The sequence below is a fragment of the Hydrogenophilus hirschii genome, from assembly GCF_054656675.1.
The window spans coordinates 1,158,664-1,271,493 of the sequence record NZ_BAAHXQ010000001.1 but is presented as its reverse complement, the minus strand read 5'-3'; the positions used below and the strand labels follow the sequence as shown (position 1 = coordinate 1,271,493).

At 61.6% G+C, this 112,830-nt stretch carries 102 protein-coding genes, 3 tRNA genes and 4 pseudogenes (2 of these 109 cut by a window edge); 52 read left to right on the top strand and 57 right to left on the bottom strand.

Translation table 11 applies throughout. The features are described from left to right. Positions 1–1,517: the 3' portion of a DNA polymerase III subunit alpha gene (gene dnaE / locus ACYQ4Z_RS06225; RefSeq protein WP_459860367.1), read on the top strand. 2,014 nt of this gene lie to the left of the window's left edge; 1,517 of the gene's 3,531 nt are visible here — the last part of the coding sequence; the start codon falls outside the window, past its left edge; its stop codon occupies positions 1,515–1,517. On the opposite strand, the gene ACYQ4Z_RS06220 is transcribed toward dnaE, so the two are convergent. From ACYQ4Z_RS06220 to metG, 5 genes are all read right to left on the bottom strand, one after another. Next, positions 1,511–2,653 carry a SulP family inorganic anion transporter gene (locus ACYQ4Z_RS06220; protein WP_459860365.1) on the bottom strand — a complete coding sequence of 381 codons (1,143 nt, stop codon included), beginning with the start codon at positions 2,651–2,653 and terminating at the stop codon, positions 1,511–1,513. The genes dnaE and ACYQ4Z_RS06220 overlap by 7 nt on opposite strands. 150 nt (positions 2,654–2,803) lie before the next feature. Further along, positions 2,804–3,787 (bottom strand): IS5 family transposase, encoded by a 984-nt coding sequence (locus ACYQ4Z_RS06215; protein WP_108079952.1) that lies wholly within the window; start codon positions 3,785–3,787, stop codon positions 2,804–2,806. 79 nt (positions 3,788–3,866) lie between these two features. Then, the gene (locus ACYQ4Z_RS06210) at positions 3,867–4,430 is read right to left on the bottom strand and encodes a SulP family inorganic anion transporter (protein ID WP_459860363.1); all 564 of its coding nucleotides are present in this window, start codon (positions 4,428–4,430) and stop codon (positions 3,867–3,869) included. A gap of 12 nt (positions 4,431–4,442) precedes the next feature. Beyond that, positions 4,443–6,137 carry a SulP family inorganic anion transporter gene (locus ACYQ4Z_RS06205; protein ID WP_459860361.1) on the bottom strand — a complete coding sequence of 565 codons (1,695 nt, stop codon included), beginning with the start codon at positions 6,135–6,137 and terminating at the stop codon, positions 4,443–4,445. 150 nt (positions 6,138–6,287) lie between these two features. Then, positions 6,288–8,483 carry a methionine--tRNA ligase gene (gene metG, locus ACYQ4Z_RS06200; RefSeq protein ID WP_459860359.1) on the bottom strand — a complete coding sequence of 732 codons (2,196 nt, stop codon included), beginning with the start codon at positions 8,481–8,483 and terminating at the stop codon, positions 6,288–6,290. 109 nt (positions 8,484–8,592) lie between these two features. Here metG and ACYQ4Z_RS06195 point away from each other — a divergent pair, with 109 nt between their 5' ends. Together ACYQ4Z_RS06195 and ACYQ4Z_RS06190 are read left to right on the top strand one after the other, a co-directional pair. Next, positions 8,593–9,165 (top strand): sigma-70 family RNA polymerase sigma factor, encoded by a 573-nt coding sequence (locus tag ACYQ4Z_RS06195; protein WP_459860358.1) that lies wholly within the window; start codon positions 8,593–8,595, stop codon positions 9,163–9,165. Next, complete coding sequence (locus tag ACYQ4Z_RS06190) at positions 9,162–9,398, top strand: zf-HC2 domain-containing protein (RefSeq protein ID WP_459860356.1); 237 nt, start codon at positions 9,162–9,164, stop codon at positions 9,396–9,398. The genes ACYQ4Z_RS06195 and ACYQ4Z_RS06190 overlap by 4 nt, the downstream gene beginning before the upstream one ends. 21 nt (positions 9,399–9,419) lie before the next feature. Here ACYQ4Z_RS06190 and ACYQ4Z_RS06185 read toward each other — a convergent pair whose 3' ends face one another. From ACYQ4Z_RS06185 to ACYQ4Z_RS06145, 9 genes and pseudogenes are all read right to left on the bottom strand, one after another. Beyond that, positions 9,420–10,196: a YiiX/YebB-like N1pC/P60 family cysteine hydrolase gene (locus tag ACYQ4Z_RS06185; RefSeq protein WP_459860354.1), complete on the bottom strand. Its 777-nt coding sequence runs from the start codon at positions 10,194–10,196 to the stop codon at positions 9,420–9,422. Positions 10,197–10,212: 16 nt separating this feature from the next. Further along, positions 10,213–10,665 (bottom strand): annotated as a pseudogene (locus tag ACYQ4Z_RS06180) (DoxX family protein). 74 nt (positions 10,666–10,739) lie between these two features. Then, positions 10,740–11,555, bottom strand: coding sequence for an HvfC/BufC family peptide modification chaperone (locus ACYQ4Z_RS06175; protein WP_219971841.1), 816 nt, complete (start codon positions 11,553–11,555; stop codon positions 10,740–10,742). Beyond that, complete coding sequence (gene bufB, locus ACYQ4Z_RS06170) at positions 11,555–12,439, bottom strand: MNIO family bufferin maturase (RefSeq protein WP_219971840.1); 885 nt, start codon at positions 12,437–12,439, stop codon at positions 11,555–11,557. Before bufB ends, ACYQ4Z_RS06175 begins: the two co-directional genes overlap by 1 nt. Positions 12,440–12,492: 53 nt before the next feature. Then, positions 12,493–12,792: a BufA1 family periplasmic bufferin-type metallophore gene (locus tag ACYQ4Z_RS06165; protein WP_219971839.1), complete on the bottom strand. Its 300-nt coding sequence runs from the start codon at positions 12,790–12,792 to the stop codon at positions 12,493–12,495. Between the two features lie 105 nt (positions 12,793–12,897). Beyond that, positions 12,898–13,254, bottom strand: coding sequence for a cupredoxin domain-containing protein (locus ACYQ4Z_RS06160; RefSeq protein ID WP_119335411.1), 357 nt, complete (start codon positions 13,252–13,254; stop codon positions 12,898–12,900). Between the two features lies 1 nt (position 13,255). After that, positions 13,256–15,862 carry a heavy metal translocating P-type ATPase gene (locus ACYQ4Z_RS06155; RefSeq protein ID WP_459860350.1) on the bottom strand — a complete coding sequence of 869 codons (2,607 nt, stop codon included), beginning with the start codon at positions 15,860–15,862 and terminating at the stop codon, positions 13,256–13,258. Beyond that, positions 15,859–16,290: a MerR family transcriptional regulator gene (locus ACYQ4Z_RS06150; protein WP_219971838.1), complete on the bottom strand. Its 432-nt coding sequence runs from the start codon at positions 16,288–16,290 to the stop codon at positions 15,859–15,861. The genes ACYQ4Z_RS06155 and ACYQ4Z_RS06150 overlap by 4 nt, the downstream gene beginning before the upstream one ends. A 133-nt stretch (positions 16,291–16,423) precedes the next feature. Next, entirely contained in the window at positions 16,424–16,810 is a 387-nt protein-coding gene (locus ACYQ4Z_RS06145; protein WP_459860348.1) for a DUF302 domain-containing protein, read from the bottom strand. Between the two features lie 166 nt (positions 16,811–16,976). Between ACYQ4Z_RS06145 and ACYQ4Z_RS06140 the strand changes: the two genes are divergently transcribed. After that, positions 16,977–17,061, top strand: a tRNA-Leu gene (locus ACYQ4Z_RS06140). Positions 17,062–17,095: 34 nt separating this feature from the next. On the opposite strand, the gene ACYQ4Z_RS06135 is transcribed toward ACYQ4Z_RS06140, so the two are convergent. The 11 genes from ACYQ4Z_RS06135 to ACYQ4Z_RS06085 are packed head-to-tail and all read right to left on the bottom strand — an operon-like array spanning position 17,096 to position 30,311. Next, on the bottom strand, positions 17,096–17,638 hold the full coding sequence (locus ACYQ4Z_RS06135) for a hypothetical protein (RefSeq protein ID WP_119335407.1): 543 nt from the start codon (positions 17,636–17,638) through the stop codon (positions 17,096–17,098). 11 nt (positions 17,639–17,649) lie between these two features. Then, on the bottom strand, positions 17,650–18,450 hold the full coding sequence (locus ACYQ4Z_RS06130) for an enoyl-CoA hydratase-related protein (protein WP_119335406.1): 801 nt from the start codon (positions 18,448–18,450) through the stop codon (positions 17,650–17,652). Between the two features lie 17 nt (positions 18,451–18,467). Beyond that, positions 18,468–20,648: an acetate--CoA ligase family protein gene (locus tag ACYQ4Z_RS06125; protein WP_459860347.1), complete on the bottom strand. Its 2,181-nt coding sequence runs from the start codon at positions 20,646–20,648 to the stop codon at positions 18,468–18,470. A gap of 1 nt (position 20,649) precedes the next feature. After that, positions 20,650–21,435: an enoyl-CoA hydratase/isomerase family protein gene (locus ACYQ4Z_RS06120; protein ID WP_459860345.1), complete on the bottom strand. Its 786-nt coding sequence runs from the start codon at positions 21,433–21,435 to the stop codon at positions 20,650–20,652. After that, entirely contained in the window at positions 21,422–24,028 is a 2,607-nt protein-coding gene (locus tag ACYQ4Z_RS06115) for a TRAP transporter permease (protein WP_459860343.1), read from the bottom strand. Before ACYQ4Z_RS06115 ends, ACYQ4Z_RS06120 begins: the two co-directional genes overlap by 14 nt. Positions 24,029–24,045: 17 nt before the next feature. Beyond that, the gene (locus ACYQ4Z_RS06110; protein WP_459860486.1) at positions 24,046–25,002 is read right to left on the bottom strand and encodes a TAXI family TRAP transporter solute-binding subunit; all 957 of its coding nucleotides are present in this window, start codon (positions 25,000–25,002) and stop codon (positions 24,046–24,048) included. Between the two features lie 46 nt (positions 25,003–25,048). Beyond that, positions 25,049–25,651, bottom strand: coding sequence for a hypothetical protein (locus tag ACYQ4Z_RS06105; RefSeq protein WP_119335402.1), 603 nt, complete (start codon positions 25,649–25,651; stop codon positions 25,049–25,051). Next, positions 25,648–27,189, bottom strand: a complete 1,542-nt coding sequence (locus ACYQ4Z_RS06100) for a Ni/Fe hydrogenase subunit alpha (protein WP_459860342.1) — start codon at positions 27,187–27,189, stop codon at positions 25,648–25,650. The genes ACYQ4Z_RS06105 and ACYQ4Z_RS06100 overlap by 4 nt, the downstream gene beginning before the upstream one ends. Positions 27,190–27,197: 8 nt before the next feature. After that, positions 27,198–27,767 (bottom strand): NADH-quinone oxidoreductase subunit B family protein, encoded by a 570-nt coding sequence (locus ACYQ4Z_RS06095; protein WP_438438097.1) that lies wholly within the window; start codon positions 27,765–27,767, stop codon positions 27,198–27,200. Then, a complete protein-coding gene (locus tag ACYQ4Z_RS06090) occupies positions 27,764–28,492 on the bottom strand; it encodes a 2Fe-2S iron-sulfur cluster-binding protein (RefSeq protein ID WP_219971830.1) in 729 nt (242 codons plus the stop codon). Before ACYQ4Z_RS06090 ends, ACYQ4Z_RS06095 begins: the two co-directional genes overlap by 4 nt. A 43-nt stretch (positions 28,493–28,535) precedes the next feature. After that, on the bottom strand, positions 28,536–30,311 hold the full coding sequence (locus ACYQ4Z_RS06085) for an NADH-ubiquinone oxidoreductase-F iron-sulfur binding region domain-containing protein (RefSeq protein ID WP_459860341.1): 1,776 nt from the start codon (positions 30,309–30,311) through the stop codon (positions 28,536–28,538). 103 nt (positions 30,312–30,414) lie between these two features. Here ACYQ4Z_RS06085 and ACYQ4Z_RS06080 point away from each other — a divergent pair, with 103 nt between their 5' ends. The 25 genes from ACYQ4Z_RS06080 to ACYQ4Z_RS05960 all read left to right on the top strand — a co-directional run bounded on the left by ACYQ4Z_RS06080 (position 30,415) and on the right by ACYQ4Z_RS05960 (position 53,706). After that, positions 30,415–31,929, top strand: a complete 1,515-nt coding sequence (locus ACYQ4Z_RS06080; RefSeq protein ID WP_459860340.1) for a sigma-54-dependent transcriptional regulator — start codon at positions 30,415–30,417, stop codon at positions 31,927–31,929. Next, positions 31,919–32,956: an NADH-quinone oxidoreductase subunit B family protein gene (locus ACYQ4Z_RS06075; protein WP_197713631.1), complete on the top strand. Its 1,038-nt coding sequence runs from the start codon at positions 31,919–31,921 to the stop codon at positions 32,954–32,956. The genes ACYQ4Z_RS06080 and ACYQ4Z_RS06075 overlap by 11 nt, the downstream gene beginning before the upstream one ends. Continuing rightward, positions 32,953–34,377: a nickel-dependent hydrogenase large subunit gene (locus tag ACYQ4Z_RS06070; protein WP_459860339.1), complete on the top strand. Its 1,425-nt coding sequence runs from the start codon at positions 32,953–32,955 to the stop codon at positions 34,375–34,377. Before ACYQ4Z_RS06075 ends, ACYQ4Z_RS06070 begins: the two co-directional genes overlap by 4 nt. 12 nt (positions 34,378–34,389) lie before the next feature. After that, on the top strand, positions 34,390–35,721 hold the full coding sequence (locus tag ACYQ4Z_RS06065; protein WP_459860338.1) for a PAS domain-containing sensor histidine kinase: 1,332 nt from the start codon (positions 34,390–34,392) through the stop codon (positions 35,719–35,721). Between the two features lie 129 nt (positions 35,722–35,850). Next, positions 35,851–36,435: a HupE/UreJ family protein gene (locus ACYQ4Z_RS06060; protein ID WP_219971822.1), complete on the top strand. Its 585-nt coding sequence runs from the start codon at positions 35,851–35,853 to the stop codon at positions 36,433–36,435. A 19-nt stretch (positions 36,436–36,454) separates the two neighbouring features. Beyond that, complete coding sequence (locus ACYQ4Z_RS06055) at positions 36,455–37,531, top strand: hydrogenase small subunit (RefSeq protein WP_285614358.1); 1,077 nt, start codon at positions 36,455–36,457, stop codon at positions 37,529–37,531. Between the two features lie 16 nt (positions 37,532–37,547). Next, complete coding sequence (locus ACYQ4Z_RS06050) at positions 37,548–39,347, top strand: nickel-dependent hydrogenase large subunit (protein ID WP_219971821.1); 1,800 nt, start codon at positions 37,548–37,550, stop codon at positions 39,345–39,347. 10 nt (positions 39,348–39,357) lie between these two features. Further along, entirely contained in the window at positions 39,358–40,062 is a 705-nt protein-coding gene (cybH, locus tag ACYQ4Z_RS06045; RefSeq protein ID WP_219971820.1) for a Ni/Fe-hydrogenase, b-type cytochrome subunit, read from the top strand. 5 nt (positions 40,063–40,067) lie between these two features. Further along, positions 40,068–40,703: a HyaD/HybD family hydrogenase maturation endopeptidase gene (locus ACYQ4Z_RS06040; protein ID WP_197713630.1), complete on the top strand. Its 636-nt coding sequence runs from the start codon at positions 40,068–40,070 to the stop codon at positions 40,701–40,703. A gap of 2 nt (positions 40,704–40,705) precedes the next feature. After that, positions 40,706–41,011 (top strand): HypC/HybG/HupF family hydrogenase formation chaperone, encoded by a 306-nt coding sequence (locus ACYQ4Z_RS06035; protein ID WP_119335389.1) that lies wholly within the window; start codon positions 40,706–40,708, stop codon positions 41,009–41,011. Next, on the top strand, positions 41,008–41,439 hold the full coding sequence (locus tag ACYQ4Z_RS06030) for a thioredoxin domain-containing protein (RefSeq protein WP_119335388.1): 432 nt from the start codon (positions 41,008–41,010) through the stop codon (positions 41,437–41,439). Before ACYQ4Z_RS06035 ends, ACYQ4Z_RS06030 begins: the two co-directional genes overlap by 4 nt. Next, positions 41,436–42,299, top strand: coding sequence for a hydrogenase expression/formation C-terminal domain-containing protein (locus tag ACYQ4Z_RS06025; protein WP_170141302.1), 864 nt, complete (start codon positions 41,436–41,438; stop codon positions 42,297–42,299). Before ACYQ4Z_RS06030 ends, ACYQ4Z_RS06025 begins: the two co-directional genes overlap by 4 nt. Then, positions 42,296–42,508, top strand: coding sequence for a rubredoxin (locus ACYQ4Z_RS06020; protein WP_119335386.1), 213 nt, complete (start codon positions 42,296–42,298; stop codon positions 42,506–42,508). Before ACYQ4Z_RS06025 ends, ACYQ4Z_RS06020 begins: the two co-directional genes overlap by 4 nt. After that, the gene (hybE, locus tag ACYQ4Z_RS06015) at positions 42,505–42,948 is read left to right on the top strand and encodes a [NiFe]-hydrogenase assembly chaperone HybE (protein ID WP_170141301.1); all 444 of its coding nucleotides are present in this window, start codon (positions 42,505–42,507) and stop codon (positions 42,946–42,948) included. Before ACYQ4Z_RS06020 ends, hybE begins: the two co-directional genes overlap by 4 nt. 23 nt (positions 42,949–42,971) lie before the next feature. Next, a complete protein-coding gene (locus ACYQ4Z_RS06010) occupies positions 42,972–43,748 on the top strand; it encodes a hypothetical protein (RefSeq protein WP_219971816.1) in 777 nt (258 codons plus the stop codon). Continuing rightward, positions 43,741–44,082: a hydrogenase maturation nickel metallochaperone HypA gene (gene hypA / locus ACYQ4Z_RS06005; protein WP_219971814.1), complete on the top strand. Its 342-nt coding sequence runs from the start codon at positions 43,741–43,743 to the stop codon at positions 44,080–44,082. The genes ACYQ4Z_RS06010 and hypA overlap by 8 nt, the downstream gene beginning before the upstream one ends. Before the next feature lie 12 nt (positions 44,083–44,094). Next, a complete protein-coding gene (gene hypB, locus ACYQ4Z_RS06000; RefSeq protein ID WP_219971812.1) occupies positions 44,095–45,060 on the top strand; it encodes a hydrogenase nickel incorporation protein HypB in 966 nt (321 codons plus the stop codon). After that, the gene (gene hypF / locus ACYQ4Z_RS05995; protein ID WP_459860337.1) at positions 45,045–47,540 is read left to right on the top strand and encodes a carbamoyltransferase HypF; all 2,496 of its coding nucleotides are present in this window, start codon (positions 45,045–45,047) and stop codon (positions 47,538–47,540) included. Before hypB ends, hypF begins: the two co-directional genes overlap by 16 nt. Then, entirely contained in the window at positions 47,497–47,721 is a 225-nt protein-coding gene (locus ACYQ4Z_RS05990) for a HypC/HybG/HupF family hydrogenase formation chaperone (RefSeq protein WP_119335380.1), read from the top strand. Before hypF ends, ACYQ4Z_RS05990 begins: the two co-directional genes overlap by 44 nt. Further along, a complete protein-coding gene (gene hypD, locus ACYQ4Z_RS05985; protein ID WP_459860336.1) occupies positions 47,718–48,881 on the top strand; it encodes a hydrogenase formation protein HypD in 1,164 nt (387 codons plus the stop codon). Before ACYQ4Z_RS05990 ends, hypD begins: the two co-directional genes overlap by 4 nt. Further along, positions 48,881–50,605, top strand: coding sequence for an enoyl-CoA hydratase-related protein (locus tag ACYQ4Z_RS05980; RefSeq protein WP_219971808.1), 1,725 nt, complete (start codon positions 48,881–48,883; stop codon positions 50,603–50,605). The genes hypD and ACYQ4Z_RS05980 overlap by 1 nt, the downstream gene beginning before the upstream one ends. Next, positions 50,605–51,654: a hydrogenase expression/formation protein HypE gene (gene hypE / locus ACYQ4Z_RS05975; RefSeq protein ID WP_459860335.1), complete on the top strand. Its 1,050-nt coding sequence runs from the start codon at positions 50,605–50,607 to the stop codon at positions 51,652–51,654. Before ACYQ4Z_RS05980 ends, hypE begins: the two co-directional genes overlap by 1 nt. 45 nt (positions 51,655–51,699) lie before the next feature. Further along, positions 51,700–52,497, top strand: coding sequence for an undecaprenyl-diphosphate phosphatase (locus ACYQ4Z_RS05970; RefSeq protein ID WP_219971805.1), 798 nt, complete (start codon positions 51,700–51,702; stop codon positions 52,495–52,497). Between the two features lie 104 nt (positions 52,498–52,601). Continuing rightward, positions 52,602–53,117 (top strand): TIGR00645 family protein, encoded by a 516-nt coding sequence (locus ACYQ4Z_RS05965; protein ID WP_219971802.1) that lies wholly within the window; start codon positions 52,602–52,604, stop codon positions 53,115–53,117. 85 nt (positions 53,118–53,202) lie between these two features. Beyond that, entirely contained in the window at positions 53,203–53,706 is a 504-nt protein-coding gene (locus tag ACYQ4Z_RS05960; RefSeq protein ID WP_459860333.1) for a DUF1640 domain-containing protein, read from the top strand. Positions 53,707–53,745: 39 nt separating this feature from the next. Here the strand turns inward: ACYQ4Z_RS05960 and ACYQ4Z_RS05955 are convergent, their stop codons facing one another. The 5 genes from ACYQ4Z_RS05955 to ACYQ4Z_RS05935 all read right to left on the bottom strand — a co-directional run bounded on the left by ACYQ4Z_RS05955 (position 53,746) and on the right by ACYQ4Z_RS05935 (position 61,177). Next, on the bottom strand, positions 53,746–56,346 hold the full coding sequence (locus ACYQ4Z_RS05955; RefSeq protein WP_119335373.1) for a [protein-PII] uridylyltransferase: 2,601 nt from the start codon (positions 56,344–56,346) through the stop codon (positions 53,746–53,748). 17 nt (positions 56,347–56,363) lie between these two features. After that, entirely contained in the window at positions 56,364–57,194 is an 831-nt protein-coding gene (map, locus tag ACYQ4Z_RS05950; RefSeq protein WP_219971798.1) for a type I methionyl aminopeptidase, read from the bottom strand. A gap of 34 nt (positions 57,195–57,228) precedes the next feature. Next, positions 57,229–58,366, bottom strand: a protein-coding gene (prfB, locus tag ACYQ4Z_RS05945) for a peptide chain release factor 2 (protein WP_219971916.1) whose coding sequence is annotated in 2 segments (ribosomal slippage) — positions 57,229–58,284 and positions 58,286–58,366 — 1,137 coding nt in all. Because the reading frame shifts where the segments join, the coding sequence is not laid out codon by codon here. Positions 58,367–58,409: 43 nt separating this feature from the next. Then, positions 58,410–60,140, bottom strand: coding sequence for a single-stranded-DNA-specific exonuclease RecJ (gene recJ / locus ACYQ4Z_RS05940; RefSeq protein WP_459860484.1), 1,731 nt, complete (start codon positions 60,138–60,140; stop codon positions 58,410–58,412). Positions 60,141–60,148: 8 nt separating this feature from the next. Further along, a complete protein-coding gene (locus tag ACYQ4Z_RS05935; RefSeq protein ID WP_119335371.1) occupies positions 60,149–61,177 on the bottom strand; it encodes a hypothetical protein in 1,029 nt (342 codons plus the stop codon). A 30-nt stretch (positions 61,178–61,207) separates the two neighbouring features. On the opposite strand from ACYQ4Z_RS05935, the gene ACYQ4Z_RS05930 reads away from it, so the two are divergent. Genes ACYQ4Z_RS05930 through ACYQ4Z_RS05920 form a run of 3 tightly spaced genes read left to right on the top strand, consistent with a single transcriptional unit; the run spans position 61,208 to position 64,153 of the window. Continuing rightward, positions 61,208–62,455, top strand: coding sequence for a lipoprotein-releasing ABC transporter permease subunit (locus ACYQ4Z_RS05930; RefSeq protein WP_459860330.1), 1,248 nt, complete (start codon positions 61,208–61,210; stop codon positions 62,453–62,455). Then, entirely contained in the window at positions 62,448–63,140 is a 693-nt protein-coding gene (gene lolD / locus ACYQ4Z_RS05925) for a lipoprotein-releasing ABC transporter ATP-binding protein LolD (protein ID WP_219971789.1), read from the top strand. Before ACYQ4Z_RS05930 ends, lolD begins: the two co-directional genes overlap by 8 nt. Then, positions 63,137–64,153 carry a nucleoside recognition domain-containing protein gene (locus tag ACYQ4Z_RS05920; RefSeq protein WP_219971782.1) on the top strand — a complete coding sequence of 339 codons (1,017 nt, stop codon included), beginning with the start codon at positions 63,137–63,139 and terminating at the stop codon, positions 64,151–64,153. The genes lolD and ACYQ4Z_RS05920 overlap by 4 nt, the downstream gene beginning before the upstream one ends. Here ACYQ4Z_RS05920 and ACYQ4Z_RS05915 read toward each other — a convergent pair. Genes ACYQ4Z_RS05915 through ppsR form a run of 4 tightly spaced genes read right to left on the bottom strand, consistent with a single transcriptional unit; the run spans position 64,128 to position 69,751 of the window. Further along, positions 64,128–65,123, bottom strand: coding sequence for an alpha/beta fold hydrolase (locus ACYQ4Z_RS05915; protein WP_219971781.1), 996 nt, complete (start codon positions 65,121–65,123; stop codon positions 64,128–64,130). The two genes, ACYQ4Z_RS05920 and ACYQ4Z_RS05915, sit on opposite strands and share 26 nt — an antisense overlap. A 57-nt stretch (positions 65,124–65,180) precedes the next feature. Continuing rightward, entirely contained in the window at positions 65,181–67,643 is a 2,463-nt protein-coding gene (locus ACYQ4Z_RS05910) for a DNA internalization-related competence protein ComEC/Rec2 (protein WP_459860328.1), read from the bottom strand. A 43-nt stretch (positions 67,644–67,686) separates the two neighbouring features. Then, positions 67,687–68,898 carry a DUF2863 family protein gene (locus ACYQ4Z_RS05905; RefSeq protein WP_459860326.1) on the bottom strand — a complete coding sequence of 404 codons (1,212 nt, stop codon included), beginning with the start codon at positions 68,896–68,898 and terminating at the stop codon, positions 67,687–67,689. A gap of 13 nt (positions 68,899–68,911) precedes the next feature. Further along, positions 68,912–69,751, bottom strand: coding sequence for a posphoenolpyruvate synthetase regulatory kinase/phosphorylase PpsR (gene ppsR / locus ACYQ4Z_RS05900; RefSeq protein WP_119335363.1), 840 nt, complete (start codon positions 69,749–69,751; stop codon positions 68,912–68,914). 96 nt (positions 69,752–69,847) lie between these two features. Here ppsR and ppsA point away from each other — a divergent pair, with 96 nt between their 5' ends. From ppsA to ACYQ4Z_RS05875, 5 genes and pseudogenes are all read left to right on the top strand, one after another. Beyond that, complete coding sequence (gene ppsA, locus ACYQ4Z_RS05895; protein WP_219971778.1) at positions 69,848–72,211, top strand: phosphoenolpyruvate synthase; 2,364 nt, start codon at positions 69,848–69,850, stop codon at positions 72,209–72,211. A gap of 71 nt (positions 72,212–72,282) precedes the next feature. Then, positions 72,283–72,359: transfer RNA gene (locus ACYQ4Z_RS05890), tRNA-Arg, on the top strand. Positions 72,360–72,588: 229 nt separating this feature from the next. Further along, positions 72,589–72,759, top strand: a pseudogene (locus ACYQ4Z_RS05885) (IS1380 family transposase); the annotation flags it as partial. A gap of 102 nt (positions 72,760–72,861) precedes the next feature. After that, positions 72,862–74,127 carry an IS256 family transposase gene (locus ACYQ4Z_RS05880; RefSeq protein WP_287683922.1) on the top strand — a complete coding sequence of 422 codons (1,266 nt, stop codon included), beginning with the start codon at positions 72,862–72,864 and terminating at the stop codon, positions 74,125–74,127. A gap of 9 nt (positions 74,128–74,136) precedes the next feature. Next, positions 74,137–75,357: pseudogene (locus ACYQ4Z_RS05875) on the top strand (IS1380 family transposase); the annotation flags it as partial. A gap of 235 nt (positions 75,358–75,592) precedes the next feature. Here ACYQ4Z_RS05875 and ACYQ4Z_RS05870 read toward each other — a convergent pair. Both ACYQ4Z_RS05870 and ACYQ4Z_RS05865 read right to left on the bottom strand, forming a co-directional pair. Then, positions 75,593–75,844 (bottom strand): annotated as a pseudogene (locus tag ACYQ4Z_RS05870) (DNA methyltransferase); the annotation flags it as partial. Between the two features lie 14 nt (positions 75,845–75,858). After that, positions 75,859–76,656: an outer membrane protein assembly factor BamD gene (locus tag ACYQ4Z_RS05865; RefSeq protein ID WP_119335361.1), complete on the bottom strand. Its 798-nt coding sequence runs from the start codon at positions 76,654–76,656 to the stop codon at positions 75,859–75,861. Between ACYQ4Z_RS05865 and ACYQ4Z_RS05860 the strand changes: the two genes are divergently transcribed. The 8 genes from ACYQ4Z_RS05860 to ACYQ4Z_RS05825 all read left to right on the top strand — a co-directional run bounded on the left by ACYQ4Z_RS05860 (position 76,655) and on the right by ACYQ4Z_RS05825 (position 84,976). Next, entirely contained in the window at positions 76,655–77,605 is a 951-nt protein-coding gene (locus ACYQ4Z_RS05860) for an RluA family pseudouridine synthase (RefSeq protein ID WP_219971777.1), read from the top strand. The two genes, ACYQ4Z_RS05865 and ACYQ4Z_RS05860, sit on opposite strands and share 2 nt — an antisense overlap. Continuing rightward, positions 77,602–78,381, top strand: coding sequence for a peptidoglycan editing factor PgeF (gene pgeF / locus ACYQ4Z_RS05855; protein ID WP_459860323.1), 780 nt, complete (start codon positions 77,602–77,604; stop codon positions 78,379–78,381). The genes ACYQ4Z_RS05860 and pgeF overlap by 4 nt, the downstream gene beginning before the upstream one ends. A gap of 18 nt (positions 78,382–78,399) precedes the next feature. Continuing rightward, positions 78,400–80,193, top strand: a complete 1,794-nt coding sequence (locus ACYQ4Z_RS05850) for a PHA/PHB synthase family protein (RefSeq protein ID WP_219971775.1) — start codon at positions 78,400–78,402, stop codon at positions 80,191–80,193. 62 nt (positions 80,194–80,255) lie between these two features. Next, a complete protein-coding gene (gene phbB, locus ACYQ4Z_RS05845) occupies positions 80,256–80,996 on the top strand; it encodes an acetoacetyl-CoA reductase (protein WP_119335358.1) in 741 nt (246 codons plus the stop codon). Between the two features lie 117 nt (positions 80,997–81,113). Beyond that, positions 81,114–81,860 carry a 3-oxoacyl-[acyl-carrier-protein] reductase gene (gene fabG / locus ACYQ4Z_RS05840; protein ID WP_217125563.1) on the top strand — a complete coding sequence of 249 codons (747 nt, stop codon included), beginning with the start codon at positions 81,114–81,116 and terminating at the stop codon, positions 81,858–81,860. Between the two features lie 99 nt (positions 81,861–81,959). Next, the gene (gene phaR, locus ACYQ4Z_RS05835; RefSeq protein ID WP_459860322.1) at positions 81,960–82,535 is read left to right on the top strand and encodes a polyhydroxyalkanoate synthesis repressor PhaR; all 576 of its coding nucleotides are present in this window, start codon (positions 81,960–81,962) and stop codon (positions 82,533–82,535) included. Further along, positions 82,522–83,844 carry a 30S ribosomal protein S12 methylthiotransferase RimO gene (gene rimO / locus ACYQ4Z_RS05830; RefSeq protein WP_438438073.1) on the top strand — a complete coding sequence of 441 codons (1,323 nt, stop codon included), beginning with the start codon at positions 82,522–82,524 and terminating at the stop codon, positions 83,842–83,844. The genes phaR and rimO overlap by 14 nt, the downstream gene beginning before the upstream one ends. A gap of 157 nt (positions 83,845–84,001) precedes the next feature. Beyond that, positions 84,002–84,976 carry a cytochrome-c peroxidase gene (locus tag ACYQ4Z_RS05825; protein ID WP_459860483.1) on the top strand — a complete coding sequence of 325 codons (975 nt, stop codon included), beginning with the start codon at positions 84,002–84,004 and terminating at the stop codon, positions 84,974–84,976. A 122-nt stretch (positions 84,977–85,098) separates the two neighbouring features. Here ACYQ4Z_RS05825 and ACYQ4Z_RS05820 read toward each other — a convergent pair whose 3' ends face one another. Both ACYQ4Z_RS05820 and ACYQ4Z_RS05815 read right to left on the bottom strand, forming a co-directional pair. Then, the gene (locus ACYQ4Z_RS05820) at positions 85,099–86,508 is read right to left on the bottom strand and encodes a dihydrolipoyl dehydrogenase (RefSeq protein WP_217125560.1); all 1,410 of its coding nucleotides are present in this window, start codon (positions 86,506–86,508) and stop codon (positions 85,099–85,101) included. Positions 86,509–86,547: 39 nt separating this feature from the next. Further along, positions 86,548–87,414 carry a fumarylacetoacetate hydrolase family protein gene (locus ACYQ4Z_RS05815; protein ID WP_459860321.1) on the bottom strand — a complete coding sequence of 289 codons (867 nt, stop codon included), beginning with the start codon at positions 87,412–87,414 and terminating at the stop codon, positions 86,548–86,550. Between the two features lie 75 nt (positions 87,415–87,489). On the opposite strand from ACYQ4Z_RS05815, the gene ACYQ4Z_RS05810 reads away from it, so the two are divergent. The 3 genes from ACYQ4Z_RS05810 (at position 87,490) to ACYQ4Z_RS05800 (ending at position 89,144) form a co-directional block, all read left to right on the top strand. Next, positions 87,490–87,583, top strand: a tRNA-Ser gene (locus ACYQ4Z_RS05810). A gap of 26 nt (positions 87,584–87,609) precedes the next feature. Next, on the top strand, positions 87,610–88,866 hold the full coding sequence (locus tag ACYQ4Z_RS05805; RefSeq protein ID WP_459860320.1) for an ArsB/NhaD family transporter: 1,257 nt from the start codon (positions 87,610–87,612) through the stop codon (positions 88,864–88,866). Between the two features lie 47 nt (positions 88,867–88,913). After that, positions 88,914–89,144: a sulfurtransferase TusA family protein gene (locus ACYQ4Z_RS05800; RefSeq protein WP_459860482.1), complete on the top strand. Its 231-nt coding sequence runs from the start codon at positions 88,914–88,916 to the stop codon at positions 89,142–89,144. A gap of 59 nt (positions 89,145–89,203) precedes the next feature. Here the strand turns inward: ACYQ4Z_RS05800 and ACYQ4Z_RS05795 are convergent, their stop codons facing one another. The 9 genes from ACYQ4Z_RS05795 to ACYQ4Z_RS05755 all read right to left on the bottom strand — a co-directional run bounded on the left by ACYQ4Z_RS05795 (position 89,204) and on the right by ACYQ4Z_RS05755 (position 98,501). Next, a complete protein-coding gene (locus ACYQ4Z_RS05795; protein ID WP_119335350.1) occupies positions 89,204–90,145 on the bottom strand; it encodes a DMT family transporter in 942 nt (313 codons plus the stop codon). A 33-nt stretch (positions 90,146–90,178) separates the two neighbouring features. Beyond that, positions 90,179–90,778, bottom strand: a complete 600-nt coding sequence (locus tag ACYQ4Z_RS05790; RefSeq protein ID WP_119335349.1) for a MarC family protein — start codon at positions 90,776–90,778, stop codon at positions 90,179–90,181. Positions 90,779–90,799: 21 nt separating this feature from the next. Continuing rightward, the gene (locus ACYQ4Z_RS05785) at positions 90,800–91,546 is read right to left on the bottom strand and encodes an amino acid ABC transporter ATP-binding protein (RefSeq protein ID WP_217125555.1); all 747 of its coding nucleotides are present in this window, start codon (positions 91,544–91,546) and stop codon (positions 90,800–90,802) included. A 3-nt stretch (positions 91,547–91,549) separates the two neighbouring features. Next, on the bottom strand, positions 91,550–92,308 hold the full coding sequence (locus tag ACYQ4Z_RS05780; RefSeq protein WP_219971769.1) for an amino acid ABC transporter permease: 759 nt from the start codon (positions 92,306–92,308) through the stop codon (positions 91,550–91,552). 32 nt (positions 92,309–92,340) lie between these two features. Then, complete coding sequence (locus tag ACYQ4Z_RS05775) at positions 92,341–93,105, bottom strand: ABC transporter substrate-binding protein (protein WP_459860318.1); 765 nt, start codon at positions 93,103–93,105, stop codon at positions 92,341–92,343. A gap of 110 nt (positions 93,106–93,215) precedes the next feature. Then, positions 93,216–96,071, bottom strand: coding sequence for a valine--tRNA ligase (locus ACYQ4Z_RS05770; protein ID WP_219971768.1), 2,856 nt, complete (start codon positions 96,069–96,071; stop codon positions 93,216–93,218). Positions 96,072–96,102: 31 nt separating this feature from the next. After that, positions 96,103–96,519 (bottom strand): hypothetical protein, encoded by a 417-nt coding sequence (locus ACYQ4Z_RS05765; RefSeq protein WP_145981800.1) that lies wholly within the window; start codon positions 96,517–96,519, stop codon positions 96,103–96,105. Next, positions 96,516–96,941: a DNA polymerase III subunit chi gene (locus tag ACYQ4Z_RS05760; protein ID WP_219971767.1), complete on the bottom strand. Its 426-nt coding sequence runs from the start codon at positions 96,939–96,941 to the stop codon at positions 96,516–96,518. The genes ACYQ4Z_RS05765 and ACYQ4Z_RS05760 overlap by 4 nt, the downstream gene beginning before the upstream one ends. Before the next feature lie 9 nt (positions 96,942–96,950). Beyond that, the gene (locus tag ACYQ4Z_RS05755; protein WP_219971766.1) at positions 96,951–98,501 is read right to left on the bottom strand and encodes a leucyl aminopeptidase; all 1,551 of its coding nucleotides are present in this window, start codon (positions 98,499–98,501) and stop codon (positions 96,951–96,953) included. A 24-nt stretch (positions 98,502–98,525) separates the two neighbouring features. Between ACYQ4Z_RS05755 and lptF the strand changes: the two genes are divergently transcribed. Next, entirely contained in the window at positions 98,526–99,590 is a 1,065-nt protein-coding gene (gene lptF / locus ACYQ4Z_RS05750) for an LPS export ABC transporter permease LptF (RefSeq protein WP_219971765.1), read from the top strand. Beyond that, positions 99,587–100,678 (top strand): LPS export ABC transporter permease LptG, encoded by a 1,092-nt coding sequence (gene lptG / locus ACYQ4Z_RS05745; RefSeq protein ID WP_219971764.1) that lies wholly within the window; start codon positions 99,587–99,589, stop codon positions 100,676–100,678. The genes lptF and lptG overlap by 4 nt, the downstream gene beginning before the upstream one ends. A gap of 61 nt (positions 100,679–100,739) precedes the next feature. Here the strand turns inward: lptG and rplS are convergent, their stop codons facing one another. Beyond that, entirely contained in the window at positions 100,740–101,129 is a 390-nt protein-coding gene (rplS, locus tag ACYQ4Z_RS05740; RefSeq protein WP_119335339.1) for a 50S ribosomal protein L19, read from the bottom strand. Between the two features lie 187 nt (positions 101,130–101,316). Here rplS and ACYQ4Z_RS05735 point away from each other — a divergent pair, with 187 nt between their 5' ends. Further along, positions 101,317–101,769: an Hsp20/alpha crystallin family protein gene (locus ACYQ4Z_RS05735; protein WP_438438062.1), complete on the top strand. Its 453-nt coding sequence runs from the start codon at positions 101,317–101,319 to the stop codon at positions 101,767–101,769. Here the strand turns inward: ACYQ4Z_RS05735 and trmD are convergent. The 9 genes from trmD to ACYQ4Z_RS05690 all read right to left on the bottom strand — a co-directional run bounded on the left by trmD (position 101,759) and on the right by ACYQ4Z_RS05690 (position 108,870). Next, positions 101,759–102,472 (bottom strand): tRNA (guanosine(37)-N1)-methyltransferase TrmD, encoded by a 714-nt coding sequence (gene trmD / locus ACYQ4Z_RS05730; RefSeq protein ID WP_219971763.1) that lies wholly within the window; start codon positions 102,470–102,472, stop codon positions 101,759–101,761. The genes ACYQ4Z_RS05735 and trmD overlap by 11 nt on opposite strands. 12 nt (positions 102,473–102,484) lie before the next feature. Further along, the gene (gene rimM / locus ACYQ4Z_RS05725; protein ID WP_217125546.1) at positions 102,485–103,000 is read right to left on the bottom strand and encodes a ribosome maturation factor RimM; all 516 of its coding nucleotides are present in this window, start codon (positions 102,998–103,000) and stop codon (positions 102,485–102,487) included. A gap of 20 nt (positions 103,001–103,020) precedes the next feature. After that, complete coding sequence (gene rpsP / locus ACYQ4Z_RS05720) at positions 103,021–103,269, bottom strand: 30S ribosomal protein S16 (protein ID WP_119335336.1); 249 nt, start codon at positions 103,267–103,269, stop codon at positions 103,021–103,023. Between the two features lie 62 nt (positions 103,270–103,331). Continuing rightward, positions 103,332–104,030: a hypothetical protein gene (locus ACYQ4Z_RS05715; RefSeq protein ID WP_119335335.1), complete on the bottom strand. Its 699-nt coding sequence runs from the start codon at positions 104,028–104,030 to the stop codon at positions 103,332–103,334. Further along, a complete protein-coding gene (locus tag ACYQ4Z_RS05710) occupies positions 104,027–105,610 on the bottom strand; it encodes an ArnT family glycosyltransferase (RefSeq protein ID WP_459860317.1) in 1,584 nt (527 codons plus the stop codon). The genes ACYQ4Z_RS05715 and ACYQ4Z_RS05710 overlap by 4 nt, the downstream gene beginning before the upstream one ends. Then, a complete protein-coding gene (locus ACYQ4Z_RS05705; RefSeq protein ID WP_459860316.1) occupies positions 105,607–106,653 on the bottom strand; it encodes a glycosyltransferase family 2 protein in 1,047 nt (348 codons plus the stop codon). Before ACYQ4Z_RS05705 ends, ACYQ4Z_RS05710 begins: the two co-directional genes overlap by 4 nt. Beyond that, positions 106,650–107,495 carry a lysylphosphatidylglycerol synthase domain-containing protein gene (locus ACYQ4Z_RS05700; protein WP_459860315.1) on the bottom strand — a complete coding sequence of 282 codons (846 nt, stop codon included), beginning with the start codon at positions 107,493–107,495 and terminating at the stop codon, positions 106,650–106,652. The genes ACYQ4Z_RS05705 and ACYQ4Z_RS05700 overlap by 4 nt, the downstream gene beginning before the upstream one ends. Positions 107,496–107,512: 17 nt before the next feature. Continuing rightward, positions 107,513–108,295 carry a phosphatase PAP2 family protein gene (locus tag ACYQ4Z_RS05695; RefSeq protein WP_170141297.1) on the bottom strand — a complete coding sequence of 261 codons (783 nt, stop codon included), beginning with the start codon at positions 108,293–108,295 and terminating at the stop codon, positions 107,513–107,515. Then, complete coding sequence (locus tag ACYQ4Z_RS05690) at positions 108,292–108,870, bottom strand: CBS domain-containing protein (protein ID WP_219971756.1); 579 nt, start codon at positions 108,868–108,870, stop codon at positions 108,292–108,294. The genes ACYQ4Z_RS05695 and ACYQ4Z_RS05690 overlap by 4 nt, the downstream gene beginning before the upstream one ends. 97 nt (positions 108,871–108,967) lie before the next feature. On the opposite strand from ACYQ4Z_RS05690, the gene purL reads away from it, so the two are divergent. Beyond that, positions 108,968–112,830, top strand: the 5' portion of a protein-coding gene (purL, locus tag ACYQ4Z_RS05685; protein ID WP_459860314.1) for a phosphoribosylformylglycinamidine synthase. The gene runs 88 nt beyond the window's last position; 3,863 of the gene's 3,951 nt are visible here — the first part of the coding sequence; the start codon lies at positions 108,968–108,970; the stop codon falls past the right edge of the window.

Sequence of the window (112,830 nt, the reverse complement as noted above, 5' to 3'; positions counted from 1 at the left end):
ACTACTTCCACCCGGACCTAAAGGCGTGTCTCGAACCCACCTACGGTGTGATCGTCTATCAAGAGCAGGTGATGCAGATCGCGCAGATCATCGGCGGCTACACCTTGGGGGCGGCCGACCTCTTACGGCGCGCGATGGGGAAGAAAAAACCGGAAGAGATGGCGAAACACCGCGAAATCTTCCGTCAAGGAGCGATCGAGCGCGGCTACGACGAAGCGCTGGCGATGCGCCTCTTCGATTTGATGGAGAAATTTGCCGAATACGGGTTCAACAAATCGCACACCGCGGCGTACGCGGTGGTGACCTACCAGACCGCGTGGCTCAAGCGCCACCATCCTGCGCCCTTCTTTGCCGCGACGCTCTCGTCCGACATGGACGACACCGATGCGGTGAAAACCTTCTTCGACGACGCTTGCGCCAATGGCTTGACGGTATTGCCGCCCGACGTGAATGTTTCGGAGTACCGTTTTCAGGCGATCGACGCGGCAACCATCCGCTATGGCTTGGGTGCGATCAAGGGGGTAGGGGAGCCGGCGGCGAACGCGATCGTCACGGAACGGCAGCAACATGGCCCATTTCACGATCTGTTCGATCTGGTGAGCCGGGTCGACCGGCGGGTGGTCAACCGCCGAGTACTCGAGCAGTTGGTGCGCGCGGGGGCGCTCGATACGCTTCCCGGCCACACCCATTTGCGTGCCCCCGACGGATTGTGTGACCGGGCACGGCTATTCGCGAGTGTGGGACTCGCGCTCGAAGTGGCGGAACAGCGGGCAGCGTCGGCGCAGCAGTGCGGGCTCCTCGACGACGAACCCGAGGCGAACGGATCGTACACCCCCGAATTTCCCGCAGTGCGCCCGTGGACCGAACGGGAGCGGTTGAAAGAGGAGAAATTGGCGATCGGTTTCTTTCTTTCCGGCCACCCCTTCACCGCGTTTGCGGCGGAGTTGCGGCAAACCGTCCCCACCAAGTTGGCGGATTTGGCTCCAAGCCGCGACGCCGTATGGGTGTGTGGTGTCGTGGTGGAACTGCGAACCAAAATGGGGGCGCGGGGTCGGATGGCGTTCGTGACCCTCGACGATGGCAGCGAACCGTGCGAGGTGCTTTTTTATCGGGAAGTCTTTGATGCCGTTCGACAGATCGTGGTCGTGGACGAACCGCTCGTCGTGCGGGTCAAGGTTGCGCCGGATGACTATAGCGGTGGGGTTCGGGTCGTTGCCGAAGAAGCGCTTTCGCTTCCCCAATGGCGGGCGCGACAACTCAAGGCGATCGAAATCACCATTCCCGAATCGGTGGTCGATTCTCCAGTTTCGGCGCAACGGTTGAGCGAGACGATCGAAGCTTTTCGCGTGCCGAGTGCGTCGCCCGAAGGGGCAAAAATCGAAATGCGCGTCGCGTTTCCCGAAGGCGCGGTGGTGGCGCTGCGCGCCGCACGGGACGCGATTCGGGTCAAACCCGAGGATGCGCTTCTCACGGAATTGCGCGGGTTCCCAGAATTGGCGGTCAGGTTACGTTACTGAATAGGCGCAGCAGTTTTGGCTTCCTGTTCGTTGCGCAACGCGTAGAGGGTTTCGCTCAACGTCGGATATTCGGCATGCGCCCCCAGTTCGGCAAGAAAACCGCTGCGGGCGAGCGCCCGTTTCGGTTGCGCTTGAAGACCGACCAAGCGCAGCGATCCGCCGTGCCGTTTGATCTGGCGGTCGAGGCGCTCCAAGAGCTCGATACCGGCATCGTCGATCGCAATCATCTGATGGAGGTCGAGCAAAACCCATTGCGGCCAGGTTTTGCGTCGCAAGAGGGCGTCGAATTTCGGCACCACCCCGAAAAAGAGCGGGCCTGAGAAGCGGTAGGCTTCGACCGAGCCGTCTGCCGTGGAATCGCGCAACGCTTGTGCGGCGGGGTGGTGGGTCAAGTCGATAGGGTGGATCGCGCTCAGACGGGTCATGCGGTGGATGAAACTGAAGCTGGTCAGCAGCAGCCCCACTTCCACTGCGATCGTCACCTCAAAGAGCACGGTGAGAAGAAAGGTGATGAGGAGCGTGGAGCGGTAGTTGGGCGGGTAGCGGCGCAGCAACCGCCAATGCATGCGTCGCCAGCTTCCCATGTTGTACGCGGTGACCATCACGTTCGTCGCCAATGTTGGCAACGGGACATGGGTCGCGGCAGGGGCAAAAAGGACGATGAGGAACAGCACCGTGAGCGCGTGCACGAGTCCAGAGATGGGCGTTTGCGCCCCGCAGCGAATGTTGGTTGCGGTGGGTCCCATCGCACCGGTAGCGGGAAGGCCGCCCACCATCGGAGTGAGCAGGTTGGCAACACCTTGGGCGAAAAGCTCTTGGTTGGGGTTGTGGAGGTCGTCGATCTTTTCATCGGCGAAACGGGCCGTCACCAGGCTTTCGGTGGCGCCGAGCACCGCGATGGCGAGCGCTGCCGGTAAGAGTTGCGTAAATTGAGTCCAATCGACCACGGGGAGCGTGAACGCAGGCAGCGAGCTCGTGATTGCGCCGAAACGGCTACCGATCGTTGCGACCGGGAGTTCGCCCCACCAGACGATCGCCGTTCCCGCAACCAGCGTGACCAGGGGTGCCGGCAACCGTTTGAGTTTGGGAATGCGCCGTTCGAGCCGTGTCCAGCCAAGAAGGAGTGCTAGGGACACGCTGAACAAATCAGCATTTTACTGGAAATGAGCGAGAGTGACCGTATCCCTTCGACATTCACACCTCGGTGGGCAAGAAATGTCTTTTTTGCCGCCATTTTCGGCTGGCTTTCGCCCCGTTTCTCGGCGAATTTCCTCATTTCGCCCCTCTCAGGACGCACCTTGGGCGTTGAGTGCAAACAATTGCCGCTTGGCGATCAGCAGATTCGCCAACCCAAAGAGCGTGTAGAGCTGCGCAGTGTTCTTCGCCAATCCCTTGTAGCGTACCTTCTTCATGCCGAAGAGGTTCTTGACGATGTGAAACGGGTGCTCGACCTTGGCACGCACGCTTGCCTTGAGTTGCTCGATCTTGTCGATCAACCTGCCCATCGCCGTCTTCGGCAGCGCCTTGCGTTTGCCCGGACGCATCGCAACTTCCCATCGAACCTTGCCGTTGCGGTTCTCTTGCCGCTTCTCGACGCCCTGGTAGCCCGCATCGCCAAAGGCCACTTTCTCTTCTCCATGCAGCAGGGCATGGGCTTGGGTGACATCATTGGTGTTGGCCGGGGTGGTCACCAGCGTGTGGGTGATGCCGGTTTCGGCATCGACGCCAATGTGGGCTTTCATGCCAAAGTACCACTGATTGCCCTTCTTGGTTTGATGCATTTCCGGATCGCGCTTGCCGCTTCGGTTCTTGGTCGAGGACGGTGCGGCGATGATCGTGGCATCAACGACCGTGCCTTCCTTGAGGATCAAACCCTTCTGCGCCAGCACGGTATTGATGGCAGCAAAGATGCGCTCGGTCAGATGGTGCTTTTCCAGCAGGCGGCGAAACTTGAGCAGGGTGGTGGCATCGGGCGCAGACTCCCGCGACAGGTCGATGCCAACGAAGCGCCGGATGGCCTGGCTGTCGTAGATGGCGTCTTCGATCCCTTCATCGGACAATCCGAAGCACTGCTGGGCAATATACATGCGCAGCATGCGTTCCACGCCAATCGGCGGCCGGCCTCGTCCGGTTCCCTTCGGGTAGAACGGTTCGATCTCAGCCACCAGCGCCGACCAAGGCGTTACCGCGTCGATTTCGGCAAGAAACCGGTCGCGCCGCGTCACTTTCTTCTTGCTCGCATATTCAAGTTCGGAAAAGCTCGCTTGCATCGTCAAGTGCCTATCAAATGTCAGTACTTCAATTGTCGCATGTCAGGGATGAGTTCGGCCCCATCGATCTGCGAATAAATCAGTGTGTCCCTAGGGAACCGAAACCCAGCGCCGCGCTTGCCGGCTGCAGGGTGGGGAGGGCGTCGTAAAGCGCCCGAAGCTTGCCAACGAGTCCGCTCGGGGGAACGGCAAGCGCCAATCCCAGAAAATCCTTGACTTGGGTCAGGATGATGATCACCGCGATGCCGTTGATGAAACCGGTGATCACCGAGTTGGGGATGAGGCGGACCAGGTTGCCCAAACGAAATAGACCGAGCAACAGGAGGATCAAACCGGCAAACCAGGTGGCGGCAAGAAGCGCCGACGGCCCGAATTGGCTGACGATCGCAAAGAGCAGCGGGATAAAAGCGCTGGCCGGTCCGGCGACCAGAACGCGCGAGCCACCCAGGAGCCCGTAACTGACGCCGGCGATGACCGCGGTCCAAACCCCGTTGAGCGGCGGCGTGCCGCTGGCGATTGCAAACGCCATCGAAAGCGGTAGCGCCAACGCGCCGACGGTGACGCCTGCGGTCAGATCGGCCCACAAATCGTTGGCGCGATAGTGGGGCAGGAGCGTGAAGAGTTTGGGGAGGGGCAGCCGCATCACACCCCGATTTTACACGTAGGAAACGACGGCTTCGCCCCGCTGCCAGTGTTCGCTTGCGGCCAGTGCCGCTTCGAGCGTTTCGAACACCCGGTCGGTTCCCAATTCCTCCAAGAATCCGCTGTTGGTGAGGATGCGCCGCGGTTGGCGGTTGAGCCCGACCAAGAGGAGCACGATGCCGCGCTTACTGAGATCGTTGCGGATCATCTCCAGGGTTTCCAGCCCAGAGGCGTCGATGTTGATGAGTCGATGAAGGTCCAAGATGACGACATCGGGCCAGTCCCGCGTTTCCAGGAAGAGGTCGAGCTTATGGACGGCGCCGAAAAAGAGCGATCCCGAAATGCGGTACGCGGCAACGCGCAACGTGCCATCTTCCCGCCGAAAACGGTCGACGTCAGCGCGCTGCTCGAGCGCGATGGGTTCCACTTCGGTGAGTTGGCTCATGCGGTAGATGAAGCCGAGCGCGGCGAGCACCATGCCGATTTCGACTGCAACGGTGAGGTCAAAGAGCACGGTGAGCAGGAAGGTGGCCAGAAGCGTCACGCGATAACTCGTTGCGAAACGCTTCAGCGCACACCAACGCATTTCCTGCCATTCCCCCATGTTGAGCGCTACGACCAAGACGATTGCCGCCAGCGTCGTGAGGGGCACGTAAGCAGCGGCTGGGGCAAGGAGCAGGACGACCGCGAGCAGCGTCAGCGCATGGACCATCCCAGCCACTGGAGTTCGTCCGCCGGCGCGGACGTTGGTTGCGGTGCGGGCAATCGCCCCAGTTGCGGCAAAGCCGCCGAAAAACGGTGCGGCGACGTTCGCAAGCCCCTGCGCCATCAGTTCTTGGTTCGGGTCGTGGCGGTCGTCGATCATGCCGTCCGCAACACGCGCGGAGAGCAGGCTTTCGATTGCCCCAAGAAGGGCGATCGCAATCGCCACCGGCAGCAGGTCGCGCAGATGCGAGGGGTCGAACGCGGGAAGGTGGATTGCGGGTATTTCCGCGGGAATGCCGCCGAACCGTGTGCCGATGGTTGCAATGGGCAGGGACCAAAGGGCATTGATTGCGGTGGCGACGATCAGGGTGGCGAGCGGCCCCGGCAGGAGTTGCATCCACGCGATCCGCTTTGCCAACCGGTTCCAGACGATCAAGAAGGACAACGACGCCAGCCCGAAAAGCGTCGTGGGAAGATCCCAGGTGGGCAAAGCGGTGATCAGAGCTTGCATTTTGGCGAAGAATTCGCCTGGAAGCGTGTCGATCGCAAGTCCCAGGAAATCTTTGATCTGTGAGAGAAAGATCACGACCGCGATGCCATTGGTGAATCCGATCACGACCGGGATCGGAATGAAGCGGATCAGCCCGCCCAGGCGCAAGGCGCCGAGTGCAAAGAGGAGAACGCCTGCCATCATCGTGGCGATGAGGAGTTGATCGACACCGTAACGGGTGACGATCCCGTAGATGATGGGGATGAACGCGCCGGTGGGGCCACCGATTTGGACGCGCGAACCGCCAAACGCGCTGATCAGGAAACCGGCGACGATCGCAGTCCAGATACCCGCGGCGGGTGACATGCCACTTGCGATCGCAAAAGCCATCGCCAACGGGAGTGCCAAAACGCCGACGGTGACGCCGGCAGCCAGATCATTCAGAAATTGGGCTGTGTGGTAGCCCTGCGTGAGGGTGTCCACCAAGCGGGGACGAAAACGCAACCCATGCATGAAGTTCCTCCAGAGCGCAATGCCGTGACCGAACCAGAACAGTCGAAGACAAGACGTGTGCTGGGGTCACTCGTTTGCGCCCATGAGGAACGTGCAGGTACCAACGGCGGCGGGGCGTGAGCCCCACCCGCGTCAGGGGTGTCGAGGGGATCATTTCACCCGCATGCCGGGCAGCGCCCCGCTATCGGGCGCCAGCAGAAAGAGCCCCGGGACCGTGCCCGATTCGTCGCTCGCGGCGAGCACCATCCCTTCGGAAACGCCAAAGCGCATTTGGCGCGGCGCGAGGTTTGCAACCATGACCGTGAGCCGCCCCGTGAGGGCTTCCGGCGCGTACGCCGCTTTGATTCCCGCGAAGACGGTGCGGTAGCGCGGGGTGCCATCGGGATGGCGTTCGCCGATGTCGAGCGTGAGTTTCACCAGTTTTTTCGCTTCGGGCACGGCTTCTGCCTGAACGATCCGGGCAATGCGCAGGTCAACGGCCGCGAATTGGTCGATGGTGATCTGCGGCGCGATTTGCGGGGCGGGGAGGGCGCCCGCTGCGGCACCATGCGAAGCGGCTGACGCATCGACTGCTGCTGCGTTTGGCTGGGCAGTTTCCGGACGCGCTGCGTCGGTTGCCGAGTGCACCGCAGCGTTTGGCGCATCGGTTTTTGCGATCGTGGCGCGGTTCGCGTCGAGCAGCCGGTCGATCATCGCACGCTCCATCCGGGTCATCAAGGGTTCGAACGGCGCGATCGCGTGGCCTTCGGGGAGCGGCGCCCATTCGCCGTACCATGCCAAGGGTTCTAGCGCCAAAAACTCTTCGATGCGTGCCACCGTCCGCGGCAAGATCGGTTTCAAGAGGCGGGCGATGTCGCGGAACATCGTAAGCCCCGTCGTGCAGACTTCCTGGAGCCGGTCGAGTTGCCCCGCTTTGGCCAACTCCCACGGTTTGGTTTCGTTGATGTAGGCGTTCGCTGCTTCCGCCAGTTCCATCGCCGTACGGGTTACCGCCGCGAAGTCGCCGTTTTCGAACGCCGCATGGAGCGACGGATCGCGGAAGGACGCGGCAAAGGGGGCGAGCACTTCGGCGTTCGCGTTCCCCAATCGGCCCGCGAATCTCTTGTGGATGAAACCGGCTAGCCGTGAGCCGATGTTGACGAATTTGCCAACGAGGTCGCTATTGACTTTCGCGATCAGGTCGTCGAGCGCAAGGTCGACATCCTCCATCGTGCCGTTCGATTTGGTCGCGAAGTAGTAGCGGAGCCATTCAGGGTTGAGCCCGAGATCGAGCCACGAACGCGCGGTGATGAAGGTGCCGCGGCTCTTGCTCATCTTCGCGCCATCGACGGTCAGGAAGCCGTTCACGTATTCTCGCGTTGGCGTGCGATACCCGGAGAAATGGAGCATCGCTGGCCAAAAGAGCGCGTGGAAGTAGAGGATGTCCTTACCGATGAAATGGACGAGTTCGGTTCCTTCGCGCTCGGCAGCCGCTGCGTCGAGGTAAGGGGTCGGGTCGATACCGAGTTTTGCCGCAAGTGCAGCGAAACTGGCGAAATAACCGATCGGCGCGTCGAGCCAGACGTAGAAGTATTTGCCCGGCGCGTCGGGGATCTCGAAGCCGAAATAGGGGGCGTCGCGGGTGATGTCCCAGTCGGCGAGGTGGCTCTCCCCGTCGTCGCCCAGCCACTCTTTGAGTTTGTTCGCTGCTTGTTGCGGCAGCCGCGCTTCGCCCCGCGCATTCTTTCCGCGCGTCCATTCGCGCAAAAACGCCACACAGCGGGGGTCGGAGAGTTTGAAAAAGTAATGGGTCGAATGCTTCAAAACCGGTTTCGCACCCGAAACCGCCGAGTAGGGATCGATCAGTTCCGTGGGGGCGTACGCAGCGCCACACGCTTCGCAGTTGTCGCCATATTGGTCTGGCGTTTTACAGCGCGGGCAGGTTCCCTTGACGAAGCGGTCCGGCAAGAACATCGCTTTGACGGGGTCGTAGAGTTGCTCGATCTCCCGTTCGACGATCAGTCCTGCCGCTTTGAGTTTGCGGTAGATCTCTTCGGCGAAGCGGCGGTTCTCTTCGCTGTGGGTCGAGTGGTAGTGGTCGAACGCAACCAGGAAGTCGCTGAAATCGGCAAGGTGGGCGTCGCGCATTCGGGCAATCAGCGCTTCGGGCGTGATGCCCTCTTTTTCGGCGCGCAGCATCACCGGGGTGCCGTGGGTGTCGTCGGCACAGACATAGTGGACGGTATGACCACACATTCGCTGGTAACGCACCCAGATGTCGGCCTGGATGTAGCCCACCAAGTGGCCAAGATGGATGTCGCCGTTTGCGTAAGGAAGTGCATTGGTAACGAGGATTCTGCGGCTCATGGGTTCGACTTGTGTTGCAGTGCAATGTGCCATTATAGCGCGGGCGCTCCCACTGCTTTGTAAGATAATCGTAGGTGGGTCCGACCAAAGCAAGTCAGGGGATGCGGTAATGGATTGGCAGAGCGAAGCGCTGGAGCCGTTGCGGCGCCAAATGGTGCAATTCGCGACGCTGCAGCTCGACGATGCCGCTGCGGCCGAGGATGCGGTGCAAGAAGCGATCGCTGCGGCGATGCGCCATGCGGCGTCGTTTGCGGGGCGATCCGCGCTCAAGACGTGGGTTTTTGCGATCTTGAAGAACAAAATTCGCGACGAATTGCGCCGCCGTGCCCGTCTTGTGCCCCTCTCTGGTAGCGGCGGTCGCGACGAAGAGGAAGAGCCGCTCACCGAACTGTTCGACCGCAGGGGGCATTGGCTGCCCGATTCGCGCCCGCAGGCGTGGGGCGACCCGGAAGCGGTGGAAAACGACCGGCAGTTCTGGGCCGTGTTCCACCTCTGCCTGGAACGGTTGCCGCCCAAACAGGCACAGGTGTTCATGATGCGCGAGATGCTGGAACTGACGACACCGGAAATCTGCCGCAATCTCGAGCTCACCGAGAATCATGTCAATGTGTTGCTCTATCGTGCGCGGATGCGGTTGTGCGTGTGTCTCGAAGAACGCTGGTTCGAAAGGGATCACGAATGATGATGAATTGTCAGGAAGCCACCCGTTTGCTCTCCGAAGCGCGCGAACGGCCACTGAGTGTTACCGAGAAGTGGGCGTTGCGTTTCCATCTGTTGATGTGCTCGGGTTGTCGCCGGTTCGGGACGCACGTCGACAATTTGGGCCGGTGGGCGAAAGCGTACGCGAAGGGCAAAGGCGAACTGCCTGCGTCTGAGCCGGAAAACGACCCGAACGTGGAATCGCCCCGGCAGTGAAGCGGGTTGGCGGCGAGGTGCTTACCGGGTGGTCAGGATTTTTGGTTCTGGCGTTTGCCAGGGGATTTTTTTGTAGTCGAACCCGCTTTCCAGTGTCGGTTTGATCACCGCAAAATAAGGAGAAAGGTCGAAATCGCGCGGGACGAAGAGGCTGTGGTGGCGCATCTGCCAAATTTCGCGTTGGCAGCCCAGACATTCTGGCGAGTGGATCGGTTCCGTGGTGATGAGCGGCAGGATCGGGTAACCGATCGCTTGAAAAGCTTGTGCGAGCAAAGTGGAACAGATCGCACGCGTTGGATCGCCGCTGCCGAGCGCGAGCATTCGGTGGCGCCAGTTGGTGGGTACCGGCGGGGTGGGCAACAGATAGCGCGCCAGATCGACCACGTTTCGCAAGTCGTACTGGTTACCCAGGCGGTCGAGCGCGAAGCGAATCAGGTTTTCCCGATCTTCGGGGCGTAAGCCGACGGGACGACAGATGCGCGTGTTCAAACCGGCGTATTGCGTGATCCCCACGCTGCGTACCCCTTCGACGAGGTCGGCTTCGATGAAGCAGTGGTCGTGCGGTTTGCCGCGTGCCTGTAACGGTTCGGAGCCGACGAACAGCGCGGCGTGGGACCAGGTCGATTGCGTCAGGTATTTGATCGCGGTGCTGATCCGGTTGTTGCCTTCGACCAAAAGGACGTCGCCTGGCTGCAGCACCGCGAGCAGGCGTTCGGGCGGGGTGGGCGGTGTCAGCGTGTGGAAATGGATCGGACGGGTGAGATAGCGGGCGAGCCATTGGCCCACCCGTTTCAACATCGAGTTCATCCATTCATTATGCCGCAAGATCGCGGTAACGGCGCGCTACCCAGTGATCGATCGCGATCACGCCCGGGCCGCGGGCAATGAGGTAGAGCAGCACGGTGGCCCAGACACCATGGGTGGGATACGCGTCGGGATAGACGAAAACCTGGATCACCGCGGTCATGATCAGGAGGACGAGCGCCGAAAACCGCGTCGCTAAACCGACTAAGAGCAAGATCGGGAAGAGGTGTTCCGCGAACGCGGCGAGCGGTGCCGCAATTTCGGGCGGGATGAATGGCAGGTTGTACTCGTAGCGGAAAAGATCGATCGTCGAATCGGCAAGGCGCGGTCACCCCAAAGACCAGGTGCCCTCGACGAGGTCGACCGCGAATCCTTCGACCTTGGTCTGACCCGATTTCCAGAAGACTGCGGCGATCGAAAAGCGCCCAAGGAGTGCGATCACGCTGTGCGGGATGCGTTCCATCCAGGGGATGAGGAAACGAACGGTACGGGCGGTGATCGTAAGCACCGCTCGGGCGTTGCGGCTGAACCAAGAGTTCATGGCATTTCTCCCGTTGTAGGGTTGGATCCTGGCGTTTCGGGCAAAATCAGCTGTGTGAGTGCCCCATGACGCAGCAAAAGGGCAAAGAGCGCAGCAGGATCGTACGCACTCGCTTCGTCCGCCGCTGCTCGTTCGACCGCGGTACCGAGCGGTTCGCCGTGGTGCAACGCGGCCAAGCAGCGCGCGTCTGCAGGGGTGACGGGGATGACATAGACCGTTTCTTCGCTGCGCACGACCCAAGTCGGTTCGGCGCGCGGTTCGATCGACGCAGCCGTTTGCGAAAACGCGATCGCATCGGCGGTTTCGTGGTAGGCGTGCCACAGCGTTGCGATGGGGTGGCGCGACGCAATGACAGCGACCGACGGATGGAAAACGAAGCGCACGTTGGGCAGTTGCTCCGGTTGGGTCAATGCGTGTTGGAGCACGGTTGGATCGAGCACCGCAGCGTCGGCGGCGTGAAACGCTTGGACGTATGCGTATTCGAGCGCCGAAAGGTCTGGCAGGTAGGGAAAGCGGTCGACAAACGGGAGCGTAGCCAGGAACGCCGGAAACGTGGCTCCGTAGCGAACCAGTTGTGGCGAATCGGGAAGATTCCCAGCGTCGAGGTAGGCACGTGCCACGGCCCAGAATGTCTCTTGCCCCAAAATGGCTTGCGTGACGGGAAAGGTATCCGCGAGGGCTTCGCAGAGCGAAACGACGACGTTGTTGCGGTAGACATTGAAGCGCACGAGTGGATCCGAACCGTTCCAGGTTTTGAGGCCAGATGGGGGTGGTCGTGTGGGATCCAAGAGCGCATCGGTCCATGCGTCCATCACACAGACTCCAGCGCTACCGAATTTGCCGGTTGTGGGTGGGCAGCCGAGAGATAGTGATCGGCAATCTGGGCTTCTGCGACCAGTTCGGCAAGCGGCGGGATGTTTTGGTCACGCTCCAGGAGGGTTGCTATCGGACCGAGATGGGCCAACGCTTTTTGGTAGAGCGTCCAGACCGCGTCATCGACCGCCGCCCCGTGGGTGTCGATCAGGAGCGGACTTCCCGCAGCGTCACGGTCGCGGTGAAAGCCCGCGACGTGGATCTCTCCGACCGCGTGAAGGGGAAGCGTTTCGAGCATCGCGACAGGGTCGCGGTGGTGGTTGATTGCGCTGATGTAGAGGTTATTGACATCGAGCAGTAGCCCACAGCCGGTGCGGCGGACGACTTCCTGAAGGAAATCGCTTTCGCTCCAGGTCGAAGTGGCGAATTCGAGGTACGTCGCCGGGTTTTCCAGGAGCAGACGGCAGCCCAGTGCCTCTTGCGTTTGGTCGATATGGGTGCAAACGCGAGTCAGCGTTTCGTTCGTATAAGGAAGCGGCAAGAGGTCGTTGAGGTAGTAGCCTTGGTGCGAAGACCACGCAAGATGCTCCGAAAACGATTCCGGTTGGTAGCGATCGAGTAGGTGTTTCAGACGGCGCAGGTGCGTACGGTCAAGCGGCGCTTCACCACCCAGTGAAAGGCCAACGCCATGAATCGAGAGCGCGTACCGTTCGCGGATGCGTTCTAGGTTGCGATGAAAGGGACCGCCCGCGACGAAGTAGTTTTCGGCGTGAATCTCGAAAAAACCGATGTCCGGCCATGACTCTTGGATGGCGCGGAAGTGTTCCGGTTTGAGACCGATTCCGGCGCGTGCGGGAAGCTGCGATGGCGACGTGCGAATCATGGTGATTCCCAGAGCAGCGTTTCCCCACCCAAAGGCGGGGAAACGCACGGCGATTACGCCGATTTCTCTTTGAAAGGCTTCAGCTGGCCATAGCCGGTTGGCGAAGTGGGAGACGGGGTTTTTTCACACGTTCCCGCCGGGACGAGTTTCCATGCGTTGCCCTGGTAGTCACGCACCGAAGTGCCCGCACAGGTGGTTCCGGGCCCCGCTTTGCAGTCGTTTTTTCCTTTCAACGCGACACCGTAGCACTTCTCTTTGGCACCGGTGTCCGCGGTTGCAGGCAGCGACGCGGTTGCGAGCGCGGTGCCGAGGGCAACTGCCAGTGCGGCAGCAGTAGCAGTGGTCTTGTTCATGAGAGGTCTCTCCTTCATTTCCGAATTTGGCCCCAAGGTGATACGTCCCGCCGCGGGGCCGTTGCGTGCGGGGTTAGGCCTTAGTCGGGGAGAAACCGCGATTTCTTACACCACCTCCACCCGCCCCTTGAGCATGTTCATCTGGCAGTGAAACGGGTACTCACCCGGTGCGGGCCAGGTGACCGTGACGGTCACGGTCTTGTTCAGGGGCAGGGTTTCGGTGACGTTGGCGCCCTCGAACACGATCTGTTCCGCACAGGGAGACGGGTCCTTGCGGGTGATCTCCAACGTGACGGGCTGGCCAGCGGGCACACGGATGACGCCCGGCGTGTAGGCGCCGTTTTCCGCGATGATTTTCCAGTGTGTTTGCACGGGCAGGTCCTGGCTCGCCGGTTTCCACAACCAGAACCAGTAGATGATGAACGCCGCCGCGCCGATCAAAAGCAGGTTGAGCAGCATCATCTCAGACTCCTCCCTGTGGTAGGCTGGATGTGTCGCGTGAAGGTTTGAACAACCGCAGGCGGTTGGCGTTGGTGACTACGGTAAAGGACGACAGGGACATCGCTACCGCAGCCACCACCGGATTGAGCAGCCAGCCGGTAAAGGGGTAGAGCAGCCCCGCCGCAATGGGGATGCCGGCCACATTGTAGATAAAGGCACCAAACAGGTTCTGGTATATGTTGCGCACCGTGGCGGCGGAGATTTCGATCGCGTCGGCGACCCCGTGCAGGGAGCCCCGCATGAGGACCACGTCGGCGCTTTCGATCGCCACATCAGTGCCACTGCCGATCGCGAAGCCCACGTCGGCTTCCGCCAGTGCTGGCGCATCGTTGATGCCGTCGCCGACCATGGCCACCTTGAGCCCGTGTGCCTTGAACTGGTGCACGTGGTGGGCTTTGTCCTGAGGCAGCACTTCGGCGATTACTTCGTCGATACCGGCCTGACGGGCTACGGCTTCGGCGGTGGTGCGTACGTCACCGGTGAGCATCACGACCTTCAGACCGCGCTGATGGAGGCGGGCAATCGCGTCGCGGCTGTCCGGCTTGATGGGGTCAGCGACGGCGATCAGGCCGGCAGGCTGCCCGTCCACGGCGATGTAGAGCGGGGTGGCGGCTTTGCGGGCATGGGCATCTGCCTTGTCTTGCCAGGCGCTGAAGTCGATCCCTTGTTCTTGGAACCAGCGTATCTGGCCGATTTGGATGCGCTTGCCCGCGACGATACCTTGCACACCCTTGCCGGACAGGGCTTCGAACTGCTCGGCAGGTGGAATGTCCAGCCCGCGTTCGCGGGCTGCGTCCACCACGGAGAGGGCCAGCGGGTGTTCGGAGCTGTTTTCGAGTCCGGCCGCGAGCCGGAGCAGTTCCCTTTCGTCCAGCGAGGCGCTTTCGATCGCTACGACCTTGGGTTTGCCTTCGGTCACCGTGCCGGTCTTGTCCACGACGATCACGTCCAGATTGCTGGCGGTTTGCAAGGCGTCACCATTACGGATCAGCACACCATATTCTGCGGCTTTACCCACGCCCACCATGATGGACATGGGGGTGGCGAGCCCCAGTGCGCAGGGGCAGGCGATAATCAGCACGGTGGTCAGGGCCACCAGTGCATGGGCGATGCGGGGTTCCGGCCCGAAATTGAGCCAGATCAGTGCCGCTGCAATGGCAATGAGCATGACGACGGGGACAAAGACGGCCGAGATCTTGTCCGCCAGCCGCCCGATCGCTGGTTTGGCGTTCTGAGCCCGCTTGACCATCTGGATGATCTGCGCCAGTGCCGTATCCTTGCCGACGCGGGTGGCGCGGAAGACAAACGTGCCGGTCTTGTTGAGCGTGCCGGCAGCTACGGTATCGCCGGGCTGTTTCTCCACCGGTACCGGTTCGCCGGTGAGCATCGATTCGTCCACCAGGCTCTTGCCGTCGGTCACCTCGCCATCCACGGGAATTTTCTCACCGGGCCGTACCCGGATCAGGTCGTCTTTTTGCACCGCTTCCACCGGGATGTCCAGCTCCTGTCCATCACGGATCACGCGGGCAGTCTTCGCCTGCAGATCCAGCAGGCGGCGGATGGCCTGGGAAGTCTTGCCCCGGGCGCGGGTTTCCAGTGCCAGCCCGAGGTTGATGAGGCCGATGATCATCGCGGTGGCTTCGAAATAGACATGACGAGCGCTCTCCGGGACCGCTTCAGGAATTAGTACGACGACCATGGAGTAGAGCCAGGCGACTCCCGTACCGGTGGCCACCAGCGTATCCATGTTGGCGGTGTGGCCCTTGAAGGCACTCCAGGCGCCCTTGAAAAAGTGACCGCCGCTCTTGACCAGTACGCCCAGCGTCAGCAGGCCGATGCCGATCCACACCCATTGGGAAAGCCCCGGCTGTACCGACATTTCGCCACCCAATACGCCATAGAGCATGAGCGGCACACCCAGGCCCAGCGCCACGGTCATGTCGCGCAGGCGGGCCTTGTAGAAGGCCTGTTCCGCAGCGGCTTTCTCGTCCATCGCCGAAGCATCGTCCTGAATCACCTGGGCGCCGTACCCCGCGGCTTCCACAGCCTTGACGAGCGCGTCGGAGTCCGCGTCCCCTTCTACCAGTGCGGTGCGCTCGGCGAAGTTGACACTCGCGCGGGTCACACCGGGTACGCCCCTGAGTGCTTCCTCGACCTTCGCGACGCACGCCGCGCACTTGACGCCGGTCAGAATGAGCTGGCAGGTCCGACCGGCGGGCGCTTCCGTTGCGGTGGCGGGGGCGTCATTCCCTTCGTTCGTGGCGGTGCGCTCAGCGGCTGACTGGGCACTGTGCTGTTCGGTGGGATGCCCATGCGCGGTTCGCGCCGATGGTCGGGTTTCGGCATCGGTCAGTGGTGTGGTGGGGTAGCCCAGTTCGGTGACGATCGCGGCGATCGCTTCCGCGGACAACGCCGCGGTGACTTTCATTCGCTTCGCGTCGAGGTCGATGGTAACCTCCGTCACGCCCGGCTGCGCTATGAGTGCGTTCGTGATCTTTTTGACACAGTTCTGGCAACCCATTCCTTCCACACGAAAGAGCAGTCGGTTGCCTGTCGCACGTTCGTTCATAGGAATCGCTCCCGGTTACCGTCCTCTTGTTCCCAATGTTCGATCAACCGGCAGATGGTGTGCCCGTCGGGTTGGCCATCGGGCATCCTTTGCCATGTGTCCATCGCTTCGGCCATACGGTCACGCAGGCGGGTGAGCGTCTCGATCTTTTGGCAGATTTCCGCAAAGCGGCGTTCGAAGAGATCGCGAACCAGAGGGCAGGGAGAGTGCCCTTTTTCCGCTTCACGGAGGATTTGGGTGATCTCCTTCAGTGAAAAACCCAACTGACGGGCTTTTCGGATGAAGACCAGCGTTCGGTAGTCAGCGTGCCCGTAGCGCTGGTAACCGTTGTTGGGGTCACGTTGCGGGTGGAGTAGTCCCTGCCGCGTGTAGTAGCGCACCGTTTCCGGTGTCACACCGGCCTTCTTTGCCAATTCGCTGACACGCATGTCGTTTCTCCGTATGGCAGAGCGTCAAGGCAGTCTACAACATGCGTGTAACACATAGGTCAAGGGTCAGGCGCGAATGGTTCGAACGCCAAACTTGACCCGTGCGCAGATTGGTGCCCAGTTGCAAAGGATTTCAAAGCGCTGCGATCACCTTGGCGAGGAGATCGCGTACCTGACCGGCCACGGCCTTGAGGCGTTCATTGTCAATCGCTGCCATCGAGGCAAGAGGATCAATGGCGCTGACTTCGATCCCAGAATCTACTTCCCGCAGAATCACGTTGCAAGGCAGCATCGCCCCTATTTTGGGTTCCAGACCGATGGCTTGCCAGGCCATATTCGGGTTGCAGGCGCCCAGAATCTTGTAGCCCGCTATCTCCTTGTCAAGTTTCTTTTTCATGGTGGCCGAGACATCGATTTCGGTCAGCACGCCAAATCCCTGTGCGGAAAGGGCATCGCGAACCCGGGACTCCGCTTCGTCGAGGGTGTAGCCTGTGAGTATCCGATCGATCGTGTAGGTCATGTGCCCCGCTCCTTCGATAAGAAATAGTTGCGGCAGTATACTGCGTTCGCGGCAACACGGCGCTTTCAGAGTAACTGGCCGTGTCGATGATCTGTGGTCAACCCAAACGGATTGGGATAGAATACGTAGCGTTTTGGATGCTGTGCCATCTCCGATCTTGCCTCGTGCCCAGGTGGCGGAATGGGTAGACGCACTGGATTTAGGTTCCAGCGCCGCAAGGCGTGGAGGTTCGAGTCCTCTCCTGGGCACCACACCCTATTGCCGAAGTATTCGCACAAGATGCGATCAGCGTTGCGCGCGCAAGGTTTTTGCCTCACTCTGTAACCCTTTGATGCGTGTTTCCAGCACGCGTAGCTCGGCACGGTAGCGTCGTTCGCGTTCCCGGATCTGTGCCTCCCGGGCTTTTAGCGCGGCTTTGTAAGCACGGGGATCGTCTGGTAGCGGCGTGGCACGGAGCGCGGCAAGATCCGCTTCGAGCTGCGTTTTGAGCGTGCGCCGTTCTGTCATGAGCCGCGCGATCGCTTCGTCGATCTGCGCTAGGCGCAACCGTGTGGCAGGGTCGAGTGGTGGCGCGAGGGCGGTTTTGTTCCGGGATTTCTCCTTCGCGGATGGGGCCGTCCGGGGAGAAGGCGCTGGCGCTGTGGCGTCGATGGGCGGCTGGGGTGCTACCGTGACCGCACGCCCTTGCGTACAGGGACGTTCTTGCCAGACTATCGTGCCGTTCGTCCCTGGGCAACGGTAGAGCGTTGCGGCTTGGCTGACCACGTGGGTGAAGAGGACCGCCACGAAGATGCAGGCGCGGGAGAATTCGCAGCGTGCTCGCATCATATCGGGTTTGGCTACCGTTGTTTGCTGTGCAAGAACCGTTCGACTGCGGCGAGGTGTTCTGGGCTATTGTGGCACACGCCTTGAAAGAGGGCGCAGAGGTCCAAGAAATCTTTCAGTTCCAACCGTCGCGCCATCTTCATCAGCCGTTTGGTAAAACGCAGCGCGGGTTTCGGTTGATGGGCAAAGCGTTGGGCCAATTCGGTGGCGCGCGGCAGGAGCATTTCGGGTTCGACCACCTCGAGGACGATCCCAAGCGCGCGTGCCTCTTCGGCGTCGATGATGCGCCCGGAAAAGGTGAGCTCGAACGCCCGTTGGTAGCCGATCAGCCGTTGCAGAAACCACGCCCCGCCGTCACCGGGAATGATGCCGAGGTTGAGGAACGTTTCGCCGAATTTGGCGCGCGTGGAGGCGATGCGGATATCGGCCATGTTCGCGAGATCGAACCCCGCGCCGATCGCAGGCCCGTTCACCGCGGCAATCACTGGGATTTCCACGCTGTCGAGTGCCAACGGGATGCGTTGGATCCCTCTGCGGTAGCGCTCGGCGACTTCGGCGACGTCTCCGGCGAAGTCACCGCTGCGCTTCGCCATCTCTTTGATGTTGCCACCGGCAGAGAAGGCGGCGCCAGCACCGGTGAGGATCAGCGCCGAGACGTCATCGTTGCGGTTCGCCCATTCGGCGACGGTGACGATGTCGTCGATGAGTGCGGTGCCAGTCAGCGCGTTGCGTACGTCGTCGCGATCGAGGGTGAGCGTGGCCACCCCCTGTTCGAGGGTGAGTGTGGCATCGGTCAGGGTGGGGATCGCGGTCATCGGTGGGCTCCGTTTCGTCAGACACCGGGGTTGCAGATGATACGGGCGTCGACTACCGCATACCCTTTCGGGTAGGCGATCACCGGGTTGAGGTCGAGTTCCGAGATTTGCGGGTAGGCGTGCACCAAGCCCGATACGGTCACCAGCAGATCGGCGAGCGCTTTGCGGTCCACTGCCGCTTCGCCGCGGACACCCGCAAGGATTTTCCGTCCTTTGATCTGGTCGATCATCGCTTCGGCGTCGTAGCGGGAGATGGGGATGGCGCGAAAGGCAACATCTTCCAGGACTTCTACGTAGATGCCGCCCAGACCGAACATCAGGACCGGCCCAAACGTCGGGTCGCGAACGACTCCGACGATCACTTCAACCCCGCGCGGCGCCATCGGGGAGACCAAGACACCGTGGATATCCGCGCCCGGTTGATAGTTGCGGCACGAAGCGAGGATGTCGTCGTACGCCGCACGCAGCGACGCGTCACTGTGCAGATTCAAGCGCACGCCCCCGGCGTCCGATTTGTGGAGGATGTCACGCGAGACGACCTTCATCGCCAAGGGTTGCTGGCCGAAACGCGCAGAGAGCCCTTCGAGTTCGTCGGGGTGGCGCACCAAAATTTCTTCGGGGACGGTGACCCCATGACGCTGCAAAAGCTGTTTCGCTTCGTGCTCGTAGAGGTTACGCCCTTCGTGGTTCGCGCGTTCGAAGAGCGCCAGCCCTTCAGGATCGGGTTCGAACGTGACCACTTGGGTCTGTTTGTTGCGGTTTTTGAGGTAGATACCGCGCTCGCCAAGCGCGGCCAGGGTGCGCGCGGCGTGCTCGATCGAGGCATAGACCGGGATGCCCTCTTCACGGAGACGGCGTATCGGTGGCGGTTTTACCGGGGTGTAGAGGCTGTGGATCACCACCGGTTTTGCGGTGCGTGCGACGAGTTCGATTATCGTTTCCGCTGCCCGCATCTCCTGGCCGATCAGGTGTTCAGCGAAACGGAGGTGGTAGCCGCCGAACATCCCGACGAGAAAGAGTTGATCGACGTTGGGGTCGCGCTCGAGGATCTCCAGACATTGGGCGAGTACGTACGGGTCGGTGTCGCTGGTGCCCGCGACGTCGACGGGGTTGCTGGTATTGGCGTGTGGCAGCAAAATCGCGCGCAGCGCCGCTTGGGTCTCTTCCGTAAGCGTAGCGAGTTCCAGTCCCGCTTCGGTCAAGCGGTCCGTTGCGATCGTTGCCTGTCCGCCCCCGTCGGAGAGGATCGCAACCCGTTTACCGGCAGCTTTCTGCATCCGGGATAGCCCTTCGGCAACGGGTAAGATTTCGTCGGAATCGTGCACGACGCTGATTCCCACTTGCCGTAACAGATCGACCGTCATCGCGTAGCTGCCGGCAAGCGACCCGGTGTGGGATTTCGCCGCTTGGCGACCCGCGGCGGTGGTGCCGGATTTGTACACGACGACCGGTTTGACGGCGGTCACCGCACGGGCGGTATCGATGAATTGGCGTCCGTTGTTGAAGCCTTCGACGTAGAACGCGGCGACTTCGGTGTTGACCTCTTCCCCTAGGTATTGCAGGTAGTCGCTGAAACCGACGTCTGCTTGGTTCCCAGGACCGACGTAGGTGGAAAAGCCGATTTGCCCGTAATTTTCCGCTTCGAGCGTCAGCGCAAGGAGCATGTTACCCGATTGTGAGATGAGGCCCACGCCACCCGGCTGCACGTTGGTGAGCCCCAACAGGTTAACCTTTTTGTGCAGGTTGAAGAGCCCGTTGGTGTTAGGGCCGATGACCCGTACACCCGTTGCCCGTGCGGCTTCGACGAGTGCCTGTTCGAGTTGCGCACCTGCTTCGCCGCTTTCCCGGAAACCGGCGGCGAGCACGACGACCCCTTTGACCCCTTTTTCCCCGCACTGCCGTACGAGTTCGGGAACGGTTGCCGCGGGGGTGCAGATGAGGGCAAGATCGACCGGTTCGGGCAGCGCATCGACCGAGGGAAGGGTGGGAATGCCGAGGATGCGGTCGGTTTTCGGGTTGATCGGGTAGATACGGCCTTCGAACCCGTCTTTGATGAGCCCCACGAGCGCTTTGTAACCGCGCTTGGTGGGGTCGGCAGAGGCGCCGATGATCGCGATCGAGTCCGGGGCGAGGATCGGGTGGAGGAAGCTCTGTTGGGGCAGGTGTTGCACACTGCGTTTGCGGCGGACTTTGACCATCTTATTTCCCTTGGAAGCGCGGAGCGCGTTTTTCCGCGAACGCATCGATCCCTTCTTGCCAGTCCTGGGTGGTGGCAACGAAGGTCATTCCTTCGAGTTCAGCAGTGAGACAGGCGTCGAAGGTGCGTTCGCCTGCGTGGTTGAGCTGTTCCTTGACCAATTGGAGGGAGAACGGCGCGCGTTGCGCCAATTGCCGCGCAAACGCGCGCGCTGCTTCGCGGAAGGTGGCATCCGGGAAGACTCGGGCTGCAAGCCCGATGCGCGCGGCTTCGCGCCCGTCGATCCGTTCGCCGAAAAAGAGGAGTTCTCGGGCTTTGGCGAGCCCCACCAACCGGGGTAAGAGCCAAGTGACGCCACCGCCGAGAAAATTGCTGATGGTCACTTCGGGAAAACCGATCTGGGCGCTTTCCGCGATCACGATGAAGTCCGAAGCCACCGCCATTTCGGCGCCGGCGCCCAACGCGTAGCCGTTTACCGCGGCGACGACCGGTTTGGCGAGATGGAAGATGCGTTCGCACACCTGTTGTTCGAGTCGCAAGTATTGCCGCCGTGCAAACGGGGTTCGGCCTGCTTGGTGCGCTTTGAGGTCGGCGCCGACGCAAAATGCGCGCCCTTCCCCGGTGAGGAGGACGACCCGCACCTCTGGGTCGGCTTCGGCTTGGGCCAGCGCGGCCAGCAGTTCGGTATAGAGCTCTTCTACGACCGCATTGAGGCGGTGCGGGCGGTTGAAACGAATTTCACAGAGTTGATCCGTGGTGGTGACGATCAGATGTTCAGGTTGGGACATGAGCCGATTCCTGCGAAGGGGGCAACGATCGGGTGCGGCGCTTCTGGTTCCACGCCAGCAGCGCCAACAGAAACAGTGTAGGCAAGTATACCCACTCTTTCGCCGGCCGATCCGCAGGCAATTCTACTTGGGTGATGGCGTAGCCCGGCTCCAGTCCGAGTTTTTCGGCGACGCTACCAAAGCGGACATTGACCACTTGGAGCTGGTCACCAACAGTCATGACGTGCAGACCTTCGTTGCGTAGCCGCGCGAGTGGGTTCTCTGCTGAGTCCCCCAGCGGCAGCAGCACCCCTTTGCGCACTTCGTCCCCTTCCAGCGAAATGCCCTCGACCCAGACGCGGGCTTGTGCGCCTTTCGGGGCGGTTTTGGCGATTTCCAGGAGCATCGTACCGGGGTGGGGTTCGTACGGCGGATAGAGCATGTCCCACCAGAAGCCGGGTCGGAAGAGCGAGAAGCAGATGATGAGGAGCGCGATCGTCTCCCACCAGCGGTTGCGCGCGAAGAACCACCCTTGCGTTGCCGCGGCAAAGACCAGGTTTGCGAGGATCGCGCTCCCTACGACGAGCAAGAATTGCCCCGGCCCTTCGATGCCGATCAGCAGCAATTGGGTGTTGAAAATGAACATGAAGGGCAGGATCGCGGTTCGGATCGAGTAGCCGAACGCGGTGACGCCGGTCCGAATCGGGTCGCATTTGGCAATGCCAGCAGCCGCATAAGAGGCAAGCCCTACCGGTGGGGTGACGTCGGCCATCAAGCCGAAATAGAAGACGAAGAGATGGACGGCGATGAGCGGGACGAGCAGTCCATTCTGCGCGCCGATTTCGACGACGACAGGGGCCATGAGCGTCGAGACGACGATGTAATTGGCGGTGGTGGGGAGCCCCATACCCAGGATGAGGCAGATCACCGCGACGAGCAAGAGCATCAGGATCAAATTGCCGCCCGCGATCGTTTCGACCACTTCGGTGAGCACCAATCCGATGCCCGTGAGGGTCACGGTACCGACGATGATGCCCGCGGCAGCGGTGGCGATACCGATCCCGATCATATTGCGCGCGCCGATCACGAGCCCGTCGTAGAGGTCCCGTAACCCGTGCAGCAACTGGGTAAGGTAGTTACCGGTGCCGCGGAAATAGGCAAAGAGCGGCTTTTGCGTGACGACGATGAACATCAAGAAGCCGATCGCCCAGAAGACCGAAAGCGCTGGGGAGAGCTCTTCGACCATCAGGTTCCAGATGAGCGCGGCAACCGGCAGCAAATAGTGCAGTCCCGATTTGATCGTCGGCCCTGCGTCGGGCAGGGCTTCGAGCGGTTCGTTCGGGTCTTCGAGGCGCAGCTCGGGATAGTGCGCCGCGAGTTTGATGAGCGCAACATAGGCAGCGAGCATGCCGACCGCGATGATCCAGAACGCGGCGTCGCCCGCAACCGTTTTGATCCAGCCCAATCCGTAATAGACCACGCCAGCCAACACGATGAAGCCGGTTAGGTTGAGGCCGAGGGAAAGGATGCGGTGGTGTGCTGGGCGTTGATCGCGACGCGGCAGCCCCTGGATGTTGGCTTTGAGCGCTTCGAGGTGCACGATGTAAAAAAGGGCGATGTAGGAGATGAGCGCGGGCAAAAAGGCGTGTTTGATCACCTCTTGGTACGAAATGCCCACGTATTCGACCATGAGGAATGCTGCCGCCCCCATCACGGGTGGCATGATCTGGCCATCGACCGACGCGGCGACTTCAACCGCAGCGGCTTTGTCCGGTCGGTAGCCCACCCGCTTCATCAACGGGATGGTGAAGGTGCCAGTGGTGACGACGTTGGCGATCGAAGAGCCCGAGATGATCCCGGTACTGGCCGATGCGACCACTGCCGCCTTTGCTGGCCCGCCACGCAGATGACCGAGCAGGGAAATCGCGCTTTTGATGAAGTAGTTGCCGGCCCCTGCGGTTTCCAGTAGCGCGCCGAAGAGGACAAAAAGAAAGATGAAGCTGGCGGAGACGCCGAGCGCGACGCCAAAGACGCCTTCGGTACCGAGCCACATGTGCGACATCGCTTTGCTGAGCGACGCCCCCTTGTGCGCGATCATCTCCGGCATGTAGGGGCCGAAAAAGATGTAGGTGAGGAAGACGAGCGCGAGGATCACCATCGGAAGACCCAGCGCACGACGAACGGCTTCGAGCAGGAGCGCCATCCCCGTCACCGCTACGGTGAGGTCGACCACGGTGGGTTGCCCAGGACGGGTGGAGAGTTCGCGATAAAAGAGAAACAGGTACGCCATGCACCCGGCGGCGATTGCCGCGAACAGCCAGTCGGCGAGCGGAATCCGGTCACGGGGCGAGCGCTTGAACGCCGGATACGAGAGAAAACCCAGGAAGACCGCGAACGCCAGGTGCAGCGAACGCGCTTCGGTATCGTTGAATAGACCGATCCCCAACAGGTAGGGGAAAGGCGACGCCTGCCACAGTTGAAAGAGTGACCAGGCAAGCGCCGCGGCAGCGATGACCATGGCCGCAACACCCGTTGGTTGTCTTCCCCCGGTGTCTGCTTCCGCAACGATGCGTTTCAGTTCTTCCGGGGTGGGTTCGTGGTGTTTTTCCGCCATGGTCGTCCTCTAAACGATTACATCCAGCCCTTCTCTTTGTAGTAGCGCACCGCGCCTTCATGCAGCGGCGCCGAGAGCCCGTTCTTGATCATGTCTTTCGGATCGAGATGGGCGAAGGCCGGGTGCAGCTTCTTGAAGTCGTCGAAGTTCTCGAAGACCGCTTTGACCAGTTGATAGACGACGTCCGCCGGCACTTTCGCCGAAGTGACCAGCGTGGCGACCTCCCCGAAGGTTTTCACCGGATCGGGGTTGTTCGCGTACATGCCGCCGGGGATCGTTGCCGGCGCAAAGTAGGGGTATTGCGCGATCAACTTGTCCACGCCGGGACCGGTGACATTGACCAGTTTGGCGCCACAGGTGGTGGTGGGATCTTGGATGTTCGCGGACGGGTGACCCACGACATAGACGAACGCGTCGATCTTGTTGTCACAGAGGGCTGCGCCGTGTTCGTCCGCCTTGAGTTCGGAAACGAGCGCGAAATCGGAAAAACTCATCCCCATCGCGGGAACGAGGAGTTCCATCGTCGCCCGCTGGCCGGAGCCGGGGTTCCCGACGTTCACGCGCTTGCCTTTGAGATCCTGGAAGTTTTTGATTCCGGCATCGGGCCGCGCAACGACGGTGAGCGGCTCAGGATGGATCGTAAAGACCGCGCGCAGCTCGGTCATCGGGCCAGCGTCTTTGAACTGCTTCAACCCTTTGACGGCGTTGTAATGAACGTCGGATTGCGCGACGCCGAAATCGAGTTCGCCCGCCCGGATGGTGTTGATGTTATAGACCGAACCACCGGTGCTCTCCACCGAGCACCGAATGCCGTGTTGGGCACGATCTTTGTTCATCAAACGGCAGATCGCGCCACCCGCAGCGTAATAGACGCCGGTGACGCCGCCCGTGCCGATGGTGACGAATTGCGCCGCGTGGGTGACCGGCGCGCTGGCCACCGTTGCGGTGACTGCCAATGCGGTGAGCCATTTCATGGGTTTCATCAGCTACCTCCTCTTCGTGGGTGAAAAAACTGTGTAATCAGTTTAGTGTGATGGTGCCATTTGTGCAAATTGGGGTTTCCCCCACTAGCCACGGCCAAAACCAGGTGAGCGTCTCGGCAAGCGCACGGGAGGCAAGCGCAGAGAGGGGAGCGCCCAACGTGAAGTGCTCCCCCCGGATCGCGATTTGCCACAGCGACGCAGGGAGCGCCAAGCCCAGGAGTCGAGCGGCAGCAAGCAGTGCGATGGGCGAGACTTGGTGTGTGCCGACGCTGGCAAGAAGCGGGGCGAGCGTGCCGTCAGGGGGTTCCAGGCGGGTGACTACAAAAGGGGGCGCTGCGGCGCGTTCGGCGCCGTGCGGCGACGCTTCGATCCCGTTGGGGGCGTACGCGTCGACGAAGCAGACCGTGTGCCGGTTCGCCAGAAGGAGCGCCGTTTCGGGGCCCCATTGCAGTTGCCAATGGGTGACGATCGCGTCCCGCCAAGCGGGGGGGAGGGTTTGCTTTTGCCTTTCGATTTCGGCAACGAAACGGGCGCCCAGCGCGTCGTCGCCCCGCAGGTCGTTGCCGCAGGCGAGGATGAGGATTGCACCGGGGGGCGGTGGTGCGGGAAGCAACGGCCGTTCCGGGTACTGAGTTGTCATGTACCCTTAGTCCCGAGCGCTGGCGCTGCCGTGGGGCGCTCGATCGTGCCGTCGCTGTGGCGAACCAGCATGTCGATGGGGGTGGGGACGTCTTTATGGTGGAGCGAGACGACGAGCGGCATCTGTCCGAGCGCATGGGTCGCGCACGAAAGACACGGATCGAACGCGCGCACCGCTACTTCGATGTGGTTGAGCAGCGCTTCGGTGAGCGTCACGCCGGAGAGGAAGGCTTTCGCTGCGGTGGTGACCGCCTGGTTCATCACCGCGTTGTTGTGGGTGGTGGAGACGATGAGGTTGCAATAGGTGATGAGGTCGTCGTCCCCCACTTCGTAATGGTGGATGAGGGTGCCGCGGGGCGCTTCGATCACGCCGACACCCCGGTGTTGGCGTTGGCCGCGCGCGCGCAGTTCTCCCCCTTCCAGATCGGCGTCGGTCAGGAGTGCCTCGATCAGTTCGGCACAGTGGAGCATTTCGATGAGTCGCGCCCAATGGTAGCCGAGCGTACTGTGCGCTACGGCGCCTTGGTCGAATGTGAGAAAGCGCTGTCGCGCGGCTTCGGCACGCGCCGTGGTGAGACGATCGCAATTGATGAGCCGCGCCGATGGGCCGACACGGTAAAACCCGTCGGGTTCGCCGTAGGCCTTGAGGTAGGGGAACTTCATGTAGCTCCACGGACGCACCGCTTCAACCAGGAGTTGGTCGTAGTCGTTGGGGTCGTAGTGGTCGATGAGGATCGCGCCGTTTGCCTCTTTGACGCGGAACGTACCGTCGTAGAGGTCGAGGCTGCCGTCGGCGGCAACGAGCGAAAAGGTCTTCGTCTGGAACGAACCGAACTGGGCAAAAAAGGGCGCATGCTCGGTAAAGAGGCGCTCGATGAGCGCTACCGCCGCTTCGCACCAACTCCGGATTTCGGGCGCGCGGGAAAGGAGTGCCATTCGTTCGCGGCGGCTCAGATTTTTGTGGATGCCGCCTGGAACGGCGCTCGTGCCATGGATCCGTTTGCCCGCAGTGGCTTCGATGCACTCCTGACCAAACTGGCGCACCAGGATTCCTTGGCGCGCCAATTCCCGTTTTTGTGCGGCTAAACCGAAGACGTTGCGCTGCGCGGGGTCGGCGCTGAACCCCAGAAGGAGGTCGGGCGCCGCGAGGTAGAAGAAGTGCAACGCGTGCGATTGCAGCACCTGGCCGTAGTGCATCAGCCGCCGCATCTTTTCGGCGGTGGGGGGGAGTTGCGTGACACCGACCAGACGGTCGAGCGCTTTGGCCGCGGCCAGATGGTGCGAAACGGGACAGATGCCGCAGAGGCGTTGTACCTCCACCGGCGCTTCCCAATAGGGGCGGCCGACGATGAACGCCTCGAAACCGCGAAATTCGACGATGTGCAGTCGCGCTTCGACCACTTGCCCGTCGTCGTCGAGCCAGATGGTGACTTTGCCATGGCCTTCGACGCGGGAGAGCGGGTCGATCGCAACCCGTCGGGTGGCATTAGCAGGCAGCGACGGGCGGGGGGAAACGGCTTCGGGGGCGTGCTGGGTCATGGTGCCTCTCAATCGTAGCGCAGCGTCGGGTATGGGAAGTGGGGTTCGCGGCCAGCGAGCAGGTCAGTGAGGAAGGTCCAGATCACTTCCGCTGTAGGAGGGCAGCCGGGTAGGTAGTAGTCCACGCGGACGATTTCGTGGATCGGATGGACATGTTCGAGGAGGAGCGGCAATTCCGGGTCGTTGGGCACGCGGCTGCCGGGCGCGAGGTGGCGATCCGCTTCGAAGACTTGGGTAAGGAGCCTCTCTACGCGATGCTGGTTGCGCTGCGCAGGGAGCCCGCCGTTGATTGCGCAGGCCCCCACCGCGACCAGGATCCGCGCGGCACGACGATAGGCACGCAACACCTCGACGTTTTCCGCGTTACACACGCCCCCTTCGATGAGCGCGATGTCGCATTCGCCAACCGTTTTCCAGTCGGTGAGCGGCGAACGGTCGAACGTGACCCACTCTGCAAGGGCAAGGAGGCGCGTATCGATGTCGGCAAACGACATGTGACAACCGAAGCAACCGGCAAGCGAAGCGGTGGCGATGCGGATTTTTCGGGGAGGCATCGCGGAGGGTGCGGCAGAGGTCATGTGTAGCGCTCCTTGTCGCTCATCGCTTCAGGCGGGCGGTGGTCGAAACGTCGTTTGCCGATCGGGGTGGTGAATCCCACCGCTTTGAAGTTGAGGGCGCCCACTGGGCAGATCCGGGCGGCGCGGTCGGTTGCGGCAAGCGCCGTGTCGCCCAGGCGCCCGCTTGCGCTCGTCGCCAGAAGCCGCGACGCGATGCCGCGTCCGCCGATCACGAGCGCCTCTTTCCCTTCGGCCAGACTGGCGCGCACGCAGAGTCCGCACAGGATGCAGCGGTTGGGGTCGAGCCAGAGGTCGGGGTGGCTTGCGTCGATTCGGCGCTGCGGGTAGAAGGGGTCGAAGTGCGACGCGGTCATCCCATGGGCGTAGGCGAGCGCTTGCAGCAGACAATCCCCGCTCTTTTCGCAGCCGGGGCAGAAGTGGTTGCCTTCGGCAAAGAGCATTTCCAGGAGCGTGCGCCGCACGCGGGTAAGCGTCTCGCTTTTGCTCACCACTTGGAGTCCCGGTTGCGCCGGGAGCGCGCAACTGGCCTGAATGCGGCCATTGGCTTCGACGACGCAGAGTCGACACGAGCCGTGATTGCCCATCTCGGGATGCCAGCAGAGGTGCGGGATGTACCGTCCTGCCGCAAGCGCCGCTTCGAGGACGGTTTGTCCGGGAACGAACGGGATCGATTCCTCGTCCAGGGTGAAGGTTTCGCTGGCGAAAGGGGGCGTAGTCGGGCGCATCAGCAGACCTCTTTGGGGTAGGCGCGGGTAGCGTGGTGGGGGGTCATCGTGTCACCTCCGGTTGTTCGAATTGCGCCAAGTGCGCGTGCGCGTCGTCGCGGCCGGTGATGCGGCGCGTCGCGGCGAGCTCGGCGTCGAGTGAGAACGCCGGAATGAAGTCGTGGGGTTGCAGATGGGCCTCGAGCCGGTGACGGAAGTGCGCGATGAGGTCGCGCACCGGGTTGCCCGCAGAAAGGCCGAAACCGCAGTTGCTCGCCAGACGCATCGCTTCGAGCGCGGGGGCGAGCCGTTCGAGGTCGAAACAAGTCGCGTAGCCAGCCGCGATCTTCGCGAAGGTTTTGGCGATGAGCTGGGTGCCCACCCGGCAGGGGGTGCAAAAGCCACAGCTTTCGTGCGCAAAGAAACGCGCGAAGTGGTGGACGATCGCGACTGGGTCGCGGCGGACGTCGAAAACCATCACGGTGCCGTTACAGGGAAGTGCTTCGAACGCGAGCGGCCGCGCCAATTGCTCAGGGGTGGCCGGTAGGAGCGTACCGGACGGACCAGAGACTTGAACGGCGTACGGGGTGCCGAGTGGGCGCGCGGCGGTGACCACGTCACCGAGTGCAACACCGTAGGGAAATTCGTAGAGGCCGGGCTGGGCGACGTCACCGCTCACGCAGAAGAGCTTCGGGCCCGAGGAGTCGGGGGTGCCCAACGCGCGCCACCACGCAGCGCCGTTCCCGACGATCGCAGCAACCGCAACGAGCGTTTCGACGTTATTGATGACCGTGGGGTGCCCCAGGTATCCCTGCGTCACCGGGTACGGGGGGCGGACTCGGGGGCGACCCGGTTTTCCTTCCAGCGATTCGATCAACGCCGACTCTTCACCGCAGACGTACGCGCCGGCGCCGAGCGCGATTTCGAGGGTGACGCGCTCAGCCTGCGGCACCGTCGCTTGGGCGGAGGCGATGCGCTCGCGCGCCGCCTCTAGCCTGGGCAGCAGGTACTGGTATTCGTACCGCAGGTAGAGCATCGCCGTGCGGGCGCCGATCGACCGCGCGGCAAGGATCATTCCGGCAAAGAGGTGCTCCGGGTAGCGGGTGAGCAGCACCCGATCCTTGAAAGTACCCGGTTCGCCTTCGTCGGCGTTGCAGATGAGGAATCGTTCGGGGTCAGCCGTTTCGCGGCAAAAGCGCCATTTGGTTGCGGTGGGAAAGCCCGCGCCGCCACGGCCCCGCAGACCGGCGTCGGTAACCGCCTGGAGAATCGCGTCGGGATCGTGCGCTGTGGGGTGTTCGAACACCGCTTCGGCAGGTGTCGCGTCGAGCCAGGTCAGCAGTGGGCCGTGGCGGTGGATCGCGTTGGTGACCGCAAACCATTCGGTAGGCCATTGGTCCATCGGTATCTGGGCTTGGATTTTTTCGATGAGCGCATCGATGCGCGCCGCGTCGAGTCGGGGCATCGGTCGACCGTTGATGAGCGCTGCCGGGGCCTGATCCGAAAGGCCCGCGCACGCGGTCCAGCCGACGAACAAGCGCGCGTCGGCGGTGCGTTGCCCGGGTTTGATCGCGAACGCGGCGCAGAGGTGGTTGCAGAGCGCGGCAACCCCTGCGTGGTGGTCGACGACGTGATCGACGAAGTGGATCTGGTAGCGCGCCGGTGGGGTTTGGAAGAAGTGGTAGAACGAGGCCGTTGCGGCGATTTCGCCTGGCGGTAAAGAAAATGCGGTGCTCAGTTCCGCGAGCGCTTGGGCGTCGAGCGGACGGCCAAACCGCGAACGTGCTTGGTGGAGCGCTGCGAGCAACCCGGGTGCCGTGCGCTGTCGTTCGGTGGTCATGGTTCCTCCTCCTCGTGTTGCCATTATAGGCAAAAAATTCGGACGTAAAGTGCTTGTGATAGATTCTGCAGGGTCAGGCGCATGGGGAGGTTGAAGGGGAACGATGGGCGAAGCGCAACCGCCGCTGGGGTTGTTGGTGGTCGATGACGAGGTGCGTTCGCTCGAAGCGATCGAACGCACCGTCGAAGAGGAGTTCACCGTTTTTACGGCGACGAACGCAGAGGCGGCGCGCGAACTCTTGACGACGTGGGCAGAGCGCGCCCCGATCGCGATCGTGTTGTGCGATCAACGGATGCCGGGGACGTCTGGCGTGGCGTTTCTCAAAGAGGTCCGTGAGCGTTGGCCGCAGGCGATTCGGATCATCCTCTCGGGATATACGGACGCGGAGGCGATCATCGCCGGGATCAACGACGCCGGTATCTGGCAATTTCTGCTCAAGCCGTGGCAGCCCGAGCAACTGTTGTTGGTATTGCGGCGCGCGGCCGAGCTCTGGCGTCTGATGCGCGAACACGAACGGTTGACGCAGGAATTGCGTGTCTCAGCGCCCTATCTGGCGGGCCAAGTGGCGCAGAAACGGACCGAGGTGCACCATCGGTTGGGGTGTGACGCGATTTTGTGCGCACCGCAAAGCCCGTTGGCGGAGATTCGGCAACTGGTGGCCCGGCTGGCGACCTATGATTTTCCCGTGTTGATCACCGGAGAGTCAGGGGTCGGAAAAGAGATGGTGGCCCGAGCCTTGCACTACAGCAGTCCGCGCAGCGAAGCTCCGTTCGTGACGCAGAACTGTGGCGCGCTCCCCGACACGCTGCTGGAGTCCGAGCTCTTCGGCTATCGCAAGGGCGCTTTCACCGGAGCCAACGAAGACCGTGCGGGCCTTTTTCAGCAAGCGGACGGGGGAACGCTGTTCCTCGACGAGATCGGCGACACCAGTCCCGCATTTCAGGTGAAACTGCTGCGGGTGTTGCAAGAGGGTGAGTTTCGGCCGCTGGGCGGGAACAAACCGGTTCGGGTAAACGTCCGCGTGGTGGCGGCGACGAACCGGAATTTGGCCGAAGAGGTGCAAGCCGGACGGTTTCGCGAGGATCTCTACTACCGCTTGGCGACCTTTGCGATCCACGTGCCACCGTTACGCGAGCGGCAAGTCGATATCCCCGTTCTGGTCGAGCATCTGGTTGCAGAAGCGGAAAAAAGCCTGCAAAAAAGGCTTCACGGCGTCACCCCTGCTTGTCTCGAACGGTTGACTGCCTATTCATGGCCGGGGAATGTGCGGGAAATGGCGAACGAAATCTTGCGCCTGGCCGTGTTGAGCGAAGACGGATGGCTGCACGAACGCCACCTGTCGCCACGGATCGCCGCTGCCGGGACGACGGGGCGGGGTTCGGAGGGTAGGACGACAGCGGAATCGTCCCCGTTCACGGAGATCATCGGTGGGGCGAAAGGGTCGCTGCGCGCGCGGCTCGAAGCGATCGAAAAAGCGATCATCGCCGAGACATTCGCCTCACACCGCGGAAATCTGTCGCGAACCGCGCGGGCGTTGGGGTTGTCTCGGGTGGGTTTGCGCAATAAGATGACACGGTTGGGGTTACTGAACGAAGAGGGGCAGAGCGGTGGCGGATGATCCGAACGGCGATACGGCGTTGCCTCGCCTCAGGGTGTTATGGCTGCAAAGCGCCGGGTGTGGGGGCTGTAGCCAATCGTTGCTCTGTTGGGAACCCGACGATTGCTTTTCCGTGCTGGAAAGCGGTGGGATCGACTGGGTATGGCACCCTGCGTTTTCGTTCGAAGGGGGTGACACCGTTCTTGAACGACTGGAAGCGTGTGCCAATGGGGACGAACCGTTCGACGTGCTCTGCGTCGAAGGGGCGATGTTGCTGGGTCCCAATGGCAGCGGTGCGTTTCATCGTTTGGGGGGCACCCACAGCTGTGCGGAGTGGGTCAAGCGGTTGGCGAAGCACGCGCGATGGGTGATCGCTGTTGGCTCGTGTGCGGCGTGGGGTGGGTTCGGTGCGGCGATGCACGACACCCTGTGGCAGTCGTGCGGCCTGCAATTCACCGAAAAGCAGCGCGGTGGCCTGCTGGGCAAGCAGTATCGCTCGCGAGAAGGGTGGCCGGTGATCAATGTGGCGGGGTGCCCCATTCACCCGGCGTGGCTGGTCGAATGGTTGATCGCGCTGGCCGATGGTGTAGTGACGGTCGACGATCTCGACCCGTGGGGACGACCGCTCTTCTATGCGCAACACCTCGTTCATCACGGCTGCCCGCGCAACGAGTATTACGAATTCAAAGCGAGCGCCGAGACGCTGGGGCAGTTGGGCTGCATGATGGAACACCTGGGGTGCAAGGGAACGCAGGCGCATGCCGACTGCAATCAGCGTCCGTGGAATGGCAACGGCTCGTGTCTCAAAGGCGGCTATCCGTGCATCGCCTGCACGGAGCCTGGGTTCGAAGCGCCGGGCCACCCCTTTCAGGAAACGCCGAAGGTGGCGGGCATCCCCGTGGGCCTACCGACCGATATGCCGAAGGCCTGGTTCGTCGCGCTCGCTGCGTTGTCGAAATCGGCGACCCCGAAGCGGGTGCGCCGCAACGCGCTTTCCGACCGCGTCGTCGAACTGCCGGGGCAGCGCGGGAAGGAGCCGAAACCATGACGACGGTGCGGTTGGGGCCGTTCAACCGCGTCGAGGGGGACCTGGAGGTGACCCTCACGCTCGATGCCGCCGGATTTGTTACGCGTGCGCAGGTCAATTCGCCGCTTTTTCGCGGGTTCGAACGGATTTTGCAAGGTCGCGCGCCGCTCGATGCGCTGACGATCGTGCCGCGGATCTGCGGGATCTGTTCGGTGGCGCAATCGATGGCTGCTGCGCAAGCGCTCGCCGACTGGGCGCGCATCAAACCGGTGCCCAACGGGGCGTTGGTCGCGCAGACCGTCTTGGCGGTGGAGAACCTTGCGGATCATCTCACCCATTTTTTCCTCTTTTTCATGCCGGACTTTACCCATTCGGCGTATCGCACCATGCCGTGGTACGAAGCCGCGGTGCGGCGCTTCGCACCGTACCGCGGGGAAAGCGCCGCGCGGTGGTTGGCGGCGCGGGCACAGTGGTTCCATTTGGTGGGGTTGTTGGCCGGGCGCTGGCCGCACACTTTGGCGGTGCAGCCGAGTGGGACGACCCGTACGATCCATGCGATGGAGCAGCGCGAATTGCTGCGCATGGTGGGGCAGATGCGGCGCTACCTCACCGAGTCGCTTTTTGGCGATACGCTGGATGCGGTCTTGGCGCTCGACTCCGCCGATGCGCTCTTGGCATGGGCAGAGGGGCGGGAAAGCGACGCCGCGTTCTTCATCCAGGTGGCGCATGCGCTCGAGCTCTTCACCGTTGGTCGGGCGTACGACCGTTTTCTTTCTTATGGTGCCTACCGCGCCTGGCCAGCGGGCGTTTGGGATCGCGCAACCGCAGCAACTGCACCGCTTGACGAGGCGGCGATCGTCGAGGAGGTCGCGGCTTCGTGGTTGGGTGGGTCGGCAAGTCACCCTGCCGAGGGCGAAACCGTGCCGTGGCTCGAACGGCCTGACGCGTACAGCTGGTGCAAAGCGCCGCGGTATCACGGCGCGCCGGCCGAGACGGGGGCGTTGGCGCGGGCGGTGGTCGCCGGCGTGCCGCTTGCCCGCGATCTCGTGCAGCGTTGGGGGGGGAGCCTCGTCAGCCGGGTCATCGCGCGGCTCTGGGAGTGCGCGCGGATCGTGCAGTGGGTCGAAGCGTGGCTGACGGAGATCGACGTCAAAGCGTCGTTCATCGAACCGGTCGTTTGGCCCAATGAAGGGCGTGGCGTCGGGCTCGTCGAAGCGGCGCGCGGCGCGCTGGGCCACTGGCTGGAGGTGGCGAACGGACGGATCCAGCGCTATCAGATCATCGCACCCACGACGTGGAATTTCTCACCGCGTGACCAGACGGGGCAACCGGGGCCGCTCGAAAAAGCATTGGAGGGGCTTACTGCGGGTGCGGGGGCGATGCCGTTCGTGCACCACGTGGTGCGATCGTTCGACCCGTGTATGGTTTGTACCGTGCATTGAGGAACAGGGGGCGTGGCAGAGGCGGCACGTTTCAACGATACGGAGCACGACGCAGACCACAGCGATGACGCGGTGTGGCTCGAAGTGGTGCGCAAAATGGACGAGGTCTACCAAGACCTCTTGCGCTACGAAGTCGAGCTGGAGACGAAAAACGCCGAGCTCGAATCGCTGCGGCAATTTTTCGCCAGTGTGCTCGACAGCGTCAGCGACGTGCTGATCGTCTGCGACCTCGAGTGGCGGATCGAAGCGGTGAATGCGGCGCTGAGTCGGTTGGTCGGCCAAGCGCAAGAGACGCTCATCGGGGCATCGTTCTTTTCCCTGTTGGCCGATACGGACCGAGAGCGGTTTTGCGGGGGCACGGGGATGCCGGTGGTCGAGCGGCACGACTGTGAGTGTTCGGTAATCACCGCGGATGGAACGACAACGCCGGTTTCGTTCAACTGTACGGTGCGGCGCGATCTTTCGGGACGGGTGTCGGGCGTCGTGATCACCGGGCGTCCGGTTGGGGAGTTGCGGCGCGCCTACGAAGCGCTGCGGGAGGCGCACGAAGCGTTGCAGCGCACCCAAGGGCAGTTGGTCCATTCGGAAAAGATGGCGTCGTTGGGCCGGTTGGTTGCGGGTGTGGCACATGAACTCAACAACCCGATCAGTTTCGTGCTGGGTAACGTGTTGGCGCTGAAACGGTACGCAGAGCGGTTTCAGCGCTTTTTCGCCGCTTGTGCCGCCGAGGGAGCTTGTGCGCCAGCGATTCAGACACTTCGCGAACAGCTCAAGATCGACCGTGCGCTTGCCGATTTGCCGCGCTTGATCGCCGGTTTGGAAGAAGGGGCGCAGCGTAGCCGCGACATCGTCGACGCGCTGAAACGGTTTTCGGCGGTCGACGGCGGCGAGATGCACGAAGTCGAACTGGTCGAGGTGATTCGGCGTGGTGTTCATTGGGTCACGTCGTCGTTGCGTGGCGCGTTCCGGGTGGATCTGGCGTTGCCCGAATCGATGCGCGTCTGGGGCAACAGCGGCCAGCTGCAACAGGTGGTGATGAATTTGGTCCAGAACGCCGCGGACGCGACAGCCGATCTTCCCGAGGGGCGGTTGTCGATTACCGCCCGTGAAGAGAATGGCGGTTGGCGCGTCGATTTCATCGACAACGGTCCGGGTATCCGGCCGGAGCATCTGCCCCATCTGTTCGAGCCGTTCTTCACGACGAAACCGGTGGGGCAGGGAACCGGTTTGGGGCTGGCGATCAGCTATGGTCTGGTGGAAAAGATGGGGGGTAAGCTGAGCGCGGCCAATAACCATGATGGAGGAGCGATATTTACGTTGTGGCTGCCGGCGATTACATCGTAACCATCATAACCAGACGATCAATATCGTTTTTGTTGTTATCTCATTGATCTATAGCGAGTTTCCCGTCGATCGTTTTTTTGGCACACTTTTTGCATCGCATGGTTCCGTTCAACACCATGGAGGGTAACCATGCACAACGGCAAAAAGTGGCTCGGTGTTCTCTTGTGGGCACCGTCATTGGTTTGGGCGCATACCGGTAGCCATCCGGTAGCGGGCTTTTTCTCTGGGTTTTCGCACCCTCTCAGCGGTATCGACCACCTCTTGGCGATGGTTGCCGTTGGGCTGTGGGCAGGGCTCGTCGGCGGACGAGCGACGTGGCGCTTGCCGCTCGCGTTCGTTGCCGCACTCGTTGCCGGGTTCGTGACCGCGATCGCGGGGTTGGGGTTACCCGCTCCCGAAACCGGCGTGCAGCTTTCGCTTCTGGTCCTGGGTCTGTTGTTGGCGTTCGCGGTGCGCTTCCCTGAAATGGTCGCGATCGCGGTGGTCGCGCTCTTCGGGCTCTTTCACGGCCATGTGCACGGGCTGGAGGTGGTGTCACCGCAACTGGCCGTTTCCTACGGGGCCGGAATGGCGCTGATGAGCACGGTGTTGCACGGGGTCGGGATCGCGTTGGCGCGCGTTGCGCTGACAGGGCGCTTGCCCGGTGAGGCATCTGCGGTTCGCTTCGCTGGGGTGGCGGTGGCCGCGGTTGGGGCGTTGCTCTTGACGGCATGAGAAAAAAGGGAGGAGTAGCGTGGAAACCTTTTACGAAGTGATGCGGCGCCAGGGAATCACGCGGCGCAGTTTTCTCAAGTTTTGTAGTCTCACCGCCACCGCGCTGGGGCTTGGGCCCAGTGCCGTGCCGCGCATCGTCCATGCGATGGAGACGAAGCCGCGCACGCCAGTGATCTGGGTGCATGGGTTGGAGTGCACGTGTTGTTCGGAATCGTTCATCCGGTCGGCGCACCCCCTGACGCGCGACGTGGTGCTGTCGATGTTGTCGCTCGACTTCGACAACACGTTGATGGCGGCCGCGGGGCATCAGGCATTGGCGGTGATCGAAGAGGTGCGGGAAAAGTACAAGGGGCGTTATATCGTCGCGGTGGAAGGCAATCCACCGCTGAACGAAGATGGGATCTTCTGTATCCACGGGGGACGTCCGTTCATCGAAGAGCTCAAAGAGGTGTGCGCCGACGCCAAAGCGATCATCTCGTGGGGTGCGTGCGCCTCGTTCGGGTGTGTGCAAGCGGCAAAACCCAATCCGACACGTGCTACGCCGGTGCACAAAGTGATCACCGGCAAGCCGATCATCAATGTGCCCGGTTGTCCGCCGATCGCCGAGGTGATGACCGGGGTGGTGACCTACATGCTCACCTTCGACCGGATCCCCGAACTCGACCGCCAATTGCGACCCAAAATGTTCTACGGGCAGCGCATCCACGACAAATGTTACCGCCGTGGTCATTTCGACGCGGGGCAGTTCGTCGAGGCATGGGACGACGAAGGGGCGCGCAAAGGCTTCTGCCTCTACAAGATGGGGTGTAAAGGGCCGACCACGTACAACGCCTGTTCGTCGATCCAGTGGAATGGCGGCGTCAGTTGGCCGGTGCGTTCCGGTCACGGCTGTATCGGTTGTTCCGAGGATGGCTTCTGGGACAAAGGGAGCTTTTACGACCGGGTCACGACGATCCAGCCGTTTGGCGTCGAGGCGAACGCCGACAAGGTAGGGAAAGCAGCGGCTGGTGCGGTGGGTGCCGCCGTTGCGGTGCATGCGGCGGTTTCGGCGCTTTCCCGTTTGCGCAAGCAGCCCGAAACCACGACCACGGAATGAGGCGGGAGGAGGATCAATGGCACAGATGACAACCCCTCAAGGTTTTCAGTTGAACGACGCGGGGCGGCGCATCGTCGTCGATCCCGTGACCCGTATCGAAGGCCATATGCGGGTCGAGGTCAATATCGACGACAACGGTGTGATCCGTAACGCGGTCTCGACCGGGACGATGTGGCGCGGACTCGAGGTGATCCTCAAAGGGCGTGATCCGCGCGATGCGTGGGCATTCACCGAACGAATCTGCGGAGTCTGTACCGGCACCCATGCGCTGACCTCGGTGCGGGCAGTAGAAGATGCGCTGGGCATTCAGATTCCGGAGAACGCGAATACGATTCGCAATCTGATGCAGCTCAACCTCCAGGTGCATGACCACCTGGTCCATTTCTACCACCTGCACGCGCTCGACTGGGTCGATGTCGTTTCCGCACTTTCTGCCGATCCGAAAGTCACTTCCGAGATCGCGCAGAAGATCTCTTCATGGCCGCTCTCGTCGCCCGGTTATTTCCGCGATATTCAAACGCGGCTGAAGCGGTTCGTGGAATCGGGCCAGTTGGGGCCGTTCATGAACGGCTATTGGGGGCACCCTGCGTACCGTTTGCCGCCTGAGGTGAACCTCTTGGCGGTGGCGCACTACCTGGAGGCGCTCGACTTCCAGAAAGAGATCGTCAAGATCCATACGATCTTCGGCGGCAAAAACCCGCACCCCAACTGGCTCGTTGGCGGGGTTCCGTGCGCGATCAACCTCGAACAGAGCGGTGCGGTGGGCGCGGTCAATATGGAACGGCTCAATTTGGTGCAATCGATCATCGATCGGGTCGCGGAGTTCATCGAAAAAGTCTACGTCCCAGATCTCTTGGCGATCGCGTCGTTTTACAAGGATTGGTTGTACGGCGGTGGGTTGTCGTCGAAAAACCTCCTTTCCTACGGCGACATTCCCGTCCGCGCCAACGACACGCGCACAGAGAATCTGCAATTGCCGCGTGGCGCGATCGTCAATGGCGATTTCACCAAGATCCATTCGGTCGATCTGCGGGATCCGGAGGAGATCCAAGAGTTCGTCGCCCACAGTTGGTACACCTATCCCGACGAATCGAAAGGGCTGCACCCGTGGGATGGGGTCACGGAGCACAAGTTCGAGCTTGGGCCGCGTACGAAAGGGTCACGCACCAGAATCGAACAGATCGACGAGAGCGGGAAATATTCGTGGATCAAGTCACCGCGCTGGCGCGGCAACCCGATGGAGGTGGGGCCACTTGCGCGGATGGTTCTTGGGTATCTGCAGCCGAAGCAGTACCCGGAGATCCACGGTTTGGTCGAGATGGCGTTGAAACAGCTCGACCTGCCCGTGCAGGCGATCTTCTCGACGCTGGGCCGCACCGCAGCGCGAGGGTTGGAAGCGCTCTATTGCGCCCGTTTGCAGCAGCGCGAATTCGCCAAGTTGATGGCCAACCTGAAAGCGGGCGATCTGACGACGGCCAACGTCGAAAAATGGGATCCGAGCACTTGGCCGCGTGAAGCGAAAGGGGTCGGGTTCACCGAAGCACCACGCGGCGCTTTGGGCCACTGGATCCGCATTCGCGACGGCAAGATCGAAAACTATCAGTGCGTGGTCCCCACCACTTGGAACGGCGGCCCCCGCGATCCCAAAGGGCAGATCGGGGCGTTCGAAGCGTCGTTGCTCGATACGCCGATGCTCAAGCCGGAAGAGCCGCTCGAGATCTTGCGCACGCTCCATTCGTTCGATCCCTGCTTGGCCTGTTCGACCCACGTGATCAGTCCGGACGACCGCGAATTGACGCGCGTAACCGTGCGCTAGGAGGTGTGCGATGTTGGCGAACGAAGATCAGCTCGAGATCGAACGGCGCGGCCGTGCGGTCAAGAGTGTCTATGTCTATGAAGCGCCGGTTCGGTTGTGGCACTGGATCAACGCCGCTGCGATCACGGTGCTGGCGGTGACGGGGTATTTCATCGGGTTGCCGTTGCCCTCTGTCCCAGGAGAAGCGGCCCACAATTTCCTGATGGGATACCTCCGTTTCGCCCATTTCGCGGCTGGCTACGTACTCGCCGTGGGGTTGCTGGGGCGAATCTACTGGGCGTTCGTCGGCAACCACCATGCACGCCAGCTCTTCATCCTGCCGGTGTGGAAGCAGGCGTGGTGGCAGGAGGTCTTCTACGAACTGCGCTGGTACCTCTTCTTGGAACGGCTGCCGAAAAAGTACGTCGGTCACAACCCACTGGCGCAATTGATGATGTTCTTTTTCTTCTTCCTGCTGGCGCTTTTCATGGTTACCACCGGTTTTGCGCTTTATAGCGAGGGCGCAGGGCATGGGCACTGGAGCGACACGCTCTTTGGATGGGTGATTCCCGCGTTCGGTGGTTCCTTGCAGGTCCACATGCTGCACCGCATGGGGATGTGGCTGATGGTGATTTTCGTACTGCTCCATGTCTATGCAGCGATCCGCGAAGACATCATGAGCCGTCAATCGCTCATCTCGACAATGGTCAGCGGCTGGCGGATGTACAAGGAGTGACCGCGATGATGGGTGGCGACGAGCGGTACGGTGCGCTGGTTCTCGGGATCGGCAACGTCCTCTGGGCTGACGAAGGCTTTGGGGTGCGTTGCATCGAACATCTGCTGGCCCATTGGCAGTTACCGGACGCGGTGCTGGCGATGGACGGCGGTACCCAGGGGCTGTACCTCCTGCCTTACGTGCAACAAGCGGACCGGCTGCTCGTCTTCGACGCGGTCGATTTCGGTGATCGGCCGGGGACGTTGCGTGTCGCGGTTGGCGACGAAGTGCCGCGTTTTCTGGGCGCACACAAGATGAGTCTGCACCAGGCCGGCTTTCAAGAGGTGCTCTTTGCTGCCGAGATGACCAATGCGTTTCCTCGTGCGGTCGTGCTCGTCGGTGTCCAACCTGCGGAGCTGGAAGACTACGGCGGGAGTCTCACCCCGGCGGTCAAAGCGCAGGTACCGGTTGCGGTCGAGAGCGGGTTGGCGTGGTTGCGGCGGTGGGGGTTCCACCCGACGCCGCGCACGTTGCCCGATGCCCCGCTGCCGTTCGACCCTGCACTGGCGCTTGTGCCGTACGAAGCGGGGCGTCCGTCGCCCGACGCGGCGTGCCGCTTCGGTGATGAGCGCTTCCTTGGGTTCGCAATGAGAAGGGGCTGACGATGTGTCTGGGTGTCCCGATGCAGGTGGTCGAATCCCAGGGGTGGCGGGCGCTCTGTCGAGGGGACGATGGTGCCACCGCATGGATCGATTGCGTGCTCGTCGGACCGCAACCGCCGGGTACGTGGTTGCTGACCCACCTAGGGGTGGCTCGCGAAATCCTCGATCCTATCCGCGCGGAACAGATCCGAGACGCATTGGCGGCGCTTGCCGCGGCGGAAGCAGGAACGGCGTTCGACCCGCTCGCCTTTTTCCCCGACCTCGATCGTGAGCCGGAACTTCCTGATTTTCTCAGAGAGACACGATGATGCACGAGACGTTGTTACCCGCGTTCGACGCCCGCGCGAAATTGGCCAAGGTCTTGGCCCGATTGGAAAAAAACGGCGTGCCCGTCGTGACGAACACGACGACGCAATGGCCAACGGGGCTTTGCTGGGTATTGCTCACGGGCGACCCGACGAAACAGCCCGAAGTGTTCGATGCCTGCGTGATCGTACCGGAAGTGCTTTCCGACTGTTTCGGCGTGATTGCAGTGCCGCTGTGGATCGTTGCTCCCGAAGGCGTGGCGCGCTGGCAACGGGAATGGAGCATTTTGCGGCTCCCTGCGCTCGTTCTGTGTCGGGACGGCACCCCTGAATATCGGATCGAAGGGCTACGTGACTGGCGTAGCTATTGCGACGAAGTCGCAGCCGCATGGCGCGCGGTCAGCGCAGTAGCCGAAGGAGAGACGCGATGATTCCAAATCCCAATGTGTCGCGCAAACCCTTCCCGTTGCCGGTCGTCGCGCTCGGTCCGGGTACGCAGAACGACGACGCACCTGAGTTTCCCCAGTTTCCTAAGGAGATGCACACCTTTACGGCACCGCACGGCTGGATGTTGCGCGAAACGGGGTGTTCCGAGGCCGCAGTGGCTTGGCTCGAACGCTTTTTCCAAGCGATCGCGCAATGCCCGGAGGGTCCGGTAGTCGCCGCGGTAGACGAATTGAGCGAACCCCAACGGCGCTGGATCGAAGACGCGTTCGGGGTTGGAGAGGTAGTGGCACAGACCGCGGCACCGTTTTCACTTCGGGTACGCGAGTCGGCGTTTCCGGGTATCTGGCATGAGGTCGTCCTGGGGGCGGATGGGGCGGTGGTGCGCGACGAATGGCGCTATGCGCCCTATTCGGCGAAACTCGTGGACGCGATGTCGGCAACGTCGCATGACGTGTGCACGCCGCCGCAAGCGCCCACCGGGGTGATGAACGGACCTGCGCTCGTCGAAGAACTGCGCCATTGGGCCGGCAAAGGGACGATGGGGCGCGCCGTCCATGTGCTGAACCTGACGTTGTTGCCGCTGACGCCAGCCGATCTGCAGATGCTCAACGACTGGTTGGGGCCGCCGATGGTGGCGATTGCGATCCGGAGCTACGGGCAGTGCCGCGTGGCGAGTACGCGTTTGCGTGATGTCTGGCGGGTGCAGTATTTCAACAGTATGGACGCGTTGATCCTCGATACCATTGAAGTGACGCGGTTGCCCGAGGTGGTGCGTGCGGCGCCAGAGGATTTGGCGCTCACCCGTTCGCGGCTGGCCGACTATCTGGCGGAGCTGGCACGATGAACGCGCAGCCGATCTTCGAAGGGAGTTTCCGCGACGCCCCCCCAGACGCCGTGCTCGAATGCGGTGTCTGCTGGTGGCGCTACGAACCGGAATGGGGTGACCCCGAACATGGCATTGCGCCAGGTACTGCGTTTTCGGCCTTGCCAGAGACGTGGAGCTGCCCGCAATGCCAGGCGCCGAAACACAAATTCATGGTAACCCGTTCGTGACGATTTGGCCCGCGTCCCCCCACGCAGCGTTACAGAGCGCGTGGCACGAGACGGCAAAGCGCATGGCCGATCTGCCGCTCTGTAACCCGGCTCTTTCGGTCGAGGTTTTGGCGCCGCGCCAGTCGCCTGCGATCGATAACCATTGGCTCACCGTGGTGATCGCCCCTTGGACGGTGAGTCTCGTGATTCTGCCAGCGCATCCGCGCTGGCCCGAAACACCGCTCGGGGAGCGTTACGCTTGGCGCTTTCCGTCAGGGATCTACGAATTCCTGGTTGCCGAGATGGCGGGGGTGGGTCGCTACCATACTTGCTCACTCTTTTCCCCGCCCTCGGAGTTCGGCGCGCAGCACGAAGCGCGAATGACCGCGTGGGCCGTGCTCGCAGCGCTGGAACGGCCAGCCTTGTCGCTGCCGGAACCAGAACGGATCGGGCAATCATGACAGCGGTTGGGTGTTTTCGAGTTGTGATTACTTGGTACGCAGCGACGCAGAAGGTACAGATCCTTTCGACCCAGCTTTCCCGTCCGGCCGTGACCGATCGCTTTCAGGGGCAGTCACCAGAAGCGGTCGAACAGTGGGTAGCGCTTCTTTATGGCGTCTGTCGGGAAGCACAGCGGTTTGCAGCCCGGTTGGCGCTGGCATTGGGCGTGGAAGACGACAAAGCAGCGGAACGGGTTTGGCAGGAGGCGATGCGCGAACATCTGCTCCACTGCCTGCAGCGCTGGCCGGAAACGATCGGCGAAACCGCCGATCTGACTGCGCTGCGTGAGTGGCAGAGTGAGGTGGCACATCAGTCGGAAGCAGTGCGCAGTGCGTGGGTCGAAACGCGGCTGGCACCGATCGTCTTGCCGTTCGTGCGCTACTGGGAAGCAGCCGTGCCGGCGCTTGGGGCGGCGATGCGGGCGCGATGGACTCGGATTCAACGCGATTTGGGGTTTCCGCGGGAAGCAGTGCGCGGCTGGTTGAACCTGCGTGTCGAGCGGCGAAATGGCGAAAACCAGGTGACGGTGAATACGGCTCGCGGCGAACTCACGCACCGCGCCGTGGTCTGTGACGGGCGCGTGATCCGTTATGCGATCGAAGCGCCCACCGATCGGCTCTGCGCCGAGGGCGCTCGGCTACGCGAATGGGTTGAAACGGTTCCTTGCGCCACTTTGGCGGCGGCAGAACGGTTGGGCCGTGCGGCGGTGGTTGCGCTCGACCCCTGTGTGCCGTATCGTTTGGAGGTACACGATGCATGAGATGGCGCTCGCCGAAAGCGTGGTTCGGCTTGCCGAAGAGACAGCCACCGCGGAAGGCGCGCGGCGCATTCGTTCGGTGATTGTGGAGATCGGTGCGCTTTCGTGCGTCGAACCCGAGGCGCTCACCTTCTGCTTCGACGCCGTGAGCCGTGGTACGCTTGCCGAAGGCGCCGAATTACGCATCGAGCGGATCGATGGTGCCGCCTACTGCTGGCGGTGCGAACGGACGGTTCCGATTGCTGCGCGCACCGATCCGTGCCCCGAATGCGGCGGTTACCAGTTACAACCCTCTGCCGGTACCGAAATGCGGGTACAGGCGATCGAGATCGAATGAGGAGAGCGGACGATGTGCACCGTATGCGGCTGTGGCTCAGCCACGATCGAACCCCATCACCACGACCACGAACCGGACCACGGTCATTCTCACGACCATCACCACCATCACCATCACCACCACGACCACGACCACGACCATCATCCCCATTACCACCACCACGACCACCATCACCACGACCACCACCATCCGCATTATGCCCATTCGCACGCCCATCCCCATGACAAGGCTCCGGCTCAGCACGTAACGAGCGTCGAAGGACGGATCGATTTCGGCGTCGGACCGGCACGCGCCCATGCGCCGGGAATGAGTCAAAAGCGCATGGTGCAAATCGAGCAGGACATTCTGAGTCATAACAACTGCTTCGCGGAAGCGAACCGCCGTTTCTTTGCCGAGCGGCGCATCCTCGCCCTCAATTTCGTTTCGAGCCCGGGGTCGGGCAAGACGACGCTGCTGGTCAAAACGATCGAAATGCTCAAAGCGCGCTACCCGCTTGCGGTGATCGAAGGCGATCAACAGACGAGCCACGATGCCGAACGGATCCGCGCGACCGGAATTCCAGCGATCCAGATCAACACCGGAAAGGGGTGCCACCTGGACGCGCACCAGGTGGGTCATGCGCTCGAAGCGCTCGATCCCCCGGAAGGGGCGATCCTGTTGATCGAAAACGTCGGCAATCTCGTCTGTCCGGCGGCGTTCGACTTGGGCGAACACGCGAAGGTGGCGTTGCTTTCGGTGACCGAAGGAGAGGACAAACCGCTCAAATACCCCGACATCTTCGCCGTCTCCGACGTGATGGTGTTGAACAAGATCGACCTTTTGCCTTACGTCCCGTTCGACGTCGCACAAGCGAGCGACTACGCGGTCCGTGTGCGTCCAGGGATCGAAACGCTGCTCGTCTCGGCGCGAACCGGGGAAGGGTTCGACCAGTGGTTGGCGTGGATCGAAAGGCGTTACGCCGCGTGCGTCGCTTCCTGATCCGCGGACGCGTGCAAGGGATCGGTTTCCGCCCCTTTGTTGCCCGCTTGGCCAACGCGCTCGGTGTTGCGGGGTGGGTGCGCAACGTCGGCTGGGGCGTCGAGGTCGCGGTCACGGACGGTGACGTCACGCGTTTCCTGGAACGACTCCGCGCCGAAGCGCCTACTTCTGCACGTATCGACGCGATCGAGATCTGCCCCGACCCCTCCGAACGGTTTGCGGAACTGGTCCAACGGACGGCTGAGGAAGGCAAACGGACATTCGTCATCTTGCCCAACGGGGCGGATGGTGGATTGGCGCTTGCCCCCGACCGCGCCGTCTGTCGCGACTGTATGGCCGAACTCTGTGATCCCCACGACCGGCGCTGGCGCTATCCGTTCGTGGCATGCACCGCGTGTGGGCCGCGCTACACGGTGAGTACCGCACTTCCGTACGCGCGGGCCGCGACGACTTTGGCCGCCTTTCCCCTCTGTCCCGAATGTCAGCGGGAATTCGACGACCCGACGAACCGCCGCTACCATGCCGAGACCACGGCGTGCCCGGTGTGTGGCCCGCAATTACGTTTTCTCGATCGCAGCGGCCAACCGGTTGCGGGCGATCCGATCGCGTTGGCGCTGGCGTGTGTGCGAGCGGACGGCATCGTCGCACTCAAAGGGCTTGGCGGATTTCAATTGGTGTGCGACGCGCGCGCGCCAGAAGTGGTCGCGACATTGCGGGCGCGCAAACGCCGGCCAGCAAAGCCGTTTGCGGTGATGGGCCTCAACGCCGTTTCGCTTGCCGAATGGGTCGACTGGACGGAGGCGGACCGGCGTGCGTTCGAAAGCGCAGAAGCGCCAATCGTGCTGACCGCGATTCGGCGCGATCGGGACGCCACGGCGCGTGCAGCGCTCGACGCATTGGCCCCGGGGTTGGCGTGGCTTGGCGTGATGCGCCCAACCACACCGCTTCATCTCCTGTTGTGGCACGAAGCGTGTGGGCGACCTGTCGGTACCGACTGGCTCGACGAACCGCACCCGCTCTTTCTGGTGATGACGAGTGGCAACCGAAGCGGCGCGCCGCTTGCTGCCGACGACGGCGAAGCGTTTGCCGCTTTGGCCGATTGCGTGGACGGCTTTTTGACGCATGACCGTCCGATCGCGCAACGGGCAGACGATTCGGTGGTGCGCACACGCCGTGACGGCAAGCTGATCCTCATCCGCCGCGCGCGGGGTTTCGTGCCCGAAGCGGTCGCGCTCGGGGGCGTCCAAGCGGACGAACCGGGGGTGGCGCTTGGTAGCGATCTCAAACTGGCTGCGGCATTCGTCGTTTCTGACAAAGCCTACTTGACTCCTTATCTGGGCGAATTGACCAATCGAGAGACCTTCGACCATGCGTGGCGTACCTTGACCCATTGGCGCGCGTGGCTGGGCGTGACACCGCGCTGGATTGCCCATGATACCCACCCCGACGCCCTTTCCCGACGCCTTGCCGAGCAGCTCGCGGCAGAGTGGCAAGCGCAGTGCATTCCGGTCTGGCACCATCCGGCGCACCTTGCGGCGGTGATTGCCGAAACCACGCCGGAAACCGCAGGGCCTTGGGTGGGGTGGTCCCTCGATGGTTTTGGTTGGGGCGAAGGGGGCGAAGCGTGGGGGGGGGAACTGCTGCAATTTGACGCGTGCGGACAGTGGCGGCGGCTCGACCATTTTCCGCTGCTTCCGCTGCCGGGAGGGGATCGGGCCGCACGAGAGCCGTGGCGGCTTGCGGTTGCGGTGTTGGCGTGCGCAACGGGGGAGGAAGCCGTGCTGCACGGATGGTGGGCACGGCGCGCCGCGCATGCGCAGGCGCTTGGTATCCGTTGGCCGCAATTTGCCGAGGTCGAACGACTGTGGCGCTGGCTCCGTTCGTGCCCCAACGGGTCGATCGGGACCACGTCGAGCGTAGGGCGCTGGTTCGACGCCGTTTCGGCGCTTTTGGGGCTGTGTGCATATAACACGTTCGAAGGGGAGGCAGCGTTGCGGCTTGAGAGCGCAGCGGCGCGGGCGTTCGACGCCGAGTGTGCGCCGAGTTTCACGCGACTGCCCGGCACCGAAGGGAAGCACCATGGGGAACCCGAAACCGATTGGCACGGGTGGTGGTCGTGGGTGGCAAGCGTTGCCCACGCGGTGGCCATACCTGAGTGGGCCGCAGCGTTTCACCACGTCATTGCCGAAACGCTCGTGGCGCGCGCGCGTCCGCACCTGACCGACCCCATCCTTTTGGGCGGAGGCGGGTGTTGGCAAAACCGCCTACTCATCGACGCCACTGCGGCGGCTTGTGCGCGCTACGGTGTGACGTTACGGTTGGCGCAGCAACTTCCGGCAAATGACGGTGGCATTGCGCTTGGCCAAGCGTGGTTGGTCCTGGCCGCTCGGCGCGCGATGACCGCCTCCCAAAGGTCCAGCAGAGAGGAAACAAGCGATGTGTCTGGCAATACCCGCAGAAGTGGTTGCGCTTTTGCCTGACGGGCAGGCAGAAGTGGTGGTCGGCGGAACGAAACAGGTGGTGAGCACCGCGCTTTTGGATGAGGTGGCCGTGGGCGATTACGTGATCGTCCATGTCGGTTTCGCTTTGACCCGGCTCGATCCCGAAGAGGCGCAACGTACCCTTGCGCTGATGGCTGAGTGGCAAACCGGAGCGGCATGATGGCGGGCCTTCGCTTCATCCGTGAGTTTCGCGATCCCAAGCTGGCGCAATCGCTTGCTCGGCAGATCGCCGCCGAGGTCGATCCGAACCGCACCTACCGGTTCATGGAGTTTTGCGGTGGCCATACCCATGCGATCGCGCGCTACGGCATTCCGGCGCTGTTGCCCCCCAACCTGCGGATGATCCACGGTCCGGGCTGTCCCGTCTGTGTATTGCCTCCGGGACGCGTGGCGCAAGCGATTGCGATCGCGGAACAGCCGAATGTGACGCTGTGCGCCTATGGCGACGTGTTGCGCGTCCCGGCCCGGAAAGGAGAATCGCTCCTGGCGGCGAAGGCACAGGGAGCGGACGTGCGCATGGTCGGCTCCGCATTGGAAGCGGTGGCGTTGGCCGAAGCCAACCCGCAACGCGAGGTGGTCTTCTTCGCGATCGGTTTCGAGACGACCACGCCGCCCACCGCGGCTGCGATTTTGGCGGCGCAGGCCAAGGGGGTGCGAAATTTTTCCGTGCTCTGTTGTCACGTGCTGACCCCCTCGGCGATCATGAGCATCCTGGAGTCGAGCGAGGCGCGGCGATGGGGAAGCGCGCAACTCGACGGTTTCGTCGGCCCCGCGCACGTCTCCGTCGTCATCGGTTCGCGTCCTTACGAATTTTTCGCGGAAGAGTACCAAAGGCCGGTCGTGATCGCTGGGTTCGAGCCGCTCGACGTGCTGCACGCGCTGCTGCTTTTGGTGCGTCAGGTCAATGAGGGGCGTGCGGCAGTCGAAAACCAATATACCCGCGCGGTGACGCGCGACGGGAACCGCAAAGCGCAGGCGCTGGTGGCGCAGGTCTTCGAATTGCGGAAAACCTTCGCGTGGCGAGGTTTGGGGGTATTGCCCTATTCCGCATTGCGTATCCGCGCAGGATTTTCCGAGTTCGACGCCGAAGCGCGCTTTGCGATCCCGGCACCGGAAATCTCCGATCACCCGGCGTGTGAATGCGGGGCGATCCTGCGCGGTCACAAATCGCCGCGGGATTGCAAGCTCTTTGCCAAGGCCTGTACGCCGGAAACGCCGCTTGGTTCGTGCATGGTTTCGTCCGAAGGGGCGTGCGCGGCGTACTACCACTACGGTCGCTTCCAGGAGCGCAGCGCCGCAGTCGAAGCCGAGGAGGTGTGATGCGTATCCTGCTTTTGGTCCATGCGTTCAACAGCTTGAGTCAGCGGATCCACGCCGAATTGCGCCGTGACGGTCACGAGGTGAGCGTCGAGTTCGACATCAGCGACGCAGTGACCGAAGAGGCGGTGGCGCTCTGGCAACCGGAAGTGATCGTCGCGCCGTTCCTCAAACGTAAAGTACCGGAAACAGTGTGGCGGCAGGTGCCGACGCTGATCGTCCATCCTGGGCCGCCGGGTGACCGAGGGCCAAACGCGCTCGACCACGCGATCCTGCGCGGGGAACCCACGTGGGGTGTGACGGTGCTTCAAGCCGTGGCCGAATACGACGCCGGGCCGATCTGGGCGTACCGCACCTTCGCGATGCGGCCGGCGCGCAAAGCCGATCTCTACCGTCGTGAAGTCACGGAGGCGGCGGTGGACGCGGTTCGCGAGGCATTGGCGCGGCTGGCGCGGGGCGAAGTGCCGGAACCGGCCCCAAGAGGCGTTTTTCGTCCGGCATTGACGGCAACGCAGCGCACGATCGATTGGGCATCGACGACGACAGAAGCCATTCTGCGGCTCGCGAACGCTTCCGACGGCGCGCCGGGCGTGGTCGCGCCGCTTCTGGGGAAACGCTGTCGTCTCTTCGACTTGCATCCGGAAGCGGAAGCGCATTGTGCCGAGCCGGGTATGGTGATCGGACGGCGTGACGAAGCGCTGTTGGTCGCGACCCGCGACGGGGCGGTCTGGGTCGGTCAGGTACGGCAAGAAGGGGGGGTGAAGCTGCCCGCGCTGGTTGCGTTCCCCGAGGCCGCGGCGTATCCGGAGATTCCGGGGAATGGTTATTGGGAAGCGTCCCAGCCGACTTGGCAGGAGATCGCCTACCGTGAAACCGGGGCGGTCGGGTTCTTGACGTTCCGGTTCTACAACGGGGCGATGAGCACCGCGCAGTGTCAGCGGCTCTTGGCTGCGTTGCGGTGGGCGTTTGCCCGCCCGACACGGGTTTTGGTCTTGGGCGGAGGCGCCGGGTTTTGGAGCAACGGGATCCACCTCCACGTGATCGAAGCCGCAGAACGGCCCGCCGACGCGTCGATGGCCAACATCGAAGCGATCGACGATGTCGCGGAAGCCTTGATTCGCCATACGGGGCAGATCACCGTTGCGGCACTGGAAGGGAACGCAGCGGCAGGCGGCTGTTTTCTCGCGCGCGCGTGCGATTTCGTCTGGGTCCGTCAGGGCGTGGTGCTCAATCCGCATTACAAAAACATGGGCAATCTCTACGGTTCGGAATTTTGGACCTACCTCTTGCCCAAGCGGCTGGGCGATTCAGGGACGGCGCAGTTGATGGCGCATCGCTTGCCTATCTTGGGTGAAGAGGCGGTTGCGCTCGGGTTTTACGATGCGGTGCTCCCCAGTGACGGTTTCGCGGCTTCGGTGCGGCAAGAGGCGCAGCGGCTGGCAGACGATGCCGCAGCGACTGCCGCCTTCCTGGCCCGCAAAGCCGCTTTGCGCGCGGCCGACGAAGCCGTGCGCCCGCTTGCGGAATATCGCCGCCACGAACTCGAAGCGATGGCGAACAATTTCTATGGGTTCGACCCCGCGTACCATGTGGCGCGCTACCATTTCGTCCATCGCACGCCCCATTCGTGGACCCCGCTCCACCTTGCGCGTCATCGGCAGGTGGGCTATCGACGCGAAGGTGCACCGAATCGTGCGCTGCGGCAATCGCTCTTCATGGAGGTGTAATGGCCAGACGACCTTTCGGAACCCCGCTCGACATCGCCAATGGCGTGGTGTCGCTTGCCCATGGCGCAGGTGGCCGGGCAACGGCGCAATTGATCGATGTGCTTTTTGCGCGCCATTGGCACAACGAATGGCTGGCGCAGCAAGAGGACGCCACCGTGCTCCCGGCGCTTGCCGAAGGGATGGTGCCGGTGGTGAGCACCGATCTGCATGTGGTCACGCCGCTCTTCTTCCCTGGGGGCGACATTGGGACACTGGCGGTGAATGGCACCGTCAATGATCTGGCGGTGCGCGGCGCGACCCCGAAGTACCTCACCATTGGTGTGCTGCTCGAAGAGGGTTTGCCCTTGGCGACGCTCGAGCGGGTGGTGCAAAACGTTGCGGCGGCGGCCGCAGCGGCGGGGGTGGCGATCGTTGCGGGCGACACCAAAGTGGTCGAACGGGGTAAAGGGGATGGGCTCTATCTGGCGGTGACGGGTGTGGGCGTTGCGCCAGCAACCCAAACGTGGGGTGCGCGCGCGATCCAGCCGGGCGACCACGTTCTGGTTTCCGGTACCCTGGGGGATCATGGGATCGCGATCATGGCGGCCCGCCAAGCGGTACCGTTGGCGACACCGGTCGAATCGGACTGTGCCGCGCTCACCCCGTTGATTGCCGCGATGCGCGAAACGGGTGCGCCGATCCGTGCGATGCGGGATCTGACGCGGGGCGGGCTGGCGGCTGCCGCAAACGAAATGGCGCAGGTCGCAAACGTTGGGATGGTGTTCGAAGAGGCGGTGATTCCGGTGCGGGACGAAGTGGCTGGTGCGTGTGAATTCCTGGGGATCGAACCGTGGCATTTGGCCAACGAAGGGATAGTGCTCGTCGTCTGTCCGCCAGAGGCGAGCGAGCCGCTTTTGGCAGCAATGCGCGCCCATCCCCTGGGACGCAATGCGGCGCGGATCGGTACGGTGGTGGCCGATGAACACGCATTCGTCCAGCTGCGCACACCGTTTGGCGGGATGCGGCTCCTCGATTGGCTGCACGCCGATCCGCTGCCGCGCATTTGCTGACGCCCACTCAGTATAATCGCCCTTTTCGTTTGGGGCGAGCCGAAGATGGAAAACACCGCGATTGTGCTCCTTCTGGGGTTACTCGAAGGCGCGACCGAATTTTTGCCGATCTCTTCCACCGGGCATTTGATCGTGGCGCAGGCGTGGTTGGCGCGCACGAGCGAAGCGGACAAGACCTTTGCGATCGCGATCCAATTGGGGGCGATTCTGGCGGTCTGCTGGCACTACCGCGGGAAAATCGCCGCGGTCCTCACCGGGTTGCTGCGGCGCGACGCCCCGGCCGTTCGGCTGGTCGTCAATCTCTTCGTCGCGTTTCTGCCCGCTGCGGTGGTGGGGTTGCTGGCCGGCAAAGCGATCAAAGCGCACCTCTTTTCGCCAGCCGTGGTCGCGACCACGTTGGCGTTGGGCGGGGTCGCGATCCTCCTCGTCGAGCGGCTTCGCCCCACACCGCGGATTGCGTGTGTCGAGGAGATGACCTGGATTGATGCGCTCAAAGTGGGGTGTGCGCAGTGCTTGGCGCTCATTCCTGGCACGAGCCGCTCGGGCGCGACGATCTTGGGTGGGCTGCTCTTTGGTCTTTCCCGTACCGCTGCGACCGAATTCTCTTTTTTTCTGGCGATCCCCACGATGTTCGCTGCAACGCTCTACACCCTGGCCAAAGATTGGCATGCGCTGACGGTCACGAATCTGCACGAGATCGCGGTCGGGTTCGTCGCGGCGTTCGTGGCCGGGTTGGTCGCGGTGCGCTGGTTGTTGGCGTATATCAGCCGCCATTCGTTCGCGCTCTTTGCCTGGTACCGGATCGCGCTCGCGGCAGTGGTGTGGTGGGTTCTGGTTCGCTAGGAATGGAGCAATTGTGAATGGCGAAAGCGTGCGTTTTTCGATGCGTATGATCGGTAGGTTATCTGTCCCTGCCCATTGCTGTAGATCAGAGAAGGGGGAAACGAATGCGTCACGTTGAGAAAGGGATCGAACATCTGCTCTTTGCGTCGCGCTGGCTGCTGGCGCCGGTCTATCTCGGACTGGTGGGGGCGCTTCTGGTGATGCTCTACAAGTTCGCGAAGCAGGGGTGGGAAATGGTGATCGCTCTGCCCACTGCCAGCTCATCCGAGGTGATCGTCGGGGTGTTGTCACTCGTCGACGCGGCGCTTGTGATGAACCTGATCCTCATCATCATCTTCAGTGGCTATGAAAATTTCGTTTCGAAGATGGAAGATCTCCATAGCCACGAAGATCGTCCCGATTGGATGGGCCATATCGGCTTTGCCGATATCAAGATCAAACTGATCGGTTCGATCGTCGCGATCTCGGCGATCGAGCTCCTGAAGTCGTTCCTCAACGTCCACAACATCGAAGACCGGGTCCTTTGGTGGCAAACGGGGCTGCACTTGGTTTTCGTCTTTTCCGCGCTCTTGTATGCGATCATGGATCGGATCCAGCGCGGCGGGGTGAGCGGCCACTGACAGCTCGTCATAGCGTCCGAACGCGTACTGTCGAGGAAGCGCATTGTGTGCGAGAATAACGGACATGAGACGTGAGGAGCGCACCATGAGCGCAGTGCTTGACCTCTATGATCGCTTACGTCACGCGCCAGACGAAGAGACGCGGGCCCGGGTCATCGCTGAAGCGTTTGATCTCCTGGAGTCGCGTTATCCCCATCTCGACTATCTGGTTACCGTTCGCCACCTCTCCGAAACCGAACTGAAGCTTACCAAGGAGATCGAGGCGGTTCGGGGTGAGGTGAAGGCGACCGAACTCAAGCTCACCAAGGAGATCGAGGCGGTTCGGGGTGAGGTGAAGGCGACCGAACTCAAGCTCACCAAGGAGATCGAGGCGGTTCGGGGTGAGGTGAAGGCGACCGAACTCAAGCTCACCAAGGAGATCGAGCAGGTACGCGCGGATCTCACCAAAGAGATCGAGGCGGTTCGGGCCCAGGTGGCGATTACCGCTGCCGAGACCCGCTCGTCGATTCTGAAGTGGAGTTTTCTCTTCTGGCTGAGTCAATTTGGCGCGGTGATGCTGCTTCTGTGGCGGCTCTGGCCGCACGGTTAGCGGTAGCGCGGGTTTTCCCGATAAACGGTTTGGGGCTACTTACGCACCCAACCGCTCCAATACCCGAGTCAGCGCTTGGATGATCGCGTTTTGCCGTTCGGGACGGTCGAGTCCTGGGCCGCTGACGACGAACGCGTCTTCGATGCGTTCGCCGGCCGTGTGGATGCGGGCAAGCTCGATCGAAACGTCCCAATGCGCAAGCGCGGTGACGATCGCAAGTAGAGTCCCCGGTCGATCGAGCGCGATCACGGTAAGGACGAACCGCTTGCCGCTTTCATCAGGGGTAATCGTCACTTGCGGCGGAAAACCGAAGTGGCGGACAAGCCGGGGGAGCCGGCGTTGGCAGCGCGGCGGTTCGGGGAGCGTGGGGGTGGGTTGGTCCAGCGCGGCGCTCAGTTCATATTCCAAGAGGTTGAGCGTCTCACGGGTAGGGCGGTCGGGCGGGAAGTCGAGGACGAAGGTATCGAGCGCCCAGCCGTCGGGCGTGGTGTAGATCCGCGCCTCCCAGACGTCGGCATCCAAGCAGTAGAAGACCTCCAATAACCGCGCCAACAAGAACGGGGCATCCGGGGCGAAAACCATCACCTGGACCCCGCTGCCGTCAGGTAGGAGGCGGGCGCGAACCACCGGTTTGCCGGTTTGATGACGCCAGTAGAGGACCCGTGTGTGCCACGCGATGGTCTCGGCGTGGTGGCGAAGGAAATAGTCTTGGCCTACCCGGCGCCAGAACGCGGTCTCCTCGCCTGGGCGAATGCCGTGGAAGCGCAGGATCGCGCGGGCGCGTTCTTGCCGTTCGTGGAGCGGTTCGCCGCGCCGAAGCGCCTCAACCGCGTTCGCCGGGTGCTGCTGGAGCCATTGCCGGGTGGCGTGGAAGAGATCGGCAAGTAGGCGCGCTTTCCAAGGAGTCCACACTTTGGCGCTGGTGCCGCGAATGTCGGCGTGGGTGAGGAGATAGAGCGCGATCAGTCGCCGTTCGTCGCCCACCAGCGTCGCGAAACGCGCGATGGTTTCCGGATCGGTGATGTCCTCTTTCTGCGCGATTCGGCTCATCGTCAGGTGTTCTTGCACCAGCCAGGCAACGAGGTCGACCGCTTCGGGGTCGATCGGGTGGATGCTGAGAAACGCGCGCGCCTCTTCCGCACCGATCGTGCTGTGGTCGCCCCCGCGCCCTTTGCCGATGTCGTGAAAGATCGCGGCCAGATAGAGCAGCCAGGGTTCCCCGAATTCGCTCATCAGCGCAGTCATTTCGGGGTATTCGTGCGCGTGTTCCTCCATCGTGAAACGGCGCAGGTTTCGGATCACCATCAGGGTGTGGAGGTCCACCGTGTACTCGTGGTAGAGGTCGTACTGCATCTGGCAGACGATGCGCCGCCACGCGGGTAGGTAGCGCGAAAGGATTCCAAACTGGTTCATCCGCCGCGTCTCATGGACGATGCCGCGGGGCTGTTTGAGAATCTCGAGAAAAAGGTGTTGGTGGCTGGGGTCACGGTGGTATTCGGAGGTGATGCGGTCACGCTCGGCCCAAAGCCGCCGTGCGGCGCGCGCGGTGAGCCCAGTGAGTTCGGGGTGTTGGGCCATGCGCAGGAAGAGCGTGAGGAACGCTTCGGGATGGTCGGCAAAGACCGCGTCGTGGGCCAGATCGAGTCGGTTGCCGCGACGCACGAAGTATTCATCGATCGGCTCGGCCGATTCCGTTTCGGTGGGGAAAAGGCGTTCGGAAAACGCGGCCATGAGCACGGTGTTGAGCTGCAGCACGATCTTCGCGTTCAGGTAGTACTGCCGCATGAAGCGTTCGGCTGGACGCTGCTCGCCGTGCGCGCGAATGCCGAATTGGGTTGCCAATGCGTTTTGGTAGTCGAAGAGCAGCCGGTCTTCCCGCCGTTTCGCCAGGAGGTGGAGCGCGATACGCACCCGCGCCAGAAAGCGTTGCCGTCGGTCGAGCTCCCGGGCCTCTTCTGGCAGCAACAGCCCCGCTTTCGCGAGCGCCGCCCAACGTCCGCGGTACCCCAATGCTTGGGCGATCCACAGGAGCAGATCCAAATCGCGCTGCCCACCTGGGTGCTCCTTCACGTTGGGTTCCAGGGTATAAGGGGAAAGCCAACGACTGTGGCGGCGCTCCTGTTCGGCTGCTTTGGCGCGGTAAAAAGCGGCCGGATCGAGCGCACGCCCCAACGCCGCAAGGAAATCACTGGCCAACGAGACGGCACCCGCAACCCGTCGTCCTTCGAGCAGGTTCGTCTGGACGGTGATGTCTTCACCCGCGAGGGTGAGCGCTTCCATTGGGGTGCGCACACTCATGCCGACTTCCAGCCCGACGTCCCACAGCGCGGCGACGAACGCTTGCGCGCGCGCTTCGTCCGCCCCTTGCAACGGCGCGGGGACCAAAAGCATCAAGTCGATGTCGCTCATCGGGTAGAGCGCGCGCCGCCCGTAACCCCCTACCGCCAAGATGCTGGCGCCACGGGGAAGCGGAACAGCCCGGGTGAGCGCAACGAGTGTGGTATCCACCAACCGGGCGTGGCGATGGAGGTATTGCAAAGGGGTTAGGGTTCCATCCGCGAATTGTGCCGCGAGCTGCGCACGGCCCTCGGCCAGGCGGGTGGCGATCGCGGACAAGTGGGGAGAGACCGACGGGGACATCGCGAACAAGTCCGAAGCTAGCCGATGAATCCGTCACCGAAACGGTCGCGGACGATTTCGGGCGGCTTCGGACAGCCTACCGAGGTGGTGAGTACCTCGACGCCGGTTTCCGTGACGAGGACCGTATGTTCCCATTGGGCGGAGAGGCTGCGGTCTTTGGTGACCACCGTCCAACCGTCGGCGAGCACCGAGGTGGCCGCTTTGCCTGCGTTGATCATCGGTTCGATGGTAAACGTCATTCCCGGGACGAGTTCGATGCCCGTTCCCGGTTTGCCGTAATGGAGTACCTGTGGTTCTTCGTGAAAGCGCCGACCGATCCCATGGCCACAATATTCCCGCACCACCGAGTAGCCGTGGTGGTGGGCGTGGCGTTCGATCGCCGCGCCGATGTCACCGAGCCGTGCGCCAGGGCGGACCGCCGCAATCCCCAACCAAAGGCATTCGTAGGTTACCTGGACGAGCCGCCGCGCCAAAATCGACGGTTTGTTGCCGACGACGAACATCCGGCTGGTGTCGCCGTACCAACCGTCTTTCTGTACGGTGATGTCGAGGTTGACGATATCCCCCTCTTTGAGCGGTTTTTCGTTGGGAATCCCGTGGCAGACAACGTGATTGACCGAGGTGCAGATCGCATTGGGGAAGGGGTTCGGACTTCCCGGTGGGTAGTTGAGCGGCGCTGCGACCGCTTGTTGCACGTCTTCGATGTAGCGGTGGCACAGGCGGTCGAGTTCCGCGGTGGTCACGCCGGGTTGGACGAACGGCGTGATGTAGTCGAGCACCTCGGAGGCAAGGCGACACGCGACGCGCATCGCTTCGATCTCTTCAGGGGTTTTGATGTCGATGGCCATGGGGTTCGCGCTCCGTTGGGGGAGAGGGTCTCGGTTACTCCGTTTCCGTGACGGAAGGTTTCGTGCCGCTCACGCCTTGCTTCAACGCGGCTTCGATGAACGGGTCGAGGTCGCCGTCGAGTACCGCTTGGGTGTTGCCGATCTCGACTCCGGTGCGCAGATCCTTGATGCGGGATTGGTCGAGCACATAGGAGCGGATCTGATGACCCCAGCCGATATCGCTCTTCGACTCTTCCAGCGCTTGCTGTTGTTCGCGCCGTTTGCGCAGTTCCAATTCATAGAGGCGCGACTTGAGCATCGCCATCGCTGCGGCTTTGTTTTTGTGTTGCGAGCGGTCGTTCTGGCACTGGACGACGATACCCGTTGGGATGTGGGTGATGCGTACCGCCGAATCGGTCCGGTTCACGTGCTGTCCCCCGGCACCCGACGCGCGGTAGGTGTCGATCCGCAGATCGGCAGGGTTGATCTCGACCTCGATTTTCTCATCGACCTCTGGATAGACGAAGACCGAGGCGAAACTGGTGTGGCGGCGCGCGTTCGCGTCGAAGGGGCTCTTGCGGACCAGGCGGTGAATCCCCGTTTCGGTGCGCAAATACCCGTACGCATGATCCCCACTCACCTTCACCGTCGCGCTTTTGATCCCCGCGACTTCGCCTTCCGATTCTTCGAGGATTTCGGTTTCGAACCCTTTTTGCTCGCAGTAACGCAGGTACATGCGCAGCAACATCGACGCCCAGTCCTGCGCTTCGGTACCGCCCGCGCCCGCTTGGATCTCGATGAAGCAGTTGTTCGGATCCATCGGGTCGTTGAACATTCGGCGCAGCTCCAGCTTGGCGATCGCGTCGTCGAGGCGCTTGGCATCGTCACGGATCGAAGTCAGAGTGGCTTCGTCCGCTTCTTCGCGCGCCAGTTCCAGGAGTTCGAGCAGGCTCTTGGCCTCGTCTGCCGTGGTTTCGAGCGGTTCGATCAGCGCTTCCAGTTGTCGTTTTTGCTTGCCGAGCGCCTGCGCTTTTTCGGGATCGTTCCAAACTTCCGGGTCTTGCAGCGCCAGGTCGGTCTCTTCGAGCTGCCGTTTCAGATCGGCGTAGTCAAAGATACCTCCGGAGTTCGTCGTTACGCTCCAGGATCGAGCGCAGTTGTCCTTCGATCGCGTTGATCTCTTGCGGATCCATCATCGTTTGCTTTCTCCATCTGTGCTACGTGATTAGTGTGCAATTATCCCAGATTCGGCGCATCGGACGGTGCAACGGTTTCGATGTGCAGCCGCAGACGTTGGTTTCCGCCCCAACGGTCGACGTTGAGTTGGTATGCTGCGGTAAAGTGCGGCGGTAGGGGATCGCGGTGGCGAAAAAGGATCGCCGAAAGGGGCGCTGCGGTGCCGTCGGTGCGTCGAAGGCGGAGTTGAAGGTGGGCATCGCCGACCAGCCGTTGCTCGAGCAATTCGAACGAATCGAAGAAGAGCGGGGCGGGAAAGCCATGTCCCCAGACGCCAGCAGCCAACTGTTCCGCAGTCTCCAGCGTCAGCGCGTCACACGCCAAGGAGCCATCGGTGGTCACCGTGCGCGGGTCGAGCCCTTCCGGCGCCAACTTGGCTGCGGCTGCCTCGAACGCATTGGCGAAGCGATCGAGGTCAATGGCGCGCAACGTCACCCCAGCGGCCATTGCGTGGCCGCCAAAGGTGATGAGCAATTGGGGTTCGCGCTTGCTGATCCAGTCGAGCGCGTCGCGGAGGTGCAGCCCTGGGACGCTGCGCCCTGACCCTTTCACCAGCCCGTCTTCGTGCGGCGCGAACGCGAACACCGGTTTGTGGTAACGCTCCTTGATGCGGCCGGCGACGATGCCGATCACCCCTTGGTGCCATTCGGGGTGAAAGAGCGTCAACGTCTGCTTTTCGTGCAGCGGTTCGCCGTCGAGGAGCGCCAACGCCTCGTCTTTCATTTTCGCTTCGATGCTCTGCCGCGTCCGGTTGATCTGGTCGAGCGTCGCGGCCAATTGCTGTGCCCGAATGGGGTCGTCGGTGATCAGGCATTCGACGCCGACGGTCATCTCTTGCAAGCGCCCAGCGGCATTGACCCGCGGCGCGATGAAAAAGCCAAGGTCTTGCGTCGTTGCCGTCCGGGGGTCGCGTCGCGCGGCGTGAAAGAGCGCCGCGATTCCGGGGCAAATCCGTCCGGCGCGAATCCGTGCCAGTCCCTGCGCGACCAGGATGCGGTTGGTATGTTCGAGCGGAACGACGTCGGCTACGGTACCCAGCGCCACCAGATCGAGCCACTGGGCGAGATTGGGTTCGGGACGGTGGGCGCCGAACCAGCCGCGCGCGCGCAGCGCGCTGCGCAGTGCCATCATCACGTAGAGGATCACCCCTACCCCAGCGATGGTTTTGCTGGGGAAAGGACAGCCGGGTTGGTTGGGGTTGACGATCGCGCTCGCTGCAGGGAGCGACGCGCCAGGGAGGTGGTGGTCGGTGATCACGACGTCGATGCCGCGTTGCGCAGCAGCCGCAACCCCTTCGTGGCTGGCAATGCCGTTGTCGACGGTGATGAGGAGGTCAGGCGCGAAACGTTGCGCCGCGATTTCGACGATGCGCGGCGTGAGGCCATAGCCATCGGTGAAACGGTTCGGGATCAGGTAGTCGACCCGTGCGCCCATCGCCCTGAGCGCGCGAACCGCGAGCGCTGTTGCGGTCGCTCCGTCGCAGTCGTAGTCGCCGACCACGACAAGCATCGCGCCCGCTTCGATCGCCTCGGCAAGAAGCGTCGCCGCGGCGTCAATCCCTTTGAGCGCTTCGGGTGGGGGGAGCGCGGTGAGCGCGGTGCTGAGTTCGCTCGGGTCGGAAACGCCACGCGCTGCATAGAGCCGCGCGATGAGCGGATCAGCACCGGCTTGTTGCAGGCGGTGGACGACGCGAGCGGGGGCGGTGCGGATCTGGAAGCGATGGGGTGTCATCATGCGCATCAACGGTTGAACCGCTCCAGTGATACCGGTTTGGCAAACCAGCGCCACCAAACGGGAGTGGCGGTGATTGCCGCCCGTGTCGCGGCCAGGTGAATCACCCGTGGTGGTCGCGGGAAACGAGAAAACCAATGGGTTTCCAAATCCGAAAGTGCGTGTTGCCAAGTATGCCAATCGAGCCGCCGCGCCGCTTCGGCCAGGGTGTCGAGGATGACGAGATCGGGACGGTGCGTTGATGCGGTCGGCCAGGAACGATGGCAGGTAAATGGAATGCGCTGCGCCGCTAGCCAACCCAACAGGATCGGATCGGCGTCGTCATTGACGAACACGTGCAAGGGTTGGGAACGCGGTTTCGCTGAATTCGGTGACGTAACGGGGTGGTTGCCCCAGAGCCACAGCGCGTTGATCGGCGGAAGTCCTTGCTGCTCGCGTGCGCGGTTGATCGGGTGGTTGGCAAGAAAAACCTGCCATTCGTTCATGCGGCGCAGCCACGCGCGGGCGTGAGCACCGTGCGGCAGGACCTCGGCGTACGGACGGCTCGATGCCTCGGCAAGCGGGGTGAACGTGGTGTTCGCGCATGCGTCGGAGGGAATTCCCGTCAGGTACCAGCGGGTTGGGGTCGCCACGCGCAGCGCTGCCTGCGGCCATTCGGTTCGGATCAGTGCGGTGAGTTCGGCGGCAAGCTGTTCGGCTTCCTCCCGGTGTGGCGCGGTTTCCCCCAGTTCGGTGACGACCAGGTGGTCACGCGCCAGGTAGAGGTGAACGGGATTGGCACAAAGGATCGTCCCGCTGTCGGCAGAAAACGGCGCGATGGTGCGCGCACGGTCGAGCGCTTCCCCCCGCCAGCGCAGTTCGGCGGTCGTGTGCGCCGGTACTCCGATGCGGTCGGCGACGATTTCTTGATACGATCGTGCGTGCGGCGTGCGGACGCTTTTCCCAAGCCAGCGCGCCAACGTCGGGTGGCTTTCGATGGGGGCAAACGCCGTGGCATTGGGGTTGGGCCACAGCGCGCCAGGTAGAATCAGCTCCATAGGCGTAATGGTACCGGAAAGGAGAGCGCTTTGCCGTTCGAGTGGTGGGTCGGTTGGCGGTACGTGCGCCGCCAGCGGCACGGAAAAGGTGGGTTCGTTTCGTTCATCGCCCTTGCGTCGATGTTGGGAATGACGCTGGGTGTGGCGGCGCTCATCGTGGTGCTGTCGGTGATGAATGGATTCCAGGAGGAGTTGCGGGCACGGATTTTGGGGGTTGCCGCGCATCTCGAAGTGACCGGTAGCGGGGGCATGCTCGAAGCGTGGCAGCCTGTCACGCAGCAGTTGCGCGCCGATCCAGAGGTCGTTGCCACCGCGCCGTTCGTTTCAGGACAGGCGTTGGCCACCCACGGCGGTGTGGCGCACGGGGTGATGGTGCGTGGCGTCTTATCCCGGCAAGAGGCGCAGGTGGGGGCATGGGAGCGGTTCGTGAAGGCCGGATCGCTGGACACGCTCACCCCAGGTGCGTTTCACGCCGCGATTGGCATCGACTTGGTCCGCCAGTTGGGAATCGATCTTGGGGATTCACTGGTTCTGATCGCGCCCGACGCGATGCTTGGTCCCACCGGGCTGCAGCCACGGATTCGGGCATTTCGCGTCACGGCGATTTTCGATTCCGGGATGTATGAGTTCGATTCCGGGTTGGTGTTGCTTTCGCTTGCCGATGCCCAAGCTTTTTTTCGGATGGGGGATGCGGTCACCGGCGTTCGGATTCGGCTCACGGATCCGCTTGCCGCACCGCGCAAAGTTCGAGAATGGGCGCCGAAGTTGCCAGCGGGGTTGTGGCTCTCCGATTGGACCAGCCGCCACGCCAATTTCTTCCGCGCGGTTCAGTTGGAGAAGACGATGATGACGTTGATCCTCTTTTTGATCGTCACGGTGGCTGCGTTCAACCTGGTTTCGACGCTGGTGATGAGCGTGCAGGACAAGCAAGCCGATATCGCGATTCTGCGTACGATCGGGGCTGCACCTGTTTCGATACTGGCGATCTTCGTCGTTCAGGGCGCTGCGATCGGCGTGATCGGGCTCACTGCAGGCACCGTGTTGGGGTTGTGGTTGGCGCACCACGTGCCCGAAGTGGTGGCGTTTTTGGAAGCGGTCACCGGCGCGACGTTGTGGAACAAAGAGGTTTATTTCATCAGCGACTTGCCGTCCAAGGTGCTCGCGAGTGACGTGGTGCTGGTGGTGGGGGTTTCGTTTGCGCTCACCCTGTTGGCGACGCTCTACCCCAGTTGGCGCGCCGCGCACGTGCAACCTGCGGAGGCGTTGCGCCATGAGTGAAGCGGTCTTGATCGCGCAGGGGTTATCCAAGCGCTACCAGGATGCCGGTACGGCGGTGAGCGTGCTTTCCGGGGTCGATTTGACCGTACGCCGTGGGGAGTCGGTGGCGGTGGTTGGGGTCTCTGGCTCGGGTAAGAGCACGTTGCTCCACCTGTTGGCTGGGCTCGACACCCCGACAGCAGGCGAAGTGGTGTTGTTGGGCGCGCGCATCCACACGCTTTCCGAGCGTGCGAAGGGGCGCTTGCGCAACCAGGCGCTCGGGTTCGTCTATCAGTTCCACCACCTGTTGCCGGAATTCACGGCGCTCGAGAACGTCATGATGCCGCTTGTGATCCGGCGTGAAGCGCGCGAGTCGGCAGAACGGAGCGCACGCGCGCTGCTGGCCACCGTGGGGTTGGCTGACCGAGCGCACCACCGTCCGGCTCAGCTTTCGGGCGGTGAGCGCCAGCGGGTGGCGATTGCGCGCGCGTTGGTGACGCAACCGGCATGTGTGTTGGCCGACGAACCGACCGGGAATCTCGACCGCGGGAACGCCGAACAGGTGTTTGCGTTGTTGCAAGCGGCTGCGCGCGAGCGCGGCGCCGCGCTCGTGGTCGTGACCCATGACGAAACCTTGGCCGCGCGACTCGATCGCACCTACCATCTGGTTGCCGGAAGGCTGACTGAGGGCGGAGGTCCGTATTGACATCAGCGCGTAATCACCGTCCCTCGCTGCTCAATCTGGCGCTCAACATTCGGCACAAACTCAAGGGATTCGTGATCGACGCTGGGCGTGTCATCGTTGCCATCGTCGTCGTTTTGCAGATGGTGAGCGCTGTTGGTACCGATGGTACGTTCGGAGAGCCGAATCGACCCGATTCGGTCTTGAGTGCGGTGGGACATGGGCTTACGCCAGCGCTCGAGCCCATCGGCGTGCAGGAGGACAATTGGCCGGCAACGGTTGGTCTCTTTACTGGATTGCTGGCCAAAGAGGTGGTCGTCGGCACGCTCGATGCGCTCTATCGGGGGGAGGCGTCCGCCCAGGATTCGGCAGTAGCCCCGCCGGTTACGTCCCTATCCGATGTGATCGCTGCGCTACGTTCGGCGTGGGGAACCGTGCCGGGTTATTTCTCCTCATTGGGTGGCGCGATCCTCGACCCCTTGGGGCTTCATGCTGCGCTCGGTGACCAAGGGGCGGCGTTGGACGTGCATCACGAGACGCTTACCCATTTGCGCGACCAATTTACCAGCCCTGCGGCGGTGTTCGCCTATCTGGTCTTCGTATTGCTCTATTTCCCGTGTACGGCGACGCTCGCTGCGATTGCGCGGGAGTTGGGGTGGCGCTGGGCACTCTTTTCCGGCGCTTGGAGTCTGACGCTCGCCTATTCGCTGGCGACGCTGACCTACCAAGCCGGGGACGTGCTCTTCCGCGAACCCGTACCGGCGCTTCTTCGGGTCGGAATCGTGGTGCTTGTGCTGACCGCAGTGGTGCGCATCCTACAACGCGTCGCCGCGCATTGGACTGTTGCTCCGGACCAAGTGGGAGGCTCGTCACCGGGCGTTGCCTTGTCGTGCGTGGGCTGTTCCGCCCGTTGTGCCGTTCGCCCCGATGGGGGTGCCGTTGTCGAGCCTACGCCAACGGGGGCTCCCGCGATCGAAGCGAAGTCGCGCGCATTCGAAGATGCCGTCGCTTTCAGGGTTGGTCCAGGAATGCGCTGATGGCGTCGATCTGCGCGCGATCGAGCAACGCCGGTGCATGGCCCACGCCCGGAATTTCGACGAGTCGCGCGCGCGGGCCGCGGCGCGTCATCGCTTCGGCGACGTCCCGCGTCAAGAGGTCCGATTCGGCGCCACGCACCAGCAGCGTCGGGCAGCGGATCGCGTCGTAGAGTTCCCACAGCGCCATATCCTGTGCAGGGAACGCGATGCGAAACGGGACGGCGATTCCTGGGTCGTAGCGCAACACCCATCGCCCGCCCAGCTCCTGTCGGACGGCGTGCCACGTCAGGTGGCGCCATTGGGCTTCGCTGAGTGGGCCGAACGGGGCACTGACGGTACGTACGTACTGAACGGCATCGTCGAACGTGGCAAATTGCGGCTCGGCGCCGACGTACGCGCCGATCCGTTGTAACGACGCTTGACTGAGCACGGCACCAACATCGTTCAACACCAGTTTTGCGATCGGTGAAGTAGGTTGCGCAGCGATTGCCATTGCGATCAACCCGCCCATCGAAGTACCCACCCAGTAGAGTTTCTGGGGTCGGATTTTCTGAATGAGCGTATTGAGATCGCTCACGTAGCGCGGGATCGCATATTCGCTCTTGTTGGGGAGCCAGTCCGAGAGTCCGCGCCCGACGACGTCGGGACAGATCACCCGATAGCGGCGACTCAAATGGGCAGCAAGCGCGTCGAAATCACGCCCGGTTCGCGTCAAACCATGAACGCAAAAGACGACTTCGGGATTGTCGGGCGCGCCCCATTCGTAGTAGATCATGCGGTGGGTTCCAGCGGTATTGATGCAGTTCACCCAATCGATGCGCGGTGGATGGGGAAGCGTTTGGGGTTCGGGAACGGATGCCCCTTTTGCCGACGTGTGTGTGTTCGCCGACGTCGATGCGGTGTCCTGTTCCGGGTGGGCGGAGCGACCCCGCGGGGTGAAAAGGGCTTGCAGCCGTTGCCAGAATTGCATCTCAGGTCTCCTTCCTCTGTCGTTCTTTTACCATGGAATGGTGTAAAACGATTCCGGTCATCGTTTGCGGCGGTTGCTGCATTCGGCGAATGCGGGGAGTGAGCGATGCCAGTAGCGCGCGTTCTCGCTGCGTGCGGTGCGCACTGGGATTGCGTTGCCGCTTGCCGGAAGTGTCAGGGTGAGCGCTCCGTCGCGGTCGGTGCGCAGTATCGTCGCGCCGTGCGTGCGCCAGCGTTCCAAAACGTCGCAGCGGGGATGGCCGAAGCGGTTGAACGCACCGACGCTCACGAGCGCATAGCGCGGGTTGAGCGCGGTCACCCACGCCGGTGACGACGAGGTGTGGCTTCCGTGGTGCCCAGCGACCACGACGTCGCTTGCGAGCTGCGGTTCCATTGCAAGCAGCTGCTCCTCTTCGCGTGCCCCTAGGTCGCCACTCACCAGAAAACGGGTGCCGGCCCGGCTCGTGACGCGCAACACACACGACGCTCCGTTGTCGCTCAGCGCTTTCTGACGCGGCGTGTCCGTTGGCCAAAGGAACGCGAACTGCACACCATCCCATTCCCATTCGGTTCCACGCAGACACGGGCGGGCCGCAAGCCGCTCGAGGAGCGGTGCGATCTCATCGGGCGGAGGCTGATCGGGTGGCGCGCCGTACCAGACTGCGGCAATGGGAAGCGTTTGCGCCACCGCGGCAAAACCGCCCGTGTGGTCGCGGTCGAAATGGGAAAGCACGACCGCATCGAGCCGCGTGATGCCGCTTCGCTGCAAAAAGGGGCGTACGAGCGTGCGCCCACTGTCCCATCGGTTCCACGCTGGGCCGGTGTCGTAAAGGAGCGCGTGGTGAGCGGTGGTGATGAGAATCGCTTGCCCTTGACCGACGTCGAGTACCGTAATCTGCGCAGCGCCTATTTCGGGTCGATGTGTCTTGGGGACGAAGAGCAACAGCAGTGCTGGCAGGGCCAGCAGGCGCGGTGCAATCCCCCGGGGCAGAAAGAGCGCAAGCAGCAGGATGCTTGCGGCAACCCACCAGAGGCCAGCGGGGATTTCAGGCGCGGTCAGTACCGCTGCCGGGAGGTGGCTGGCCCAGATCAGGAGATCGAGTGTTCGTTCGATCAGACCATCGAAGAGCTGCCCCAAAAAGGGAGAAGGCACGATCAGGAGCAGGAGCGCCAGGGGTGTTGCCGCGTAGGCGATGAGCGGGATCGCAAAGAAGTTGGCAACGGCTCCGACCAGTGCGGCTTGCCCGAAGAAGAGCACAGTGAGCGGGGCGAGCGCCAAGGTCAGTGTCAATTGGAGGGTCACGAACGACCGGGTTGCTGCACGGAGACGCTGCCCGAGGGAGTCCGCGCGTGTGTGGATCTCCTCCGTGTCGGGAAGGTCCGTTTCCGTGCGCCCAAGCAGGATCAATAGCGCAACCGCAACGAACGAGAGCCAAAAACCGGCATCCCCTACCGCCCAAGGATCCCATATGAGGACAGCGACCAACGCCGTCGCCAAAATGCTCGTGGCGGGTATGCGCCGCGCATGGAGCATCGCGAAGCCGGCGATGGTGAGCATGAGTGCCGCGCGTACCGCGGGAATGCCCAATCCGGCAAGGAGGGCGTAGCCCCAGGCTACGGCGATCGCGACCAACCAGCCGACGCGCGGCGCGGCCAGCCACAGCGTGGCGCGGTGGGCGCGTTGCCATAGGCGCTGAACAATGCCGCCCAAGAGCCACGCCACCAGCGTGACATGCATCCCCGAAATCGCCACGAGGTGGGCGGTTCCGGTCCGTTGCACCAACTGCCACGTGGTATCGTCGAAACTCGAACGATCGCCCAGCGCCAACGCGCGCAGCCACGCCCCGTGCCGTGGGGTCAATTGCTCGAGGCGCTCTGCCAGATGGATTCGCAAGCGAGCAAACGCATCGACCCAACCGGGGTCGTCCTCCAGTGGGGTGGCGCTGATGAGCGTGCCCCAAGCGTGGAGGTGGTGGCGAAAGGCCCACCATTCGCTGTCGAACGCGCCAGGCTGAACGTTTGCGCGAATCGGCCGCAGCCGCACGGTTGCGCGGTACCGCGAGCCGGGCAACCAATCGCCCTTTGCTATGTTGTCCGGTAGGGTGAGGCGGGCGCGATGGCGCTCTGTACCATCGGATAATACAGCGACGATCGCGCGCGGTGGCCCGCCAGCCAGGGGAATCCGCTCCAAGACCGTGAGCGTGACCGGTAGCGTTCGGCTGGTGAACCAAGATTCCGGGGGCGTGTCGTCAAAAAAAGAGCGGCTGCGCTCAGCGGTGCTTCCCCATGCGATGAGTGCCGCGCCAACCCATAACCCCAGCCATCCCAGGCGTCCGGTGCTGCTGGCGCACGCCCCTGTTCCGTCGTGTGGCGTGAGCACTCCGCTTCGCAGCGCCCATACGACAAGAACGAAGCCCAGCGCGCACGCACCCCAGGTGAGGGCTCCGGTGGGGAAGGTAGGTGTATGGTGCCATGCGATCGCGCCAACGAGAAAACCGACGGCAAGGGCGACGATCGGCATCGCACCATTCCACGCTCAGCGGCGCGATCGGCCCGTGCTGGGGTCAGTGGAGGTAGCGCGGCGGCGGGTTGCCATGACCGAATGGCTGCTCGTCGCTCGGGTTTTCGCCTGGCATTTCGGCATGGACCAATTCCCCGTGGGCGTTGGGAAAGAGCGGTGCGCCGCAATCCTCGCAGAATTCGAGGGGCAGCGTTCGACGCAGCACCAGCGTATCGGTGACACCGCTGTCGCGCAGCGTCGCAACGATCCGTTCGACCGTTTCTTCTTCGTTTTCGTCGGTACCGATGAGCGGCCAAGGCACCCCATGGATCACCTGACCGCTCGGCTTCAGGCAGAAGCCGATGCGGTATTCGAATTCGCCGTTGCCTTCGCACGGCGCGATCACCGCGCGCAGACGGCTCGACGCGATATCGAACTCTGTTGCCAAGTAGGCGACCGCCGCGAAGATCGCGAAAACGCGCGAGTCGCGGTTTGCTTTGCGGCTGGCGGTGAAGTAGGCGTCGGGCGGCTCCAATTCGATACCGCAGCCGATCAGTAACCGTTCGAACACGGGATGGGCGCGTTTGCGCCACGCAGCAAATGCTTGCTCGCGATCCCCTTCCGGCAAGTGCCAACGAAAGATCGCTTCTCCGTTCGGAATCGCTGCCGCGATCAGCAGGTAACGAATGTCGGAGAGGAACACCATCGTTTCGTTGAGGCGGTCGCTGTCCACCGGGTAGTCTTCGTTGGCGAGCGCAGCGTTTTGCATCGCTTTGAGCAGGCGTTGCGTGGGAAGGTACCCATCCGGTAATTGGTCGGGACTGAAGAGGTGGTTCGCTATCGCAAAGCGAACCCCCGGTGCGAAGACATGTGCGGCCAACGCGGTGCGCAGGTGTTCGAGTGCAGCGGTGGGAACGGTCTTCGCGGGCACCGAAAAGCGGGACCATGCGAGTACTGGCGCGGCAATCAGGAGCAGCGTATCCTTATCGCCGGTGACGACTTCGGCTTCGCTCTCCACCGCATCCAACAGCTCTCCGTAGGCCGATTCGTCGCTGCGGTAGAGGTGTTCGAGCGCCTGTTCGATCACGTTGTCGTTGCCTTCCTCGAGAAGCTGACGAACCGCGGCTTCGATCTGTTGCTCCCACCAACGGTCTTCGACTCGGCTGCCTGAACGCGCCAGGCCTTGAGCCAGCCAGCAGAGGTGCTCGGCGCTCGGTGCCATCGCACTGGGGCGGTTGCGTCGTTTTTTGGGTTGGGGATTTTTGGGATTGTTCATCGGTTCCCTTTCGTTACAAGTCTTGATAGCGGCGGATTTTTTCGAGATGAAGCATCACCACTGCGGCGATCTCTTCGATCGACTTCGTCGTGGTGTCGAGCCACGGGATTCCTTCCCGTCGCATCAACTCCAGCGCCAGTTCGATTTCACGGCGGCAATTCGCCAAATCGGCGTAGGCGCTGTTCGGGCGCCGTTCGGAACGGATTTGCGCCAAGCGTTCGGGTGCAATCGTCAGCCCGAAGAGTTTTTCACGGTGCGGTCGCAGCGCTTCCGGTAAGCGCATGCGCTCTAGGTCTTCGGGAATCAATGGGTAATTGGCCGCTTTGATCGCGTAGGTCATCGCAAGGTAGAGGCTGGTCGGGGTTTTGCCCGAACGCGAAACCCCGATCAAGATGATGTCGGCTTCGACCAGCGTATGGTCTTGGGTAATGCCATCGTCGTGCGCCAATGCGAAGTTGATCGCCTCGATGCGGCGGTGATAGCTGTGCGTGTCCCGCATTCCGTGAAAGCGGCCGACGGTGTGGGTGCTCTCCATGCCGAATTCGCGCTCAAGCGGGTCGATGAAGGCGCCGAAGAGGTCCATCACCAGGCCGGGACCGTTCTGGATCACGGCCAGGACTTCCGGTTTGACCAGCGTCGAGAAGACGATAGGACGAAAACCGCTTCCTTGGGCGACCCGTTCAATCTTGCTGACCAGTTCGCCCGCTTTTTGCGGGGAATCGACGAACGGGGCGCGCACCACCTCGTAGTCGAGGTCGGGAAACTGGGCCAGGAGGCTTTCGCCCAACATCTCCGCGGTCACGCCCGTACCGTCGGAGACATAAAAGACGTGGCGTTTGCGCGGAATCGGCATCTGGGCATCCTCGATTGGCAGAAAAGGACAGAAATGGTGGCAAAGCCATTAGAATAATGGCTAGTTATTTTATCCGATCCTCCAGGGAGTATTGGCATGACCCGTTACGTGATCCCATTGCGCGAGTTGCGCATGTCCGATGTGGCCCAAGTCGGTGGCAAGAACGCGTCGCTGGGTGAAATGATCAGCCAGTTGCCTGACAGTGTCCGCGTGCCGGATGGTTTCGCCACGACGGCCGAGGCCTTTTGGCGCTTCCTCGACGACAATGGGTTGCGGCAAAAGATTCACGATCTGCTCGAAGGGCTCGATGTCGACGATGTTGCCGCACTGGCGCGCACCGGCGCTGCGATCCGTCAAATGATGATGGAGGCGCCGTTCCCCGCGGAGCTGGAGGCGCAGATCCGTGCCGCCTACGCGGAAATTACTCGGGATGGCGAAGGGAGTTTCGCTGTCCGTTCGTCGGCTACTGCGGAAGATTTGCCCGATGCCTCGTTTGCGGGGCAGCAGGAGACGCTGCTCAACGTGCGCGGCATCGAAAACATCCTGCACGCGATCAAAGAGGTGTTTGCGTCGCTCTACAACGATCGTGCGATCGCGTACCGGGTCCATAAAGGGTTCCGTCACGCCGAGGTGGCGCTTTCGGCGGGGGTGCAGCGAATGGTGCGCTCCGACGTCGGTGCGTCCGGGGTGATGTTTACGCTCGACACCGAATCGGGCTTTCGCGACGTCGTTTTCATCACCGCCTCCTACGGCCTGGGGGAAATGGTCGTCCAGGGCGCAGTGAACCCGGACGAATTCTACGTGCACAAGCCTACCTTGGCGCAGGGCAAACCGGCGATCATCCGCCGTTCGCTCGGTTCCAAACTGATCAAGATGGTTTTCACGACGCCCGGCGAAGAAGGGCGCGTCAAAGAGGTGGACACCACCCCGGAAGAGCGCAATCGTTTCTGTATCAGCGACGAGGATATCCTCGAACTCGCCCGCTATGCGCTGATCATCGAGCAGCACTACGGGCGGCCGATGGACATCGAATGGGGGAAAGACGGGATCGACGGCAAGATTTACATCTTGCAAGCGCGTCCTGAGACGGTCAAATCTCAGGAAAGTGGCCGCGTGCTCGAAAAATTCCGCCTCAAGCAGCACGGCAAAGCGATCGTGCAAGGGCGGGCGATCGGCCAGAAGGTCGCCGTCGGTAAAGTGCGTATTGTCAAAGACATCAGCGAAATCGAAAAAGTGCAGGCGGGTGACGTGCTCGTCACCGACATGACCGACCCCAACTGGGAGCCGGTGATGAAGCGCGCCGCGGCAATCATCACCAACCGGGGTGGGCGTACCTGTCACGCGGCGATCATCGCGCGGGAACTGGGGGTGCCTGCGATCGTCGGGTGTGGCGACGCCACCGAAGTCCTCAAAGACGGTGAAACGGTTACCGTCTCATGTGCGGAAGGGGATACCGGTTACGTCTATCGTGGGGCGCTCGAATTCGAAGTGCAGCGCACCGATCTCGGCGAACTGCCCGAATTGCCGGTGAAAATCATGATGAACGTCGGCAACCCGGAGCTCGCGTTCGAGTTTGCCCAGATTCCCAACGCCGGTGTCGGGTTGGCGCGGCTTGAGTTCATCATCAACAACGTGATCGGGATCCACCCGCGTGCGATTCTCGAAATCGACCGCATTCCGGCGTCGATCCGCGAAGAGATCGAGCGCCGTGCGCGGGGTTATGAAAGCCCGCGCGCCTTCTTCGTCGAAAAACTGGCCGAAGGGGTCGCGACGATCGCTGCGGCGTTCTACCCCAACCCGGTGATCGTTCGTCTTTCCGACTTCAAGTCGAACGAATACCGCAAACTCCTTGCCGGTGAAATCTACGAGCCGGAAGAAGAGAACCCGATGCTCGGTTTCCGAGGTGCTGCACGCTACATTGCGCCGAGCTTCCGCGACTGCTTCGAAATGGAGTGCGAAGCGCTCAAGAAAGTCCGCGACGTGATGGGTCTCACCAACGTCAAGATCATGGTGCCGTTCGTCCGGACGGTGAAAGAGGGCGAACGGGTGATCAAGCTCCTCGCGGCAAATGGCCTCGTGCAGGGCCAAAACGGGCTTGAGCTCATCATGATGTGTGAGGTCCCCAGCAACGCGCTGTTGGCCGAAGCGTTCCTTCAGCATTTCGACGGCTTCTCGATCGGTTCGAACGACCTCACCCAACTCACCCTTGGGCTCGACCGCGACTCGGGGTTGGTTGCCGAATCGTTCGACGAACGCGATCCGGCGGTTCGCATCCTCCTTGGGATGGCGATCGACGCGTGCAACAAACTCGGGAAGTACGTCGGGATCTGCGGCCAAGGGCCGTCGGACCATCCCGACTTTGCCGAGTGGCTCATGGATCGCGGAATTCAAACGATTTCCCTCAACCCGGATACCGTGATCGATACCTGGTTGCGACTGGCGAACCACCGCAAGCAATAAACCTAAAGCGTCTGCGGGGCCGTTGACAAGGCATGCGGTTTTGCTAGAATAACGGTCTCGCGCAACGCGAAGCGCCCGTAGCTCAGTTGGATAGAGTACCTGGCTACGAACCAGGTGGTCGGAGGTTCGAATCCTTCCGGGCGCGCCAAAGAATACCTAAGGCCCCGGTTCAATCCGGGGCTTTTTTGTTTTTGGTAGCACACCCGAATTGCCTGACGACCCCTGCAATGTTCTTGCTGCGGGAGTGCGCGACAGGCAAGGAGGCCGAAAGGAGTTTTTATGACGCACCTGAATCCGTGGGAAACCTGTCCCCGATCAATTGCAACCATATGATTTATTGATAGAATACGGCATCTTCCTTCTTCACCCAACTGATCATGCCCCGCTTTGAAGTCCGTCAATCCGCGAAGCTGAATCTGACCTCTTACTCCGGCCTGGCGCTGATTGGGCAATGCTGCGAGGCGGCGCAGGTGGAAGCCGTGATCGATCCGCGCTTGCCGGTATCGCAAGGCATGAAGACCTCCGACTTGGTCAAGGCGATGACTGGCTGAGCTATGCTCGAAACTGGTGTACGGAGTGATTGAAAAGGGCGGCGTACTCTGCTGAAATCGGTTTTACCGAACTGATGAACAGCAAAGGAGCACGCCACCATGAGTAAAGATAACATCGTTTCTTTGTTGATGCCAGGGGGTATCGAGGACTCGTTGACGGAGTTGCTGCGCAATGGCGCCAGGCGACTGATTCAGCAAGCGATCGAGGCGGAGCTGGCCGAGATGCTGGCAAAGTATGAGGGGCAGACAGACGAACAGGGGCGCCGTGCGGTGGTTCGCAATGGTTATCTGCCGGAGCGGGAAATTCTGACCGGCGTAGGACCGGTAACGGTGAAGGTGCCGAAGGTGCGCAGCCGTGGGAAGGAATCGGTGGTATTTCGCTCCTCACTGGTGCCGCCGTATGTGCGCAAAGCCCGTCGGGTGGAGGCCGCTCTGCCGTGGCTCTACCTGAAGGGCATCTCGACCGGCCAGATGAAAGAGGCCCTGGAGGTGCTCGTCGGCCCCGAGGCAAAAGGGCTGTCTGCTTCGGTGATTGGCCGCCTGAAACGGGAGTGGGAAGCGGAATATACCGAATGGTGCCAGCGGGACATGAGAGGGGTGCGCTGGGTTTATTGGTGGGCAGACGCCATCTACAGCGGCCTGAGGGCCGAGGGCCAGAAGCTGTGCGCCCTGGTGATCATCGGCGTCAACGAATGGGGCGAGAAACATTTTCTGACCATCGAGGATGGCATTCGGGAATCGACCCAGAGCTGGCGGGAGGTGCTGCTGGGGCTGAAGCAGCGCGGCCTTGATGTGCCGCCGAAACTGGCAGTAGGCGACGGCGCCTTGGGCTTCTGGGCGGCGCTCGAGGAAGTGTATCCCGAAACCCGTCACCAGCGCTGCTGGGTGCACAAGACGGCCAACGTACTGAACTACCTGCCCAAAGCCGTTCAGCCCAAGGTCAAGAAAGCCTTGCAGGAGATCTGGATGGCCGAAGACCGGGCATCAGCCCACAAGGCCTTCGACCATTTCGTTGCGACATACCAAGCCAAATACGCGAAGGCGGTGACCTGCCTGGAAAAGGACCGGGAGGCCCTTCTGGCCTTCTACGACTTTCCGGCCGAACACTGGGTGCATATTCGCACGACCAATCCCATTGAGTCGGCCTTTGCCACGATTCGCCACCGGAGTGACCAGGCCAAAGGCTGCGTGAGCCGAAACACCCTGCTGGCAACGTTGTACAAACTGGGAATGAGCGCACAGAAACGCTGGCGGCGGATACGAGGGTTCAACTACCTTGCCAAGGTTGTCGAAGGAGTAAAGTTCAGGGACGGAGTGGAAGTCAATGACAAACGCGAAACCGACGAAAGCAGGAACGCCGCCTGATCAGGTCATACACCAGATTTGACTATAGCTCTGACTGGCTTGCTCAGTCTGGGCAAGAGCGACTTCGAAGCCATCGAGCCGTTTCGGCAGGATCGCTTCTTCAAGGAAGCGCTGGGGCTGTCGAAGGTGCCGAGCAGTGCCTGGATGCGCCAGCGACTCGACGCCAAGGCCGGCGAGTTGCGGGAGCGGACGGACGAGCTGTCGGTGCGCCTGCTGGAGAGGACAAAAGCGCCGATCACGCCGCACAAAGGATTCGTGCGCTTCGAGATCGACACCTTCGTCATGGACAACAGCGATACCAAGAAGGAGGACGTCGGCCACACCTACCAAGGCGTTGATGGCTATTGCCCGATTGCGGGCTACCTGGGCAACGAAGGCTGGAACATGGGACTGGAACTGCGTGCCGGGAACTGGCATTCGGCGCTCGAGACCGAGTACTTCTACGAACGGGCGTTTCCTCGGGTCAAGCGTTTGGTCAGGGCGGATCAACCCGTCCTGATGGTCGAAGACAGCGGCTTTGACAGCGCGCGACTGCTGTTCGCCAAAGCGGAAGAACGCGACGCCTGGGCGCGTGATGGGCGCGTATTGGAATTCGTCACGAAGTGGAACCCAAGAAAGCAGGACAGAACGGCCTGGGTCAAGCGGGCCGAGGAAGCGAACGCCTTTGAAGTGACCCGACCAGGCAAGCGGGTGGGACTTCTCGACCTCCAGGTCGAGCGCGCCTGGCAGAAACAAAAGCGCACCTTCCGGCTGATCGTGCGGGTGACCGAGCGCACCATCGACAAGAAGGGACAACACCTGCTGGTGCCGGACATTGAGATCGAAGGCTGGTGGACGAGCCTCACCCTGCCGGCTGTGGAGGTGATCGAGCACTACCGGTATCACGGCACACACGAACAGTTCCATGCCGAGATCAAATCTGACCTTGATCTGGAACGGTTGCCGTCGGGCAAGTTCGACACCAACGACGTGATCCTGCATCTGGGGGCATTCGCCTACAACTGCCTGCGCCTCCTTGGCCAATTGGGCCTGACCGGCGAGATTGCGCCCATTCGCCACCCGGCCAAGCGCAGAAGGCTCAAGACGGTGTTGCAGGAGATCATGTACCGGGCGGCGAAGTTTGTGGCACATGCCAGAAAACTCATTCTCGACTTTGGCCGCGGATTTGCCGGCCATGTGCAGGTGTTCGTCGCGCTTCAGCAGCGATTGTTGCGAGCGGCATCGCCATGACGATGGTCGGGCTGAAACCCACCCCAAGGACGGATTCCGCTGCGGTGGAAGGTAGCCCTTCGCCTGAAAGCTGCAATATGACGTAACGCCGTCCCGACAAGGCCGACTTTTGCGGGCAAATACGGGTCCATCACCCCCGAAAAGATGGTCGGCATGACAATGAATCGGTCTGTCCGGCAAAAATTTCATGCCGGACAGCTCACAGGAAAGGTTTCGACTTTGGTGACCACGGATTCAGGTTCAGACAGAAGGTTCCATCGGGTTTGAGTACACGCAGTAACTGCTCTGATATGGGCAAAAACCATTCTACATACTTGTCGGGATGAATACCACCATAGGTATTTTTGCGCTGGTCGGCATAAGGAGGTGAGGTAAAGACCAGATCGACGCTGTTGTCAGGCAGAGTTCTGAGCACATCAAGACAGTCTCCGAGATAGAGGGTGGCGCCGTCGATCTCGACTTTTTTTTCGTAAGCTGTCTCTTTCATGGTTGTCGGGTTTGTCACCAGAACTGCCACCACGGTTTTTCGTCTTTACTTCGCCGCTCCCCATATTTGAGGTAGTCGGAATCGGGAAAGTTGAGTTGTAACACGCGTTCCGCGTCGGTTTTGAGGTCAGTGAGCCCCAAGCGGTCATACGCTTCGCGCATCAACCAGAGCGCGTCTTCGACGAGCGGCGTATCGGAGTAATCGGTCACGACCACCTTCGCGCGGTTGGCCGCGGCCAGATAAGCGCCGCGCTTGAGATAGTAACGGGCCACGTGGAGCTCATGCCGCGCCAGGCTGTTGCGCAAGTAGATCACCCGCGCCTCGGCGTCTTCCGCGTATTTGCTTTCCGGAAAGCGGCGCAACAGCTCCAGGAAGACTTCAAGCGACTCTTTTGCCGCTTTCGGGTCGCGCTCGCTCATGTCTTGGTTGCCGAGCGCGGCAAAGAGGCTGCGGTCTTCGTTGAAGAGGATCAGCCCTTTGAGGTAGAGCATATAATCGAGGTTCGGATGGTCCGGGTGGAGCCGCAAGAAGCGCTCGATCGCCGCCAGCGCGAGCTCCGGCTCCCCTTGTTTGTAGTAAGCATAGGCCGTTTCGATTTGCGCCTGCTGCGCATAACGGCCGAAGGGGTAGCGCGATTCCAGCTTTTCCAAGAGCTCGGCAGCACGCTGATAGTCGCCATCGTCCATCGCCGCCCGCGCTTCGCTATAGAGCTTTTGCGCGTTCCATGAGCGCGTTTCGTCGATCTTTTCGGGGAGCAACCCACAGCCGGCAAGTGTTGCGGCGGCCATCGTCACAAGAAACCAGCGTTTCATGAATACTATCTCATCTGTGGAAGAGCTTGACGATTATAGAACGGAATACCATTGGCGGGTCGCGTCCGATGCGTCGTTCGTGCGCCTGGACAAATGGCTCGCCGAGCACGCACCGGAATTTTCCCGCTCACAGTGGCAGCGCTGGATCCGAGACGGGTGCGTACTCGTCGACGGCGAACCGGTCTGTTCGCCAAAACATACGTTGCTGCCGGGCGCTGAGGTGGTGGCTGCCGTCACGATCGAACCGGTATGCGTCGATCGGCCAGAGCCACGGATTTTGCCAGTCGTCTTCGAAGACGATCATCTGCTGGTGCTCGACAAGCCAGCGGGTTGGGTGGTCCATCCGGGCGCGGGACACCGCAGTGGCACCCTGATGAATTGGCTCTTGGCGTACGACGCCGCGCTGTCGAACCTCCCGCGCGCGGGCATCGTTCACCGGTTGGACAAAGAGACCAGCGGACTGATGGTGGTGGCGAAAACGCCCGTTGCCCATCAGCAATTGGTCGCTGCATTGGCCGCGCGCACGATCGCGCGCCGCTATTGGGCGATAGCCGTCGGGCGGATCGAACGCAAGACCACCGTTGCGGCGCCGATTGGACGCCACCCCACACAGCGGGTCAAGATGGCCGTGGTGCCGCATGGCAAACCTGCCGTCACCCATGTGACGCCGTTGGAAACGTTCGGCGACACGGCTACCCTCGTGCAGTGCGATCTCGAATCGGGGCGCACCCACCAGATTCGCGTCCATCTCGCCCATCTGGGCCACCCCCTGATTGGCGACCCCCTCTACGGCAATGCGAAAGTGCGCCAATGGCCGTTGGCACGCCAGGCACTACACGCCAGTCGCCTCACGTTTCGCCATCCGGTCCATGACGAGACGATGACGTTTCATTCGCCATTACCGGACGACTTGGCCGAACTGTTGCACACGTTGCGCGCCGCGCAATGAGCGGCTATAACGAAAACATGGACGAATTACCGCTCCTTACCGTTACTGCACTGCGCCCCTACGGCGTGACAATCCGGCTGACGACGCGTACCGGTGGCGTCAGCGCAGGTGGCTATCACGCGCTCAATCTGGCTGACCACGTTGGCGACGACACGGCCGCAGTTGCGGAAAACCGCGCGCGGTTGCGCGCAACCTTGGGCAGCGACCCACTGTGGCTCAAGCAGGTGCATGGCACGACCATTTGGGATGCGGACGCAGCCGATCCATCCGGCCACGCTCCTCCGCAAGCCGACGGGGCAACCACGGCGCGCGCGGGGCGTTGGCTGGCGCTACTTACCGCGGACTGCTTGCCGGTGGTCCTGGTACGGAGCGATGGGGCGCGGCTTGCGGTGGCGCATGCAGGGTGGCGAGGGCTGGCTGCTGGTATCTTGGCGCGCGCTGTCGCAGCGCTCGGGGATGCCCCGTTCGCCGCGTGGATCGGGCCCGCGATCTGCGGCCAGTGTTACGAGGTCGATGCCCCGGTGGTCGAAGCGCTCAGGGCACTCGGTCCTTGGGTGGCACAAGCCGTGCGTAACGGAAGGCGCGGGGGCCACTACACGGTTGACCTTGGCGCGATTGCCGCCGAGCAGTTGAAGCGCTTGGGCGCCCAATCCGTTATTCCCAGCGGACTCTGTACCTGGGAAAATGGGCTGTGGTATTCTCATCGCCGAGACGGACCGCGCACCGGGCGGTTCGCGACGTTGGCCGCATTACAACCGCAATCAGAATACCCCTAGGAGAGGAGGAGTCACCCGATGCAACCATTTCCCTTCGCGTTTCCCGCCGCGATGATGTCCAATGCCGCCAGCGGTAGCCCATTTCCTGGCGTGCCGAACTTCCCCATGCCGGGCGGAGGCATGCCCTCTTTTCCGGGTATGCCCGCGCTGCCGCCGATGCCACCCGAGCTCACGGAACTTTTCGCGCGCTGGATGCAGCGGCCAGAGAAGTGGCGCGAATGGGGCAATCGGTGGTTGAGCGCGCAGAGCCAATTGTGGGATCGCTTCATCCATCACCGCACCGAACCCGTGGTGCCGGAGGTCGAGCGGGACCGGCGTTTCTCCGCACCGGCATGGAAAGCGAACCCGATTGCTGACTATTGGCGGCAGTCGTACCTCGTGTTCAGCCAACTGGTGATGGAGCTGGTCGAAGCGTCCGATTTCCCGGACGGAAAGACCAAATGCCGGGTGAAATTCGTGGTGCGTCAATGGCTCGACGCGCTTGCCCCCAGTAATTACCCGGCAACCAACCCGGAATTCATCGAAACGGCGATGGCTACGCAGGGGGAGAGCATTCGTCGCGGTATCGAAAACCTTCTGGCAGACCTGCGCAAAGGCCGCATTTCGATGACCGACGAAACCGCGTTCGAAGTGGGCAAGAACCTCGCGGTGACCCCGGGTGCGGTCGTTTATGAAAACCCGTTGATGCAGCTCATCCAATACGCACCGCTTACCGAAACCGTCGGCGAGCGGCCGCTTTTGTTCGTACCGCCGTGTATCAACAAGTTCTATATCATGGATCTTGCGCCGGAAAGTTCGCTCGTGCGCTTTGCGGTCGAACAAGGGTATACGGTTTTCCTCATCTCGTGGAAAAACCCAGGGGTTTCCGAGGCCCATTTCGGCTGGGACGACTACCTGGCGTTGGGGCCGCTCACAGCGCTCGAAGTCGTGCGGGAAATCACCGGTTGTCCCGATCCCAACGTGTTGGGATTCTGCGTCGGCGGAACGATCCTGGCGTCGGCGCTCGCCGTTGCGGTTGCCCGTGGCGATCCGCCCGTGCATAGTCTGACCCTGATGACGACACTCTTGGATTTTGCCGAAAGCGGGGAACTGGGGTGCTTAGTGGATGAGGCGAGCGTTGCGGCTCGGGAGGCGACGATCGGCCAAGGTGGCTTGATGTTGGGGTCGGAACTCGCGCAAGTCTTTTCGATGTTACGCGCGAACGACCTCATTTGGAATTACGTCGTCGGTAACTATTTGAAGGGGGAAAAACCCAAGCCCTTCGATCTGCTCTATTGGAACAGCGACAGCACCAATCTGCCCGGGCCGTTCGTTACCTACTACTTGCGCCATATGTATCTGGAAAACGAACTCCGCCTGCCCAACAAACTGAAAATGCTCGGGTACCCCGTCAATCTCGGTGCCATCACCGCGCCCGCCTACGTAATGGCGGCGCGGGAAGACCACATCGTTCCGTGGCGCGGGGCATACCATTCGATGCAGCTTTTGGGGGGTGAAAAACGGTTCGTGTTGGGCGCAAGCGGTCATATCGCGGGTGCGATCAATCCCGCGAAGAAGAATCGGCGCAGTTATTGGGTCAATCCCGAATTGCCGCAGGAGCCGGACGAATGGTTTGCCGCGGCGCGCGAATGCCCCGGGAGTTGGTGGAACGATTGGGCCGATTGGCTGAAGGAGCACAAAGGGAAAACGGTGCCTGCGCGTGAGTCGCTCGGAAACGACAAATACCCACCGATCGAACCCGCTCCGGGACGCTACGTCAAAGAACCGGCGCTGCCGCTCGTGCGAGGATCGCGTGAAGCCGCGGCCGTGTGAGTAGCGGTGGAATCGAAAAAGGGAGGGTCAAATGGTTTTCAACACCACAAGGAGGGGCAATCATGAGTCGCATTGCATTGGTAACCGGAGGTATGGGGGGGTTGGGCGAAGCGATCGCCATCAAACTCGCTGCGATGGGGTATCGCGTCGTCGTCACCCATTCGCTCAACAACACCAAAGCCCCCGAATGGCTGACCAAAATGGCGGAGATGGGCTACCACTTCCGGGCCTATCCCGTCGATGTCGCCGACTTCGACTCGTGCGTCGAATGTGTCGCGAAGGTCAAAGCCGAAGTCGGGCCCGTCGATGTCTTGGTCAATAACGCGGGGATCACCCGGGACATGACGTTCCGGAAAATGACCAAAGCCGACTGGGATGCGGTGCTGCGCACCAACCTCGACAGCGTCTTCAATATGACCAAGCAGGTGATCGAAGATATGATCGCGAAGGGGTGGGGGCGCATCATCAACATCTCGTCGGTCAATGGCACGAAAGGGGCGTTTGGGCAAACCAACTATGCGGCGGCCAAGGCCGGGATGCACGGGTTTACCAAGTCGCTCGCGCTCGAAGTCGCGAAATATGGCGTGACGGTAAACACCATTTCGCCGGGCTATATCGGTACCAAGATGGTGATGGCGATTCCCAAAGAGGTGCTCGAAAGCAAAATCCTGCCGCAGATCCCGTTGGGGCGTCTGGGTAAACCGGAAGAGGTAGCGGGGCTCGTCGCCTACCTGGCGAGCGACGAAGCGGCGTTCGTCACGGGTGCCAACATCGCGATCAACGGAGGACAACATATGTATTGAGGGAGACCGTCCCTCAACGCGAAATTGTTGCAGCGCAACAATTTCGCGATACAATAGTCCCGCTTGGCATCCCACCAAGCGGTTTTTTTTTATTCAACACACCGAACGAAGGGAGTCATGATGACAACACAACGTATCGCACTGGTAACCGGCGCCATGGGCGGGATCGGAACGGCCATTTGCCAGGAGCTCGCCAAAGAGGGGTATCGCGTCGTTGCCAACTGCATTCCGGGCTTCCCGCAGAAGGAGGAGTGGCTGGCTGCACAAAAAGCACAAGGTTTCGATTTCGTAGCCGCCGAGGCTGACGTTGCCGACTACGACCAGTGCAAAGCGATGGTCGCGAAAATCGAAGCTGAAGTGGGGCCGATCGACATCCTGGTCAATAACGCGGGGATCACGCGGGACAAATTTTTCCACAAGATGGAAAAGGCGCAATGGGACGCCGTGCTGCGCGTGAACCTCGACAGCATGTTCAACGTCACCCGTGACATCGCGCCGAAGATGGCGGAACGGGGCTGGGGGCGGATCATCAACATCTCCTCGGTAAATGGCGTCAAAGGGCAAGCGGGGCAGACCAACTACGCCGCAGCGAAAGCCGGGATCCTTGGTTTCACCAAAGCACTGGCGCTCGAACTCGCTGCTAAAGGGGTGACGGTGAATGCGATCGCGCCGGGGTACGTCGCCACCGAGATGGTGATGGCGATCCGCGAAGACATCCGGCAAGCGATCATCGACACCGTGCCGATGAAGCGCCTGGCCAAACCGGAAGAGATCGCGGCGTGCGTCGCGTTCTTGGCCAGTGAGAAAGCTGCTTACATCACGGGGGCAACGCTCAACGTCAATGGCGGTCTGCACATGTACTGAGCCACTCGTTTGACGAAACGAGACTTTTTGGCGGCTGGGCTGCGAACGGCGGTATAATTGCCCGATTGCGGCCGAGCCGCGTGACCATGAGAGTGTTCCATGAACGCGGGAAGCGAACGCGTCATCAAGAAATATCCCAACCGGCGGCTCTACGATACCGCAACCAGCACCTATATCACGCTGGCGGAAATCAAAGAGATGATCCTTCATCACGAGCCGGTGCGTGTGATCGACGCCAAAACGCAAGAAGATCTGACGCGCAGCGTTTTGCTGCAGATTTTGATGGAAGAAGAGGTGGGGGGAGAGCCCATCTTTTCCACCGAAATGCTCGCCAGTATCATTCGTTTCTACGGCCAGGCGTCGCAGACGCTTTTTGGTCAATACCTGGAAAACAGCCTGAAAACGTTCCTGGAACTGCAAAGCCGCATGCAAGAGCGCTTTCGCGCAATCTACGGTGACAACGCGGTGATGGGGCCAGAGATCCTCGCCCAGTTTCTTTCACTGCAACCGAAAGCGATGCAGTCGATGCTCGATGCCTACCTCGAGCAAACCCAAAACTTGTGGCATCAAATGAACCAACAGATGCAGCGCCAAGCGCTGAGCTGGTTCGAAGCTTTCTATCCCAAATCCAATTCTTCCTCGAAAAACCCGCAATCGCAAGATGAATCGAAGTGACCCCACGTCGCGCGTCGGCATGGTGAGTTTGGGGTGCCCCAAAGCCACCGTCGACACCGAACGCATTTTGACGCGACTTCGTGCCGAAGGGTATGAAATCACACCCGAATACGGCGAAGCCGATCTCGTCATCGTCAACACCTGTGGTTTCATCGAAGAAGCCGTGGCAGAGTCGCTCGACGCGATCGGCGAAGCGATTCAGGAAAACGGCAAAGTGATCGTCACCGGCTGTTTGGGCGCACGCCGTGACGTGATCCTTGCAGCCCACCCCAAGGTGCTTGCGGTGACAGGGCCGCATGCCACCGACGAAGTGATGGCGCTCGTGCATCGCCATCTGCCCAAACCCCACGATCCGTTCGTCGATCTCGTACCGCCCCAAGGCGTACGGGTCACTCCGGCGCATTATGCGTACCTGAAAATTTCCGAAGGGTGCAACCACCGCTGTACCTTTTGCATCATTCCTCAACTTCGTGGCGACCTGGTGAGCCGGCCCATCCATGAGATCATGGAAGAGGCAGAAGCGCTTGTTGCCTCTGGCGTCAAAGAGATTTTGGTCGTCTCACAAGACACGAGCGCCTATGGGGTCGATCTCAACTACCGCACCGGTTTCTGGCAGGGGCGACCGGTCAAACAGCGACTCACCGAATTGGCCAAGCTCTTGGGCGAATTGGGGGTCTGGGTTCGCCTGCACTACGTCTATCCCTACCCGAGCGTCGACGAGCTGATTCCGCTGATGGCCGAAGGGAAAATCCTGCCGTACCTCGATATCCCCTTTCAACACGCAAGCCCCAAGATCCTTCAGTTGATGAAACGCCCAGCCGCTACCGAAAAGGTCTTGGAGCGCATTCGCAAATGGCGGTCGATCTGCCCCGATCTCACCATCCGCTCCACCTTCATCACCGGTTTCCCAGGCGAAACCGAATACGATTTCGAATTGCTGTTGCAATTTTTAGAAGCGGCGCAGCTCGACCGAGTCGGAGTTTTCCCCTATTCGCCCGTCGAGGGAGCAGCGGCGAACGAACTCCCTGATCCTGTCCCGGAAGCGATCCGTGAAGAACGGCGGATCCGGCTGTTGGCATTTCAAGAGGACATCTCGACGCAGCGGCTCGAGCGGTGGATCGGGCGGGAAATCGACGTCCTCGTCGAGGAAATCGACGAAGAGGGCGCGGTTGCCCGCTCGGCGGCCGATGCGCCGGAAATCGACGGCTTGGTCTATGTCGCCAATGGCGCGGCGCTTACCCCCGGCGAGTTTGCCCGTGTGCGGGTGGTCGATTGCGACGTCCATGATCTCTATGCGGAGACGGTCTGATTGTATTTATCAATCGAGGTCATTGTTTTTGAAAATCACGTCACTTGACCTAAATCAATACTAAATTTGTGCTATTGCGCTACCCTGTTAGTGGTTTTTCTCAGGGAGCGTAATCATGAAAGTACGGAAGCTAATCGTTTCGCTATCGGTTGTCGGGATGAGCAGTGTCGCAATTGCAGACGCGCAACTGCGGGCTGAGGTGGCAAAGCTGATACAACCCATACAACCAGTCGTTATTTCTGCTGATCAAAAAGCTAAAGTTGAATTAGGCAAGCAGCTCTTTTTCGACCCCAGATTGTCGATGTCTGGGATCATCTCCTGCAACACCTGCCACAACGTTATGTTGGGTGGGGTCGACAATCTCAAGACTTCCATCGGTCATAAGTGGCAACCGGGGCCTGTGAACGCACCAACGGTATTCAATTCCAAGCTCAATTTGGCGCAATTTTGGGATGGTCGAGCTGCCAATTTGAAGGAACAAGCTGCTGGGCCGATTCAAGCTCCCGTCGAAATGGCAATGCCTCACACCTTGGCCGTTGAGGTGATTCAGTCTATCCCGGGATATGTTTCGCAGATTCAGGCAATTTATGGCACGGACAAAGTCTCGTTGGACCACATTACCGATGTCATTGCAGCTTATGAAGAGACACTGGTTACACCCAATTCACCCTTCGATCGCTGGTTAAGAGGCGATGATAAGGCTATGACAGCCGAACAGATCGCTGGGTTGAAGATTTTCTACGAAAGCGGGTGTGTTGCCTGTCACAATGGGCCCAACTTAGGTGGGAATTCGTACCAGAAGATGGGGGTGGTTGAGCCGTACCGGAGTTCCTCTCCGGCTGAAGGGCGCGCTGCAGTCACCAAGAAGGATGAGGACCGCTGGTTTTTCAAAGTACCAACTTTGCGTAACGTTGAGCTCACCTACCCATACTTCCACGATGGCGAAGCCAGTACGCTCGAAGAGGCGGTTGTCCTCATGGGGCGTCTCCAACTTGGCAGAACGTTCAGTGACGATGAGGTGAAAAAAGTTGTTGCCTTTCTCCATGCCTTGACTGGAGAACGTCCGCAAGATGTCCTTCCGCTCTTGCCCGCATCAGGACCCAATACACCCCGCCCCGATCCGTTCAAATGATGGGACCGATGTTCTGAGTTTGACCCTTTGAGGCAAATTTTGGGTCGACTGCCGCTTGGCGAAGCCCCCTATACCGTAGGGTGCCGATGCAAGCGGCAGTACCGCCTGAAGAGCCTGACTGGTTACTTTACCTTGCTTGCGGCGTCCAAAAGGGCGCTTTGCAAGAGCTCTTCTACCGTCGGGTGGTAGTAAGGGAGCGCCAGGAGATCCCGCACGGTTTCCCCGCGTGCGATCGCTTGCGCCAAAAAGTGGCCCAAGTGCTCCCCCTGTGCCGCGACGAGTTCGGCGCCGAGCAGTTTACCGCTTCCCTTCTCGGCATAGACACGAACGAGCGTTTCGGTTTCGTCGAGCACCCGCGAACGACCATTCTCTTCGCCCTTACCGGTACCGATCACGATCGTTTCTGGGTCGAGATCGGCAAAGCGTGCGCCAACGCGGACCACGTCCGGGTCGCTGAAAACGATTGCCAACGGGGGGAGCACTTTGCGCGGAAGCGGGGTTTCTCCCTTCGCCACCAGCGCCGCGTTTCTGCCTGCCGCACCCCCTTCCACGGCCGCTTCGTGCATGAGCGGCAGCAACCCATTGGCGTCGCCCGCGATGAAAATGGGCGCGCCCCCGGCTTGTAACGTTTCGGGATCGAAACGTTCCGGAAAGCCGCGTGGGTTCAGGGTGACGCCTGCTGCCGGCAGATCGACGCGATCCAGGTTGCTGCGCCGTCCCGTGGCGACCAGAAGCGCATCGACAACGGCTTGCGATCTGTCGGGGAACCGAATCAGGATGTCCGCAGCACGCTCTTCGAACGTTGCGGCCGTTTCCAGGCGAATCGGGAACTCACGCTGAAAACGGGCAAGCGCTTTGGCCCGAACTTCCGGGTCACTGATGCCGGCCAAGGTTGGCGCCTGCTCGACGCCCACTACATCTACGCCCAAGCGGGAGAGCGCAAGTCCCATTTCGATGCCGATCGCGCCAAGCCCTACGACACCGATCCGCCGCGGGGGTGTGTCGATCTCGAACAGGGAATCGGTGGTCAAGAGCCGGGTAGCGTTGATCGACATCAGGTTTGGGGGCAGGAAGGGGCGAGAGCCCACCGCCAGCACGAACGCTTTGGCTTCGACGATCACCTTTTCGCCGTCGTCGCGCGCCACCTTGACCGCGTGCGGAGCGATGAAGCGGGCACTGCCCATGATCAAATCGTCCCCGGCGAACTGTCTGGTCCGCTCTGCGGTGCGGTCCGCGAAAAAATCACGTTTGCGCCGCACCTCTGCCCATGCGGCGGTCAAATCGGGTTCGCTACCAGCCGCAGGTGCAGGAAACCCGCAGTGTGTGGCAGTGCGTGCGGCGTTCCACAGGTGCGCCACGTGCAGCGCAGCTTTCGAGGGCATGCAGCCCACCCGGGCACAGGTGGTGCCCAGCGGACCATGGTCGATGAGCACCGCGGAGCACCCGCGTTTGCGCACTTCGCGCAGCGCGTAGAGCCCTGCGGTTCCGGCACCGATGATCGCAACGTCGACAGAACGGGTGGCGGAGGTCATGGAATTCTCCAGTAGTAAATCATGAAAGACTTATTCATTCTAACATGGTGAGAAGGACGAACCGGGGGCCAGCACGCGTTGCCGTTGTTCGCCAAGCAGGTCGCAACCGGCATGAATCGTGTCGCCGATTTGCAAATAGCGCGGCGGGTTCTCTCCCATCGCAACGCCTGCAGGCGTTCCGGTGGCGATCACATCACCGGGGGTGAGGGTCATGTAGTGGGAGAGGTAGCTGATCAACTGAGCCACGGTGAAAATCATCTCACGCGTGTGTCCGGTTTGCCGACGTTCGCCATTGACGTCGAGCCAGAGGGTGAGCGCTTGCGGATCAGGGATCTCGTCTTTGGTGACCAACCACGAGCCGACGGTGCCGAACGTGTCACAGCTTTTACCCAACGCCCATTGTCCGCCACCGGCTTCCATTTGCAGTGCGCGTTCCGAAACGTCGTTGATCAGACAGTAACCCGCAACGGCGTCCAACGCGCGCGCAACGGGGATCTGTCGGGTCACGGACCCGATCACCACGCCCAATTCGACTTCGAAGTCGAGTTTCGAAAAGCCCGGTGGCGGGATAATGGGATCGTTCGGCCCCTGAATCGTGCTGGTCGCTTTGAGGAAAACCACCGGCCGTTCGGGAATGGGGAGGTTGGCTTCTCGCGCATGGTCGCGGTAGTTGAGTCCAATCGCAATGAATTTTTGCGTGCCGGTAAATGGCGCGCCCAAACGAACCGGGTCGCTGACCAACGGCAGGCGATAAGGGTCGAGGGCGCGCAGCGCATCGAGTGTTTCTGGGGTGAGGTGCGTGGCGGTGAGATCGGGAATGAGTGCTGAGAGATCGCGTAGCTGCCCATCGGGGTCGACCAGCGCCGGACGTTCTTGTCCTGGCAGTCCATAGCGAGCCAGTTTCACCGTTTTTCCTTTCTGCGTGGCACACACAAAGATTGACCCATTGTACCGCTTTCGGGTAGAATGGCGGCTCTTTCCGGAGACGTGGCCGAGAGGTCGAAGGCACTCCCCTGCTAAGGGAGCATACCGGCTAAAACCGGTATCGAGGGTTCGAATCCCTCCGTCTCCGCCACCCGTTCTGCGATCCTCTTTTCCTGAATGTCCTGGTCACCCACCCAAAATGAAGCGCTGATCGCGCTCTTTCTTCTCACCTATCTGGGCATCGCATTGGGTCGGCTGCCGCGATTGGCGATCGATCGCACTGGGGTGGCGCTCCTTGGTGCGTTGGCGATGGGTTTGGTCGCGAACGCCGATGCCGCAACCCTCACGTTGCTCGTCGATTGGCCGACGATGGCACTTCTCTATGCGTTGATGCTCTTTTCAGCGCAGTTGCGACTGGGGGGTTTTTACACGTTTTTGGAGCTTCGGCTGGTGGACTCCGTGAGCGAATCGCCTCGACGATTCCTGGCGTGGCAAATGGCAGCGAGTGCGGCGCTTGCGGCGTTTCTTTCCAACGACGTGATCTGCTTGGCGGTTGCCCCTGTGTTGGTGGAAACCTGCCGCGCCGCACGCATTGCACCACTGCCGCACCTGTTGGGGCTAGCGATGGCAGCGAACATCGGTTCGGCGGCTACCCTGATCGGCAATCCCCAAAATATGTTGATCGGACAGGTTGGTGCGCTTGATTTTGGCTCCTATACGGCGTGGAGCGCGGTTCCCGTGGTGTTGTCGTTGGCTTCTGCGTACGCCATTCTGTGGTGGCAATTTCGTGGCGCGTTCGCAAAGCGGGCTGTCGGCATGATTGACCTTGCCGAATTGGCGTCTGGAAAGCCGCCCTTCGATGCCTGGCAGAGCGGCAAGGGGATCGCCCTCTTGGCGGGTTTGGTGGCCCTTTTCTTTACCGAAATTCCCCGCGAACATTCGGCGCTTGTTTGTGCTGGCCTTTTGCTGCTTTCGCGACGGATGGCCACCCGAGCACTGTTGGAGCGGGTTGATTGGCATTTGATTACCCTTTTTTTGGCATTGTTCGTCGTCGTCGGTCTCTTCCGTACCACGGGGGCGCCGGATGCGGTGATGGCGTGGTTTGCGCAGCGAGGGGGTGAGGTCACCCATCCGCTCTTTTTCGCGACGTTGACAGTGGTTCTGAGCAATATCGTGAGCAATGTCCCTGCGGTGATGCTGCTCATGCAGTTCTTGCCCTCCGACCAGGTGTCGCTCTGGTATTTGCTGGCGGTGGTCAGTACCTTTGCCGGAAATCTTTTGCTGGTTGGCAGCATCGCCAATTTGATCGTCGCTGAGCAGGCGGCGCGTTACGGCGTGGTCATTGGCTTTACGACCTACCTGCGTTCCGGAGTTTGGGTAACCTTCTCTTCCCTGTTCGTCGTGCTCGGGTGGTTTTCGCTCGTTGCGCCTTGACGGTAAAATAGCCATCCCCAATATCCTGGATGAGGAACCCAATGGAATTGGAATTCGATCGTGAATTGGACGCGCGTGGGCTCAACTGCCCACTGCCCATTTTGAAGACGAAAAAGATGCTCGCGGAAATGCAATCGGGCGAAGTGCTGCGCGTGCTGACCACCGACCCGGGTTCGGTGCCCGATTTCACGGCGTTCGCCAAACAGTCCGGCAACGAACTGTTGGCGGTGACGGAACGCGACGACAAGTCGTTCGAATTTTTTCTCAAGCGTCGGTAAGGAATCGCAAGAGGGGTGCGGGGGGCACACCGAATGCGGAGCCCCCGGTGCGCGCGTCGTCAAGAGCGCTCTTCTTTTTGTGAAGCGCATAGCGTCGTGCCGTGCTGAGGTGCGGCAGCGATCGCGCGCTTAGGCCACGGGAGCTGGATGAGGACGATACTGACGAAAATCAGCAACCCGCCGAGCCATTGGAGCGGAGTCAGCCGTTCGCCGAAATAGAGAACGCCCCCCAGCGCCGCAAAAAGCACTTCCGAACTCAGAATGATCGCTGCTTCCGAAGGGCGTGTGTGGCGTTGTGCGATCACCTGCAGGGTAAAGCCGATACCAACCGAGAGTATCCCGCCGTAGGCGATCGTCAGCCAACCGGCCTGAAGCGCAGCCAGGTCGAACGGCTCGAACAGCAACCCTAGGGCAGTCGTCAGCACCGCACAGACCAGATATTGCCCGAACGCGATCACGATGGGCATTCCTAAGCGGGCGACGACGTGACCGACGAAATGGACGTGCAGTGCCCAGAAGAGGCTACTGAGGATGACCCACCCATCACCACGGTTGAACCCGTCGAACTGGCCGCCAGCCAAGAGGAAGGTGCCAAAAAAAGTGAGGAGTGTGAGCGGGAAAACGAGCCAATGGGGTCGGTTGCCGTCGAGTAACCACGCGAGGATCGGGACCAGAGGAATATAAAGCGCGGTCAAGAAGCCCGCATTGCTGACCGTAGTGGAAACGATCCCGATCTGTTGGAGGACGATCCCAGTACCGAGCAAGAGTCCCAACCCGGCAATGGGCCAGAGCTGCCGAGGCGTGGGCGTGGCATGGCGCCGGCGGTAGGTATGCCATTGTCTTAGCGCCAGCGGAACCAAGAGCGACAGACCCAAGAAAAAACGCAGACCCGTATAGAGAAACGGACCGAAATGGTCCATCCCTTCTTTTTGGGCCACGAAGGTGCTGCCCCAGATGGCTGCAGCGGTGAGCAGCAACAGGTCGGCAGTACGGGGGCTCATCGTCGGTTACCTAATGGTGGCTGATCGTGACGCTCACGACGCGGCGAAAAAGGCGGCGCGCAAACCGGATATCAGCATCTGCACGGCCATCGTCGTGAGAATCAGCCCCATCAGCCGTTCCATTGCAGCCATACCGGCGCGACCTAGGCGTTGCGCAATGCGCTCGCCCGCCAAAAGGGCAACGGTATTGATCGCTACTGCCGCCAGAATCGCCAGGATCAGGGTGAGCGGTTCGAACCCTTGGCGCGCAGTGAGCAATACGGTGGCAAGCGCCGCAGGGCCGGCGATCATCGGAACGGCAATCGGTACGATCAGCGGTTCTTCTTGTCGCATCGCCTCTTCGGGTGCAGAGGTGGGCGAAGGGAAAACCATACGCACTGCGATCAGAAACAGGATGATTCCGCTCGAGATTTCCAACGCAGCAGGGGTGAGGCGTAGGGTGGAAAGGAGCCAGTCGCCAAAAAAGACGAAGAGGACGAGCAGTGCTGCTGCGATCAGGTTTTCCCGCACGATGATGTGGACGCGTCGCTCAGGGGCGACGCCGCGCAGCAACGAGATCAACAGTGGAATGTTGCCAACCGGATCCAACAGGATCAGCAACAGGACGAGCAGCGAGAGCAGTTCGTTGGTCATAGCGCACCGAAGCGGAAAATTTTAGAACCCGTGTTTGACTTGTGCCAGAAACGCGCGTGCGCGTTCGTGTGCCGGATCGTTGAAGAAGCGGTCTGGCGTGGTGTCTTCCAGGATGCTGCCCTGGTCGAAAAAGAGGACGCGATCGGCGACTTCGCGGGCAAATCCCATCTCATGGGTGACCACGAGCATCGTGATGCCGGTGTGGGCCAGTTCGCGCATTACCGTCAGAACCTCATTGACCATTTCGGGGTCGAGGGCGGAGGTCGGTTCGTCGAAGAGGAGCACTTTGGGGTCCATCGCCAGTGCGCGGGCAATCGCCACGCGCTGTTGTTGCCCCCCTGAGAGTTGAATCGGGTATTTGTGCGCGTGGTCGGCCAAGCCCACCCGTTCAAGAAGCGCCATTGCTCTCGTTTCCGCTGCTTTGCGGGCGACTTTACGAATGCGCATCGGTGCCAGAGCGACGTTGCGCAGAACGGTGAGGTGGGTAAATAGGTTGAAATTCTGAAACACCATCCCGACTTCCCGTCGGATGGCAGCCAGGTGCTTCGGATCGTCGTTGAGTTCGATGCCGTCGATGAAAATTTGGCCCGCGTCGTGTTTTTCCAGCCGATTGAGCATGCGCAGGAAAGTCGATTTGCCCGAACCGGAGGGGCCCAAAATGGCGGTGACCTCGCCGGGATAGAAGCGGGCGGTCACCCCTTTGAGCGCGTGAAAAGCGCCGTACCGTTTATGGACGTCGATCGCTTCGATGATCGGGTGTTCGTTCATGATTCAGCGCTTCCGGCCGACGTCGAGCATCTGCTCGATCGCGTTGGTCATGGTGGTAAACGCCGTAGTGAGAATGAGATAGATCGCTCCGACGGTCAGAAACACAGGGATCGGTTGGTAACTTTCGGCTTGGATGCGGTAGCCGACCATCGTGAGTTCGACCACGCTGATCGCGTAGGCAAGCGACGAATCTTTGACGAGCGACGCCAGGTTGTTGGCCAAAGCCGGGAGCGCGATCCGCATGCTTTGGGGCAGGACGATGTCCCAGAAGGTTTGGAAGGGGGAGAACCCGAGCGCTTTTGCGGCTTCGATCTGCCCATGGGGAACGGCAAGGATGCCGGCCCGGACGCATTCCGAATTGTAGGCGCCGATGTTGAGCGAAAGGGCGATTGCGGCCAGGGTGAAGTCAGAGAGCGACCATTCCGCGGGCAAGAGGGTGGGAAGGACCAACCAGACGAACAAGATTTGCAGAAGGAGCGGGGTGCCACGCAGGACCCACACGTAAAACGCGCAGAACCAACGGATCGGTTTGATCGGGGACAGGTTACCCAATCCAACGAGGACACCAAGGACCAGCCCGGCAAGACCGGAGACGACCGTGAGCCCGACGGTCACCCGCGTTCCTTCGGCAAAGAGCTCCGCCGCGGGGCCGATCGGTTCTGGGGCGTAGGAGAGGGGGATCGCCATCCCCCAAAGGAAAATCAACAAACCGATCAGCGCGGTAAAGATCGCTGCGCCAGGATGGTGGCGAATCCAGTCCATGATGAGGTCGAGCTCCGCGCAGGATCAACCGATCACTCGGGGCAGGAGACGTCTTCGCCGAAGTATTTTTGCGACAGGCGTTGGTAGACACCGTTGCGCATGATCGCGGCAAGCCCTTCGTTGAGTTTTTCCTTGAGTTCGGGGTTGTTCTTTTGCAGAATCATCGAGACGCGCTCATAGAAAACTTGTTCGCCAGCTGCCAGGTTGGGATCACCGTTTTTCTCGAGCGTGGCTTTGACCAGAAAACGGTCGGAGATCCAGGCGTCGACTTTGCTGGCTTTGAGCGCTGCGAACGCTTCCGGGTCCGATTTGTAGGTTTTCAGCGCTTTGAGTCCGGGAATTTTGCGTGCGTTTTCGAGGTAGCTGGTGCCAATTTGAACCGCCACCGTTTTTCCAGCCAGCGCTTTGACGGTCAACGGGCCGTCTTTGCGGGCCGCGATCATCCCACCAGCGCAATAGTGCGGGTTGGTGAAATCGACCGCTTTGGCGCGTTGTTCGGTGTACCCGTGCGAAGCGATTGCGAAGTCGTACCGTCCCTGCTGGATTGCAGCGATCTGCGCGTCGAAGGACACCGTACGCCATTCGATGGCAAGCCCGAGTTCTTTGGCGATCGCTTCAGCGAGTTCCACTTCAAACCCTGTGAGCGTTTGTCCTTCGAAGTAGTTGAAGGGGTAGAAAGCGCCCTCGGTGATCGCGTGCAGTTTCCCAGAAGCCTGGATGGTCTGCCAGTCCCGTGCCCATGCTGGGGCAGTCAGTACAGACAATGCGGCAAACACAGTGATCAGCAGGCGCTTCATCGCGGTACCTCCACGCAATCGAACGAACCGCACGATTGTAGTGAATCGGTAAAAACGGGGAAAGCGGGATTTCCCCGCCTTGACAGAAGTTCCTGTTTTTGCTAGCGCACTCAGCGCCGTTCGAGTCTGGCCAGCTGTGCGTCGATCTGGGCCAACTCTTCGGTGAATTTCGCCAGACGTTCGCGTTCTTGGGCAACGACCGCTGCAGGAGCGCGCGTAACGAACGCTTCGTTTGCCAGTTTCCCTTGGGCGCGCGCGATTTCGTTGGTGAGCCGCTGCCGCTCTTTCGTCAGCCGAGCCTTTTCGGCTTCGAGATCGACGGTGACTTCGAGCATCCATTGCCCGCCTGCGGCAACGGCGACTGGGGCAAGGAGTTGCTCAGGCAGTTCGGGAACGACTCGAACCGCAGAGACTCTGGCCAGTGCTTCGATGTAAGGGGCAAACCGCTCGGCTTGCGCGGCGTCGAAGCCGGTGACGAGCAACGGAACACGTTCGCCGGGTTTGAGCCCCATCTGAGTGCGAATACTGCGCACTTCGTTGATGATCGCTTTGAGGTCGGCCACCGCGGCTTCCGCCGCTTCGTCGATACGTTCGGGTTGCGCGACAGGGTAGGGCGCGAGCATGATCGAGTCGGTGGTTTTGCGCGCGGCAACCGGGGCGACGGCTTGCCACAGGGTTTCGGTGATGAAGGGGATCACCGGATGGGCAAGGCGCAATGTCGCTTCCAATACCCGCAGAAGGGTTCGCCGTGTGGCGCGTTGTTGGGCCGCGGTGCCGTTCTTGAGCTGGACTTTCGCGAGCTCCAGGTACCAGTCGCAATACTCGTCCCAGATGAATTCGTAGAGGGTGCGTGCCAAAAGGTCGAAACGGTAGGCGTTGAGATGCTGGTCGGCTTCGTGTTCGGCGCGTTGCAGTCGCGAGACGATCCAACGGTCGACAAACGAAAAGTCGAGGTATTCGCCTTGGCAGGCATTCGGCTGGTGGTCTGCCAAGCCGCAATCGTGTCCTTCGGTGTTCATCAACACGAAGCGCGCGGCGTTCCACAATTTGTTGCAGAAGTTGCGGTACCCTTCGCACCGGTTCAAGTCGAACTTGATGTCACGCCCGGGTGAGGCGAGACTGGCGAAGGTAAAGCGCAACGCGTCCGCGCCGAACGCGGGGATCCCGTTCGGGAATTCTTTGCGGGTGCGTGCCGCGATGCTTTCGGCTTGCTTCGGGTTCATCAAACCGAAGGTGCGCTTTTCGATGAGTGCATCGAGCGAGATGCCATCGATGAGGTCGATCGGGTCGAGTACGTTCCCTTTCGACTTCGACATCTTCTGCCCTTCGGCGTCTCGGATGAGCCCGTGCACGTAAACGTCGCGGAACGGGATTTTCCCTGTGATGTGGGTGGTCATCATCACCATGCGCGCCACCCAGAAAAAGATGATGTCGAAGCCGGTCACCAACACCGACGAGGGGAGGTAGAGGTCGAGCGCCGGGTTCGATTGCGCCGGGTATTCCGGGGTCCAATCGAGGGTCGAAAAGGGCCAAAGCGCAGAGGAGTACCAGGTGTCGAGCACGTCGGGGTCGCGCACGAGCGGACCGGTGTAGCCATCGGCAGCGGCGAGCTCGGCCGCTTCCGTTTCGTCGTGGGCAACCCAAAAGCGCGGGTTCTCTTTGCCCTCGTCTTCGGCTGCGTACCAAGCGGGAATCTGGTGTCCCCACCAGAGTTGGCGCGAGATGCACCAATCTTGGATGTTGGTGAGCCATTGACGGTAGGTGTTGGTCCAGTTTTCCGGGATGAAACGGATTTCGCCGTTGTCGACGACCTCGAGCGCCTTCTGCGCGAGCGATTTGCCGTCGGGCGCAGGCTTGGTGGTGGCGACGAACCACTGGTCGGTGAGCATCGGTTCGAGTACGACACCGGTGCGGTCGCCGCGCGGGATCATCGCGCGGTGGGGTTTGACGTCGACGAGCAGCCCCTGTTCCTTGAGCGCTTCGACCACGCGTTCGCGCGCCACGAAGCGGTCGAGCCCACGGAATGGCTCGGGGACGTTGTCGTTGAGGTGGGCGTCGAGCCGCATGATGTTGATCATCGGGAGGTTGTGGCGTTGCCCCACGGCGAAGTCGTTGAAGTCGTGCGCCGGTGTGACTTTGACACAGCCCGTTCCGAAGGTGGGGTCGACCGCTTCGTCGGCGATGATCGGGATGCGGCGGTTCGCCAGCGGAAGCAGGACCGTTTTGCCGATGAGGTGGCGGTAGCGTTCGTCGTCGGGGTGGACCATCACAGCGGTGTCACCAAAGAGGGTTTCGGGGCGGGTCGTTGCGACGATCACGCCCTCGACGCCATCGACGGGACCGTCGGCAAGCGGGTAGTGGATCGACCACAGGAAGCTGTCTTCTTCCTCCGCATTCACTTCCAAGTCCGAAACGGCGGTTTTGAGCTTGGGGTCCCAATTGACGAGCCGCTTGCCGCGGTAGATCAACCCTTCGCGGTAGAGGCGAACGAAGGTCTGGATCACGACGCGTGATAGCCCCTCATCCATCGTGAAGCGCTCACGGCTCCAGTCGGGAGAGGAACCCAGCCGGCGCATCTGCTGAGTGATGGTGCTGCCCGAGTACTCTTTCCACTGCCAGACGCGCTCCAGGAACTTTTCGCGGCCGAGCTCTTGGCGGGTCAGTCCCTCTTTTTCGAGCAGGCGTTCGACGACGATCTGGGTGGCGATACCGGCGTGGTCGGTGCCAGGTTGCCAGAGCACGTTGTCGCCGCTCATCCGCCGCCAGCGGATGAGGGTATCCATGATCGTCTGGTTGAACCCGTGCCCCATGTGGAGCGTTCCGGTGACGTTCGGCGGGGGCATCAGGATGCAGTAGGCGCGTTTTTTGTCGGGGTCGAAACCCGCTTTGAAGTAACCCGCGCTTTCCCAATGGCGGTAGAGCGGTTGTTCGATCGCAGCAGGATTGAAGCTTTTCTCGAGTTCCATCGTCGTCCGGGTTGCGTCGGTAAAAGGCGAATTATAGCCGGTTGCGCCCGCGCCGTTTTTGCTTGAGCTCCCATTCGAGCCGCGCAAGGACCCGTTCGGTGAGCGCCGTCAGTTCTTCGTGCACGAGCGCTGCGGTGCGTTCGGCAACCCAACGCGCAAACGCTTCGTCATCCTCTTCTGTGGTGAGGGCTGGAGCGTTCATGGCTGGGGCAGACGCTCCGGGTGACGTCGGTGTGGCTGTGGCTGTTTCTGGCGTGGGGGGCGCACCGGAAGGCGCTTGCACGGTTTGGGAAGGCGCGAACTCCGCTTTTTCGGTCAACACCGGCAACGCGTCGAGCGGTACCGGCGGGATTTCCGGCGAGGTAAGCGTAGCGGTGCTTGGGGTTGAACGCAAGGAAGACGCCCATGCGGGTCGGTCGTCATCGGCAAAAGGGGGGCGAACCATCATGGCGTTCCTCGGGCAACATCGACCGCGCAACCCAAAGCGCGGTAGTATCGGTAGCGTTCACGCGCGGGCGCTTTGTCCGCTTCACTGGTTCCGACGATTTCGAAAAGCCATTCGCAGTCCGGGAGCGACGCAAACGCGGCGCGCGCCAAGTTCACCCAAACGGGGCGTGGCGTGGGAACGGTCTCTTCGGCAAGCAGCAAAACGATCGGGGTTTCTGCGGCAATGGGGTCACTCACCCGGACGTTGGGCAGAAAAAACCCCGGACGGGATTCCCACAAAGTTTTGCTGAGCGCCGCCAGTTGTGGTTCGTCTTCGAGACGAACCGCAACCTGGCGGCCACTGCGATAGGCGCGCTCAATGAGGCGCACCGCGGTATCCAGCGGATGGCTTTGATCGGGAAAGAAGCGGACGCGGCACACCATCGTCGCGGGTCAATCGGCCGGTTGGTCCGTTTCGGCGTGCGCCGCATGGGCGCGTTCGGCTTCTTTCAGCAACCAGTGGGTCAGCAGCGGCACCGGGCGGCCCGTTGCTCCTTTCTGTTCGCCGCTAAGCCATGCGGTTCCGGCGATGTCGAGGTGGGCCCACGGGGTGCCCGGTTCGATGAAGCGGGAGAGGAATGCCGCTGCGGTGATCGAACCCGCGTCGCGCCCGCTCGAGATGTTGGGGATGTCGGCAAAACGGCTCTTCAGGAGCTCCTGGTAATCGTCCCAGAGCGGAAGCGGCCAGGCGCGATCGAACGCTTCGTCGCCAGCGGCTTTGAGTTCGGCAAGGAGCGTGTCGTCGTTGCCCATGAGGCCTGTTGCGACTTTACCCAGTGCGATGATGATCGCGCCGGTGAGCGTCGCGATATCGACCACTTTGCTCGGGCGGTAGCGCTGTTGCACATAGGTGAGTGCGTCGCAGAGGATCAGCCGTCCTTCGGCGTCGGTGTTGAGGATCTCGACCGTTTTCCCAGAAAGGGTGGTGACGACGTCACCCGGACGCGTTGCCGTTCCGCCTGGCATGTTTTCGGTGGCAGGGATCACGGCGACGACGTCAAGCGGCAGCGCCATGAGCGCGATCGCTTTCATCGTCCCCAATACCGTTGCTGCACCACACATGTCGTATTTCATCTCATCCATTTGCGCCGCGGGTTTGAGGCAGATCCCGCCGGTGTCGAAGGTGATCCCTTTGCCCACGAGCGCGATCGGTTTGCGTTCCGCTTTCTTCACGCCGCTACCCCGGTATTCGAGCACGATGAGCTTCGGCGGACGCTTGGCTCCGGCCGCAACCGCCAAAAAGGCGCCCATGCCCAGTTTTTCCGCCTCTTTTTTGTCGAGCACGTGGCATTTCAGATCGTGCGCTTTGGCCAGGTTTTCGGCGGTTTCCGCGAGGTATTCGGGGGTGCAGACGTTTGCGGGTAGGTCACCGAGTTGGCGGGTGAGGAGCGCCCCTTCGGCAATCGCGTCCCCTTCGGCAACCGCGCGGTAAAGAGCGTCCGTTGCGGCTTCCGGGATCAGGTGTTCGATGCGGTCCGCGCCTTTGGGCGATTTTGCCTTCGCACTGTTTTCGCCCAGCGTGGCATCGTAGCGGTACTGTGCCTGACGGAACCAGTAGGTGAGGAGGCGCAGCCGTTGCGCGAGCGGCATCTGCGGCAGGTCGACGCTTGCTAAAAGATGCGCAGCCGAGCCGATCGGGCCGTTGGCGAGCGCCGTCGCGACGGCTTGTGCTGCTTTGGCCCATTTTTGCGCGGTGAATTTGCCCCGTTCCCCGAGGGAAACTACCAGAAGGCGTGAAGCCGCAAGGCCAGGAAGATCGGTGTAGCGGAAGATTTGCCCAACGACGTCGCGGTCGACCTCTTGCGCCCACAAGCGACCGAATTTGCCTTTCGTCACTTTGTCGAGCCGTTCCCGATTGGGATCGGTTTCGTCGGTAAAGAGCGGTACGACGAGCGTCGTTGCCGCAATCTTTTCGAAGGGGAGATCCGATATGGTAAATTTCATAAGTTTACTGCTCCCTGTGTTTCTATGAAGGTTTTCGACCGTTCCATTCTAGCTGAGATCGGCCGCACGGCGCTACTCATCGCGGTGGCGCTCACATTGATCTTGACCGCGGTTTCGATGGTGCGTCTGTTGGGTACGGTTGCCGCCGGCGACCTCCCGTCTGATCTCTATCTGCCGTATTTGCCGTGGGCCATCAGTGAGAAGCTGCCGCTCATTGTGACGCTCAGTGCGTTTGCCGCGACCCTGCTTGTGATGCAGCGTTGGGTGCGAGACAGCGAATGGACCGTTTGGCGCGCGTTGGGGGTGTCGCGTTGGTGGTTGGCGGTGCCGGTGTTGGGGTTGGGAATGGTCTTGGCGCTTGGACTCGCGCTCTTGACGACGTGGTTGGTGCCCTTTGCCGAGCAGCAGAAGGATCGTTTGAAAGCTGCGGCACAAGCACGAGACGAGACGCAGACTGTTGCCCCCGGGATTTTTCGCGAGTCGAAGGACGGGCACCGGGTCCTATTCGTCGCTCCGCGCGGCGAGGAGACCGTAGGCCTCTTTTTCATGCGCCAGTGGCAAGCGGGGCGACAAATGATCGTCGTTGCCGATGGTGCGCGCGTCGAAAATCGCGACGATGGCAAATGGGTGGTTTTGGCGTCGGGAGCGCGGTATGAGGAGGGGGCGTCTCCTTTGGCCTTTCGGGTGATCGAATTTCGCGAACAGGCGCTTTGGGTGACACCGCCCAAACCGGTTTCCGAGGTGCAGCGTGTCCGTGCCGTCGCGACCGCGTCCCTGTGGCAGATGGCGCACGAGGGGCACCGGGCGGCGGCAGGTGAGTTGGTGCAGCGTTTCGGCTTACCATTTGCCGCGGTAATGCTGATGGTGTTCGCGTTACCCCTTGCCGAGGCAGAACCGCGTACGGTGCGGGGTGTGACGCTCTTCGTTGCGCTCCTCGTGTTCTTCGCCTATGTCAATCTGTTGTCGCTCGCTCAGGCGTACGTCGTTCGGGGTCGAACGTCCTTTGCCGTGGGGTTCTGGGCACCACACCTGCTCTTTTTTGCGCTGCTGGTGCTTGTTTATCTCTGGCGCATGAGGCGGACGCGATGATGTGCAACCACCTGGTATCGCGTTGGCTGGTCGGGAACATTCTGCGCGGAACCCTTTTGGTCGGCGCGGTTTTTGGCGGCTTGTTGCTCTTTTTCGATTTTCTGGACGCACTGGATCGCTTGGGACAACCCGGATGGACGGTTTTTCGGGTATTGGGGTACGCGCTGTTGTTGCAACCCGGGCGATGGGTCGAAATGGCACCGGTTGCGTTGTTGGTAGGAACGTTGGTCGCATTGGCGCAACTGGCGCGTCATTCGGAATTGGCGGTGTTGCGCACCGTGGGGTTGTCCCCCTATCGATTGTGGCGGCTGGTTGCGATTGCCGCGCTGGCGGTCGCCGCGGCGACGATGGCGCTGGCCGAATGGGTTGTACCGGTGACCGAACGGCTGGCGCGGCAATGGGATGAGGGGATCGGCGTCGATGCGGCGCAGCGTTCGCCGCGACGCGGTTTGTGGGTCCGCGATGGGGACCGTTTCGTGCACATCGGTGCCGTGCGCGACGCGCAAACGATTGGCGATGTCTGGTGGTATCGGCTCGAACCGGGCGATAAACCGCGGTTGCAGGCGATCGATCATGCGCCTGAAGGGATTTACGATGCAGCGCAAGAGGGATGGTACTTTCCCGAGGTCGAGCGGCGTACCTTTCAGGATGACGCAGTCCGTCAGGAAACGCTCCGGGATCACTTCTGGCGTAGTGAGCTCACGCCGGAAACCCTGGCAGTGCTCTGGGTCGAACCGCAGCGGATGAGGCTCGACGTCCTTTACCGCTACATTCAATTTTTGCAAAAGAACGGGGGAGAGAGCAAACCGTTCGAGGCAGCGTTTTGGCGTAAAGTTTTGTTGCCGCTCTTGTTGGTGGTGATGGCCACCCTTGCCGTTCCTTTCGTGATGGGGCACGGCAGAACGGTGCAGTTGGGGTGGCGGGTCTTTGCCGGGACGATGTTGGGCGTGGCGTTTTTCCTGCTCACGCAACTGAGCGACCGAATCGTTGCCGTTTGGGGGGTTTCGCCGTTCGTTTCCGCGCTGCTGCCGCTCCTCTTCTTTGCGTTCTTGGCAATCGCCTTGTGGTGGCGGATCGAACAACGTTGAAGGAATCGTAAAAAAGCCCGCGAACCATTCGCGGGCTTTTTGCGGGATCGAGAAAAACGGGTTAGATGGCGCGCGAGGCTTTCTGCGCTTTGGCGCCAACCAACTCTTTGATACGCGCCGACTTCCCGGAGCGGTTGCGCAGGTAGTAGAGCTTGGCGCGGCGCACGTCACCGCGGCGCACTACTGTGATCGACTCGATGAGCGGGGAATAGAGTTGGAAGGTGCGCTCGACCCCGACGCCGGAAGAGATTTTGCGGACGATGAACGACGAGTTGAGCCCGCGATTGCGTTTGGCGATCACGACGCCTTCGAAGTTCTGAATCCGTGTACGGTTCCCTTCGACGACGCGCGTTGCGACACTCACCGTATCCCCCGCGCGAAAGTTGGGGATGGTCTTACCCTGAGTGAGGCGTTCGATCTCTTCGCGTTCGAGTTGTTCCAACAGGTTCATGATTGGCTCCTTTCGACTTCGTGCCCAGAGCAACCCGAGGGTTGGTGGTGCAGTGAAAAGCCGGAATTGTACCAAAGTGAAACAAAAAGAAAAGCGGGTGCATTCCTTGCTTCGACCTCTTGAAAAGCAGAAGCGTGCACCTAAATAAAAGTCCAGGATTGGGAAAGCAACGAAAGGAGGTGTCACCATGACCACGCGCATCATGCCATGGAATCCGTTTCGGGAACTGGAAGAACTGCAAAATCGACTGGCGGCGTTGATGAGCCGTTCGCTCGTGCCGAGCAGCGAAGGGCAGGAAGCGATGCGGATGGCTGACTGGGCGCCGCTCGTCGATATCGAGGAGAACGAAAACGGCTATCTGATCAAAGCCGATTTGCCAGGACTGTCGAAAGACGACGTCCATGTGACGTTGGAAAATGGAGTGCTTTCGATCAGTGGCGAACGCAAACAAGAGAAAGAAGAGAAAGACAAGAAATATCACCGCGTCGAGCGGGTCTATGGTCGGTTCGTTCGCAGCTTCACGTTGCCCGAAGATGCCGATCCGGATCAGATCTCCGCGCAGTTCAAAGACGGGGTGCTCGAAGTACGGATCGGCAAGAGTGAAGCGGTGAAGCCGAAACGGATCGAAATCAAGGGTTGAATGCGTCTTTGCGATCGTCCAAAAGATCGGGGCGGCAGCGCGCAGTGCGTTCCATCGCTTGCGCCTGCCGCCATTTTTGTATCGCAGTGTGATTGCCTGAAAGCAGTACCGAGGGCACACGTAACCCTTCGAAGGTTTCCGGGCGCGTATAGTGGGGATGGTCGAGTAAGCCCGCCTGGAACGAGTCGCGACGGGCCGATTCGGCATCACCCAAAACACCGGGAAGCAACCGAATCGTGGCGTCGAGTACCACCATCGCCGCGAGTTCGCCACCGCTCAAGACGAAATCACCCAGCGACAGCTCTTCGTCGACCTCGAGGTCGATCACGCGCTGATCGATCCCTTCGTAACGTCCACACAACAGCGTGAACGCCGGGTACTGCGCAAGCCGGTGGGCATCGGCTTGGGTGAAGCGTTTGCCTTGGGGTGAAAGATAGATCACCGGGCCGGTGAAACCCAGCTCAGCATGTTGGGCGGTTTTCGCTGCGCGGATCGCCGCGGTGAGAGGTTCGGGCCGCATGACCATGCCGGGTCCCCCGCCGTAGGGGCGATCGTCTACCTGACGATGGGGGAGCGGGGTGTGGTCGCGAGGATTGTGGAAGACGAGCGTATAACGCCCCCTTTTCGCGGCGCGTCCCGTCACACCGTACTCGGTGAGCGCGGCAAACATTTCGGGGAAAAGGGTGACGATGTCGCAACGCACGAACGGGTCAGATCACCATTCGGGGGACCAATCGGCTACGATTCGCCGCTCGTTGAGATCCACCGTGGGGACATAGGCGCGGACGAACGGGATGAGGTGCGTTTTCTTGTCATTGCGCACGACCAAGACATCGTGCGCACCGGCCGAAATGAGCTCTATCACCACGCCCAACACCTCGCCCTTTGGAGTTTCGACCCTACAGCCGACGAGATCGCCCCAGTAAAATTCGTCGGCTTCGGGTTCGGGCAGTGCGGAACGCGGCGCCCCGACGTACCAGCCACGGTACGCTTCCGCAGCAGTGCGGTCGGAGATTTCCTGAAATTTGACGATCCACCCTTTTCCATGTGGGGTTAGCGCTTCTAAGGTCAGTTGCTGCCACGCATCGAGTGGCGCGCCGCTCTCCGGCGACACCCACCACTGTGGCATTGCCTGCCACGATTCGGGGTCGTCGCCGAAAGGGTGGAGTTTGAACCAGCCTTTGATCGCAAAGGGCGAGGTAAGTCGTCCGAGTACGATGACCTCGCTCATTGCAGCGATACGAAAACGGGTTAGCCAGCGCGGCGGACTTGCTTCACCAAGCGCGCAACGGCGTCAGAAAGCTGCGCCCCTTTGCTTACCCAATAATCGACGCGTTCCAGATTGAGCGACAGCGGCTTTTCGTTGCCAGAGGCCACGGGGTTGTAGAAGCCGACACGCTCGATGAAACGACCGTCACGCCGATTGCGCGAGTCGGTAACGACGACGCTATAGAACGGGCGCTTTTTCGCGCCGCCACGGGCAAGACGAATCACCACCATGAGAGTCGATTCCTAATCGTTAGTTGGGAAAGCAGCGCATTATAACGAAAAAGGCGGGAAAATCAAGAAGGGAGGAGCGCAGCGAACCGTTCGAGGAGCGCGTACTCGATCACCGGGCGACCGTTTTCAGCCGGTAATGCAATATGGACGCCCAAGGGCGTACAAGGTGCGGCGCAGGAAAGCGCATAGAGCCAGTGCGTCGCTTGCGTTTCGTCTTGCCAGCGGCGTGGCGTTGTCCCCAGCGCAGCGAAGCGTGCTTCGAGGGTAGCGGCATCGATGCGGACACTCGGTAGGAAGGTGAGCAGTTGCAACCGTGTTGCCTGTCGCCAGCGGGGGTCGCTCTGGTGCAAGGGGTCGAATTCGCGTCGCAGGTTGCCGCTTGCCGTGATTTCGGCGCCCCGTCCTTCGGCTTCGGCGAGCGCCTGCAACGGTTCCGGCAGTTCGAATTGCAGCAGCAATTTTCCCGTTAGCCCATGGACGGCGAAGTCGGGTACCCAGCCCTCGAGTACGACGGCTTGCCCCGGTCGACGCAGAATTGCCCACTGGACGTCGCTGCCGAGCCGTTTCGCGACCTGTTCGGGCGTGGTGGCGCCCAGCGTCCATCCCATGATTTCCCAATACCCACCGCTTTGTTGAGCGTGCCACGGGGGGGTGGCTTCCCCATCGGCATGTGGGGGCGGCGCGATCCACAGCAGGGTAAGTGTCGTGACTGCCGCGATCGCAACGAACGTCAGGGTGAAACGCAACGGCCGCAGGTTCATGGTGTTCGTTCTCCCAGCACGACGCCACGTGCTTCGTAACGAAGCGTATAAGGGAATTCAGGCAGTCGATCGATCCGAGTCACGAACCACTCACCCGGTTCGGGCGGACGTTTCGGCGTGATCGCTTGACGGTAAAAGCTGAAACTCGGTGCCCGAAGCCCGACATTGACCACCGCTTTCCCCTGCGCGGCAACCGCCGCGCGTTGAATGGGGCCTTGTAGCACCTCCCCGGCCCAGGGTAACAGACGGAACGCCAACCAGAGACACACCACCGCGGCACTCAGGAGAGCGCTGATCTCCGAGCTGAGCAGTGCTTGGCAACGCCAAAACGCAACGATGAGCAGAAGTACCGCACCCGCAGCGAGGTACGCTTCAACGGGCCACGCTTCCAAAGCGCTGGCGGCAAGCGCTTGGTGGAAGGGGGAGAGCCGATCCGAGCGTTGCGCCACTTCGACCAGCAGCGCAGGAAGGGTTGCGGTGATCACGACGATGAGTGCCGCAAGCACGGGGACGGTCGCCAACCATTTCCCACGGGCATGGTCCTGGTGATTGGCGAGCAAAAGGGCGAGCGGCGTGATGCCGTAGAGGGCGTAGTGGGGCAGTTTCGTCTGGGCCAACGAAAAGAAGATCACGACGAAAACCGCCCAGAACCAGAGAAAACGGCGTAGCGCCACGGTGCGGTCGGCCCATATCCGGGTGAGGGCGGGAACGAGCAGGAAGGTCCACGGTGCGAGGAGAAGCGGTGTGACCGCAAGGAAATACCACCAATCGCCGCCGTGTCGTTCCAAGGTGTCGGCAAAACGCTGCACGTTGTGCTTGAGGAAAAATCCTTCGACGAACGCCCACCCTTCACGCCACAACGCGTAACCGTACCAGGGAAGGGCGACCGCAAGGAACACCAGCCAACCGATGGGGTCGCGCAGCATCGTCCAAAATCTGCGCCATTCGCGTTGCGCCGTGCAATAAAGGAGTACTGCCGCTCCAGGAACGAGCACCGCAACGGGGCCCTTGGTGAGAAAGCCAAGCGCCATCCACAAATAGGCACGAATCAGCGGGGCGCGGCGGTGCGACTCGATGTGGCGCCAAGCGTCGAACGCAGCGAGCGCGAGCCAAAGGTTCAACCACGCATCGGCAGTCGCTGCACGACCGATCGCCCACGGGCCGATTGCGGTGGCCAGAATGGTTGCGGCTAGGAGCGCAGGGCGTGCGCCGAAGCGATGCCGGGCAAAATGCCAGGTCGCGAAGACCCAAAGTACCGCGGCGACAGCGGAAGGCAAGCGCGCGCTCCACGTATCGACACCAAAAAGCGCCATCGCTGCTGCTTGCAACCAGTAGATGAGGATGGGTTTGTCGAAACGTGGGGCGCCGTCGAGCATGGGAAAGCCGTAGTCACCACTGGCGAGCATTTCGCGCGTGGCTTCCGCGAATGCCCCTTCGTCTACATCGAAGAGCGGGTACCCCCCCAAATGGGCAAAAAAGACGAAACCAACGACCAGGGAGAGCAGCAAGAGCGCCCAGACGCTACGGACGCGCAGCGACGTTGCCACCGGTTCGGGGCAAAACCCAATCCGTCCGTTCATACGGATGCGACTCCGTGTGCGGGATCGTTCGTTTTCGGTTCGGACTGCGCGGGCTTATGCCACCCCGCTTCGGCATCCGTGGGGGTGATCGTACGCACCTGGTACTGCGTTCGTCGTCCCGATTCGTGATAGACCCGCGTCAGCATCTCGGCAAGCACCCCGGTGGTGAGGAACTGCACGCCGCTCAAAACCAGGAAAAAACCGGCAAGCAGTAGGGGGCGCCCGCCGATCGATTCTCCCAAAAAGAGTTTGACGCCAAAAAGATAGGCCAAGATCAAGCCGCCCAGGGCGGCCACCGCAATGCCGATGCCCCCGAAAAAGTGGCCGGGTCGGGTGCGAAAGCGCATGAAGAAATAGACGAACAACAGATCGAGAATCACGCGAAACGTGCGCGACAGTCCATATTTCGATTGACCGAAACGCCTGGGATGGTGTGTCACCACTTCTTCTGCGATGCGACGCGGGTGCGTGACCGTGGCCATCCACGCCGGGATGAAGCGGTGCATTTCGCCATAGAGTGTGACATTTTTCAGGACACTAGCCCGGTACGCTTTGAGACTGCATCCATAATCGTGCAACTTCACACCGGTAATTCGCCCGATCAGCGCATTGGCCAGGCGCGAGGGGAAGGTGCGCAGCAGAAAGTCGTCTTTGCGCGCTTTGCGCCAACCGGAGACGAGATCCAAGTCTTCAGTGAGCAAGCGGGTGACAAGCCTGGGGATATCCGCCGGGTCGTTTTGCAAATCGCCATCCATCGTGACGATCACGTCGCCGCGCGCTGCGTCGATCCCGGCTTGCATCGCTGCGGTCTGTTTGAAATTGCGTTGCAACGCAACCAGTCGGACGTGGCCGCCGTAGTGTTGTTGCGCTTCGACGATGCGTTCCAACGTGTGGTCGGTCGAACCGTCGTCGACCAAGATCAGCTCCCACGGATAGGGGTAGTTGGCTAAGGCTTCATGCACCCGCGCCACCAACGGCGCGATGTTCTCTTCTTCGTTGTAGAACGGGACCACGATCGACAGACGGTGTTCGGGCAAATTCATTGGTTTCCGATCCAAGCCAAAAACGCCATGAGTGTACTCACGGCCAACAGCAGCAGGTGTGCGGCAAACCCCGCCACGACGCCAGAAGCGAGGGGGATCGCATAAAACGTTTGGCACAGCGCAGCCACTGCCGCCTCATAAGGACCAAATCCGGCAATGCCTTGAACGGGTTGAATCGCCGCGAGTTCTCCGGCCAATGCGCCACCCAACGCTGCGAAACCGTCGAGTGGCAGCAGTGCAGCGAGGAGCCACCCGACCGCCGCGATTTTGACACACCAGTTGGCAATCGTCCAATGCCAGACAGGGTGGGAATGGATAATCGCGATGCGCAGCGCGGCGATGAAGCGTTCAAGCCACGGCCAACGCAACCGTTCCACGAGCGCCAGCCAAAAGGGCAGAAGCAGGAGGGCTACAACGAGGAGTGCGACGATACCCAAACGGACGAACAAGGGGAGTTCAGGCCAGAGAATCGCTGCCAGGAGGATGAGCACCATCAGATCCTGCACGCGCAGCCACAAAAGGGTTGCGGTGGCGCGAACGAGTGGAACCTGGTGGTGTCGCGCCAGGAGCAACGGCAGCGCCATCTCGCCGCTGCGCATCGGCAGGATATTGACCCAGAAGGTATGGTACGCAAGCAGTCGCCAACAGGCAGCAAATGAGAGCGCGCGCAGTTCCGCATGGAGGCGCGCCGCACGCAGCAGGTGGCTTGCGACGATGAGAAGCGCAGGACCAGCGAAATCGCGCAGGTTCCACTGCTGCCAAGGCGCGGTGGTGACCGCGTGGTGGTACTGGTGGAAGAACCACGCCGCCAACCCGACGGTGACGGCGATCGCGACCATCATGCGAACTGCTCGGCCCACTACTGCCCCCCCAAACGCCGTATGGCGCCGACCCACGCCGCGAGCGCAACCACCCAGACGAGCGCGGCGCCGCTGGGATAAATTGCGTGGTCGAAAGGGGCGTAGGCAGCCGTCGCAAGCCCTCCGACGAGCAAAAATCGGGTCGTTTGTGGGGATGGTTCGGGAAAACGGCGAATCAGAAAAGCGGCAACGGTCAAGCCAAAGAGCCCCGCGCCGAGCCCGCCGATCACGTCACTGGGCCAGTGGGCGCCAACGGCGATCCGCGAAAACGCGATCGCGGAAACCAGGAACACGACCCCAGCGCCGACGAGCCATATCCGTGCGGGGGGCAGAGTGCGTTGTCGGCTTGCGAACCGATCACGACGCACGACTAACCCGCAAAGGAGCGCGCCACCCAGGACAACTGCGGTTGCGGTATGACCGGACGGAAACGCGCCGCTTTTGGGAAGCAGGTCGAACCAGACGATCTGGTGGGGATCAAGCACTGCGGCGGGGCGGGGAGCTGCAACTGCTTTTTTGAGGCCGTGGACGACGAGCGTCGTGGGAAAAGCTGCAAGTGCTGCGAGCCACAACGGCCGCATCGTCCACGGGGTGACGGCAACGAGCAGCGCCACCGCGACGCTCGTCGCACCCAGATTGGTGAGCGTTGTCCAGAGGGAAGCGGGTAGCCCCGCCGCGCCCTCGTTGAGGACGCGAAAGAGCGTCTCGTTTGCCGGAAGGGTCGCCAGCCCGTACCCGCTCCCCAAAAAGAGCAGCGCCAAGAGCAGGAGCGAGCGGATCACTTCAATTCGGCTTCGATTTCGGCAAAAGTGCGGGCTTTTACCAGGATCGGCACTTCAGTACCGAGCTGGCGCGCGATTTGGGTCGAGGAGAAGATGCCGCGAATCACCCATTCGCCGTCACGGTTTTCGACGACCAGCGTATGTTGGCGTCCCAAGGCTTGGAGCGTCGCGACGATATCGGCGACGGTTGCGCGGCTGACCTGCTCGAAGGTCAGCGCATCCATCTTCTCGATCGGGGTCATGATATCCCCGACACGAACCTCCGTGGGGGCCAGATTGTTGTCTTGCGCGAAACGCAGTGGCTTTTCGCCCAAGATATCGGCAGCGGTGAGAATGCCGACGATTCGTCCCTCTGCGTTGAGGACCAGTACGGAACGCACGCCACGGCGGATCATCCGCTGCTCGGCGTCTACCACCGACTCTTCCGGGGTGGCGACCACCGGCGGTGTCCGGGAAAAATCGGTCAGCACCTCGATTGCGGGCGCGTCGAGCGTCGCGGGTTGATCGGCGCGCGGCGGTTGCAACAGAAAGGGCTTGTGGGGGAACGGGATCGGTTGCAGCGCTTTTCCAGTCATGAGAGTCTCCTTGTGTGCCGAGCGTATTCTCATTGTAGCGAAAGAACCGCGTACAATTGCGGTTGATCGCAACGGACTCTGTGAAAGGCGTTTCGGCATGCCTGCTTCTGCAATGACGATTTGGCATTTCCTTGGTTCCCGAACCTGGTCTGCGGCGCGCGAAGCGAGCGCGAGTGCGCGCGTATCGCGTGCGTTGGGCACCCGTGTGACGCTGACCGCGTACGCGTGGTATTGGCTCGAAATGGCGCCGGACCACGGGGATGAGACGTCGTTGGATGCGCGTTTGGCCCAAATTTTGCAGGGAGAACGGCAAAAAACGCCTCGTTGGAGCGAAGGATTCCTGGTGGCGCCGCGGCTGGGGACGATCTCACCGTGGTCGTCGAAGGCCACCGAAATCCTGCACCAGTGTGGGTTGACTGCGGTGAAGCGCATCGAACACGGTACGGCGATTCGTGTTACCGAATGGGGCAGCTTGACCGACGAGCAACAAGCCGGAGTCGCTGCCTTGCTTCACGATCGGATGACGCAATCGATCCTGAAGGACCCCGAGACAGGAGAGGCGCTCTTTGCCCATTATTCCCCGAAACCGCTCGCCACCGCGCCGGTGATGAGCGAGGGGCGTGCCGCGATCGAACGGGCGAACCGCGAATGGGGGCTTGCCCTGTCCGAAGACGAGATCGATTACCTCTTCGCCGCTTTCACCGAACTGGGGCGCGATCCCACCGACGTCGAACTGACGATGTTCGCGCAAGCCAATTCGGAACATTGCCGTCACAAGATTTTCAATGCCGAGTGGGTAATCGACGGTCGGCCGATGGCGCAGTCGCTTTTTGCGATGATCCGGGATACCCATGCGGCGCATCCGGAGGGCACGGTGGTCGCGTACGCCGACAACGCGGCGGTCTTCACCGGACGGACCGTGGCGCGGTGGTTTCCGGATCAGGACGGGGTCTGGCGCGCGCACGAAACCACTACCCATTTTTTGGGCAAAGTCGAAACCCACAACCACCCCACTGCGATTGCTCCCTATCCGGGTGCCGCGACTGGGGCGGGCGGCGAGATTCGTGACGAAGGGGCAACCGGGCGGGGCGCCTCGCCGAAAATGGGGCTCTCGGGTTTTACCGTCTCGAACCTGCACTTACCCGATTTCGTCCAGCCGTGGGAAAAACCCTACGGCAAGCCCGATCGGATCGCGTCGCCGCTCGAGATCATGATCGAGGGGCCGCTTGGCGCCGCGGCGTTCAACAACGAGTTTGGGCGTCCCAATCTGTGTGGCTACTTTCGGACGTTCGAACGTGAAGTCCAGGGCGAGGTGCGCGGCTACCACAAACCGATCATGATCGCAGGCGGTTTAGGAGCGATCGCAGCGGAACAGAGCCACAAAGTCGGCTTTGCCCCCGGAACGCTCCTGGTGCAGTTGGGTGGACCGGGGATGCTCATCGGTCTCGGGGGCGGTGCGGCTTCGTCGATGGCGACGGGCGCGAACGACGCGGAACTCGATTTTGCGTCGGTGCAACGTGACAACCCGGAAATGCAGCGCCGCTGCCAAGAGGTGATCGACCGTTGTTGGGCGCTGGGGGCAGAGAACCCGATTCTCTCGATCCACGACGTGGGTGCCGGGGGGCTTTCGAACGCCCTTCCCGAACTGGTCGATGGGGCGGGACTGGGCGCTGCGATCGAGTTGCGCGAGGTGCCCATCGAAGAGCCCGGGATGAGCCCGCGTGAAATCTGGTGTAACGAGGCGCAAGAGCGGTACGTGCTGGCGATCGATCCGACGCAACTGGAGCGGTTCGCGGCGATTTGTGCCCGGGAACGGTGCCCGTTCGCGGTGGTTGGCGAGGCGACCGAAGATGGGATGCTCCGGGTACACGACCGCCTTTTTGGCAACGATCCCGTAGCGCTCCCGATGGAAGTTCTGCTTGGCAAACCACCGCGCATGAAGCGGGTGGTAGCCAGCCGAACGATCTTCTTGCCGCCGTTCGATCTCACTGCGATCGACGTGCGCGACGCGGTGATGCGCGTCCTGGCGCATCCGGCAGTGGCAAGCAAAAAGTTCCTGATCACGATCGGTGACCGCACCGTCGGTGGCTTGACCGCGCGAGACCAACTGGTGGGGCGTTGGCAGGTGCCGGTTGCCGACGTCGCGGTGACCGCTGCCGATTTCATCGGATTTGCCGGTGAGGCGATGGCGATGGGCGAACGCACGCCGGTAGCGATCAACGATCCTGCGGCGTCGGTTCGGCTTGCGATTGCTGAAGCGGTCACCAACCTGGGGGCTGCGGACGTGCGCGGACCGCTCACCACGGTGAAGCTCTCTGCAAACTGGATGGCCGCTGCAGGGCACCGCGGCGAAGATGCCAACATCTACCGTGCCGTGCAGGCGGCGCGTGATTTCTGCGTCGCGTCCGGTCTCGCGATCCCCGTCGGCAAAGATTCGTTGTCGATGAAGACGGTCTGGCAAGACCCCGAAACGGGGGAAGCCAAAACGGTGATCGCACCCGTTTCCCTGATCTGTACCGCTTTTGCCGCGGTCGCCGACATTCGGCGGACCCTCACCCCGGTGCTCGATCGCGACACCCCCGAAACCGAACTGCTGCTGATCGACTTGGACGGCGCACGCAACCGCTTGGGTGGCTCGATTTTTGCGCAGGTGTTCGATTCGCAAGGAGAAACCCCCCCCGATTGCGCGCCGGAAACCCTCGTGGCGTTCTGGGAAGCGCTGCAGGCGCTCAAAGCCAACGATCTGATCCTGGCCTACCACGACCGTTCCGATGGCGGTCTGTTGGCGACCGCGGCCGAGATGATGTTCGCCTCAGGGGTGGGGGTGACGCTGCAGCTCGACACCCTGGCGTATGACCGCGCCACGCACGACATCGACTACACCAAGCGCAACGACACGGTGGTTGGGCGGCGCAACGACGCGGCGCTTGCCGCGCTATTTAGCGAAGCGCCGGGTGCACTCGTGCAGATTCGGCGCAGCGATCGCGATGCGGTGCTCGCGATTTTGCAGAAATATCGGCTGACGTTCCATTTCGTCGGAACCCTCAATACCTACGACGAATTGCGGATCTGGCTGGAAGGAGCGCTCCTCTTTCACGAGAAGCGAACCGCGCTGTGGCAGCGTTGGAGTGAAGTGAGCCGGCGCATCGCGCGCTTACGGGACGACGAAGCCTGTGCCGAATCGGAATTCGAGGCGTTGGGCGATGCCCAAGATCCGGGGCTTCATTGCGTGCTTACGTTCGACCCCGATGAAGATCCCGCTGCCCCGTTCGTCGCCACCGGCGTGCGTCCGCGGGTTGCGATCTTGCGCGAACAGGGGGTAAACAGCCACCGTGAGATGGCCGCTGCATTCGACGCGGCAGGATTCGAGGCGGTCGACGTGACGATGAGCGACCTCATTGCGGGGCGGCGCCATCTCAGCGATTTCGTAGGGCTTGCCGCGTGTGGCGGGTTTTCATACGGCGACGTGCTGGGCGCCGGGCGTGGCTGGGCTACGGCAATCCTCTTCAACGACGCGCTGAAAACGCAGTTCAGCGAATTTTTTGCCCGTCCGGACACCTTTGCGCTCGGGGTCTGCAACGGCTGTCAGATGATGGCGCACCTGGCGCCGATCATCCCGGGAGCGGAACACTGGCCGAAGTTCGTCGCGAACCGTTCCGAACGGTTCGAAGCGCGTTTCGCGATGGTCGAGGTATTGCCCAGCCCCTCGATCCTCTTTACCGATATGGCCGGGGCGCGGTTACCGATCGTCGTCTCGCACGGAGAAGGGCGTGCGCATTGGGAGGATCCGGAGCGGCAACACCAAGCGTTGGCAACGATTCGCTACATCGACCATTATGGCCGCGCCACCGAGCGCTACCCGTTCAACCCGAACGGCTCGCCGGGCGGGCTCAATGGCTTCACGACAGCGGACGGACGGTTCACGATTTTGATGCCGCACCCGGAGCGGGCCTTCCGAAC

Excerpts from the sequence above, each read along its gene's own strand:
- ACYQ4Z_RS06215 (WP_108079952.1), bottom strand. The coding sequence starts at position 3,787 with ATGCAAGCGAGCTTTTCCGAACTTGAATATGCGAGCAAGAAGAAAGTG.
- ACYQ4Z_RS06210 (WP_459860363.1), bottom strand. The coding sequence starts at position 4,430 with ATGCGGCTGCCCCTCCCCAAACTCTTCACGCTCCTGCCCCACTATCGC.
- ACYQ4Z_RS06205 (WP_459860361.1), bottom strand. The coding sequence starts at position 6,137 with ATGCATGGGTTGCGTTTTCGTCCCCGCTTGGTGGACACCCTCACGCAG.
- metG (WP_459860359.1), bottom strand. The coding sequence starts at position 8,483 with ATGAGCCGCAGAATCCTCGTTACCAATGCACTTCCTTACGCAAACGGC.
- ACYQ4Z_RS06195 (WP_459860358.1), top strand. The coding sequence starts at position 8,593 with ATGGATTGGCAGAGCGAAGCGCTGGAGCCGTTGCGGCGCCAAATGGTG.
- ACYQ4Z_RS06190 (WP_459860356.1), top strand. The coding sequence starts at position 9,162 with ATGATGATGAATTGTCAGGAAGCCACCCGTTTGCTCTCCGAAGCGCGC.
- ACYQ4Z_RS06185 (WP_459860354.1), bottom strand. The coding sequence starts at position 10,196 with ATGTTGAAACGGGTGGGCCAATGGCTCGCCCGCTATCTCACCCGTCCG.
- ACYQ4Z_RS06175 (WP_219971841.1), bottom strand. The coding sequence starts at position 11,555 with ATGGACGCATGGACCGATGCGCTCTTGGATCCCACACGACCACCCCCA.
- bufB (WP_219971840.1), bottom strand. The coding sequence starts at position 12,439 with ATGATTCGCACGTCGCCATCGCAGCTTCCCGCACGCGCCGGAATCGGT.
- ACYQ4Z_RS06165 (WP_219971839.1), bottom strand. The coding sequence starts at position 12,792 with ATGAACAAGACCACTGCTACTGCTGCCGCACTGGCAGTTGCCCTCGGC.
- ACYQ4Z_RS06160 (WP_119335411.1), bottom strand. The coding sequence starts at position 13,254 with ATGATGCTGCTCAACCTGCTTTTGATCGGCGCGGCGGCGTTCATCATC.
- ACYQ4Z_RS06155 (WP_459860350.1), bottom strand. The coding sequence starts at position 15,862 with ATGAACGAACGTGCGACAGGCAACCGACTGCTCTTTCGTGTGGAAGGA.
- ACYQ4Z_RS06150 (WP_219971838.1), bottom strand. The coding sequence starts at position 16,290 with ATGCGTGTCAGCGAATTGGCAAAGAAGGCCGGTGTGACACCGGAAACG.
- ACYQ4Z_RS06145 (WP_459860348.1), bottom strand. The coding sequence starts at position 16,810 with ATGACCTACACGATCGATCGGATACTCACAGGCTACACCCTCGACGAA.
- ACYQ4Z_RS06135 (WP_119335407.1), bottom strand. The coding sequence starts at position 17,638 with ATGATGCGAGCACGCTGCGAATTCTCCCGCGCCTGCATCTTCGTGGCG.
- ACYQ4Z_RS06130 (WP_119335406.1), bottom strand. The coding sequence starts at position 18,450 with ATGACCGCGATCCCCACCCTGACCGATGCCACACTCACCCTCGAACAG.
- ACYQ4Z_RS06125 (WP_459860347.1), bottom strand. The coding sequence starts at position 20,648 with ATGGTCAAAGTCCGCCGCAAACGCAGTGTGCAACACCTGCCCCAACAG.
- ACYQ4Z_RS06120 (WP_459860345.1), bottom strand. The coding sequence starts at position 21,435 with ATGTCCCAACCTGAACATCTGATCGTCACCACCACGGATCAACTCTGT.
- ACYQ4Z_RS06115 (WP_459860343.1), bottom strand. The coding sequence starts at position 24,028 with ATGGCGGAAAAACACCACGAACCCACCCCGGAAGAACTGAAACGCATC.
- ACYQ4Z_RS06110 (WP_459860486.1), bottom strand. The coding sequence starts at position 25,002 with ATGAAATGGCTCACCGCATTGGCAGTCACCGCAACGGTGGCCAGCGCG.
- ACYQ4Z_RS06105 (WP_119335402.1), bottom strand. The coding sequence starts at position 25,651 with ATGACAACTCAGTACCCGGAACGGCCGTTGCTTCCCGCACCACCGCCC.
- ACYQ4Z_RS06100 (WP_459860342.1), bottom strand. The coding sequence starts at position 27,189 with ATGACCCAGCACGCCCCCGAAGCCGTTTCCCCCCGCCCGTCGCTGCCT.
- ACYQ4Z_RS06095 (WP_438438097.1), bottom strand. The coding sequence starts at position 27,767 with ATGACCTCTGCCGCACCCTCCGCGATGCCTCCCCGAAAAATCCGCATC.
- ACYQ4Z_RS06090 (WP_219971830.1), bottom strand. The coding sequence starts at position 28,492 with ATGCGCCCGACTACGCCCCCTTTCGCCAGCGAAACCTTCACCCTGGAC.
- ACYQ4Z_RS06085 (WP_459860341.1), bottom strand. The coding sequence starts at position 30,311 with ATGACCACCGAACGACAGCGCACGGCACCCGGGTTGCTCGCAGCGCTC.
- ACYQ4Z_RS06080 (WP_459860340.1), top strand. The coding sequence starts at position 30,415 with ATGGGCGAAGCGCAACCGCCGCTGGGGTTGTTGGTGGTCGATGACGAG.
- ACYQ4Z_RS06070 (WP_459860339.1), top strand. The coding sequence starts at position 32,953 with ATGACGACGGTGCGGTTGGGGCCGTTCAACCGCGTCGAGGGGGACCTG.
- ACYQ4Z_RS06060 (WP_219971822.1), top strand. The coding sequence starts at position 35,851 with ATGCACAACGGCAAAAAGTGGCTCGGTGTTCTCTTGTGGGCACCGTCA.
- ACYQ4Z_RS06050 (WP_219971821.1), top strand. The coding sequence starts at position 37,548 with ATGGCACAGATGACAACCCCTCAAGGTTTTCAGTTGAACGACGCGGGG.
- cybH (WP_219971820.1), top strand. The coding sequence starts at position 39,358 with ATGTTGGCGAACGAAGATCAGCTCGAGATCGAACGGCGCGGCCGTGCG.
- ACYQ4Z_RS06040 (WP_197713630.1), top strand. The coding sequence starts at position 40,068 with ATGATGGGTGGCGACGAGCGGTACGGTGCGCTGGTTCTCGGGATCGGC.
- ACYQ4Z_RS06035 (WP_119335389.1), top strand. The coding sequence starts at position 40,706 with ATGTGTCTGGGTGTCCCGATGCAGGTGGTCGAATCCCAGGGGTGGCGG.
- ACYQ4Z_RS06030 (WP_119335388.1), top strand. The coding sequence starts at position 41,008 with ATGATGCACGAGACGTTGTTACCCGCGTTCGACGCCCGCGCGAAATTG.
- ACYQ4Z_RS06025 (WP_170141302.1), top strand. The coding sequence starts at position 41,436 with ATGATTCCAAATCCCAATGTGTCGCGCAAACCCTTCCCGTTGCCGGTC.
- ACYQ4Z_RS06020 (WP_119335386.1), top strand. The coding sequence starts at position 42,296 with ATGAACGCGCAGCCGATCTTCGAAGGGAGTTTCCGCGACGCCCCCCCA.
- hypA (WP_219971814.1), top strand. The coding sequence starts at position 43,741 with ATGCATGAGATGGCGCTCGCCGAAAGCGTGGTTCGGCTTGCCGAAGAG.
- hypB (WP_219971812.1), top strand. The coding sequence starts at position 44,095 with ATGTGCACCGTATGCGGCTGTGGCTCAGCCACGATCGAACCCCATCAC.
- ACYQ4Z_RS05990 (WP_119335380.1), top strand. The coding sequence starts at position 47,497 with ATGTGTCTGGCAATACCCGCAGAAGTGGTTGCGCTTTTGCCTGACGGG.
- hypD (WP_459860336.1), top strand. The coding sequence starts at position 47,718 with ATGATGGCGGGCCTTCGCTTCATCCGTGAGTTTCGCGATCCCAAGCTG.
- ACYQ4Z_RS05980 (WP_219971808.1), top strand. The coding sequence starts at position 48,881 with ATGCGTATCCTGCTTTTGGTCCATGCGTTCAACAGCTTGAGTCAGCGG.
- hypE (WP_459860335.1), top strand. The coding sequence starts at position 50,605 with ATGGCCAGACGACCTTTCGGAACCCCGCTCGACATCGCCAATGGCGTG.
- ACYQ4Z_RS05970 (WP_219971805.1), top strand. The coding sequence starts at position 51,700 with ATGGAAAACACCGCGATTGTGCTCCTTCTGGGGTTACTCGAAGGCGCG.
- ACYQ4Z_RS05965 (WP_219971802.1), top strand. The coding sequence starts at position 52,602 with ATGCGTCACGTTGAGAAAGGGATCGAACATCTGCTCTTTGCGTCGCGC.
- ACYQ4Z_RS05960 (WP_459860333.1), top strand. The coding sequence starts at position 53,203 with ATGAGCGCAGTGCTTGACCTCTATGATCGCTTACGTCACGCGCCAGAC.
- ACYQ4Z_RS05955 (WP_119335373.1), bottom strand. The coding sequence starts at position 56,346 with ATGTCCCCGTCGGTCTCTCCCCACTTGTCCGCGATCGCCACCCGCCTG.
- map (WP_219971798.1), bottom strand. The coding sequence starts at position 57,194 with ATGGCCATCGACATCAAAACCCCTGAAGAGATCGAAGCGATGCGCGTC.
- recJ (WP_459860484.1), bottom strand. The coding sequence starts at position 60,140 with ATGACACCCCATCGCTTCCAGATCCGCACCGCCCCCGCTCGCGTCGTC.
- ACYQ4Z_RS05935 (WP_119335371.1), bottom strand. The coding sequence starts at position 61,177 with ATGGAGCTGATTCTACCTGGCGCGCTGTGGCCCAACCCCAATGCCACG.
- lolD (WP_219971789.1), top strand. The coding sequence starts at position 62,448 with ATGAGTGAAGCGGTCTTGATCGCGCAGGGGTTATCCAAGCGCTACCAG.
- ACYQ4Z_RS05915 (WP_219971781.1), bottom strand. The coding sequence starts at position 65,123 with ATGCAATTCTGGCAACGGCTGCAAGCCCTTTTCACCCCGCGGGGTCGC.
- ACYQ4Z_RS05910 (WP_459860328.1), bottom strand. The coding sequence starts at position 67,643 with ATGCCGATCGTCGCCCTTGCCGTCGGTTTTCTCGTTGGCGCGATCGCA.
- ACYQ4Z_RS05905 (WP_459860326.1), bottom strand. The coding sequence starts at position 68,898 with ATGAACAATCCCAAAAATCCCCAACCCAAAAAACGACGCAACCGCCCC.
- ppsR (WP_119335363.1), bottom strand. The coding sequence starts at position 69,751 with ATGCCGATTCCGCGCAAACGCCACGTCTTTTATGTCTCCGACGGTACG.
- ppsA (WP_219971778.1), top strand. The coding sequence starts at position 69,848 with ATGACCCGTTACGTGATCCCATTGCGCGAGTTGCGCATGTCCGATGTG.
- ACYQ4Z_RS05880 (WP_287683922.1), top strand. The coding sequence starts at position 72,862 with ATGAGTAAAGATAACATCGTTTCTTTGTTGATGCCAGGGGGTATCGAG.
- ACYQ4Z_RS05860 (WP_219971777.1), top strand. The coding sequence starts at position 76,655 with ATGAATACTATCTCATCTGTGGAAGAGCTTGACGATTATAGAACGGAA.
- ACYQ4Z_RS05865 (WP_119335361.1), bottom strand. The coding sequence starts at position 76,656 with ATGAAACGCTGGTTTCTTGTGACGATGGCCGCCGCAACACTTGCCGGC.
- pgeF (WP_459860323.1), top strand. The coding sequence starts at position 77,602 with ATGAGCGGCTATAACGAAAACATGGACGAATTACCGCTCCTTACCGTT.
- ACYQ4Z_RS05850 (WP_219971775.1), top strand. The coding sequence starts at position 78,400 with ATGCAACCATTTCCCTTCGCGTTTCCCGCCGCGATGATGTCCAATGCC.
- phbB (WP_119335358.1), top strand. The coding sequence starts at position 80,256 with ATGAGTCGCATTGCATTGGTAACCGGAGGTATGGGGGGGTTGGGCGAA.
- fabG (WP_217125563.1), top strand. The coding sequence starts at position 81,114 with ATGATGACAACACAACGTATCGCACTGGTAACCGGCGCCATGGGCGGG.
- phaR (WP_459860322.1), top strand. The coding sequence starts at position 81,960 with ATGAACGCGGGAAGCGAACGCGTCATCAAGAAATATCCCAACCGGCGG.
- rimO (WP_438438073.1), top strand. The coding sequence starts at position 82,522 with ATGAATCGAAGTGACCCCACGTCGCGCGTCGGCATGGTGAGTTTGGGG.
- ACYQ4Z_RS05825 (WP_459860483.1), top strand. The coding sequence starts at position 84,002 with ATGAGCAGTGTCGCAATTGCAGACGCGCAACTGCGGGCTGAGGTGGCA.
- ACYQ4Z_RS05820 (WP_217125560.1), bottom strand. The coding sequence starts at position 86,508 with ATGACCTCCGCCACCCGTTCTGTCGACGTTGCGATCATCGGTGCCGGA.
- ACYQ4Z_RS05805 (WP_459860320.1), top strand. The coding sequence starts at position 87,610 with ATGTCCTGGTCACCCACCCAAAATGAAGCGCTGATCGCGCTCTTTCTT.
- ACYQ4Z_RS05795 (WP_119335350.1), bottom strand. The coding sequence starts at position 90,145 with ATGAGCCCCCGTACTGCCGACCTGTTGCTGCTCACCGCTGCAGCCATC.
- ACYQ4Z_RS05790 (WP_119335349.1), bottom strand. The coding sequence starts at position 90,778 with ATGACCAACGAACTGCTCTCGCTGCTCGTCCTGTTGCTGATCCTGTTG.
- ACYQ4Z_RS05785 (WP_217125555.1), bottom strand. The coding sequence starts at position 91,546 with ATGAACGAACACCCGATCATCGAAGCGATCGACGTCCATAAACGGTAC.
- ACYQ4Z_RS05780 (WP_219971769.1), bottom strand. The coding sequence starts at position 92,308 with ATGGACTGGATTCGCCACCATCCTGGCGCAGCGATCTTTACCGCGCTG.
- ACYQ4Z_RS05775 (WP_459860318.1), bottom strand. The coding sequence starts at position 93,105 with ATGAAGCGCCTGCTGATCACTGTGTTTGCCGCATTGTCTGTACTGACT.
- ACYQ4Z_RS05770 (WP_219971768.1), bottom strand. The coding sequence starts at position 96,071 with ATGGAACTCGAGAAAAGCTTCAATCCTGCTGCGATCGAACAACCGCTC.
- ACYQ4Z_RS05765 (WP_145981800.1), bottom strand. The coding sequence starts at position 96,519 with ATGATGGTTCGCCCCCCTTTTGCCGATGACGACCGACCCGCATGGGCG.
- ACYQ4Z_RS05760 (WP_219971767.1), bottom strand. The coding sequence starts at position 96,941 with ATGGTGTGCCGCGTCCGCTTCTTTCCCGATCAAAGCCATCCGCTGGAT.
- ACYQ4Z_RS05755 (WP_219971766.1), bottom strand. The coding sequence starts at position 98,501 with ATGAAATTTACCATATCGGATCTCCCCTTCGAAAAGATTGCGGCAACG.
- lptF (WP_219971765.1), top strand. The coding sequence starts at position 98,526 with ATGAAGGTTTTCGACCGTTCCATTCTAGCTGAGATCGGCCGCACGGCG.
- lptG (WP_219971764.1), top strand. The coding sequence starts at position 99,587 with ATGATGTGCAACCACCTGGTATCGCGTTGGCTGGTCGGGAACATTCTG.
- rplS (WP_119335339.1), bottom strand. The coding sequence starts at position 101,129 with ATGAACCTGTTGGAACAACTCGAACGCGAAGAGATCGAACGCCTCACT.
- ACYQ4Z_RS05735 (WP_438438062.1), top strand. The coding sequence starts at position 101,317 with ATGACCACGCGCATCATGCCATGGAATCCGTTTCGGGAACTGGAAGAA.
- rimM (WP_217125546.1), bottom strand. The coding sequence starts at position 103,000 with ATGAGCGAGGTCATCGTACTCGGACGACTTACCTCGCCCTTTGCGATC.
- rpsP (WP_119335336.1), bottom strand. The coding sequence starts at position 103,269 with ATGGTGGTGATTCGTCTTGCCCGTGGCGGCGCGAAAAAGCGCCCGTTC.
- ACYQ4Z_RS05715 (WP_119335335.1), bottom strand. The coding sequence starts at position 104,030 with ATGAACCTGCGGCCGTTGCGTTTCACCCTGACGTTCGTTGCGATCGCG.
- ACYQ4Z_RS05710 (WP_459860317.1), bottom strand. The coding sequence starts at position 105,610 with ATGAACGGACGGATTGGGTTTTGCCCCGAACCGGTGGCAACGTCGCTG.
- ACYQ4Z_RS05705 (WP_459860316.1), bottom strand. The coding sequence starts at position 106,653 with ATGAATTTGCCCGAACACCGTCTGTCGATCGTGGTCCCGTTCTACAAC.
- ACYQ4Z_RS05700 (WP_459860315.1), bottom strand. The coding sequence starts at position 107,495 with ATGATGGTCGCGATCGCCGTCACCGTCGGGTTGGCGGCGTGGTTCTTC.
- ACYQ4Z_RS05690 (WP_219971756.1), bottom strand. The coding sequence starts at position 108,870 with ATGACTGGAAAAGCGCTGCAACCGATCCCGTTCCCCCACAAGCCCTTT.